93 protein-coding genes, 1 pseudogene and 1 riboswitch (1 of these 95 only partly in view) are annotated in these 114,339 nt (G+C 66.4%); of the genes and pseudogenes, 49 read left to right on the top strand and 45 right to left on the bottom strand.

All coding sequences use genetic code 11. The features are described 5' to 3' along the window. Positions 1–1,147: the 5' portion of an adenylosuccinate lyase gene (purB, locus tag V8Z74_RS12575; protein ID WP_349709527.1), read on the bottom strand. 233 nt of this gene lie to the left of the window's left edge; only the first 1,147 of its 1,380 coding nucleotides appear in the window; the start codon lies at positions 1,145–1,147; its stop codon lies off the left edge, out of view. A gap of 227 nt (positions 1,148–1,374) precedes the next feature. Between purB and V8Z74_RS12570 the strand changes: the two genes are divergently transcribed. Then, positions 1,375–1,992, top strand: coding sequence for a glutathione S-transferase family protein (locus V8Z74_RS12570; RefSeq protein WP_349709526.1), 618 nt, complete (start codon positions 1,375–1,377; stop codon positions 1,990–1,992). Positions 1,993–2,412: 420 nt separating this feature from the next. Here the strand turns inward: V8Z74_RS12570 and glnE are convergent, their stop codons facing one another. Then, complete coding sequence (gene glnE, locus V8Z74_RS12565) at positions 2,413–5,190, bottom strand: bifunctional [glutamate--ammonia ligase]-adenylyl-L-tyrosine phosphorylase/[glutamate--ammonia-ligase] adenylyltransferase (RefSeq protein WP_349709525.1); 2,778 nt, start codon at positions 5,188–5,190, stop codon at positions 2,413–2,415. A 132-nt stretch (positions 5,191–5,322) separates the two neighbouring features. Between glnE and V8Z74_RS12560 the strand changes: the two genes are divergently transcribed. The 5 genes from V8Z74_RS12560 (at position 5,323) to V8Z74_RS12540 (ending at position 13,955) form a co-directional block, all read left to right on the top strand. Then, positions 5,323–9,552, top strand: a complete 4,230-nt coding sequence (locus tag V8Z74_RS12560; RefSeq protein ID WP_349709524.1) for a YhdP family protein — start codon at positions 5,323–5,325, stop codon at positions 9,550–9,552. Beyond that, entirely contained in the window at positions 9,549–10,364 is an 816-nt protein-coding gene (locus V8Z74_RS12555; protein ID WP_349709523.1) for a carbon-nitrogen hydrolase family protein, read from the top strand. Before V8Z74_RS12560 ends, V8Z74_RS12555 begins: the two co-directional genes overlap by 4 nt. 110 nt (positions 10,365–10,474) lie before the next feature. Next, positions 10,475–12,436 carry a two-component system sensor histidine kinase NtrB gene (locus V8Z74_RS12550; protein WP_083526568.1) on the top strand — a complete coding sequence of 654 codons (1,962 nt, stop codon included), beginning with the start codon at positions 10,475–10,477 and terminating at the stop codon, positions 12,434–12,436. 96 nt (positions 12,437–12,532) lie between these two features. Beyond that, complete coding sequence (locus tag V8Z74_RS12545; protein ID WP_066474252.1) at positions 12,533–13,162, top strand: response regulator transcription factor; 630 nt, start codon at positions 12,533–12,535, stop codon at positions 13,160–13,162. Between the two features lie 154 nt (positions 13,163–13,316). Continuing rightward, positions 13,317–13,955 carry a LysE family translocator gene (locus V8Z74_RS12540; RefSeq protein WP_349709522.1) on the top strand — a complete coding sequence of 213 codons (639 nt, stop codon included), beginning with the start codon at positions 13,317–13,319 and terminating at the stop codon, positions 13,953–13,955. Positions 13,956–14,061: 106 nt separating this feature from the next. Here V8Z74_RS12540 and V8Z74_RS12535 read toward each other — a convergent pair whose 3' ends face one another. Beyond that, complete coding sequence (locus V8Z74_RS12535; RefSeq protein WP_066474257.1) at positions 14,062–14,718, bottom strand: YiaD family glycine zipper/OmpA-like lipoprotein; 657 nt, start codon at positions 14,716–14,718, stop codon at positions 14,062–14,064. A 191-nt stretch (positions 14,719–14,909) separates the two neighbouring features. Beyond that, on the bottom strand, positions 14,910–15,074 hold the full coding sequence (locus V8Z74_RS12530) for a hypothetical protein (protein WP_349709521.1): 165 nt from the start codon (positions 15,072–15,074) through the stop codon (positions 14,910–14,912). Between V8Z74_RS12530 and mltA the strand changes: the two genes are divergently transcribed. Next, entirely contained in the window at positions 15,073–16,245 is a 1,173-nt protein-coding gene (gene mltA / locus V8Z74_RS12525; protein WP_349709520.1) for a murein transglycosylase A, read from the top strand. The genes V8Z74_RS12530 and mltA overlap by 2 nt on opposite strands. A gap of 149 nt (positions 16,246–16,394) precedes the next feature. On the opposite strand, the gene V8Z74_RS12520 is transcribed toward mltA, so the two are convergent. After that, positions 16,395–18,200 carry an MFS transporter gene (locus tag V8Z74_RS12520; RefSeq protein WP_349709519.1) on the bottom strand — a complete coding sequence of 602 codons (1,806 nt, stop codon included), beginning with the start codon at positions 18,198–18,200 and terminating at the stop codon, positions 16,395–16,397. A 118-nt stretch (positions 18,201–18,318) separates the two neighbouring features. After that, a complete protein-coding gene (locus V8Z74_RS12515) occupies positions 18,319–18,846 on the bottom strand; it encodes an Lrp/AsnC family transcriptional regulator (RefSeq protein ID WP_349709518.1) in 528 nt (175 codons plus the stop codon). 190 nt (positions 18,847–19,036) lie between these two features. On the opposite strand from V8Z74_RS12515, the gene V8Z74_RS12510 reads away from it, so the two are divergent. The 5 genes from V8Z74_RS12510 (at position 19,037) to V8Z74_RS12490 (ending at position 28,657) form a co-directional block, all read left to right on the top strand. Continuing rightward, positions 19,037–22,597 carry an indolepyruvate ferredoxin oxidoreductase family protein gene (locus V8Z74_RS12510; RefSeq protein ID WP_066474278.1) on the top strand — a complete coding sequence of 1,187 codons (3,561 nt, stop codon included), beginning with the start codon at positions 19,037–19,039 and terminating at the stop codon, positions 22,595–22,597. Between the two features lie 390 nt (positions 22,598–22,987). Continuing rightward, positions 22,988–23,320, top strand: coding sequence for a preprotein translocase subunit YajC (yajC, locus tag V8Z74_RS12505; protein WP_066474281.1), 333 nt, complete (start codon positions 22,988–22,990; stop codon positions 23,318–23,320). 87 nt (positions 23,321–23,407) lie between these two features. Further along, positions 23,408–25,306 (top strand): protein translocase subunit SecD, encoded by a 1,899-nt coding sequence (secD, locus tag V8Z74_RS12500; protein WP_066474284.1) that lies wholly within the window; start codon positions 23,408–23,410, stop codon positions 25,304–25,306. Between the two features lie 11 nt (positions 25,307–25,317). After that, a complete protein-coding gene (gene secF / locus V8Z74_RS12495) occupies positions 25,318–26,268 on the top strand; it encodes a protein translocase subunit SecF (protein ID WP_066474288.1) in 951 nt (316 codons plus the stop codon). 25 nt (positions 26,269–26,293) lie between these two features. Continuing rightward, positions 26,294–28,657, top strand: a complete 2,364-nt coding sequence (locus V8Z74_RS12490; RefSeq protein ID WP_349709517.1) for a DUF1631 domain-containing protein — start codon at positions 26,294–26,296, stop codon at positions 28,655–28,657. Between the two features lie 151 nt (positions 28,658–28,808). Here the strand turns inward: V8Z74_RS12490 and dprA are convergent, their stop codons facing one another. Together dprA and V8Z74_RS12480 are read right to left on the bottom strand one after the other, a co-directional pair. Beyond that, positions 28,809–30,014 carry a DNA-processing protein DprA gene (gene dprA, locus V8Z74_RS12485; protein WP_349709516.1) on the bottom strand — a complete coding sequence of 402 codons (1,206 nt, stop codon included), beginning with the start codon at positions 30,012–30,014 and terminating at the stop codon, positions 28,809–28,811. A gap of 17 nt (positions 30,015–30,031) precedes the next feature. After that, a complete protein-coding gene (locus tag V8Z74_RS12480; RefSeq protein WP_349709515.1) occupies positions 30,032–31,231 on the bottom strand; it encodes a LysM peptidoglycan-binding domain-containing protein in 1,200 nt (399 codons plus the stop codon). A gap of 204 nt (positions 31,232–31,435) precedes the next feature. Here V8Z74_RS12480 and def point away from each other — a divergent pair, with 204 nt between their 5' ends. The 6 genes from def (at position 31,436) to V8Z74_RS12450 (ending at position 36,101) form a co-directional block, all read left to right on the top strand. After that, positions 31,436–31,948, top strand: a complete 513-nt coding sequence (def, locus tag V8Z74_RS12475) for a peptide deformylase (RefSeq protein WP_066474306.1) — start codon at positions 31,436–31,438, stop codon at positions 31,946–31,948. A 70-nt stretch (positions 31,949–32,018) separates the two neighbouring features. After that, positions 32,019–32,450, top strand: coding sequence for a hypothetical protein (locus V8Z74_RS12470; RefSeq protein WP_349709554.1), 432 nt, complete (start codon positions 32,019–32,021; stop codon positions 32,448–32,450). 144 nt (positions 32,451–32,594) lie between these two features. Further along, the gene (gene fmt / locus V8Z74_RS12465; RefSeq protein ID WP_349709514.1) at positions 32,595–33,572 is read left to right on the top strand and encodes a methionyl-tRNA formyltransferase; all 978 of its coding nucleotides are present in this window, start codon (positions 32,595–32,597) and stop codon (positions 33,570–33,572) included. Continuing rightward, positions 33,569–34,348, top strand: coding sequence for an AzlC family ABC transporter permease (locus V8Z74_RS12460; RefSeq protein ID WP_349709513.1), 780 nt, complete (start codon positions 33,569–33,571; stop codon positions 34,346–34,348). The genes fmt and V8Z74_RS12460 overlap by 4 nt, the downstream gene beginning before the upstream one ends. After that, complete coding sequence (locus V8Z74_RS12455; protein WP_066474318.1) at positions 34,345–34,674, top strand: AzlD domain-containing protein; 330 nt, start codon at positions 34,345–34,347, stop codon at positions 34,672–34,674. Before V8Z74_RS12460 ends, V8Z74_RS12455 begins: the two co-directional genes overlap by 4 nt. A gap of 233 nt (positions 34,675–34,907) precedes the next feature. Further along, a complete protein-coding gene (locus tag V8Z74_RS12450) occupies positions 34,908–36,101 on the top strand; it encodes a phosphoglycerate kinase (protein WP_349709512.1) in 1,194 nt (397 codons plus the stop codon). A gap of 104 nt (positions 36,102–36,205) precedes the next feature. Here V8Z74_RS12450 and V8Z74_RS12445 read toward each other — a convergent pair whose 3' ends face one another. After that, positions 36,206–36,634 carry a GNAT family N-acetyltransferase gene (locus V8Z74_RS12445; RefSeq protein WP_349709511.1) on the bottom strand — a complete coding sequence of 143 codons (429 nt, stop codon included), beginning with the start codon at positions 36,632–36,634 and terminating at the stop codon, positions 36,206–36,208. Between the two features lie 4 nt (positions 36,635–36,638). Then, positions 36,639–37,520 (bottom strand): DMT family transporter, encoded by an 882-nt coding sequence (locus V8Z74_RS12440; protein ID WP_349709510.1) that lies wholly within the window; start codon positions 37,518–37,520, stop codon positions 36,639–36,641. 93 nt (positions 37,521–37,613) lie between these two features. On the opposite strand from V8Z74_RS12440, the gene pyrF reads away from it, so the two are divergent. The 3 genes from pyrF to V8Z74_RS12425 all read left to right on the top strand — a co-directional run bounded on the left by pyrF (position 37,614) and on the right by V8Z74_RS12425 (position 40,551). After that, entirely contained in the window at positions 37,614–38,444 is an 831-nt protein-coding gene (pyrF, locus tag V8Z74_RS12435) for an orotidine-5'-phosphate decarboxylase (RefSeq protein WP_349709509.1), read from the top strand. Between the two features lie 57 nt (positions 38,445–38,501). Beyond that, the gene (locus V8Z74_RS12430) at positions 38,502–39,410 is read left to right on the top strand and encodes a LysR family transcriptional regulator (RefSeq protein WP_349709508.1); all 909 of its coding nucleotides are present in this window, start codon (positions 38,502–38,504) and stop codon (positions 39,408–39,410) included. Between the two features lie 157 nt (positions 39,411–39,567). Continuing rightward, positions 39,568–40,551, top strand: a complete 984-nt coding sequence (locus tag V8Z74_RS12425; RefSeq protein WP_066474331.1) for a Bug family tripartite tricarboxylate transporter substrate binding protein — start codon at positions 39,568–39,570, stop codon at positions 40,549–40,551. Between the two features lie 142 nt (positions 40,552–40,693). Here the strand turns inward: V8Z74_RS12425 and V8Z74_RS12420 are convergent, their stop codons facing one another. Next, a complete protein-coding gene (locus V8Z74_RS12420) occupies positions 40,694–41,872 on the bottom strand; it encodes an NAD(P)/FAD-dependent oxidoreductase (protein WP_349709553.1) in 1,179 nt (392 codons plus the stop codon). A 177-nt stretch (positions 41,873–42,049) separates the two neighbouring features. Here V8Z74_RS12420 and V8Z74_RS12415 point away from each other — a divergent pair, with 177 nt between their 5' ends. Further along, a complete protein-coding gene (locus V8Z74_RS12415; protein WP_349709507.1) occupies positions 42,050–44,011 on the top strand; it encodes a methyl-accepting chemotaxis protein in 1,962 nt (653 codons plus the stop codon). An 85-nt stretch (positions 44,012–44,096) separates the two neighbouring features. On the opposite strand, the gene V8Z74_RS12410 is transcribed toward V8Z74_RS12415, so the two are convergent. Beyond that, a complete protein-coding gene (locus V8Z74_RS12410) occupies positions 44,097–45,383 on the bottom strand; it encodes a PQQ-dependent sugar dehydrogenase (protein ID WP_349709506.1) in 1,287 nt (428 codons plus the stop codon). Positions 45,384–45,443: 60 nt separating this feature from the next. Next, complete coding sequence (gene uvrA / locus V8Z74_RS12405; protein WP_349709504.1) at positions 45,444–48,491, bottom strand: excinuclease ABC subunit UvrA; 3,048 nt, start codon at positions 48,489–48,491, stop codon at positions 45,444–45,446. A gap of 239 nt (positions 48,492–48,730) precedes the next feature. Here uvrA and V8Z74_RS12400 point away from each other — a divergent pair, with 239 nt between their 5' ends. Together V8Z74_RS12400 and ssb are read left to right on the top strand one after the other, a co-directional pair. After that, entirely contained in the window at positions 48,731–49,906 is a 1,176-nt protein-coding gene (locus V8Z74_RS12400; protein WP_349709552.1) for an MFS transporter, read from the top strand. Between the two features lie 127 nt (positions 49,907–50,033). Next, a complete protein-coding gene (gene ssb, locus V8Z74_RS12395) occupies positions 50,034–50,570 on the top strand; it encodes a single-stranded DNA-binding protein (protein WP_066474349.1) in 537 nt (178 codons plus the stop codon). Between the two features lie 73 nt (positions 50,571–50,643). Here ssb and mnmA read toward each other — a convergent pair whose 3' ends face one another. Continuing rightward, positions 50,644–51,780, bottom strand: coding sequence for a tRNA 2-thiouridine(34) synthase MnmA (gene mnmA / locus V8Z74_RS12390; protein ID WP_349709502.1), 1,137 nt, complete (start codon positions 51,778–51,780; stop codon positions 50,644–50,646). 53 nt (positions 51,781–51,833) lie between these two features. On the opposite strand from mnmA, the gene V8Z74_RS12385 reads away from it, so the two are divergent. The 4 genes from V8Z74_RS12385 to V8Z74_RS12370 all read left to right on the top strand — a co-directional run bounded on the left by V8Z74_RS12385 (position 51,834) and on the right by V8Z74_RS12370 (position 56,869). Next, complete coding sequence (locus V8Z74_RS12385; protein WP_349709501.1) at positions 51,834–52,772, top strand: LysR family transcriptional regulator; 939 nt, start codon at positions 51,834–51,836, stop codon at positions 52,770–52,772. Positions 52,773–53,001: 229 nt separating this feature from the next. Further along, complete coding sequence (gene tcuA, locus V8Z74_RS12380) at positions 53,002–54,447, top strand: FAD-dependent tricarballylate dehydrogenase TcuA (RefSeq protein WP_349709499.1); 1,446 nt, start codon at positions 53,002–53,004, stop codon at positions 54,445–54,447. Positions 54,448–54,602: 155 nt separating this feature from the next. Continuing rightward, complete coding sequence (tcuB, locus tag V8Z74_RS12375; RefSeq protein ID WP_349709497.1) at positions 54,603–55,814, top strand: tricarballylate utilization 4Fe-4S protein TcuB; 1,212 nt, start codon at positions 54,603–54,605, stop codon at positions 55,812–55,814. A gap of 77 nt (positions 55,815–55,891) precedes the next feature. Continuing rightward, positions 55,892–56,869 carry a Bug family tripartite tricarboxylate transporter substrate binding protein gene (locus V8Z74_RS12370; protein WP_224649286.1) on the top strand — a complete coding sequence of 326 codons (978 nt, stop codon included), beginning with the start codon at positions 55,892–55,894 and terminating at the stop codon, positions 56,867–56,869. Positions 56,870–57,018: 149 nt separating this feature from the next. Here the strand turns inward: V8Z74_RS12370 and V8Z74_RS12365 are convergent, their stop codons facing one another. From V8Z74_RS12365 to V8Z74_RS12350, 4 genes are read right to left on the bottom strand one after another with little or no spacing between them, the layout of a single operon-like run. Next, complete coding sequence (locus tag V8Z74_RS12365) at positions 57,019–57,978, bottom strand: CobW family GTP-binding protein (RefSeq protein ID WP_224649288.1); 960 nt, start codon at positions 57,976–57,978, stop codon at positions 57,019–57,021. A gap of 8 nt (positions 57,979–57,986) precedes the next feature. Next, positions 57,987–58,769, bottom strand: coding sequence for an IclR family transcriptional regulator (locus V8Z74_RS12360; RefSeq protein WP_224649290.1), 783 nt, complete (start codon positions 58,767–58,769; stop codon positions 57,987–57,989). Continuing rightward, complete coding sequence (locus V8Z74_RS12355) at positions 58,766–59,881, bottom strand: zinc-dependent alcohol dehydrogenase (protein WP_224649291.1); 1,116 nt, start codon at positions 59,879–59,881, stop codon at positions 58,766–58,768. The genes V8Z74_RS12360 and V8Z74_RS12355 overlap by 4 nt, the downstream gene beginning before the upstream one ends. Further along, complete coding sequence (locus tag V8Z74_RS12350; protein WP_054075774.1) at positions 59,878–61,164, bottom strand: aromatic ring-hydroxylating dioxygenase subunit alpha; 1,287 nt, start codon at positions 61,162–61,164, stop codon at positions 59,878–59,880. Before V8Z74_RS12350 ends, V8Z74_RS12355 begins: the two co-directional genes overlap by 4 nt. A gap of 112 nt (positions 61,165–61,276) precedes the next feature. On the opposite strand from V8Z74_RS12350, the gene V8Z74_RS12345 reads away from it, so the two are divergent. From V8Z74_RS12345 to V8Z74_RS12330, 4 genes are read left to right on the top strand one after another with little or no spacing between them, the layout of a single operon-like run. Beyond that, positions 61,277–62,263: a Bug family tripartite tricarboxylate transporter substrate binding protein gene (locus V8Z74_RS12345; protein ID WP_003054452.1), complete on the top strand. Its 987-nt coding sequence runs from the start codon at positions 61,277–61,279 to the stop codon at positions 62,261–62,263. Positions 62,264–62,281: 18 nt separating this feature from the next. Then, positions 62,282–63,271, top strand: coding sequence for an ABC transporter substrate-binding protein (locus V8Z74_RS12340; RefSeq protein WP_224649293.1), 990 nt, complete (start codon positions 62,282–62,284; stop codon positions 63,269–63,271). A gap of 10 nt (positions 63,272–63,281) precedes the next feature. Then, positions 63,282–64,238, top strand: a complete 957-nt coding sequence (locus V8Z74_RS12335) for a PDR/VanB family oxidoreductase (protein WP_224649295.1) — start codon at positions 63,282–63,284, stop codon at positions 64,236–64,238. A gap of 41 nt (positions 64,239–64,279) precedes the next feature. Then, positions 64,280–65,464 (top strand): porin, encoded by a 1,185-nt coding sequence (locus tag V8Z74_RS12330; protein ID WP_224649297.1) that lies wholly within the window; start codon positions 64,280–64,282, stop codon positions 65,462–65,464. A 133-nt stretch (positions 65,465–65,597) separates the two neighbouring features. Here V8Z74_RS12330 and V8Z74_RS12325 read toward each other — a convergent pair whose 3' ends face one another. Continuing rightward, entirely contained in the window at positions 65,598–67,199 is a 1,602-nt protein-coding gene (locus V8Z74_RS12325; protein WP_349709495.1) for a gamma-glutamyltransferase family protein, read from the bottom strand. 181 nt (positions 67,200–67,380) lie between these two features. After that, the gene (locus tag V8Z74_RS12320) at positions 67,381–68,400 is read right to left on the bottom strand and encodes a Bug family tripartite tricarboxylate transporter substrate binding protein (protein ID WP_349709494.1); all 1,020 of its coding nucleotides are present in this window, start codon (positions 68,398–68,400) and stop codon (positions 67,381–67,383) included. 171 nt (positions 68,401–68,571) lie between these two features. On the opposite strand from V8Z74_RS12320, the gene V8Z74_RS12315 reads away from it, so the two are divergent. Next, positions 68,572–69,492, top strand: coding sequence for a LysR family transcriptional regulator (locus V8Z74_RS12315; protein ID WP_066474370.1), 921 nt, complete (start codon positions 68,572–68,574; stop codon positions 69,490–69,492). A 7-nt stretch (positions 69,493–69,499) separates the two neighbouring features. Here V8Z74_RS12315 and V8Z74_RS12310 read toward each other — a convergent pair whose 3' ends face one another. Genes V8Z74_RS12310 through V8Z74_RS12300 form a run of 3 tightly spaced genes read right to left on the bottom strand, consistent with a single transcriptional unit; the run spans position 69,500 to position 71,573 of the window. Then, on the bottom strand, positions 69,500–70,396 hold the full coding sequence (locus V8Z74_RS12310) for a DMT family transporter (protein ID WP_349709493.1): 897 nt from the start codon (positions 70,394–70,396) through the stop codon (positions 69,500–69,502). A gap of 59 nt (positions 70,397–70,455) precedes the next feature. Then, the gene (locus V8Z74_RS12305; protein ID WP_502879525.1) at positions 70,456–71,013 is read right to left on the bottom strand and encodes an NUDIX hydrolase; all 558 of its coding nucleotides are present in this window, start codon (positions 71,011–71,013) and stop codon (positions 70,456–70,458) included. Between the two features lie 26 nt (positions 71,014–71,039). Next, positions 71,040–71,573, bottom strand: coding sequence for a GNAT family N-acetyltransferase (locus tag V8Z74_RS12300; protein WP_349709491.1), 534 nt, complete (start codon positions 71,571–71,573; stop codon positions 71,040–71,042). A 194-nt stretch (positions 71,574–71,767) separates the two neighbouring features. On the opposite strand from V8Z74_RS12300, the gene V8Z74_RS12295 reads away from it, so the two are divergent. From V8Z74_RS12295 to V8Z74_RS12270, 6 genes are all read left to right on the top strand, one after another. Then, the gene (locus V8Z74_RS12295; RefSeq protein ID WP_349709490.1) at positions 71,768–72,019 is read left to right on the top strand and encodes a DUF2061 domain-containing protein; all 252 of its coding nucleotides are present in this window, start codon (positions 71,768–71,770) and stop codon (positions 72,017–72,019) included. A gap of 425 nt (positions 72,020–72,444) precedes the next feature. Next, positions 72,445–73,815, top strand: coding sequence for an omega-aminotransferase AptA (aptA, locus tag V8Z74_RS12290; protein WP_349709489.1), 1,371 nt, complete (start codon positions 72,445–72,447; stop codon positions 73,813–73,815). Between the two features lie 191 nt (positions 73,816–74,006). Next, complete coding sequence (locus tag V8Z74_RS12285) at positions 74,007–75,521, top strand: sulfatase-like hydrolase/transferase (RefSeq protein WP_349709488.1); 1,515 nt, start codon at positions 74,007–74,009, stop codon at positions 75,519–75,521. Positions 75,522–75,737: 216 nt separating this feature from the next. Beyond that, positions 75,738–78,047, top strand: a complete 2,310-nt coding sequence (locus tag V8Z74_RS12280) for an NADP-dependent malic enzyme (protein WP_349709486.1) — start codon at positions 75,738–75,740, stop codon at positions 78,045–78,047. A 232-nt stretch (positions 78,048–78,279) separates the two neighbouring features. Beyond that, a complete protein-coding gene (locus tag V8Z74_RS12275) occupies positions 78,280–78,699 on the top strand; it encodes a guanyl-specific ribonuclease (protein ID WP_066474387.1) in 420 nt (139 codons plus the stop codon). A gap of 145 nt (positions 78,700–78,844) precedes the next feature. Continuing rightward, positions 78,845–79,270: a barstar family protein gene (locus tag V8Z74_RS12270; RefSeq protein ID WP_066474388.1), complete on the top strand. Its 426-nt coding sequence runs from the start codon at positions 78,845–78,847 to the stop codon at positions 79,268–79,270. Positions 79,271–79,361: 91 nt separating this feature from the next. On the opposite strand, the gene rsmA is transcribed toward V8Z74_RS12270, so the two are convergent. The 3 genes from rsmA to V8Z74_RS12255 form a co-directional block, all read right to left on the bottom strand. After that, positions 79,362–80,129: a 16S rRNA (adenine(1518)-N(6)/adenine(1519)-N(6))-dimethyltransferase RsmA gene (rsmA, locus tag V8Z74_RS12265; protein WP_349709484.1), complete on the bottom strand. Its 768-nt coding sequence runs from the start codon at positions 80,127–80,129 to the stop codon at positions 79,362–79,364. A gap of 143 nt (positions 80,130–80,272) precedes the next feature. Then, the gene (locus V8Z74_RS12260; RefSeq protein ID WP_349709482.1) at positions 80,273–81,682 is read right to left on the bottom strand and encodes a peptidylprolyl isomerase; all 1,410 of its coding nucleotides are present in this window, start codon (positions 81,680–81,682) and stop codon (positions 80,273–80,275) included. A gap of 286 nt (positions 81,683–81,968) precedes the next feature. Then, a complete protein-coding gene (locus V8Z74_RS12255) occupies positions 81,969–84,326 on the bottom strand; it encodes an LPS-assembly protein LptD (protein WP_349709481.1) in 2,358 nt (785 codons plus the stop codon). Between the two features lie 253 nt (positions 84,327–84,579). Between V8Z74_RS12255 and V8Z74_RS12250 the strand changes: the two are divergent. The 3 genes and pseudogenes from V8Z74_RS12250 (at position 84,580) to V8Z74_RS12240 (ending at position 87,276) form a co-directional block, all read left to right on the top strand. Continuing rightward, a pseudogene (locus V8Z74_RS12250) lies at positions 84,580–85,688 on the top strand (aminoglycoside phosphotransferase family protein). A 112-nt stretch (positions 85,689–85,800) separates the two neighbouring features. Next, positions 85,801–86,541 carry a 16S rRNA (uracil(1498)-N(3))-methyltransferase gene (locus V8Z74_RS12245; RefSeq protein ID WP_349709480.1) on the top strand — a complete coding sequence of 247 codons (741 nt, stop codon included), beginning with the start codon at positions 85,801–85,803 and terminating at the stop codon, positions 86,539–86,541. A gap of 3 nt (positions 86,542–86,544) precedes the next feature. Continuing rightward, positions 86,545–87,276 carry an SOS response-associated peptidase gene (locus V8Z74_RS12240; protein ID WP_349709479.1) on the top strand — a complete coding sequence of 244 codons (732 nt, stop codon included), beginning with the start codon at positions 86,545–86,547 and terminating at the stop codon, positions 87,274–87,276. A 22-nt stretch (positions 87,277–87,298) separates the two neighbouring features. On the opposite strand, the gene V8Z74_RS26260 is transcribed toward V8Z74_RS12240, so the two are convergent. The 7 genes from V8Z74_RS26260 to V8Z74_RS12210 all read right to left on the bottom strand — a co-directional run bounded on the left by V8Z74_RS26260 (position 87,299) and on the right by V8Z74_RS12210 (position 93,681). Continuing rightward, entirely contained in the window at positions 87,299–87,655 is a 357-nt protein-coding gene (locus V8Z74_RS26260) for a serine aminopeptidase domain-containing protein (protein WP_502879524.1), read from the bottom strand. After that, on the bottom strand, positions 87,606–88,010 hold the full coding sequence (locus V8Z74_RS26255; protein ID WP_502879532.1) for an alpha/beta fold hydrolase: 405 nt from the start codon (positions 88,008–88,010) through the stop codon (positions 87,606–87,608). The genes V8Z74_RS26260 and V8Z74_RS26255 overlap by 50 nt, the downstream gene beginning before the upstream one ends. A gap of 232 nt (positions 88,011–88,242) precedes the next feature. After that, positions 88,243–89,736: a M20 family metallopeptidase gene (locus V8Z74_RS12230; protein WP_349709477.1), complete on the bottom strand. Its 1,494-nt coding sequence runs from the start codon at positions 89,734–89,736 to the stop codon at positions 88,243–88,245. 92 nt (positions 89,737–89,828) lie between these two features. Further along, a complete protein-coding gene (locus tag V8Z74_RS12225; protein ID WP_349709476.1) occupies positions 89,829–91,001 on the bottom strand; it encodes a GGDEF domain-containing protein in 1,173 nt (390 codons plus the stop codon). Between the two features lie 176 nt (positions 91,002–91,177). Continuing rightward, a complete protein-coding gene (gene metW, locus V8Z74_RS12220; RefSeq protein WP_066474419.1) occupies positions 91,178–91,762 on the bottom strand; it encodes a methionine biosynthesis protein MetW in 585 nt (194 codons plus the stop codon). Continuing rightward, positions 91,759–92,904, bottom strand: coding sequence for a homoserine O-succinyltransferase MetX (gene metX / locus V8Z74_RS12215; protein ID WP_349709475.1), 1,146 nt, complete (start codon positions 92,902–92,904; stop codon positions 91,759–91,761). Before metX ends, metW begins: the two co-directional genes overlap by 4 nt. A gap of 207 nt (positions 92,905–93,111) precedes the next feature. Continuing rightward, positions 93,112–93,681 carry a TMEM165/GDT1 family protein gene (locus tag V8Z74_RS12210; RefSeq protein WP_066475367.1) on the bottom strand — a complete coding sequence of 190 codons (570 nt, stop codon included), beginning with the start codon at positions 93,679–93,681 and terminating at the stop codon, positions 93,112–93,114. A 97-nt stretch (positions 93,682–93,778) separates the two neighbouring features. After that, positions 93,779–93,902: riboswitch (yybP-ykoY riboswitch) on the bottom strand. 278 nt (positions 93,903–94,180) lie between these two features. On the opposite strand from V8Z74_RS12210, the gene rbp (V8Z74_RS12205) reads away from it, so the two are divergent. Both rbp (V8Z74_RS12205) and rbp (V8Z74_RS12200) read left to right on the top strand, forming a co-directional pair. Beyond that, entirely contained in the window at positions 94,181–94,543 is a 363-nt protein-coding gene (gene rbp, locus V8Z74_RS12205) for an RNA-binding regulator (RefSeq protein WP_066474422.1), read from the top strand. A gap of 322 nt (positions 94,544–94,865) precedes the next feature. Then, a complete protein-coding gene (gene rbp / locus V8Z74_RS12200; protein WP_349709473.1) occupies positions 94,866–95,354 on the top strand; it encodes an RNA-binding regulator in 489 nt (162 codons plus the stop codon). A 103-nt stretch (positions 95,355–95,457) separates the two neighbouring features. Here rbp (V8Z74_RS12200) and V8Z74_RS12195 read toward each other — a convergent pair whose 3' ends face one another. The 4 genes from V8Z74_RS12195 to V8Z74_RS12180 form a co-directional block, all read right to left on the bottom strand. After that, positions 95,458–96,252 carry an SDR family oxidoreductase gene (locus V8Z74_RS12195; protein ID WP_349709471.1) on the bottom strand — a complete coding sequence of 265 codons (795 nt, stop codon included), beginning with the start codon at positions 96,250–96,252 and terminating at the stop codon, positions 95,458–95,460. 89 nt (positions 96,253–96,341) lie between these two features. Next, on the bottom strand, positions 96,342–96,962 hold the full coding sequence (gene lptC, locus V8Z74_RS12190) for an LPS export ABC transporter periplasmic protein LptC (RefSeq protein ID WP_349709470.1): 621 nt from the start codon (positions 96,960–96,962) through the stop codon (positions 96,342–96,344). After that, positions 96,959–97,519: a KdsC family phosphatase gene (locus V8Z74_RS12185; RefSeq protein ID WP_066474433.1), complete on the bottom strand. Its 561-nt coding sequence runs from the start codon at positions 97,517–97,519 to the stop codon at positions 96,959–96,961. Before V8Z74_RS12185 ends, lptC begins: the two co-directional genes overlap by 4 nt. Then, complete coding sequence (locus tag V8Z74_RS12180; RefSeq protein WP_066474436.1) at positions 97,519–98,529, bottom strand: KpsF/GutQ family sugar-phosphate isomerase; 1,011 nt, start codon at positions 98,527–98,529, stop codon at positions 97,519–97,521. The genes V8Z74_RS12185 and V8Z74_RS12180 overlap by 1 nt, the downstream gene beginning before the upstream one ends. A 166-nt stretch (positions 98,530–98,695) precedes the next feature. On the opposite strand from V8Z74_RS12180, the gene V8Z74_RS12175 reads away from it, so the two are divergent. Further along, complete coding sequence (locus V8Z74_RS12175; RefSeq protein WP_066474438.1) at positions 98,696–99,253, top strand: adenine phosphoribosyltransferase; 558 nt, start codon at positions 98,696–98,698, stop codon at positions 99,251–99,253. 40 nt (positions 99,254–99,293) lie between these two features. Here V8Z74_RS12175 and V8Z74_RS12170 read toward each other — a convergent pair whose 3' ends face one another. Further along, positions 99,294–100,001, bottom strand: a complete 708-nt coding sequence (locus V8Z74_RS12170; RefSeq protein ID WP_349709468.1) for a hypothetical protein — start codon at positions 99,999–100,001, stop codon at positions 99,294–99,296. A gap of 110 nt (positions 100,002–100,111) precedes the next feature. Then, complete coding sequence (locus V8Z74_RS12165) at positions 100,112–100,591, bottom strand: Crp/Fnr family transcriptional regulator (protein ID WP_066474441.1); 480 nt, start codon at positions 100,589–100,591, stop codon at positions 100,112–100,114. A 243-nt stretch (positions 100,592–100,834) separates the two neighbouring features. On the opposite strand from V8Z74_RS12165, the gene V8Z74_RS12160 reads away from it, so the two are divergent. Beyond that, positions 100,835–101,887 (top strand): Lnb N-terminal periplasmic domain-containing protein, encoded by a 1,053-nt coding sequence (locus tag V8Z74_RS12160; RefSeq protein ID WP_349709466.1) that lies wholly within the window; start codon positions 100,835–100,837, stop codon positions 101,885–101,887. Positions 101,888–101,981: 94 nt separating this feature from the next. Here the strand turns inward: V8Z74_RS12160 and mnmE are convergent, their stop codons facing one another. The 5 genes from mnmE to rpmH all read right to left on the bottom strand — a co-directional run bounded on the left by mnmE (position 101,982) and on the right by rpmH (position 106,546). Next, positions 101,982–103,427, bottom strand: a complete 1,446-nt coding sequence (gene mnmE / locus V8Z74_RS12155; protein ID WP_349709551.1) for a tRNA uridine-5-carboxymethylaminomethyl(34) synthesis GTPase MnmE — start codon at positions 103,425–103,427, stop codon at positions 101,982–101,984. Positions 103,428–103,730: 303 nt separating this feature from the next. Continuing rightward, entirely contained in the window at positions 103,731–105,446 is a 1,716-nt protein-coding gene (yidC, locus tag V8Z74_RS12150; RefSeq protein ID WP_349709465.1) for a membrane protein insertase YidC, read from the bottom strand. Beyond that, positions 105,443–105,742, bottom strand: a complete 300-nt coding sequence (gene yidD / locus V8Z74_RS12145; protein ID WP_349709464.1) for a membrane protein insertion efficiency factor YidD — start codon at positions 105,740–105,742, stop codon at positions 105,443–105,445. Before yidD ends, yidC begins: the two co-directional genes overlap by 4 nt. Next, the gene (locus V8Z74_RS12140) at positions 105,739–106,347 is read right to left on the bottom strand and encodes a ribonuclease P protein component (RefSeq protein WP_502879523.1); all 609 of its coding nucleotides are present in this window, start codon (positions 106,345–106,347) and stop codon (positions 105,739–105,741) included. Before V8Z74_RS12140 ends, yidD begins: the two co-directional genes overlap by 4 nt. Before the next feature lie 64 nt (positions 106,348–106,411). Next, positions 106,412–106,546 (bottom strand): 50S ribosomal protein L34, encoded by a 135-nt coding sequence (gene rpmH / locus V8Z74_RS12135; RefSeq protein ID WP_012207856.1) that lies wholly within the window; start codon positions 106,544–106,546, stop codon positions 106,412–106,414. Positions 106,547–107,005: 459 nt separating this feature from the next. Between rpmH and dnaA the strand changes: the two genes are divergently transcribed. From dnaA to gyrB, 3 genes are all read left to right on the top strand, one after another. Continuing rightward, complete coding sequence (gene dnaA / locus V8Z74_RS12130) at positions 107,006–108,412, top strand: chromosomal replication initiator protein DnaA (protein ID WP_349709463.1); 1,407 nt, start codon at positions 107,006–107,008, stop codon at positions 108,410–108,412. A gap of 189 nt (positions 108,413–108,601) precedes the next feature. After that, the gene (gene dnaN / locus V8Z74_RS12125) at positions 108,602–109,720 is read left to right on the top strand and encodes a DNA polymerase III subunit beta (protein ID WP_066474457.1); all 1,119 of its coding nucleotides are present in this window, start codon (positions 108,602–108,604) and stop codon (positions 109,718–109,720) included. Between the two features lie 160 nt (positions 109,721–109,880). Then, entirely contained in the window at positions 109,881–112,457 is a 2,577-nt protein-coding gene (gene gyrB / locus V8Z74_RS12120; RefSeq protein ID WP_349709460.1) for a DNA topoisomerase (ATP-hydrolyzing) subunit B, read from the top strand. Positions 112,458–112,749: 292 nt separating this feature from the next. Here gyrB and V8Z74_RS12115 read toward each other — a convergent pair whose 3' ends face one another. Further along, positions 112,750–114,231, bottom strand: coding sequence for an SIR2 family protein (locus V8Z74_RS12115; protein ID WP_349709458.1), 1,482 nt, complete (start codon positions 114,229–114,231; stop codon positions 112,750–112,752). Positions 114,232–114,339: the final 108 nt, after the last annotated feature.

The following is a 114,339-nucleotide window of genomic DNA, read 5'->3' as shown; positions in this document are numbered from 1 at the left end:
CCAGGTCCTCGGCCAGGCGCTCTTCGTTGAGTTCCAGCTTGTTCAGGCCGGTCATCAGCGAGGAATAGGCCAGCACGGCATAGCCCATGGCCACGCCGATGTTGCGCAGCACGGTGGAGTCGGTCAGGTCGCGCTGCCAGCGGCTGATGGGCAGCTTCTCGGCCAGGTGCTTGAGCAGGGCGTTGGCCAGGCCCAGATTGCCTTCGGCGTTCTCGAAGTCGATGGGGTTGACCTTGTGCGGCATGGTGGAGGAGCCGATCTCGCCGGCCTTCAGGCGCTGCTTGAAGTAGCCCAGCGACACATAGCCCCAGATATCGCGCGACAGGTCGATCAGGATGGTGTTGGCGCGGGCGATGGCATCGAACAGCTCGGCCATGTAGTCGTGCGGCTCGATCTGGATGGAGTACGGCTGGAAGGTGATGCCCAGGCCCTTGGGCTCGGCGGACTCCACCACATTTTGGCTGAAGGCTTCCCAGTCGAATCCGGGCCAGGCCGACAGGTGGGCGTTGTAGTTGCCCACGGCGCCGTTCATCTTGCCCAGGATCTTCACGCCGGAGATGCTGGCGGCTGCCTTTTGCAGGCGCACCACCACGTTGGCGATTTCCTTGCCCACGGTGGTGGGCGAAGCCGTCTGGCCGTGCGTGCGGCTGAGCATGGGCACGTCGGCGTACTGGTGGGCCATCTCGCGCAGCTTGGCGATGATGCCCTGCACGGCCGGCAGCAGCACGGTGTCGCGGCCCGCGCGCAGTTGCAGGGCATGGCTGGTGTTGTTGATGTCCTCGCTGGTGCAGGCAAAGTGCACGAATTCGGCGGCCTTCTGCAGCTCGGCGCGGCCGTCGAACTTGGACTTGATCCAGTACTCCACGGCCTTCACGTCGTGGTTGGTGGTCTTTTCGATGGCCTTGATGGCGTCGGCATCGGCTTCGGAGAAATTGGCCACCAAAGCGTGCAGATAGTCGCGCGATTCGGCGGACAAGGCAGGGAATTCGGCAAAGCCGGCATCCGACAGGGCGATGAACCAGGTCACCTCCACCTGGACACGGCGGTGCATGTAGCCGTATTCGCTCATGATGGGGCGCAGGGCAGACAACTTGGCGGCGTAGCGGCCGTCCAGCGGGGAGATGGCGGTGAGGGAGGACAGGTTCATGGTGGCGCAATTGTAGGTGCGCCGCATCAGCTGCGTGGGCCGCCGGGTTGCTTGCAGCCGTTGCAAGTCATTTACCTGACGTTCCTGCACAATCCCGGGGTACAGGCGCCAGCTGCACCAGCATTGATGACAAATGCCGCCGCGGGCGGTGTCGGCGAACCCCATGTCCAACGCATAGAATCGGTGCGCCGGCCCCTGCCGGTGACCTGTGTCACGGAACAGCATCTATGAAACTGATCGGCTCCACCTCCAGCGCCTATGTACGCAAAGTCCGCGTCGTGCTGGCAGAAAAGAAGCTGGACTATCAATTCATCGAGGAGAACCCCTGGGAGGCCGATCGCGCCCCCGGCACCGGCAATCCGCTGGGCAAGGTACCGCGCCTGATCATGGAAGGCACGGAAGCCATCTTTGATTCACGCGTCATCGTCGAATACCTGGACACGCTGTCGCCAGTCGGCAAGCTGATTCCCGGCACGGGCCGCGAGCGTGCCGAGGTCAAGACCTGGGAAGCGCTGGCCGACGGCCTGCTGGATGCCGGCGCCCTGGCCCGCCTGGAAGCCACCTGGCCCGGCCGCGAGGACGGGCAGCGCTCGCAGGCCTGGATAGACCGGCAGATGGGCAAGATCCGGGCCGCTCTGAAGGTCATGTCCCACGGCCTGGGCGACAAGCCCTTCTGCTGCGGCGGCACCCATCTGACGCTGGCCGACATCAGCGTCTGCTGCGCCCTGGCCTGGCTGGATTTCCGCTTCCCCGAGCTGGACTGGCGCACCGAGCACCCCAATCTGGCGGCCCTGCTGGCCAAGATCGGCGCGCGCCCCAGCTTTACCGCCACCGAGCCCCGCTAGGCCGCCGCAGGCCATTGCCCAAAGAAAAAGGCCACTGGCAGATCAGTGGCCTTTTTGCTGCGTAATAAAAAAGTTGCGAAGCATCCCGAAACGAATTAAGAGAGGGAGGGAGGAGAAGCGCTCCGGGCGGTTCATTGGGCAGACCCAAAGGCTTCGCAACATGAAATCGACTGAGGTGGCCTCCCTGATTCACACCTGATGTTTCGATAGATGCGTCACTTTTGCAGAAGTTCCATAGCCTGGGGGTATCGAATTTGTAACATTTTGAGGAAGTCCTGTTTCTGCCTGTAGGCCAAATCCGATCATTGCTGCCGGAGCCGCTTGCGGCGGCCCGGCAGGGCTCACTTTTTCATCGCCGGGCCGCCCAAGGATGGAAAGTGGGGCAGCCCGTACGCCACACACGGTGAAGAGCGCGGGCTGTCATTTTTTCGCTGCAAACACGGCATTCCATAGCGCCAGCACCGCATCGCGCTGCGCCGCGGCCTGCTCGGGCGGCAACTGGCCCGAACGCTCGTCCAGCCGCGCCACATGCTGCAGGCGGCGCAGCTCGCGGTAGGCCCTGGCCGCCGCGTGGCCCACGCCCGCAGGCAGCAGGCCCGCATCCTCGGCGCGCTGCAGCAGCGCGATGTTGCCGACATTGGCGATCAGCTCGGCATGCGCGGCCGACTGCGACAGCACCAGAAACTGCACCGCGAACTCCACGTCCACCATGCCGCCCGGGCTGTGCTTGACGTCGAACAGGCCGCCGCGCACGGGGTGGGCGCTGCGCACGCGCTCGCGCATGGCCACGATCTCGGCGCGCAGGGCGGCCGCATCGCGGGGCGCGGTGATCACGGCCTCGCGCACGGCATCGAAGCGCTCGCGCAGCTTCATGTCCGTGGGCGGCTGGCCCGGCGGCGGCGGAAAGTCGGGGCTGCCAAGCACAAAGCGCGCACGCGTCATGGCCTGGTGCTCCCACGTCCAGGCGGTATTGCTGCCGCGCCGCTGCTGGTAGTTCGCATAGGACTCGAAGCTGGTCACCAGCAGGCCGGAGTTGCCGTTGGGGCGCAGCGCGGTGTCGATCTCGAACAGGTCGCCCTCGCCGGTCTTCACGGTCAGCCAGTTGATGAGCTTGCGCACGAATGCCGCGTAGACCTCGGGCGCGCGCTCGTCCTCGTCGTCGAACACGAAGACGATGTCCAGGTCGCTGCCGTAGCCCAGCTCCTTGCCCCCGAGCTTGCCGTAGCCGATGATGCCGAACTGCGGCGAATCGCGGTGGCGGTTCTTGAGCCGGGCCCAGCACCACTGGGCCGTGACGCGCAGGATGCTGTCGGCCAGCGCACTCAGGTCGTCGGCCACCTGCTCCACGGTGATGCGGCCTTCCACGTCCCGCGCCAGCGTGCGGAAGACTTCGGCATGGTGGGCGCGGCGCAGCAGGTTGAGCAGGGTCTCGTCGTCGTCCTCGCCCGTGGACTGCAGCGCCGCCAAGCGCAGCGCGAGCTCGTGCTCGAAGTCGGCAGCGACGAAGCGCTCCTTGAGGATGGCGTCGCTGGCCAGCTCGTCGATCACGCCCGGATGCTGCTGCAGATAGCGCGCGGGCCAGCGGGCCGCGCCCAGCAGGTGCAGCAGCCGCTCGTGCACGGCCGGGCGCTCCAGCAGCAGCGCCAGATAGCTTTCGCGGCGCAGCAGCGGCTCCAGCCACTGCAGAAAGCGCTTGGCCGCTTCTTCGGACACCTGGCCGCCTTCCACCCATTGGGAGGTGCGCTCCACCAGGCGGAACAGGCGTGTGCGCGCCTCGTCGCGCAGCCCGGCAATGCGCGCATTGCCGCGCCAGTCGGCCACCTGGCCGGCCAGCGCGGGCGGCAGCAGCTCGATCAGGTCTTCGATCTCGCGCGGCGTGGGCGCGCTGCCGGCGGCCGTCCTGGCCGTGCCGCAACGGCCATTGCCGCATTGCGGCGCATCGCCGCCGAGCAGGGTGTCGAATTCCTGGGCCACCAGTTCGCGGTGCTCGTCGAGCTGGTGCAGAAAGGCGCAGGCATCGGCATAGCCCATGGTCTTCGCGATCCACAGCAGGTCGTCGTCGCGCGTGGGCAGCACATGGGTCTGCTGGTCGTCCAGGTACTGGATACGGTGCTCCACCCGGCGCAGGAAGGTATAGGCCTCGCCAAGGGCCCGGGCGATGTCCTGGCTCATGAGGTCGGCGCGGGCCAGGCGCTGCAGGGCTTCCAGCGTGGGTCGGCAGCGCAGCTCGGGGAACTGGCCGCCGCGCACCACCTGCAGCAGCTGCACGATGAATTCGATCTCGCGGATGCCGCCGCGCGACAGCTTCACGTCGTTGGCGCGCTCCGGATGGCCGGCGCTGCGCTTGGCCGCATGCTCGCGGATCTGGCGGTGCAGCACGCGCAGCGCGTCGAACACCGCGTAATCGAGATAGCGGCGGAACACAAAGGGCAGCACCACGCCGCGCAAGGCCTGGACATTGGGCGACTGTATGCAGGCCAAGGGGGCCACGACGCGGCTCTTGAGCCAGGCAAAGCGCTCCCACTCGCGGCCGTGGATCTGCAGGTATTCCTCCAGCGAGGCCAGCGACACCGCGGCCGCGCCGGAATTGCCGTTGGGCCGCAAGGCCAGGTCCACGCGAAAGACAAAGCCGTGCTCCGTGGTGTCGCCGATCAGGCTGTAGATGCCCTTGACGACGCGCGCGAAGTACTCGTGGTTAGAGATGACGCCGCGGCCGTCGCTCTGGCCTGCCGTCTCGCCGTCATGCTCGTAAACATAGATCAGGTCGATGTCGCTGGAGACATTGAGCTCGCGCGCGCCGAGCTTGCCCATGCCGATCACCCACAGCTGCACGGGCTGGCCGTCCGGACCCCGGGGAGCCCCATGGCGGGCATCCAGGTCGGCGCGCGCCTGGGCGCAGGCCCGGTCCAGCGCCAGCTCGGCCAGCTCGGTCACGGCGCGGGTCACCACGCCCAGCGGCGCTTGCTGCTCGCAGTCGAGCACCATGGCGCGCTCCACCACCAGCTGGCGCAGCACGCGCAGGCTGGCCGGCAGGTCCAGTCCGCGCTGTTGCAGGCCGGCCAGGGCCTGCTCCATCAGCGCCTTGTCAGGCGCGCCGGGCGGCAGCACGTCGAACCAGCTGTCATACCGGCGATGCAGGCGCTGGTAAAAGCGTGAATACCGGGCCGAGGAAGAAACATTCACGGCGTTATCTGCCATTGCTTACTTTTGTGGATTGCATACCGACCGCAAAAACATGACCGCGGCTTGCATCGGCGGGGCGGCAACCGATGGTTACCACTTGTGCCTTCGGGGGGAAGGTCATAATTCCAGCCATTGCTTGAGCCACAGATGATCGAACCGAAACCGCACCCGACTCGCCTGATCCACAGGCTGGCCAGCTTGGCACGGTGGTCTTTGGGACTGGTCCTGGCCTTGTGGCTGGCCGCCGCCACCGTGTGGGCAGGGCTCCATCTCTGGATTGTGCCGCGAATCAGCGAATGGCGCCCCGAGCTGCAGTCCCTGGCCTCACGCGCTCTGGGTATTCCTGTGACCATCGAAGCCCTGGCGGCCCGCCGCGACGGGCTGGTGCCCACCTTCGAGCTCACCGACGTGGTGCTGCACGACCCGGCCAACGGCGGCAAGGCCTTGCACCTGGCCAGGGTGGTGGTGGCCGTCTCGGCCCGCTCGCTGCTCACGCTGGGCGTGGAGCAGATCTATGTGGAAGCCCCCGAGCTGACCGTGCGGCGCGCGCCGGACGGTCAGATTTTCGTGGCAGGCATTGCGGTCACCGCCAGCGGTTCCGACAAGAACAACCATGCGGACTGGTTTCTGTCCCAGCCCGAGATTGCGCTGCGCCGCGGTTCGGTGCAATGGATCGACGAAAAGCTCCAGGCCCCGCCGCTTGCGCTGCACGATGTGGATCTGGTGCTGCGCAACAAGGGCTGGAGCCACTCGCTGCGCCTGGATGCCACGCCGCCCGAAGCCTGGGGCCACCGCTTCAGCCTGATGGGGCGCTTCAGGGAACCCCTGCTTTCCGTGCACGAGGGGCGGATCGAGCGCTGGAGCGGTCAGGCCTTCATGGACTTTGCGCAGGTAGACCTGTCCCAGCTCGGGCAGTACCTGGAACCCCAGGACTGGAAGCTGCAGCAGGGCAAGGGCTCGGTGCGCGCCTGGGTGGAAGTCAGCCGCGGCCAGCCGGTGGGCACGGTGGCCGACCTGGCCATCGAGGCGCTGCAGCTGCAGTGGAAGGACAAGCCCCAGCCGCTGCAGCTGCAATCGCTGCAGGGCCGCCTTAGCGCCAGAAGCCAGGACGGCTACCAGCTGGCCGTCCAGGGCCTGAGCTTCACCACGGGCGACGGCCTGCACTGGCCACGCGGCGACTTCAATCTCCGCTACCAGCCCACGGGGGCTTCCGAGCAAGGGCCGCAGGGCGAGCGCGGCGAATTGCGCGCCGACGGCCTGGACCTGGCCATTGCCTCCCAGGTGCTGCGCCGGCTGCCCGTTCCCCAGGCCCTGCAGACGCAGCTGCAGGCCCTGGCACCCTCGGGCCGGCTGCACCAGCTGCAGCTGTCCTGGCGCGGCCCCGTCGATACACCCACCCATTACAAGGCCTCGGGCCAATTCGAGCAGCTGGAGCTGCGCGGCCAGCCGTCGGACCAGGGCCCCGGGCATACCGGCGTTCCGGGCTTCCAGGGCGTTTCGGGCCAGTTCGCCTTCGACCAGGACAGCGGCCGTGCCCGGATCGGCCGGGCAAGCCAGAGTCCGCAGGCCGTGCTGAGCTTTCCCGGTGTCTTCGAAGATCCCGACATCCCCCTGGACGAGCTCGATGCCACCGTGCAGTGGCAGCTGCAGGGACAGGGCAAGGACCGGACGATCAAGGTACAGGTGCCGCAGCTGCGCTTTGCCAACGACGATACGGCGGGCCAGCTCCAGGCCCGGTGGCAGACCGGCGCTGGCACCGCGGCCGAGCCCCGCTTCCCCGGCCTGCTGGAGCTGCAGGGCCAGCTCGGCCGGGCCAATGGCGCGCGCATCCATCGCTACCTGCCGCTGGAAGTGGGCGACGATGCGCGCCGCTATGTGCGCGAGGCCGTCACGGCCGGCCAGGCCAGTGCGGTGAACTTCAGGGTCAGAGGCGACCTCGAGCATTTCCCGTTCGACAAGGCACACCAGGGCAGCCCAAAAGGCAGCGCCAGAGGCGACTTCCATGTCGAGGCCCGGGTGCACGACGTGCACTACCAGTACGTGCCTGCCTATCTGCTGTCGCCGGGCGAAAAGCCCTGGCCTGCCCTGACCCAGCTCACCGGGGAACTGGTCTTCGACAAGAATTCCATGCATGTGCGCAAGGCCAGGGGCATGCTGGGCGGCAGCGCCGTGGCGCTGGACGAGGCGCAGGCCGCCGTGGACGACTGGAACCAGACCGAGGTCGAAGTCCAGGCCCGGGCCCACGGCCCGCTGGACGACATGCTGGCCATCGTCCAGGCTTCCGCGCTGTCGGCCCTTACCGAACACGCACTCGATGAAAGCCGTGGCGACGGACCGGCGAAACTGGCGCTCAAGCTGCATCTGCCGACGGCGCACATGCAGCGCAGCAAGATCAGCGGCGCGGTGGAGCTGAACGGCAACTCCATCCAGCTCATGCCCGAGGTCCCCCTGCTGAGCCAGGTGCGCGGCACCGTGCAGTTTTCCGAGACGGGCTTCAATCTGACCGGAGTGCAGGCCAGGGCGCTGGGCGGCGCCGTGAGGATCGAAGGCGGCATGAAGCCCGCAGCCAACGCTGCCGCCGGCAGCTCCACGCCCATTCAGATCCAGGTACAGGGCTTGGCAACGGCCAAGGGCCTTCAGGAAGCCAGGGAGCTGGGGCCCTTCGCCCGCATGGCGAAGCATCTGCAGGGCCAGGCCCGCTACAGCCTGCAGCTGAACATCCACAAGGCCACGGAATTCACGTTCCAGAGCGATCTGCAGGGCATGGGCCTGCAATTGCCGGCGCCGCTGGGCAAGCCGGTCCAGGAAACGCTGCCGGTGCGCATCAGCCGCCGCCTGCTGTCTGCCGAAGCGGACCAGCTCAGCGTGCAATGGGGCAACGCAGGTGCCGCACTGATCGACAGGAAACTGCAGGACGGCGGTGCCCAGGTGCAGCGCGGCAGCTATGTACTCGCCCCGGGAGCCCAGGCCGACGCCGGCAAGCTGCCCCCGCAGGGCTTGGCGGCGCGCATGGAGCAACCCCGGCTGGACGTAGACGCCTGGACCGATCTGCTGCAGGACCTGGCCGGCGAAAGCCCCACCGCCGCCGACAGCGGCAAGCCCGGCAGCGCGATGGACGACATGCGCCAGTACCTGCCGCAGCAGCTGGAGCTCAAGGCCGGCGAACTCCGGCTGCACGGCCGCCAGCTGCACGATGTCGCCGTGCTGACCAGCCATGCCGGCAAGGCCTGGAGCAGCCAGATCACCGCGCGCGAACTGGCCGGTACCATCGAATACCGCGAGGGATCGCCGCAGGAGCCCGCGGGCCAGCTCATCGCCAGGCTCTCGCGCCTGACCATTCCCGATGCGGAAAGCGGCCTCGACCTCGTCAACGAGCAGGATGCCGCGGTACGCGAGCTGCCGGCGCTGCAGATCTCCGTGGACGATTTCCGCCTGGGCGCCCGCTCGCTCGGTCACCTGGAAGTGCAGGCACGCAACCAGTTGCTGCCCGGTAGCACAGGCCAGAGCTCGGGGGTCCGCCAGTGGCAGCTGTCGCGCTTCGACATCAGCACGGCCGAGGCGAGCCTCACGGCCAACGGCCAATGGTCGATACGCTATGGCGACAAGGCCCATCCCGGCGATACCCAGCTGCACTTCCGGCTGGCGCTGCGCGACGTCGGGCAGCTGCTGAGGCGCTTCGACATGCCCGGCGTGGTCGCCAACGGCCAGGGCAGCCTGCAGGGCGACATCGCCTGGTCGGGCTCGCCCATCACGCCCGACTTCAGGACCATGTCCGGCACCGTCCATGTGGATGTGCAGAAGGGCCAATTCCTCAAGGCGGATCCCGGCCTGGCCAAGCTGCTGGGCGTGCTGAGCCTGCAGGCCCTGCCGCGGCGCCTCACGCTGGACTTCCGCGACGTCTTCCGCAACGGTTTTTCGTTCGACTTCATGCGCGGCGACGTGCAGATCCAGAAAGGCATGGCCCGCACCAACAACATGCAGATGAAGGGCGTCAATGCCGCCGTGCTGATGGAAGGCTCGGCCGACATCGACAAGGAAACCCAGGACCTGCATGTCGTGGTGGTGCCCGAAATCAATGCCATGACCGCCTCGCTGGTGGCAACCGCCATCAACCCCGTGGTGGGCCTGAGCAGCTTCCTGGCCCAGATGATCCTGCGCGGCCCGCTGATCGCGGCCAATACCAAGGAATTCCAGATCCGCGGCAGCTGGGACGACCCGCAGGTGGTGGAACTGCCGCGCCGCGCCTTGAAGAAGGGAGCGGCCGACGGTTCCCCTCTGGACGAATCGGGCAGCAATGCGAAGATGCCCGAGCCGGGACGGCCCGCCGCCGAAACCCCGGCCAGCCCCGCCGGTACCGAAGCCAAGGAGAACCCATGAAGATTGCAGCCCTACAAATGGTGTCCGGCCTGGATGTCCAGCGCAATCTGGCGCAGGCCAGGCTGTTGATGCAGCAGGCGGCCGCGCTGGGGGCCGAACTCGTGGCCCTGCCCGAATATTTCTGTGCCATGGGGCGACGGGACACGGACAAGCTTGCCGTGCGCGAGAGCTTCGGCCAGGGCCCGATCCAGGATTTTCTGGCCCAGGCCGCACGCGAACTGCAGCTGTGGGTGCTGGGAGGCACCGTGCCGCTGGCTGCCGATGACGACGGCCATGCGCTCAACAGCAGCCTGCTGTTTTCGCCGCAGGGCGAGTGCGCGGCGCGCTACGACAAGATCCACCTGTTCCATTTCGAGAACGGCAAGGAGCGCTACGAAGAGGCGGCTACCGTGCAGGCCGGCAGCCGGCCCGTGGTCTGCGACGTGCGGGCGCGCGGCGGCGCAGTCTGGCGCCTGGGGCTGAGCGTCTGCTACGACCTGCGCTTTCCCGAGCTCTACCGCGCGCTCAGCGCCCAGGGGGCCGATGTGCTGCTGGTGCCCAGCGCCTTCACCCACACCACGGGCCAGGCCCACTGGGAAACGCTGCTGCGCGCCCGCGCTGTGGAGAACCTCGCCTATGTGCTGGCGCCCGGACAGGGCGGCGTGCACGAGAACGGCCGGCGCACCTGGGGCCACAGCATGCTGGTCGACCCCTGGGGCGAGGTGCAGGCACTGCAGGCCTGCGGCCCCGGCATTGCCCTGGGCGAGCTGAGCCATGAACGCCTGCGGCAATTGCGGCAACAATTGCCGGCTTTGACCCATCGCGTGCTGTGAGCCTCTCCTCCCCTTTCTCTTCCGGACCGGAAACCGAGCCCTTCTCCCGCTGGCCGTGGCGCCGCTGGCGCCAGGCCTGGCGCCGCTGGTCGCTGTGGAGCCTGCTGGTGATGCTGGTCGCCAGCATGCTGGTGACCATGGTCTGGCTGGCCGGGCGCTACGAAGCCTCCCAGGTGCAGGACAAGCTCGAGCGCGACACCATCAATGCCACTGGCGACATCCGCGTGGCGCTCAACCGCAATCTGCAGGACCTGCAGGCGCTCAACGCGGCCGACGACGATATCGCGGCCTGGAAGATCCGCGCCGCCGAGATCCTGCAGGTGCGGCGCGAACTCATGCGCATCGAGTGGCGCAGCACCGATCTGCGCCTGCGCGCCCACGCGGAAACGCCTTACCGCTCCATCAACTGGGACGACCATGGCCACGGCGACGGCATGCTGCCCGAGTCCTCGCTGACCTGCACCCATGCGCGCCGGCTCAACGGCCCCTCTTATTCGCCCAGCCACTTCCAGCTGCTGGGCGAAGGCCTGGGCACCGAAACCATGGACGTCTGCCTGCCGCAGACGCAAAACGGCCATCTGGTGGGCTATGTGATCGGCACCTACAGCCTGCAGGGCATTCTGATGGCCCAGGTGGGCAAGACCCTGCCGCGCACGCAGGAGGTTTCCTTCACCGAGCCGGACGGCACGCGCCTGGCCCTGGTGGGCGCGGCCTGGCGCGGCTCGCGCATGTTCACGTCCCAGCAGCTGCTGGACCTGCCCGGCAACACGCTGGTGCTGCGCATGGACAGCTGGCACCGCGCGCCCAGCGTCTTCCCCAATGTGATGACGGCCCTGGTCACGCTGATGTCGATCGCGCTGGTCTCCGTGGTCGTGGTGCTGGTGCGCGACAACCGGCGGCGCCTGCGCGCCGAGCGCGACCTGGGCGATGCGCTGGCCTTTCGCAAGGCCATGGAGGACTCCCTGGTCACCGGCATGCGCGCACGCGACCTGCAGGGCTACATCACCTATGTCAACCCGGCCTTCTGCAACATGGTGGGCTTCACGGCCGAGGAGCTGCTGGGCCTGAACGTCGCGCCCTACTGGCCGCCGGAGCTGGCCGAGGAGTATGCCCAGCGCCGCGACAACCGCCTCTCGGGCGCCTCGCCGCCGCCGCGCGAAGGCCATGAAAGCGTCTTCATGCGCAAGGACGGCTCGCGCTTCCCGGTGCTGATCTTCGAAGCCCCGCTGATCAATGCCCAGGGCATGCACACGGGCTGGATGAGCGCCTTCATCGACATCAGCGAGCAGCGCCGCATGGAAGAGCTCTCGCGCGCCTCGCAGGAACGCCTGCAGGCCACCGCGCGACTGGCCACCGTGGGCGAGATGGCTTCGCTGCTCAGCCATGAGCTCACCCAGCCGCTGGCCGCGATCTCCAGCTATGCCACGGGCTCGCTCAACATGCTCTCGCACACCCTGCCCGATCCGGCCCATGCGCTGCAGCAGCTGCAGGTCCAGCAGCAGGACCTGCGCATGGCCCTGGAGCAGATCGGCATCCAGGCCGAGCGCGCGGGCCGCGTGATCAAGAGCGTGCGCGACTTCGTGCGCCGGCGCGACCAGTCGCGCGAAGTCATCTCCGCGGCCGAGCTGTTCGAGGCCGTCCAGCCCCTGGTGAACCTGCAGGCCCACAAGCTCGGGGTGCAGGTGCGCACCGAGATCGAGCCGCGGCTGCCGCCCGTGCTGTGCGATCCCACCATGGTCGAGCAGGTATTGCTCAACCTGGCGCGCAACGGCATGCAGGCCATGGATTCGCTGCAGACTCCGGCCCGCGTGCTGACACTGCAGGCACGCGGCCTGGAGAGCTACGGCCAGCGTTGGGTAGAATTTTCCGTGGCGGACTGCGGCGTCGGCATCTCTCCCGAGGTGGCCAGCCAGCTGTTCACGCCCTTTTTCACCACGCGGGCGGAAGGCATGGGGCTGGGCCTGAGCCTGTGCCGCACTGTCGTGGAACAGCATGGCGGACGCCTGGTCCACCGCCCCAACCACCCGCAGGGCACGGAGTTCGTGTTCACGCTGCCGGCGCACTGCGAGTAGAAACGAGTTAGGACTCGCGCAGACGAGAACGCACAAGCGCCATGCCTTGAGCAGGCGCCTTGCCCCATCGAATTTGCGCCAGCCCGTGGAGTCTTCATGGAACCTGTACCCGACGCTACCGTCTATATCGTGGACGACGATGCCAGCGTGCGCGACGCGCTGGCCTGGCTGCTGCGCTCGCGCCGCCTGCTCAGCGAATGCTATGACAGCGCCGAAGCCTTCGAAGCCATGCTGCAGTCCCGGCCCCAGGTCACGCGCCCAAGCTGCCTGCTGCTGGACATGCGCATGGGCGGCATGAGCGGGCTGGCCCTGTTCAACCTCATGCTCGAGCGCGGCCAGACGGACACCATGCCGGTGATCTTCCTGACCGGCCATGCCGACGTGCCGACCGCGGTGGATACCGTCAAGCGCGGCGCCTTCGATTTCTGCGAGAAGCCGTTTTCCGACAATGCCCTGGTCGACCGCATCGAGCAGGCGCTGGCCGTCTCGGCCAGGCACCTGGAAGCGCGCCATGCGAGCGAAGCCGTGCGCAAGCGCCTGGGCGAACTCACCGAGCGCGAGCAGGACGTGATGCGCCTGGTCGTCGAAGGCGTGCCCAACAAGCTGATTGCCGACCAGCTCGACATCAGCGTGCGCACCGTGGAAGTGCATCGCGCGCGCGTCTTCGACAAGATGCAGGTCAAGTCGGCCGTGGAACTGGCCAACCTGCTGAGAAATGCCCACTGAGGTGCCGTACGTGCGCCGGCGCCTGGCGGGCGCTCCAGGTCCTTGGGGTCCGCAGAGCCGGGAATAATGCAGAGGAAGGGCGGCGGGCGGGGCTGGATGCCTCACAACGCAACGAAAATACGCGCTGTCTACTGCAACTGAATATTCCCCGACCATGTCCATCGCCCACTGGCTTGTTTTCTGCGGCGTCTCGCTGCTGATGTGCTTCACTCCCGGACCGGCCGTGCTGCTGGCCATCTCGAACTCGGTGGAGGTGGGGGCAAGGCGGACCGCATTCAGCTCGCTGGGCAGTTCGGCGGGCATCTTCGTTGTTTCCGCGCTGGCGATGATCGGCATGGGGACCATACTGCGCATGTCGGCAAATGCGTTCCTGGCGATGAAAGTGGCCGGCGCGATGTACCTGATCTGGCTGGGCATCAAACGCTGGCGCAGCAAGGAGGGCCTGCTCGGCAGCGCTGCGGGCCTGGCGCCTGCGCAGCGGCGCGAGCGCAGGAACCGGGAGTTGGTGTGGCAGGGTCTGGGCGTGTCGCTGACAAACCCCAAATCGATCCTGTTCTTCTCGGCCCTGTTCCCGCAGTTCATCGTGCCCGAAGCATCCCTGTTCACGCAGTACCTGCTGCTGACCACGACATTTGCGGTCTGCGCGTTGATCGCGCATGCTTTCTACGTGGTGCTTATTTCGCTGGTCAAGGACCATGTGGCCGCGCGTGCCAAGCTATTCAACCGCATCGTGGGCGGCACCTTCACTGCACTGGGCCTGAGCCTGCTGAAGACACGGCACAGGCTGGCGTGACCGGCAAGGCCCGCCGGGGCGGCTGAATACGACACGGCTGGAATCCCCCTGCAAAGCAAAAAAGCCCCGCCTGAAGCGGGGCTTGTCGTATTGGCACGCTTGGCGCTTACTGGGCACGTTCGCCCACGTAGATTTCCACGCGGCGGTTGCGGGCGCGGCCTTCGGCCGTGTTGTTGGAGGCGATCGGCTGGCGCGAGCCCATGCCCTGCACCTGGATGCGGGTGCCGCCGACGCCGCGCGAAGTCAGGTAGTTGCGCGTGCTCTCGGCGCGCTGCAGCGACAGGGGGTCGTTGATCGCATCGGAGCCGGTGCTGTCGGTGTGGCCGATGATGCGCACCTCGGCATTCGGATTGTTGCGCAGGCCGTCGGCGAAGCGGTCCAGGATGGGGGCGAAGTTGCTCTTGATGTCGGCACGGCCCGTGTCGAACGAGATGTCGCTCGGGATGTCCAGCTTGAGCTGGTTGTCCGCCGTCTGGGACACGCCCACGCCCGTGCCCTGGGTCGCGGCTTCCATTTCGCGCTTTTGCTTTTCGAGGTTCTGCGACCAGATGTAGGAGCCCAGGGCACCCACGCCCGCGCCGATCAGCGCGCCCTTGCCGGCATGGCCGCCCGCGATGGCGCCGATGGCCGCGCCGCCCAGCGCGCCCACGCCCGCGCCGGTGGCCGTGCGGCGCGTGGTGTCGGACATGCCGTCCATGTTCGCGCAGCCCGAGATGAACAATGCGGAGGCCAGAGCGGCCGTCAGAGCCAGTTGCTTGCGCATAGAAAACTCCTTTTTCGTAAACATTCCCGGAAACCGGGTTCGGGAAACGGCTTTCATTGTTGAAGTTCAGCCGCAGCAAGCGTATCAGCGGTCACAAGGCAAGTTCGTAGGACTGCACCCGCCGGCCCCGCCGCGGGTTGCAAAACATTGTCACTGCCGCCAGAGGCAAGCGGGCGGCCGGCCCTGGCCGTTCAGGGGCGCGGCCGGGGCGGCTGCCCGTCCTCCGGCTTCTGCTCGGCGGCATCGCGCGCAGCGGCCGGCAACTCCCCCTTGTGCCGACCGGAAAACATGGTCCACCACACAATAGCGACCAGAATCGCCAACGCCAGCAGCGCTTCAAGCAAAATCAGAACCATGAATTTCCATCTCCTGCGCCATGCCTTGATGGCGCTGATTGTAGGGACCCTGGTGGCCTGCACCACCACCAAGCAACAGCACGATCCTTCGCCGGTTCCCGAGCTGCAGCCGCACGGCGGCGGCGCGGCCGCCCGCCCGCCGCTGGCCACGAACACGCCCACCAAGAGCCGCTGGGTGGCCGTGGACTGGAGCGAGCTGCCGGGCGTGCAGCAGGACTCGTTCAGCGAGGCCTGGAATGCCTGGATCAAGAACTGCGAGCGGCCCAATACCGTGTTCGCCGGACTGTGCCGCGAGGTGCGCCAGCTCAGCATCGCCGACGAGGATGCGCAGCGCAGCTGGCTGATGGAAAAGCTGCAGCCCTACCGCCTCGAGGCCGTGGGCGGCGGCCCCGACGGCCTGCTGACCTCCTACTACGAGCCCATGTTCGATGCCCAGCGCATACCCGGCAACGGCTACAACGTGCCGCTGTACCAGACGCCGCTGGGCCTGGGCAAGCGCAAGCCCTGGTACACGCGCCAGCAGATCGAGACCCTGCCCGAAGCCCAGGCCGCGCTGGCCGGCCGCGCCATCGCCTGGCTGCGCGATCCCGTGGACGCGCTGATCCTGCACATCCAGGGCTCGGGCCGGCTCAACATCACCGAGCCGGACGGGCGCCAGCACCTGATCCGCGTGGCCTTTGCGGGCACCAACGACCAGCCCTACAAGAGCGTGGGCCGCTGGCTGCTGGACCAGGGCCTGGTGCGCGACGCGACCTGGCCCGGCATCAGCGCCTGGATCGCCGCCAATCCCGGGCGCGTGAACGAAATGCTGTGGAGCAATCCGCGCTATGTGTTCTTCCGCGAGGAGCCGCTGGAGGGCCTGGATGTGGCCTTCGGCCCCAAGGGCGCGCAGGGCGTGGCGCTGACGCCCGGCCGCTCGATCGCCGTGGACCGCAACAGCATTCCCTACGGCACGCCGGTGTGGCTGTCCTCGCCCGGCCCCACGGTGGCGCTGAATCGCCTGGTGTTCGCCCAGGACACGGGCAGCGCCATCCTGGGCGCCGTGCGCGCCGATTTCTTCATGGGCTGGGGCCAGGAGGCCGGCGACCTGGCAGGCCGCGTGAAGCAGAACCTGCGCCTGTGGGCGCTGTGGCCGCGCAGCCAGGTGGGGCAGGCTCCGCATCTGAAGTGAAGCCCGGTGCGCTGCCGGCCGCAGCGCAGCAAAAAAGAGAGCTGCCATCGCTTCCTGCGTATTGCTTCCAGACAGCTATATGTCTGAAGTCTTTATGCAGACTGCGAGGGCAGCTCTTTTTTTGGGAGTCCTTGAGCCCCTGCCGCCTGCTACTGCGTATCCGCGAAATAGCGCTGCACCAGCGGCGGCTCCTTGCCCTGGTGGAAGGCCAGCTTGCGGTCGCGCAGCGCCACGTCGGCGGCCGTCACGCGGTCGAAGCGGCGCAGATGCTCAGTCCAGGATTCGTCGGTGATCTGCTCCACATAGCGCTCCGGATGGCTCATGCTGTGCAGCAGGTGCCAGGACAGCGCGCCCTGGCGCATGCGGCTGCGCCGGCTCTCCTGCATCAGCGCGCGGAATTCCGCGGCCCGCGCGGGATCGATGTGGTATTCGATGGTCACCACCACGCGGCCGGCCTCGGGCGGCACGTCGACCACGGGACGCTTGATGGCCTTGGACGGGCTCAGGTCCTCCTCGATCTGGCGGTCGCGGATCAGCCGCTGCACCGCCAGCATGGACAGCAGGCCGAAGGCCGCCGCCAGCATCAGACTGGCCTGCACGCTCAGCAGGCTGGCCACCTGTCCCCAGAGCGCCGCCCCCGCGGCCGTGCCGCCCATGATGGACATCTGGTAGATGGACATGCCGCGCGCCCGCACCCAGTTGGGCAGCGCCATCTGGGCCGAGACGCCCAGCGTGTTGGCCGTGGAGATCAGCGCCATGCCGGCCAGCATCATGGCGGGCACGGCCACATAGACATTGGGCGCCAGCGCCACGATCAGCGTGGCCAGGCCCTGCACGGCCGCGCCCAGCAGCACCAGCCGCTCCTTGGCAAAGGCCTGGCGCAGCCGCGGCAGGAACAGCGCGCCGACGATGGCGCCCGCGCCCATGGAGGCCAGCAGCAGCGTGAAGGTGTTGGCGCCCCCGCCGTCGGCCGCCGGGCCGTGCAGGCGCTGGGCCGTCAGCGGCAGCAGGGCCATGACGGCCGTGGACTGCAGGAAGAAGGCCACGGTGCGCGCCAGCACCGCGTGCATGCGCGGCGACTCCTTGACGAACTGCAGGCCCACGCGCATGGCCGAGGGCAGGCGCTCGCGGCCCAGCGGGTTCTCGTGGTGCTTGCGCTTCCAGCGGATCAGCACGAAGCCCGACACGATGGACAGCGCCGCGTTGAGCACGAACACCCAGGCACTGCCCAGGCTGGCGATGAGGGCGCCGGCCACCAGCGGGCCGATGATGCGCGAGGCGTTCATGGCCACGGCGTTGAGCGCCATGGCCGAGGGCAGGTGGTGCTTGGGCACCAGCTCGGGAATCAGCGCCGAGAACACCGGCCAGCGCATGGCCAGGCCGATGCCGTTGGCAAAGGTCAGCGCCAGCAGGATGTGGGCCGTCATGCGGCCCGAAAGCACGGCCAGGCACAGCACCAGCGCCACGGCGGCCACCCAGAACTGGGTGACGATGAAGTAGCGGCGCCGGTCCAGGATGTCGGCCAGCGCGCCGCTGGGCAGGCCCAGCAGGAACACCGGCAGCGTGGAGGCCGACTGCACCAGGGCCACCAGCACGGGCGAGGTGGTCAGCGAGGTCATCAGCCAGGCCGCCGCCACGTCGTTCATCCACATGCAGGTATTGGCCGCCATCCAGATCAGCCACAGCATGCGGAAGGTGGGCGTGGACAGCGGCGCCCAGACCGCGCTGGCCGCCTTCTGCGCCTGCTGGCTCTTGTGGCTTTCGGCCGCGGCCTGCGCGGCCCCGGCCACATCGCCCGGGGTCATGCCCGAAGGGTCTTCCAGCAGCGTGCCCGGCGCGCCGATGCCGGCCTCTCCGGCGGCGCCAGCACCGGGCGCGGCAGGCGGCGGGTGGCTGGGGCCGGCGGCATCGTCAGCCTGCGGCGCTAGGGGTGGGGAAAGATGATCGTCGGCCATTCAGCCACATTTTGCGGGCAAAAGTTCCGATGTGAACCAACGGGTGACCGCATTTGCAAAAACAGGCATGCAGCCCTCTTGCAACAAGCGCCTGTCGCTATTTTTTCAATAGCAAACCTCAGCCGGCCGGCTTGCCCCGCGGCCCCGCCGCATCGGGCGCCTGCCCGGCCATGAGCCCCAGATGGGCCAGCGGCAGCGCCGCGCTGGACTTGATCTCGCCCAGCGAGAAGCTGGTCTGCATGTCCTTCACATTGGGCAGGTTCAGCAGGGTGTTGCGCGCGAACTGGGCAAAGCTGTCCAGGTCGCGGGCCACCACCTGCAGCTCGAAGGTGCCGGTGCCGCTGATGTAGTGGCAGGACACGACCTCGGGCAGCTTGCGGATGGCCTCCTCCATTTCCTGCGTCAGCGCCCCGGCGGTCTGCACGGCGTCCAGCCGCACGAAGGCCAGCACGCCCAGGCCGATCTTGTGGCGGTCGATGTCGGCATGGTAGCCGCGGATGTAGCCGGCCTCCTCCAGCGCGCGCACGCGGCGCCAGCAGGGTGCGGCCGACAGGCCCACGCGCTGGGCCAGTTCGGCGTTGGTCAGGCGCGCATCGGCCTGCAGATGCGCGAGGATGGCGATGTCGAATTTATCCAGATCGTTCACAAAATGGCACCTTAGAGAAAGAATCTTTCTCAGAATAGCCGAAATCAAGCAAAGAAAGAAAAGACCTATCCGGCAAGACTGAATACACTGGAAATCGGCGATTCATTACCAATGACAAACGAGTCTTGCGCGTATCGCGGCCGGGATCTCCGGCCCTGCGACGCACGGCCACACACCATGGAGACAAGCCATGAATGCCCCACTGCCCCACGAAGTGCGCAAAGCACTCGAATCCGTCACGCTCGACGACAAATACACGCTGGAACACGGCCGCGCCTTCATGAGCGGCGTGCAGGCGCTGGTCCGGCTGCCCATGCTGCAGCGCCACCGCGATGCGGCCGCGGGCCTGAACACCGCGGGCTTCATCAGCGGCTACCGCGGCTCGCCCCTGGGCAGTTATGACCAGGCCCTGTGGGCCGCCAGGAAGCACATGGAGGCGAACCACATCGTCTTCCAGCCCGGCGTGAACGAGGAGCTGGGCGCCACGGCCGTCTGGGGCTCGCAGCAGCTGGACCTCTACCCCGAGAGCAAGAAGTTCGACGGCGTCTTCGGCATCTGGTACGGCAAGGGCCCGGGCGTGGACCGCTGCTCCGACGTGTTCAAGCACGCCAACATGGCCGGCACCTCCAAGCATGGCGGCGTCATCGCCATCGCCGGCGACGACCACATCAGCAAGAGCAGCACGGCCGCGCACCAGAGCGACCACATCTTCAAGGCCTGCGGCACGCCGGTGTTCTTCCCCAGCAACGTGCAGGACATCCTGGACATGGGCCTGCACGCCTTCGCCATGAGCCGGTTCTCGGGCCTGTGGTCGGGCATGAAGACCATCCAGGAGGTGGTGGAGTCCTCGGCCAGCATCTCGGTCGACCCGGACCGCGTGAACATCGTGCTGCCCGAGGATTTCCAGATGCCACCCGGCGGCCTGCACATCCGCTGGCCCGACCCGCCGCTGGAGCAGGAGCAGCGGCTGATGAACTACAAGTGGTATGCAGCCCTGGCGTATGTGCGCGCCAACAAGCTCAACCACAACGTGATCGCCACGCCGAATGACCGCTTCGGCATCATCGCCAGCGGCAAGGCCTACAACGACATGCGCCAGGCCCTGGCCGACCTGGGGCTGGACGACGACACCTGCCGCCAGCTCGGCATCCGCGTGCACAAGGTCAACGTGGTCTGGCCGCTGGAGGCCACGATCACGCGCGATTTCGCGCGCGGCCTGCAGGAGATCCTGGTGGTCGAGGAAAAGCGCCAGGTCATCGAATACCAGATCAAGGAAGAGCTCTACAACTGGCGCGACGACGTGCGCCCCAACGTGGTCGGCAAGTTCAGCGACGAGCACGGCGGCGAATGGTCGCTGCCCAACCCCAGCACCGACTGGCTGCTGCGCCCCAATGCCGACCTGACGCCGGCGCTGATCGCGCGCGCCATCGCCGCGCGGCTGCACAAGCTGGGCGTGCCCCAGCACATCGAGGCACGCATGCACGAGCGCATTGCCGTGCTCGACGCGCGCGAGGCCGCGCTCAAGGCGGCGCACGAGGTCGCCACGGGCGACCGCACGCCCTGGTTCTGCAGCGGCTGCCCGCACAACACCTCCACGCGCGTGCCCGAGGGCAGCCGCGCCGTGGCCGGCATCGGCTGCCACTACATGGCCACCTGGATGCCCGACCGCAAGACCAGCACCTTCACGCAGATGGGCGGCGAAGGCGTGACCTGGAGCGGCCAGGCGCACTTCAGCAAGGAAGAGCACATCTTCGCCAACCTGGGCGACGGCACCTATTTCCACAGCGGCCTGCTGGCCATACGCCAGAGCATTGCCTCGGGCGTGAACATCACCTACAAGGTGCTGTACAACGACGCCGTGGCCATGACCGGCGGCCAGCGCGTGGGCGAGCGGCCCGAGGGCCACTCGGTGCTGCAGATCATGAACAGCCTGGTCTCCGAAGGCGTGGCCAGGCTGGTCATCGTCACCGACGAGCCCGAAAAGTACGACGGCGTCAAGCTGGCCGAAGGCGTGACCGTGCACCACCGCGACGAGCTGGACCGCATCCAGCGCGAGTTCCGCGAGATCAAGGGCACCTCGATCATCATCTACGACCAGACCTGCGCGACCGAGAAGCGCCGCCGCCGCAAGCGCGGCACGCTGGCCAATCCGGCCAAGACCGTGGTCATCAACGAGCTGGTCTGCGAAGGCTGCGGCGACTGCTCGGTGCAGTCCAACTGCCTGTCGGTGGAGCCTGTGGAGACGGAATTCGGCCGCAAGCGCCGCATCAACCAGAGCAGCTGCAACAAGGACTTTTCCTGCGTCAAGGGCTTCTGCCCGAGCTTCGTCACCATCGAGGGCGGCACGCTCAAGAAGCCCAAGAAGGAGAAAAAGGGCGACCTGGGCCTGCTGCCGGCGATCCCCGAGCCCGCGCTGCCCGTGGCCGAGCAGGCATGGGGCATCGTGGTGGCCGGCGTGGGCGGCACGGGCGTGATCACCATCGGCTCGCTGCTGGGCATGGCCGCCCACCTGGAGGGCAAGGGCGTGATCACCCAGGACGCCGCGGGCCTGGCGCAGAAAGGCGGCTCCACCTGGAGCCACATCCAGATCGCCAACCGCGCCGAGGCCATCTACACCACCAAGGTGGACATGGCCAAGGCCGACCTGGTGATCGGCTGCGACCCCATCGTCGCGGCCACGCCCGCCACGCTGTCCGTCATGCAGCCCGGCCGCACCTTCATCGCGCTCAACAGCCATGCGGCGCCCACGGCGGCCTTTGTCGGCAACCCCGACTGGCAGTCGCCCGAGGACCGCTGCGCCAGCCTGCTGGCCCAGACCGTGGGCCAGGACCATGTGGGCAGCTTCAACGCCGAGCAGGCCTCGGTGGCCCTGCTGGGCGACAGCATCTATGCCAACCCCATGATGCTGGGCTACGCCTGGCAGAAGGGCCGCGTGCCGCTGACGCATGCCTCCATCATGCGCGCCATGGAACTCAACGGCGTGCAGGTGGCCAACAACCAGGCGGCCTTCGAATGGGGGCGGCGCTGCGCGCATGACCTGGCCTCGGTGAGCGCGCTGTACCAGGCCACGCAGGTGATCCAGTTCGTCAAGAAGCCCTCGCTGGACGAAATGGTGGCCAGGCGCGTGGAATTCCTGACCGGCTACCAGAACGCCGCCTATGCCCGCGAGTACCAGGACTTCGTGGCCCGCGTGCGCGCCCGGGAGGAAAGCCTGGGCCGGGGCACGCGCCTGTCGCAGGCCGTGGCCCGCTATCTGTTCAAGCTCATGGCGTACAAGGACGAGTACGAGGTGGCCCGCCTGCACACCGATGCGGCCTTCACGCAGAAGATCGGCGACATGTTCGAAGGCGACTACAAGGTCGTCCACCACCTGGCGCCGCCGGCCTCGGCACGCAAGGACGCGCAGGGCCATCTGGTCAAGAAGGCCTACGGCCCCTGGATGCACAAGGCCATGGGCGTGCTGGCCAGGATGAAGGGCCTGCGCGGCACGGCGCTGGATCCGTTCGGCAGGACCGCGGAGCGCCGCACCGAGCGCGCGCTGATCGCCGAATACCGCGCGTGCATCGAGACGCTGCTGGCCGGCCTCACCGCCGACAGGCTGGCGCTGGCCGTGGAGATCGCCTCCATTCCCGAGGACATCCGCGGCTACGGCCACGTGAAGGAAAACCACCTGGCCGCCGCGCGCACCAAGTGGCAGGCGCTGATGGCACGCTGGAATGCCCCTGCCCAAGTTGCGGCAGCGGTGAACTAATCCGGCGCAGCCGCATCACAACAGGGCCGGGGCAACCCGGCCTTTGCTTTCCCCAGGTCTTTGTCCTGGCTGTGCTGCCCGATGCCGGCCATGCCTGACAATGGCCGCGGAACATGTTTCCGTGCGTCGGCGACTCTTGTTTTAATAGCTGCAAGCGCTTGATACTGCTCAATTTCAAAACACAACACACCCGAATCCGAGCAGATTCGCACGCCAGCAGCTAGCGTTTCAGAAGCATCCGACGGCAGACGGACTGTCCCCCGGCAAAGGCCCGGGCGGCGCCCTGCCCTGCCGGCTCGGGGAACAACGCAGCCGAATACAATGTTCCGTTACTCTGCGACACCGGCCCTGCCGGTTCGCGACGCCCTTGTTGTGATTGGAGTTTGATCCGTGTTTATTTCTTCCGCTTTCGCCCAGACCGCCCCCGCTGCTGCCGCCGAGGGCGGCTTCATGGGTTCCCTGACCGGCATGCTGCCGCTGGTGCTGATGTTCGTGGTGCTGTACTTCGTCATGATCCGCCCCCAGATGAAGCGCCAGAAGGAACACCGCGCCATGGTCGACGCGCTGGCCAAGGGCGACGAAGTGGCGACCGCCGGCGGCATCATCGGCAAGGTCACGCGCCTGGCCGAGCAGTTCATCTACATCGAAGTGGCCGCTGGCGTGGAAGTCCAGATCCAGCGCTCCGCCGTGGTGCAGGTGCTGCCCAAGGGCACGTCCAAGTAAGCCTGGCCTGTCTTTTGAAGAGAGGGTACGGCGCCGGCGACGGTGCGCGTACCCGTTGTGCGTTGCTGTAATTCAAAGAGCGCGATCATGAACCGATATCCGGTCTGGAAGTACGCGATCATCGTGATCGCGCTGCTGGTGGGGGTGCTCTACACCCTGCCCAATTTCTTCGGTGAAGCGCCTGCCGTGCAGGTGTCTTCGGGCAAAGCCACCGTCAAGGTGGACAACGCCGTGCTGCAAAAAGTGCAGGCGGCGCTGGATGCCGCGGGCGTCAAGCCCGATGCGCTGTCGCTGGAAGGCACTTCGGTGCGGGCCCGCTTCAACACGCCCGACGAGCAGCTCAAGGCCAAGGACGTGATCCAGAAGTCGCTGATCACCGACCCTGCCGATCCCGCCTACATCGTGGCGCTGAACCTGGTGTCGCGCTCGCCCGACTGGCTCACGGCCATCGGCGCCAAGCCCATGTACCTGGGCCTGGACCTGCGCGGCGGCGTGCACTTCATGCTGCAGGTGGACATGGCCGCGGCCCTGACCAAGAAGGCCGACAGCTACGCCGGCGACCTGCGCACCACCATGCGCGACAAGAACATCCGCCACGGCGGCATCAGCCGCGACGGCAACAACGTCAACATCCGCGTGCGCGACGAAGCCACGCTGACGGCCGCGCGCAACCTGATCTCCGACCAGTTCCCCGACCTGACGACCACGTCCGCGCCCGACGGCACGGGCTTCACGCTGCAGGCCACGATCAAGCCCGAGGCCCTGCGCAAGGTGCAGGAGCAGGCGCTCAAGCAGAACATCATCACGCTGCACAACCGCATCAACGAACTCGGCGTGGCCGAGCCGGTGATCCAGCAGCAGGGCCTGGACCGCATCGTCGTGCAGCTGCCCGGCGTGCAGGACACGGCCAAGGCCAAGGACATCCTGGGCCGCACGGCCACGCTGGAGGTGCGCATGGTGGACGAGTCCGCCGAGGCGCGCGCCGCCGAGATGGGCACGGGGCCCGTGCCCTTCGGCTCCGAGAAGTACCTGGACCGCAACGGCCAGTCCATCATCGTGCAAAAGCAGGTGACGCTGACCGGCGAGAACCTGACCGACGCCCAGCCCGGCTTCGACAGCCAGACCCAGGAGCCCACCGTCAACCTGACGCTGGATGCCAAGGGCTCGCGCATCTTCAAGGACGTGACGCGCGAGAACGTGGGCAAGCGCATGGCCATCATCCTGTTCGAGAAGGGCAAGGGCGAGGTCGTCACGGCTCCCGTGATCCGCTCCGAAATCGGCGGCGGCCGCGTGCAGATCTCGGGCCGCATGACCACCATGGAAGCCAACGACACGGCCCTGCTGCTGCGCGCCGGCTCGCTGGCGGCGCCCATGGAGATCATCGAGGAATACACCATCGGCCCCAGCCTGGGCGCCGACAACATCAGCCGCGGCATCCACTCCGTGGTCTGGGGCATGGTGGCGATCGCCGTCTTCATGTGCGTGTACTACCTGCTGTTCGGCGTGATCTCCACGATCGCGCTGTCGGTCAACGTGCTGCTGCTGCTGGCCATCCTGTCCATGCTGCAGGCCACGCTGACCCTGCCCGGCATCGCCGCCATGGCGCTGGCGCTGGGCGTGGCCATCGACTCCAACGTGCTGATCAACGAGCGCATCCGCGAGGAGCTGCGCGGCGGCGCCTCGCCGCAGGCCGCCATCCACGCGGGCTACGAGCACGCCTGGCACACCATCCTGGACTCCAACGTGACCACGCTGATCGCGGGCCTGGCCCTGCTGGCCTTCGGCTCGGGCGTGGTGCGCGGCTTTGCCGTGGTGCACTGCATCGGCATCCTGACCAGCATGTTCTCGGCCGTGTTCTTCTCGCGCGGCCTGGTCAACCTCTGGTATGGCGGCCGCAAGAAGCTCAAGAGCGTGTCCATCGGCCAGGTCTGGAAGCCTGAAGGCTCCGACCTGCGTTCCGTGGCCAGCCGCCGCGTCGGCGACTAAGGAGAAAGACCATGGAATTTTTCCGCATCAAAAAAGACATTCCGTTCATGAAGTACGCGTTGGTCTTCAACGCGATCTCCTTCATCACCTTTGCGCTGGCCGTGTTCTTCCTGTTCTCGCGCGGCCTGCACCTGTCGGTGGAGTTCACGGGCGGCACGGTCATGGAAGTGGCCTACACCCAGCCGGCCGACATCGGCAAGGTGCGCGAGAGCATCTCCAAGCTCGGCTATGCCGACGTGATCGTGCAGAACTTCGGCACCTCGCGGGACGTCATGATCCGCCTGCCCGTGCAAAAGGGCGTGACCTCGGCCCAGCAAAGCGAGCAGGTGCTCACTGCGCTGAAGGCCGAGGATGCCGAGGTGACGCTGCGCCGCACCGAGTTCGTGGGTCCGCAGGTGGGCGACGAGCTCATGCACAACGGCCTCATGGCCCTGGGCTTCGTGGTGCTGGGCATCGTGATCTACCTGGCGTTCCGCTTCGAATGGAAGTTCGGCGTCGCGGCCATCATCGCCAACCTGCACGACGTGATCATCATCCTGGGCTTCTTCGCGTTCTTCCAGTGGGAGTTCTCGCTGTCCGTGCTGGCCGGCGTGCTGGCCGTGCTCGGCTACTCGGTCAACGAGTCGGTGGTGATCTTCGACCGTATCCGCGAGGCCTTCCGCAAGTTCCGCAAGCTCAACACGCACGAGGTGATCGACCACGCCATCACCTCCACCATGAGCCGCACCATCATCACCCACGCCTCCACCGAGGCCATGGTGCTGTCGATGTTCTTCTTCGGCGGCCCCAGCCTGCACTACTTCGCGCTGGCGCTGACCATCGGCATTCTGTTCGGCATCTATTCGTCGGTGTTCGTGGCGGCGGCCATCGCCATGTGGCTGGGCGTCAAGCGCGAAGATCTGGTCAAGTCCACCAAGGCTGCGCAGGACCCCAACGACCCCAATGCCGGAGCCGTGGTCTAGCGCCCAGCCGGCTTACACTTTGGGAATGACTCCCACGCAGTCTTCCTCCATCGCGCCTGCCGCCCGGCAACAGCTGGGCTGGCAGGCGCGCCTGCGTTGGGTCCACGGTATCTGCAGGGGGCTGCCCGCCATCGTCCAGCAGCTGGACTTCTTCCTGGACCAGCAAAGCGGCAGCACCGGCACGCAAAAACAGCTGCAGGAGCAGCGCGATGCCTGGCTGGACTTCCAGGAGCACAAGGCCGCATGGGTGCAGGGCTGCAGCCAGGCCCTGCAGCAGGCCGCACGCCAGCTGCCCGCGGCCCCTGCCCCCACGGCCCGCAGCTCGGGGCCGCTGACGTTCGAGCTGCTCAGCGACGACGTGGTGGAAAACAAGATCCTGGCCTCGCGCATGGCCCTGACCATGGGCGAGGCCACGCAGCCGGGCTTCGATGCCATGCGCGCCCGCATGCAGGCCCTGGAAGGCCGCGAACTGGCCGCCCAGGACATCTTCCGCGTGGAAGCCGTCTGCCTGCACCTGGTCGAGCAGTGGACGGCCAGCGGCATGCGCCGCGAGCACTTGCAGCGCTGCGCGGAGCCGCTGCAGCATGCCCTGGCCAGCCTGCTGGCCGCCGAATACGGCATTCTCCATCAGCTGCTCGACGCCAAGGGCGTGACGCGCGGCCAGGATGGCGCGATGAAGGTCAAGCGCACCGAAGGCGCCCCGACCACCCGCGCCATGCACCTGGCGACCGGCATGGCGCCGGCGGCTGCCGGCTCGGCCAGCGCGTTTGCCCCATCCTCCGGCATGCCGGCAGGCACCGCCTGGCAGACCGCCGCCATGGGCGGCCTGCCCGGAGAGCCCGCCGGCCCGAATGTGCTGGCGCGTGCCCGCCACCGCGCCCAGGATGCCGTGAACCAGCTGCGCCGGCTGCTGAGCCAGCCCGCCATCGGCATGCCGGGGCTGGTACCGGGCATTGCGGCCACCGCTCCGGCGCCTGCTTCGGCCGCGCTGGCCCAGGCCTTGCGCGAGCAGCACATGGCGGCCCTCACGCAGTACCAGCACCTGGCCGGCCGCGGCCCGGATGCCGCCATGGCCATGGACTACAGCCCCGCGGCACTGGACCAGCTGGCCCATCTGGTGCGGGAGCGCTCGGCCGACTGGAAGAAGAAGGCTACGACGAACAGCGAAAAGGCCACCATCGAAGTCGTGGCCCTGATGTTCCAGAGCATTCTGTCGGAGGACCGCATTCCGCCGTCCATCCGCGTGTGGTTCGCGCGTTTGCAGGTGCCCGTGCTGCGCGTGGCCCTGGCCGAGCCCGAGTTCTTCAGCAATCTGACCCATCCGGCGCGCAAGCTCATCGACCGCATGGGCTCCTGCGTGATGGGCTTCGATGCCAGCAGCATTTCGGGCAGCGCGCTGGAGGCCGAGATCCGCCGCGTGGTGCAAGTCATAGAGCAGTACCCGGAAACCGGCCAGAAGGTGTTTGCGCTGGTGCTGCGCGAGTTCGAGGAGTTCCTGTCCCGCCACCTGACGCAGCCCCGGGCCACGGCCCGCATCGCCAGCGTGGCCCAGCAGGTGGAGCAGAAGGAAACCCTGGCCATCCAGTACACCATAGAGCTGCGCAACCTGCTCGCCGACATGCCGGTGCGCGAGGAGGTGCGCGACTTTCTGTTCAAGTCCTGGGCCGACGTGCTGGCCATGGCCACCGTGCGCTACGGTGCCCGCGATGCTCGCGCCATGCGCTTCAAGCAGGCGGCCAGCGAGCTGGTCTGGTCTGCCAGTGCCAAGCCCTCGCGCCAGGAGCGCGCGCGCGTCATCCAGGCGCTGCCAGCCCTGCTGCAGACACTGCGCGAAGGCCTGGCCCTGGTGAATGTGACGGGCAGCGAGCAGTCGGCCAGGATCAAGAAGCTCACCGACACGCTGGCCGAAGCCTTCGTCGCCAAAGCGGCCGCCATTCCCGCCGAGCGCATCGATGCCATGGCCCGGCGCCTGGCCGAACTGGAGCAGTTCATCGGCGAGGACGGCAAGATCGAGGACACGCCGCTGTCGCCCGAGAACATCGAAATGCTGCTGGGCCTGGACACGGCCAGCCTCCAGGTGATCGCCAATACCAATGCGCCGGTGGATGCCGCGATGCTGCAATGGGCGCGCTCGCTGGAAACCGGCCGCTGGTTCACGCTGGACCATAACGGCACGCGGGTCCATGTGCAGTACGCCTGGCGCAGCCGCCGCCGACAGCTGCATCTGTTCGCGGCATTGGACGGCAGGTGCTATCTGCTGCAGCTGCAGCGCATGGCCGCCTACCTGCAGGCCGGCCTGCTGGCGGCGCACGACGAGGAGGCACTGACCGTGCGTGCCACGCGCGAGGCCGTGCAGAAGATCCAGGCCAACCCGGAACGGCTGGTTTGACCGCCGGGCGGCTGCGGCGCATCCCCGGCAGAGGCAGCGGCGCCGTCGCAAGGCCGCCCATGCGACAAGGCGGTGAGACCGGCCAGGCGCTTGCACGGCCTGTTCGGTCCGGACCGCGCGGGATTCCAGGGCCGCAGCCCGGCTGGCGGGTTCAGCCGCGCACCAGCCGCTGGTACATGCCGCCCGGCAGGCGCGCCACGCAGCCGTCCAGTTCCAGCTCCATCAATTGGGCCTGCAGCTGGGCCGCATTCCAGCCGGTGCGGTCCACCAGCTCGTCCAGCGGCACGGGGTCATGGCCCATGGCGGCCAGCAGGGGATGCTCGGGGGCATCTTGGATCTCGCGGCCCGCTACCGTTATGGAAGCACCTGACGCTTCTCCAGCAATCGCCTCCAGCCCCTGCAGCTCTTCAAGAATATCCTCCACCGTTTCCACGAGCTTGGCGCCCTGGCGCAGCAATGCGTGGCAGCCCCTGGACTGGGGGGCGTGGATGGAACCCGGGATGGCAAACACCTCGCGGCCCTGTTCGCTGGCCAGGCGCGCCGTGATCAGCGAACCCGATTTCAGCGCCGCCTCCACCACCAGCGTACCCTGGCTCAGGCCCGAGATGATGCGGTTGCGCTGCGGAAAGTGGGGCGCCAGCGGGCCGGTGCCCAGCGGATATTCGCTCACGACCAGTCCATGCTGCGCCACCTCCCGGACCAGGCCGGCATGGCGGCGCGGGTAGACCTGGTCCAGCCCCGTGCCCACCACGGCAATCGTGACAGGTGCCGGCGCCTGCGCCGCAGCCTTCAGCGCGCCCTCATGCGCGGCGGCGTCTATGCCCTGGGCCAGCCCCGAGACAATGCACAGGCCGCGGCTTGCAAGCGCTTCGGCCATCTGCCTGGCATTGACCAGCCCCTGGGCCGACGGGCTGCGGCTGCCCACCACGGCCAGTGCATGCGGGTAGGGAAACCAGGGCGCTTGCGCGGCCAGCAGCTGCGCCGGCCCCTGTACATAGAGCAGCAGGGGCGGGTCCTGGGTCTGCAGCAGCGCATCCGGATATTGCACATGGCCCAGCGGCACCATGGCATGCACAATGCCTGGCGCCGGCTGCGCCAGCCACTGCGCGGTGGCCTCGAGCTGCTGCTGCCAGCGCTCGGGCAGGACCGCGAGGGCGCGGACCTGGGCCTCGGTCGCGCATTCGCGCCAGGCACCGGGCCCCAGCTCCCAGATGCCCTGCGCACTGCCCGCCCGGGCCAGCAGCTTGCGGGCCGTGGTGCGGCCCACGCCGGGCGTGAGCAGCAGGCGCAGCCAGGCGGCCGCTTCGTCGTCGAGCCGGCCGTCATGGCGGGGAAAGTCGGTGGTTTCCTGGGCCATGGCAGCTGCGGCTTTCGCTAATCGGCCTGCGGCGCCTGCAGGCGGTCGCCCACCTGCACACCGCGGCGTGCCGTGGTGATCAGCGCATAGGAGACGCGGTCGAAGACCTTGAACACCATGGCGTAGCCGTTGCGCTCGTCGGGCAGCTGGATGGCTTCGGGGCGTTCGCCGGTCTTGTCCACGATGCGCGCGCCCGCGCTGATCACGCGCAGCACCGTGCCGACCTCCATGCCGTCCCGCTGGCCCCTGTTGATGGCCACCACCTGGTTCTGCGTGGCATACAGCACCGAGGCATCGCCGTAGATGGACACCACGGCGGCCTGCACCGGCCCCTGCGGCGCATGCGGCACATAGTTCAGGTATTGCTGAGCCGGCGCCGGCAGCAGGCGGTCGCCGGCGCGGATCTCGTTCTTGGCCTTGGTCAGGTCCACCGTCGCCGGGGTGGCCTGGCGCCGCTGCCCCCCCTTGCCGTCGGGCAGCTCCACCACGGTCTCGCCTTCGACCAGCGAGGCATTGCCCAGGTACTTGGCCTCGTAGCCCAGGATCTCCCCGGTCACCGGGTCCTTGAGCGGGATGGCGTCGCGGAAGATGCGAAAGCGCCGCGGCAGGTCGCCGCCGGCGAGCAGGGGTGCCTCGGCGCTGCCGCGCACATAGGCGCGGTCGCCGCTGGCCATGAGCACGCGGCGGTCGGTGGTCGCGACGATACGCGGCGCGCGCTGCAGCGTATCGGCGTCCACGATCAGCGGTTCGGCCAGGAAGGGCTCGACCAGATGGGGCGGCAGCGTGGGCAGCGCCATCTCCGACAGCGACTTCTCGCGCGTCTGCGGCGACAGCCGCACCACGCCGGCCTCGCCGTCGGGCGCCGTGGTCGAGAGCCTCGCATAGCCGTTGCTGCGCACCAAATACAGCACCTGGCCCGGGTAGATCAGGTGCGGGTTGGCAATGCTGGACAGGTTCATGCCCCACAGCTCGGGCCAGCGCCAGGGCTGGCGCAGATACAGGCCCGAGATGCCCCACAGGGTATCGCCGCGCTTGACGGTGTAGCGCTCGGGCGCACCGGCGGCCAGCTCGCTTTCGGGAATGCCCTGCTGGGCGACCTGCTGCGCGGTGGAACGCTGGACCGCTGTCACGGGATAGGTCTGTGCGCAGGCCGCAGACAGGGCGGCAAGCAGTGCGGCTCCGGCACTCCAGGCCCGAGCGGTGGCAAATGCGGTCATGAAAATCCTTCTTGATGGGGAATTTGTCAGCAGCGTCCCTCCCAGGCGCTGCAATAGGGCCATCTTGGCACAAGCGGCCGCACAGGTCTTACAAAATATCGCAAATTCTCGATGCAAGGCCTTGATAGATCAACGCTTATTGGCGTGCAGCCATGCGTTGCAGGGCAAAAGTTGGGACAATAACGACACATTCATCTCGCTGCCATGGCCATTCTTTCGATTCTTCGCTATCCCGATCCCCGCCTGCACACCGTCGCCAAGCCGGTGGCGCAAGTGGATGAACGCATTCAGACATTGGTCAAGAACATGCTCGAGACCATGTATGACGCACAGGGCATCGGCCTGGCCGCCACGCAGATCGACGTGCACGAGCGCGTCATCGTGATCGACGTGTCCGAAGAGCGCAACGAGCCGCTGACGCTGATCAACCCGGAAATCGTCTGGGCCAGCGAGGAAAAGCAGCTCGGCGAGGAAGGCTGCCTGTCCGTGCCCGGCATCTACGACGGCGTGGAGCGCTCCACGGCGGTCAAGGTGCGCGCCCTCGACGAGAACGGCCAGAGCCGCGACATCGAGGCCGAAGGCCTGCTGGCCATCTGCATGCAGCACGAGATGGACCACCTGATGGGCAAGGTGTTCGTGGAGTACCTGTCCCCGCTCAAGCGCAACCGCATCAAGACCAAGCTGCTCAAGCAACAGAAGCAGGCTGAAAAGGGCTAAGAACGTGTTCACCACCCGCTTGACGACAACGCTTGCCGCCCTTGCGCTGGCGGCTGGACTGGCGGGATGCATGGTGCCCCAGTGGCAAAAGCCCGGCATGCCCCAGGCCGAGATCGAAAAAGGCATGGGTAAGCCCACGCTGGTCGTGCCCCTGCCGGACGGCGGCACGCGCCTGCTCTACAGCCAGCAGCCCGCAGGCCAGCAGGTCTACCACATGGACTTCGACGCCCAGCACCGGCTGGTGCGCGTGACGCAGGTGCTGGACACCACGCACTTCTTTGCCTTGCGCAACGGCGTGGACACGCGCGACGACGTCTACCGGGAATTCGGCCCGCCGGCCAAGGTCGAGAAGGTCTACAGCTTCAAAGGCGACATCTGGACCTACCGCTTCATGGACAATGGCAATCCCAGGCGCGCCCATGTGCATATCGATCCGCAGGGCGTGGTGCAGAAGGTCATGTTCACCGACGAGAGCATGTACCTGCGAGAACCCAGGAGATGACTCCCCCGGAAATGGCTCCCCCTGAGGCGCTGCGCGCCTTCCCCCAGGGGACGACGCCATCGCTGCGAGGCGGCTCTTGCTCGGCGTCCCTAGCTTGAACTGCGCCAGTTTTTTGCTTTGCGCCAAGTCATTGAGATAGAAAGCATGAAAGTCATTTTTGCCGGCACGCCCGAATTCGCGCGCGTGGCCCTTGAGCGCCTGCTGGCAGCAGGCTTTGAAGTCCCGCTGGTGCTGACCCAGCCCGACCGCCCCGCAGGCCGCGGCATGAAGCTGCAGGCCTCGCCCGTCAAGCAGTGCGCGCTGGAGCACGGCATTGCCGTCGCCCAGCCCATGAGCCTGCGCCTGGACGGCAAGTACCCCGAGGAGGCAGCGGCCGCCCGCGCCGCCATCGAGGCCGCCCGGGCCGATGTGATGGTGGTGGCCGCCTACGGCCTGATCCTGCCGCAATGGGTGCTGGATATGCCACGCCTGGGCTGCCTGAACATCCACGCCAGCCTGCTGCCGCGCTGGCGCGGCGCCGCACCCATCCACCGCGCCATCGAAGCCGGCGATGCCGAGACCGGCGTGACCATCATGCAGATGGATGCCGGCCTGGACACGGGCGACATGTGCGTGATGGAGCGCCTGCCCATTGCCGCCGACGACACCACGGCCAGCCTGCACGACAAGCTGGCCGCGCTGGGCGGACGCCTCATCGTGGAGGCGCTGGAGATGAGCGCCTGCGGCGGCCTGCCGCGCACGCCCCAGCCGGCCGAAGGCGTGACCTACGCCCACAAGATCGAAAAGGCCGAGAGCCAGATCGACTGGAATGAAAGCGCCGAAGCCATCGCCCGGCGCCTGCGCGCCTTCAACCCTTTTCCGGGCGGCGCCACCGAACTGAACGGCGAAGCCATCAAGGTCTGGGAAGCCCAGGCACAGCAAGGCTGCGGAACCCCGGGCAGCGTGCTGTCGGCCGACGCCGGCGGCGTGCGCGTGGCCTGCGGCCAGGGCGTGCTCAACATGACGCTGCTGCAGCGCGCGGGGGGCAAGCGCCTGGCGGCCGGCGACTTCCTGCGCGGCTTCGACCTGCCTGCGGGCAGCCTGCTGGGCGCGCAAGCCCCCCGGCAGGCTCCGCAGCCATGAGCGGCGCCCGTCCGGCGCCATCGGCGCTGCTGCAACGCGCGCGCACCATTGTGCGCGATCCGTTCTTCCGGACCGGCTCGCGCGAGATGATGGGCACGGGCCTGGGCATCGCGGCCTGGGGCCTGGTCACGGGCGTGGCCATGATCAAGAGCGGGCTGTCCCTGCCCCTGGCCCTGTTCATGGGCCTGACCGTCTACGCGGGCAGCGCCCAGCTAGCCGTGCTGCCGCTGATGACCGTGGGCGCGCCGCTGTGGGTGGTCTGGTTCACGGCGCTGTGCGTGAACCTGCGCTTCGTGATCCTGTCGAGCATGTGGCGCAGCTACTTCGCCCATCTGAGCCTGCGCCATCGCCTGGCGATCGGCTACTTCAGCGGCGACGTGATCTTCGTGAACTTCATGGGCCGCTATCCCGAGGCCCGGCCGCAGGCCGAGCAACTGCCCTACTTCTGGGGCGCGGCGCTGACCAACTGGCTGGCCTGGCAGATCCCGTCCACGCTGGGCATCTTCCTGGCCGACCGGATTCCGCTGTCCTGGGGCCTGGGCTTTGCCGGCGTGCTGGCGCTCATGGGCGTGCTGCTGTCCATGCTCAACGACCGCGCCACCTGGGTGGCATCCGTCGTGGCCTGCACGGCCGCCGTGGCCGCATTCGCGCTGCCGCTCAAGCTCAACATCCTGGTGGCGATCGCGGCCGCCGTCGCGGCGGGCCTGGTGGCCGAGCGGCTGCAAAAGCAGGCGCAGCAGTTACCCGGCAAAGCCGGAAAGGAGGCCCGGCCATGAGCGGTTTCCTGGGCTTCGTCGCCTGCGTCGGGCTGATCGCCATCACCGTGCTCACGCGCGCCTTCTTCATGATCCCCAGGAAGGAGGTTCCGCTGCCGCAGTGGCTCAAGCGCGGCCTCAAGTACGCGCCGCTGGCCGCACTGGCCGCCGTGATCGCGCCCGAGATCGTGATGAGCAACGGCCACTTCATCCATACGCTGGCCGATGCGCGCCTGCCCGCGGCGGCCGTGGCCCTGGTGTACTTTTTTTACAAGCGCAATATCCTAGGCACGATTGCGCTGGGCATGCTGGTCTATCTGCCGCTGCACATCGGCCTGGGCTGGTAGCCCCCGCGCCAGCCAGGGCAGGAGCCGCCTGCTCCTGTTTTACATGCGCTAGCATTCGATACGCTTGAAACCTAGTTACAACGCGCGTCGAATGCTCATCTTTTTGAGTCGAGTAAGCGTCTGCAGCCGTGCTTTTTGCGAAAGCCGCGCCCTACAATGGCCGCGATTTTTCGCCTTTACGTCCTCCTTCACATCCTTTATTCCCGCAGCGCTTCCGGTCGCTGCCCGCTGTTATGAACATCATCCGCTTCTCCGATCTGTGCGCCCAGGGCAAGGCGCAAGGCCAGCGCGTCTTCATCCGCTCCGACCTCAACGTGCCGCTCAACGACGCGGGCGAGATCACCGAGGACACGCGCGTGCGCGCCTCCGTGCCGGCGATTGAAATGGCGCTCAAGGCCGGCGCCGCCGTGATGGTGACCAGCCACCTGGGCCGCCCCACGGAGGGCGAATTCAGGCCCGAGGATTCGCTGGCCCCCGTGGCCAGGCGCCTGTCGGAGCTGCTGGGCCGCGACGTGCCCCTGGTCGCCAACTGGGTGGACGGCGTCCAGGTCGAACCCGGCCAGGTCGTGCTGCTGGAAAACTGCCGAGTGAACGTGGGCGAAAAGAAGAACAAGGAAGAGCTGGCCCGCAAGCTGGCTGCCCTGTGCGACATCTATGTGAACGACGCCTTCGGCACGGCACACCGCGCCGAGGGCACGACCTACGGCATCGCTCAGTTCGCGCCCGTGGCCTGCGCCGGCCCGCTGCTGTCTGCCGAGATCGACGCCATCACCAAGGCCCTGGCGGCGCCCGCACGCCCGCTGGCCGCCATCGTGGCCGGCTCCAAGGTCTCGACCAAGCTAACCATTCTGCAATCGCTGTCCAGGAACGTGGACCAGCTCATCGTGGGCGGCGGCATTGCCAACACCTTCATGCTGGCCGCGGGCCTGAAGATCGGCAAGTCCCTGGCCGAACCCGACCTGGTCGGCGAAGCCAAGGCCGTGATCGAAGCCATGGCCGCGCGCGGCGCCAATGTGCCCGTGCCCACCGACGTGGTCACCGCCAAGGCCTTTGCCGCCGATGCCCCCGCCACCGTGAAGAAGGCCACCGAAGTCGAGGACGACGACATGATCCTCGACATCGGCCCCGAGACCGCCGCCAGGCTGGCCGAGCAGCTCCGCAAGGCCGGCACCATCGTCTGGAACGGCCCCGTGGGCGTGTTCGAGTTCGACCAGTTCGCCAACGGCACCCGGGTGATCGCCCAGGCGATTGCCGAATCGCCCGCCTTCAGCATCGCCGGCGGCGGCGACACGCTGGCGGCCATCGCCAAATACGGCATCGAGGACAAGGTGGGCTATATCTCCACCGGCGGCGGCGCCTTCCTGGAAGTGCTGGAAGGCAAGACCCTGCCGGCTTTCGAGATCCTCGAGAAGCGCGCCAGCGCTTGATGCGTTTTCAGGCTGCAGGGCTTGATGGACAAGCGCTGGCAGCTATCGAAACAAAAGCCCACGGTGCTTGCCGTGGGCTTTTTTCCTTGGCGCCCCCGCTGCGTTCACCGTGCCTGCAGCCGCATTTCCACGAAATCCACGCCGCTCTTGCGCCACGCCCGGCCGTGGCGGACAAAGCCGTGGCGCCGGTAAAAGGGCAATGCCGACAGCCGCGCATTCAGCACCATGCCCCGGGCACCCGCGGCTTGCACATGGGCAATGGCATGCGCCAGCAACGCGGAGCCCAGGCCCTGGTTCCTGAAGCCCGCATGCGTGGCGAATTTGCGCAGCTGGTAGATGCCATCGCCCATCTCGAAGAGCGACAGGCAGCTGACGACCACGCCCTCCACACAGATGCCGAAATGCCGGGCCTGCTCATCCCCCTGGAGCCGACATTGCGCCAGCTCCAGCTGAGGCCACAGCACGTCGCGGCGCAGCTGCAGGCACTGGCCCGGTTCGATCTCCTGCACGGCATAGCCTGGCGCCATGGCCATGGCGTCAGGCCTTCTTCGTGGGCCAGAGCACCGAGGCAATGGCCACCACCATCAGCACCACGGCCGTCCAGTCCTGCCAGTGCAGCACCTCGCCCAGCCACCAGGCGCCCACGAACACGCCCAGCACGGGAATCATCATCACGCTCAGCGTGGAGGCCACGGGCGGCAGGCTGCGCGCCAGGAAGAACCACACGGCCTGGGCAAAGCCCAGCACCAGCACGCCGTTGAAGGCGATGGCGGCCATGGCGCTGCGGTCGGGCGCATGCCACTGGTCGCGCTCGAAGACCACGGCCAGCACGGTCAGCACCAGCGTGGTCAGCGCAATCATCCACAGCGACAGCGTCATCAGCGGCACGGGCGATTCGGCACGGCGCAGCAGCTGCGTGCCCCAGGCCCAGCCGGCCGCGGCGATCAGCATCAGCAGCACGCCCATCGGCTTGCTGCCCAGCGCGCCCACTTCGTGCCACAGCAGCAGCAGCACGCCCAGGAAGGCCGCGCCCACGCCCGCCCAGGCGCGCGCACCCAGCCTGTCATGGAAGAACAGGCTGCCGAAGACCGCCGAGAAGATGGGCATGGTGTAGCCCAGGATGGCCGCGCGGCCGCTGGACAGCGTGGGAATGGCCACGATGATCAGGCTGTGCCACAGCACCATGTTGAACAGCGTGAGCTTGAGCAGCTGGCCCCAGTAGGAGCGCGGAACGGTCAGCGGCAGGCGCCGGCTGGCCACGAACACCGCCAGGATGGGCAGGCCTATCCACATGGAGACCATGCGGAAGGTCAGCGGCGGAAAGTGCTGCACGCCCAGCTTCATCACGGGCCAGTTCAGGCCCCAGACCAGGGTGAGCAATACGAGGAGAACAAGCTGTTTGGGCGTAAATGAAGGCATGGCGCCACGATTCTGCCTGCGAGCCGGGAATGTTGCAGGGACTCCGCGCCGCGCCCGGCCGCTTTGGAGGCAGGCCAATTAAAATCGCGCCTCATGACTTTTCTCGACATGCTGCGCGACGCGTCCACGCGCAATGACTCCATGCTGTGCGTGGGTCTGGACCCCGAACCCAGCCGCTTTCCCGGCGCGATGAAGGGCGATGCGTCCAAAATCTACGATTTCTGCGCCGCCATCGTCGAGGCCACGGCCGATCTGGTGAACTCCTTCAAGCCCCAGATCGCCTATTTCGCGGCCCACCGCGCCGAGGACCAGCTCGAAAAGCTGATGGCCCACATGCGCGCCGTGGCCCCCCATGTGCCGGTGATCCTGGATGCCAAGCGCGGCGACATCGGCTCCACCGCCGAGCAGTACGCCAAGGAGGCCTTCGAGCGCTACGGCGCCGATGCGGTGACGCTGTCGCCCTTCATGGGCTTCGACTCCATCACGCCCTACCTCCGGTACGAGGGCAAGGGCGCCTTCCTGCTGTGCCGCACCTCCAACCCCGGCGGCGACGACCTGCAGGCACAGACGCTGGCCGACGTGCCGGGCAACCCGCACATGTTCGAGCATGTGGCCCGGCTGGCCCAGGGCCCGTGGAACACCAACGGCCAGCTGGGCCTGGTGGTGGGCGCCACCCGCCCGCAGGAGATCGAGCGCGTGCGCGCCGTGGCGCCTTCGCTGCCGCTGCTGATCCCCGGCGTGGGCGCCCAGGGCGGCGATGCCGTGGCCACCGTGAAGGCCGCACGCATCGGCGGCGGCCCCATCATCATCAATTCCTCGCGCGCCATTCTCTACGCCTCCCAGGGCGAGAACTTCGCCGAGGCAGCACGCCATGCGGCCGTGGCCACGCGCGCCACGCTGCAGCAGGCCGCGGCCCAGGGCTGAGCGCGGCGCTGCAGCCGCGCAGGCGCATGCCGAAACCACGGCCATGAAGGCTCCGTCATGAAGGCCCAGTGGCTGGAGGACTTTCTGCTGCTGGCCCAGGAGCGCAGCTTCACGCGCGCGGCCGAGCTGCGCCACGTCACCCATCCGGCCTTCGGCCGCCGCATCCGCGCGCTGGAAGCCTGGGCCGGCACGCCGCTGGTCGAGCCCGGCGGCGGCCCGGTGCGCCTCACGCCGGCCGGCGAGGCCTTCCGCGACACGGCCGAGCAGCTCGTGCACACGCTGGCCCAGTCGCATGACGAGCTGCAGGCCGTGGCCGGGCGCCAGGCGCGCATCATCACGCTGGCCACAGGTCGCACGCTGGCGCGCACCATCGTGGCCGACTGGCTGGCCCGCCACAGCAGCGTGCTGCAAAGCGCCGAGATACGCGTGGTCACGCGCACGCTGGAAGAGACCGTGGTCATGCTGCAGCGCGGGGAAGTGAGCTTTGCGCTGCTCTACCACCATGCGGCCATTGCCGTGCGCCTGGACGGCCGCCAGTTCAGCCACCTGACCGTGATGCACGACCGGCTGGTGCCCGTCTCGCGCGCCGATGCCGACGGCAAGCCGCTGTTCGACCTGTCCCGCGCCCTGGACGCCGACGCCAGTCCCGTGCCCTATCTGGCCTTCTCGCACAGCATGGCCCTGGGCCGGCTCGTGGAGGACCATCTGGCCAGCCACCCGCTGCTGCCGCGCCTGCGCCGCTGCGTGGAGTGCGATTCGGCCGACGCCAATTACGAATACGTGCTCAAGGGCCTGGGCGTGGCCTGGATGCCGTGGTCCATGGTGCGCGGCGATTGCCGGGCCAGGCGCCTGGCCGTGGCGGGCGACAGCAGCCTGGAGGCGCATTTCGACGTGCGCCTGTACCGTCCCAAGCGCCACCTGGGCACGGCCGCCGAGCAGTTCTGGGCGGACATCACCCAGCCCTGAGCTGCAGCCCGCTGCGCCAGCAGCACAGGCGCCGGGGAAACGGGAGGGCAGCCAGGGCCCATCCTGTGCAGAAACGGCACAAATACGTGCCATATAGGCACCAAATGTCATGCCGGCTGTTCGCACAATCGAGCCCATAAAGATTCGGAATACCCTTATGCAAAAGACAAAAATCCTCCGCCGCACCGCCGTGGCCGCCGGCTTGCTGATGGCTGCCGCAGCCAGCCTGCCGGCCATTGCCGCCGACAACTACCCCAGCCGCGCCATCACCATGGTGGTGGGCTACCCCGCGGGCGGCAGCACCGACCTGGTGGGCCGCCTGGTGGCCGACGGCCTGGCCTCGCGCCTGGGCCAGCCCGTGGTGGTGGAAAACCTGGGCGGCGCCGGCGGCGCCATCGGCGCGCAGAAGGTCGCCAAGGCACCGGCCGACGGCTACACCATCATGGTGGGCGCCAACAACGAGCTGGCCATCGCCAAGCTGATCAACAAGGCCGTGAAGTACAACATCGGCGACTTCACGCCCATCGGCATCGTCTGCACCCAGCCCATGGTGCTGGTGGCCTCGCCCAAGGCCGGCGTGAAGAACGCCGCCGAGTTCACCAGCCTGGTCGCCCAGAACCCCGGCAAGTTCAGCTACGGCAGCTCCGGCGTGGGCACGGCGCTGCACCTGGCCGGCGAGATGATCAAGGAGCAGGGCCACCTGCAGATGACCCATATCCCCTACAAGGGCGTGGCGCCGCTGACCACCGACCTGGTGGGCAACAACATCGAGTTCGGCATGTTCGTGCTCTCCAGCGGCCTGCCCCAGATCAAGGCCGGCAAGGTTGTGGCCCTGGGCACGACCGAAGCCAAGCGCTCGTCCATCACGCCCGACATCCCGGCCCTGTCCGAGCTGCCCCAGTACAAGCACGTGGACATCAACTCCTGGTTCGCGATGATGGCGCCCAAGGGCCTGCCCGCGCCGATCGCCGCCAAGCTCAAGAAGGCGCTGGACGAGACCATGGCCTCGCCCGAGTTCCGCAAGAAGATGGAAGAGACCGGCAACGTGGTGGCCGATCCCAAGCTGGATGCCGGCAAGTACATCAACGCCGAGATCGCCAAGTACAGCAAGATCGTCCAGTTCGCCAAGATCGAGAACTGACGCCTGCAGGCCGGGCCATGCGGCTCGGCTACCAAAAACAAAGCGGCTTGCGCAGCATGCACGGGGATTTCAGATGGTTTTCCATCTGAAACCCACGGATGGCTGGCGCAAGCCGCTCTTTTTTTAGAATGCCCGGCCTCCGTCAGGAACGCCTCTGGCAACGCGCGGGCGACAGCGCCCCCGCATCGACCTGCTGCGCCGCCAGCGCCGCGTCCAGCGGCTCGCCCAGCAGCAGATTGCGCGCCAGCAGGCTGTAGCCGTAGGCGCTCTGGATGCCGTAGCCGCCCTGGGCCGCGGCCCAGAAGAAGCCCGGCACGGGCGTGGGCGAGGCGTCCCAGCCGATCACCATCTCGCCGTCGTCCACGAAGGAGCGCAGGCCCGCCCAGGTATGCGACGGGCGGCGGATGCGCAGCGTGGTGCACTCCTCGATGCGCCAGATGCCGGTGGCGATGTCCAGCTCCTCGGGCACCACGTCGTGCGGCGGCACGGGATCGGCATTGGCTGGCGAACCCAGCAGCTGCCCCGCGTCGGGCTTGATGTACCAGCCCTCGTCGACGCTGATGATGGCCGGCCAGTGCGTGGCATCCATGCCCTCGGGCACGGCAAAGGTGAAGGCGCTGCGGCGCTTGGGCGTGATGCCGATGGGCGTGGCGCCGGCCAGGGCGGCCAGCGTGTCGGCCCAGGCGCCTGCGGCATTGACCACCGTGCGGGCACGGGCCTGCCGGCCGTCGGCCAGCGTCAGCCGCCATGCATCGCCCTCGCGCTGCAGGGCCGCGACCTCGGCCTGGCACCAGAGCTCGCCGCCGCGCTGGCGCAGGCCGCGCAGAAAGCCCTGGTGCAGGCCGTGCACGTCGATGTCGCGCGCGCCGTCGTCCAGGAAGCCGTCCACCAGCACCCCGGTGTCCAGGCAGGGCACCAGCGCCTTGAGCCGGGCGGCATCCAGGCGCACGGCCGCGGGCGAATGCACCAGCGCCTCGGCATGGGCCGCGTCCAGCAGGTCCTTCTGCCCGGCCGTGCCCACATAGAGCACGCCGCGCGGCGCAAGCAGGGGCGCTTCGGCAAAGCCCTGCGGCGGCTGCTCGTAGAACGCGCGGCTGGCGCGCGTCAGCGCCTGCACCTGGGCCGGGCCGTAATGCTCCTCGTACAGCGCGGCCGAACGGCCCGTGGTGTGGTAGCCGGGCTGGGATTCGCGCTCCAGCACCAGCACGGCGGGCGGACCGCCGCTGCCATTCTTGCCACCCGACTGCGCCAGCTGCCAGGCCACCGAAGCGCCGGCCATGCCTGCGCCCACCACCGCGAAATCCCACACTCCAGAACCCATCGTCATCCCCTGTTTCCACAACCGGACCTGCCCGCGCAGGCCGCCAATGCTTGATCTATCTCAAGCCCGATTCTCGCCACGCCCTGCGGGCAGCAAACTTGACTTCAGGCAAGGCCGCCGTGACCGATGAGCCATGCAGACGCCCCCATTCCATCCATTGTCGGGAAAGGCTACCGCATGATTCGCTGGCTACAGGAGCTCAGGCTCGCGCACAAATTCCTCATTCTGGGCAGCATTGCCCTGGTCATGGCTGCCTTGCCGTCATACCTCTACTTGGACAGCGTGCTGCGCGACCTGCACCAGGCACGCCGGGCATCGCAAGCCATGCCGCCACTGATTGCCATCATGCAGACGGTGCAGGACCTGCAGGTGCACCGCGGCACCACGGCCAGCATGCTCGGCGGCGACAGTGCCATGCAGGCGCGCCGGCCTGCGGCGCGCGATGCCGTCCACAAGGCCTTTGCCCTGGCTGAAGAACGCCTGCGAGCAGCCCAGGCCCTGCCCCGGGACCTGCAGGTGCTGCAGCAGGCGCACCGGAGCTGGCAGACGCTGGAAGCCGGCATCGCGGCCGGAGAAGTCCATGCCGCCCAAAGCATGGCCGGGCACACGGAGCTGATCGCCACACTGCAGCAATTCAACGAGGAACTGCTCGGCGCCTATGGATTGAACACCCATCCATATGCGGACAGCCAGGCCATGATCCAGGCCGCCCTGCTGCAGGCGCCGCTGCTGGGCGAGGCGCTGGGCCTGCTGCGCGGGCAGGGCGCGGGAGTCCTGGCACGCAAGAGCCTGGATGCCGAACACCGTGGATCCCTGCGCGCGCTGCACCGGCGTGTGGCCGAGCTGCAAAGCGCGAGCCACCGCAGCATGGCGCGCGCCATGGCGCTCAACGCGCAGTACCGCGCCACCCTGGCCGAATTGCTGGCCAGCCAGAACGCGCAGACCACGGCAGCCCTGCAACTGGCGGGCGAGCAGCTGCTGGACGCCCGGGAACTGGCCTTGCCTGCTGCGCAGTACTTCGACACGCTGACAAAGGCCATCCAGGCCGTCAACACGCTGAGCCTGCAAGGCTTGCACCAGCTGGATCTGCAGCTGCAAACGCAAGCCGCAGCGCAAAACCGCAGCCTGCTTGCCGCCTGCGGCCTGCTGGCCCTGTGCCTGGCGGCAGCCGTGCTGCTGGCTTTGCTGTTCATGCGCTCCATCACCGGCCCCATACGCCAGGCAGTTCAGCTGGCGCAGGCCGTGGCCCAAGGCAACCTGGGAGGCCAGGACGTCGCGGCAGGCCGCAACGAAGTGGGCGAACTCATCGCCGCCCAGCAGCAGATGCGCGCCCACTTGCGCCCCATCGTGGAGCAGGTGCGCAGCGGCGCCCACAGCCTGGCGCTGGCCAGCGCCGAGATCGCCCAGGGCAACCAGGATCTTTCGGCCCGCACCGAAAGCCAGGCCTCGGCCCTGGAAGAGACTGCGGCCTCGATGGAAGAGCTGAGCGCCACCGTGCGCCACAACGCCGACAACGCCGCGCAGGCCAGCAGCCTGGCCGCATCGGCCAGCGAGGTGGCCAGGCAGGGCGGCATCGCCGTGGCCCAGGTGGTGAGCACCATGCAGACCATCCACGACAGCAGCCGCCGGATTGCCGACATCACCGGCGTGATCGACGGCATTGCCTTCCAGACCAATATCCTGGCCCTGAATGCCGCCGTGGAAGCCGCGCGCGCCGGCGAGCAGGGACGCGGCTTTGCCGTGGTGGCGGCCGAGGTGCGCACGCTGGCCCAGCGCAGCGCAGAAGCGGCCAAGGCCATCAAGGCCTTGATCGGAACCAGCGTGGCCCGCGTCGGCGAAGGAAATATCCAGGTCCGGCAGGCCGGCGACACCATGGGCGAAGTGGTGGCCGCCATCCAGAAGGTCAGCCACATCGTGGCGGCCATCAGCAGCGCCAGCCAGGAACAGGCGGCCGGCGTGGTCCAGGTGGGCGAAGCCGTCACCCAGATGGATCAGGCCACGCAGCAAAATGCCGCCCTGGTGGAGGAGATGGCCGCCGCGGCCACCCACCTGCATTCGCAAGGCCAGGAGCTCGTGCGGGCGGTGTCGGTGTTCCATTGGGAAGAAGAGGAGCGCGCCCGACGGCCTGCCCGGGCCTGAACCCGGAGCATCCGGCCGCAGGTGCAGCGGTTGCCGGTGCCAAAAAGGGGCGACCGCCCGGCGGCACGGCGGCGGCCCCTCCTCCTTATCGGGAAGTCGTTGCCGCAGGCTTGGGTGCCGTGCCCGCCTCGCTCATCAGCATCAGCAGGCTGCGGTTGAAATCTTCCACCACCAGCAGCCGGCCCGCATGGTCCACGGCCATGCCCGTGGGGCGGCCGCGCGGGCGCAGGCCTTTTTTCTCGTCCCAGCCGCTGAGCCAGTTGACGGGCTGGCCCGAGGGCTGGCCCTTGGCGTCGCGCGCGAAGCCCACGATGCGCTGGCCGCCCGCGCCCGGTCCGTGCCAGGCCACCAGCAGCTGGCCGCCGAAGGCGCTGCCCGCTGGCGTGGCCAGCATGTGCAGCGGCGCGACATGGGCGGGCCAGAGCATGAAAGGCGCCTCGGTCCTTGCGCAGTCGAAGCGCTTTTCGTAGCCCTGGGCGCTCTGCCTGGCGCCCACGCAGTAGGGCCAGCCATAGTCGCGGCCCTCGCGCAGCAGGTTCAGTTCCTCGGGCGGATGCCGGGGCTCGCGGTAGTCGATGTTGTTTTCGCCCTGCCAGACCGTTCCGGCCGCGGGCCCGTCGGGCATGACGGCCAGCGCCATGGAATTGCGCAGCCCCGTGGCAAAGGGCTTGAAGTCCCTGACCGGCTGGGCGCCCGGCTGCAGCGTCATGCGCCAGACCGCGGCGCGCGGCATGGCGCCGGCGCGCTCGGGGCAGGGCACGGGCAGCTTCTGGTCGTCGCCTCGGCAGGCGTCGGTGAAGGAGCCCATGTTGACGTAGAGGCTGCCGTCGGGGGCGAACGCCAGTTCCTTGAGCAGATGGGCGCCGTCGGCGGGCAGCTGGCCGGCCAGCTCTTCCTGCCGGGGCGGCTGGCCCAGGGCCGGGATCGCCGCGCGCCAGATGCGGTCGGCCTCGCCGACGTACACCTTGCCGTCCGGTCCGCGCACCATGCCCGAGGGGTAGTTGAGCTTGTCCAGCAGCACCTGCGACTGCACGGCCTTGTCCGTGGTCGCGGCATTGGCGGGCGTGGCGGCGTCGGGCGGCAGGCGCAGCTCGATCAGCTTGCCCTGGCGCGGCATCCAGCCGCCCATGTCCAGCACCCAGATGCGACCCGGCGCTATTTCCAGCACGCGGCGCGGAAAATGCAGGCCATGGGCCTCGTCGGCCACCAGCCCCACGCAGGTGCCTGCGGGCGTGGCGATGGCCAAGCGCGGATAGATGCCGCATTTGCCGGTCGACGCATAGCCGCGCGCCTGCGCGCTCTGGCTGGCGGCCAGGCCGACGAGCAGGAAGGCCGCCAGCAGGCCCAGGGTCTTCAGCGGTTGGGACATCATTCACGGCTCCGCGGCAAATGGCAAAGCGGCCATCTTGCCATGGCCCGGGCGCCTGTGGGGCTAGGCCTTCAGATGCGGCGCGAGATAGCGCCCCGTCACGCTGTCCGGGTTGGCCGCCACCTGCTCGGGCGTGCCCGTGGCCACGACGCGGCCGCCGCCCGAGCCGCCCTCGGGGCCCATGTCGATGATCCAGTCGGCCGTCTTGATCACATCGAGGTTGTGCTCGATGACGACGATGGTGTTGCCCGCATCGCGCAGCTGGTGCAGCACCTTGAGCAGCAGGTCGATGTCGGCGAAGTGCAGGCCCGTGGTGGGCTCGTCGAGGATGTAGAGCGTGCGCCCCGTGTCGCGCTTGGACAGTTCCTGCGCGAGCTTGACGCGCTGGGCCTCGCCGCCCGACAGCGTGGTCGCGCTCTGGCCCAGGCGGATATAGGACAGGCCCACCTGCAGCAGGGTCTGCAGCTTGCGCGCGATCGTTGGCACGTCCTTGAAGAAGGCGTGGGCGTCCTCCACCGTCATCTCCAGGATCTGGGAGATGTTGCGCCCCTTCCACTGCACCTCCAGCGTCTCGCGGTTGTAGCGCTGGCCGTGGCAGACGTCGCAGGGCACGTAGACGTCGGGCAGGAAGTGCATCTCGACCTTGACCACGCCGTCGCCCTGGCAGGCCTCGCAGCGCCCGCCGGCCACGTTGAACGAGAAGCGCCCGGGACCGTAGCCGCGCTCCTTCGCGGTGGTGGTCTCGGCCATCAGCTCGCGGATGGGCGTGAACAGGCCGGTGTAGGTGGCCGGGTTGCTGCGCGGCGTGCGGCCGATCGGCGACTGGTCCACGTTGATGACCTTGTCGAAATACTCCATGCCCACGATCTCGTCGTGCGGCGCGGGCTCGGTGCCCGCACGGTGGATCTGGCGCGCGGCCTCGGCGTACAGCGTGTCGTTGACCAGGGTGCTCTTGCCCGAGCCCGAGACGCCGGTCACGCAGGTGAACAGGCCCACGGGGAAGTCCACCGTCACGCTCTTGAGATTGTTGCCGCGCGCGCCCACCACGCGCAGCGCCTGCAGGTCTGCCGGCGCCGCGCTTCTGGCGGCGCGCTTGCGGCCTGCCGTCGTGGGGAAGTGCGAAGCGCTTTTTTCCGGCTCGGCCTCGTCGTTCTTCGACACCACCGGCAGCCAGGGCGTGCGCCGCGCAGGCACGGGAATGCTCTGTACGCCGCTCAGATAGCGGCCCGTGGGCGATTCGGGGTTGGCCTTGACCTCGTCGTAGGTGCCCTGGGCCATGATGCGCCCGCCGTGCACGCCGGCGCCCGGCCCCAGGTCGATGATCTGGTCGGCCGCGCGCATCATGTCCTCGTCGTGCTCGACCACGATCACGCTGTTGCCGATGTCGCGCAGATGCTCGAGCGTGGCGATGAGCTTGTCGTTGTCGCGCTGGTGCAGGCCGATGGAGGGCTCGTCGAGCACATACATCACGCCCGTGAGGCCGGAGCCGATCTGGCTGGCCAGCCGGATGCGCTGGGCCTCGCCGCCCGAGAGCGTGTCGGCGCTGCGGTCCAGGCTCAGATAGGACAACCCCACGTCGTTGAGGAACAGCAGGCGCGAAGCGATCTCGCGCAGGATCTTGCTGGCGATCTCGGCCTTGGCGCCGGCCAGCGGCAGGTCCTTGCACCAGGCCAGCGCCTCGGCCAGCGTGGCATGGCCGACCTCGTAGATGGCGCGCGCACGATCGCCTTCGCCCACGCGCACGAAGCGCGCCTCGCGGCGCAGGCGCGTGCCGTGGCATTCGGGGCACTGGCGCACGCTGCGCAGCCGGGCCAGGTCGTCGCGCACCACGGTGGATTCGGTCTCGCGCCAGCGGCGCTGGATGTTGGGGATGATGCCTTCGAACGGATGCTGCTTGACGAAGGCCTCGCCCTTGCGCTGGCCGCTCTCGAAAACATAGTTGAACGCGATGGCCTCCTCGCCCGAGCCCCAGAGAACCACCTGGCGCACGTTCTCCGGCAGTTCCTCGAACGGCGTGTCTATGCTCACGCCGTAATGCCGGGCCACGCTTTCGAGCATGGAGAAGTAGTAGCCGTTGCGCTTGTCCCAGCCCTTGACGGCGCCGCTGGCCAAGCTCAGCGAGGGAAAGGCCACCACGCGCTCGGCATCGAAGGCCTCGCTGCAGCCCAGGCCGTCGCAGGCCGGGCAGGCGCCCATGGGCGAGTTGAACGAGAACAGGCGCGGCTCCAGCTCGGGCAGCGAGTAATCGCACAGGGGACAGGCGAACCTGGCGCTGAACAGGTGTTCCTTGCCGCTGTCCATCTCCAGCGCGATCACGCGGCCGCCGGCATCGGCCCCGCCGGCGCGCAGCGCGGCCTCGAAGCTTTCGGCCAGGCGCTGCTTCACGTCCTGGCGCACCTTGAGGCGGTCGATCACCACGTCGATGTTGTGGCGCTCGTTCTTCTCCAGCGGCGGCAGCGACTGCGCATCGTAGATCTGCCCGTCGACGCGAAAGCGCACATAGCCCTGGGCCTGCAGCTGGGCGAACAGCTCGGCGAACTCGCCCTTCTTCTCGCGCGCCAGCGGGCCCAGCACCATGAGCTTGGTGTCCTCGGGCAGGGCCAGCACGCTGTCCACCATCTGGCTGATGGTCTGGGCCTGCAGCGGCAGGTCGTGGTCGGGGCAGAACGGCGTGCCCGCGCGGGCGTACAGCAGGCGCAGGTAGTCGTTGATCTCGGTCACCGTGCCCACGGTGGAGCGCGGGTTGTGGCTGGTGGCCTTCTGCTCGATGGAGATGGCAGGCGACAGGCCCTCGATCAGATCCACGTCGGGCTTGTCCAGGCGCCCCAGGAACTGGCGCGCATAGGCCGACAGGCTTTCCACGTAGCGGCGCTGGCCCTCGGCGTACAGCGTATCGAAGGCCAGGCTGGACTTGCCCGAGCCCGACAGCCCGGTGATCACCACCAGCTGGTTGCGCGGAATGTCCAGGTCGATGTTCTTGAGGTTGTGCGTGCGCGCGCCGCGGATCGCGATGCGTGTCTGCGCCAGCGAACGGCCCAGGTACAGGCCTTCGTCGGCGGAACCGATTGCAGCGGCTTGATCAACAGAGAGTGAACCAGGCTTTACGGACACTTGCACTCCAAACGGGGGAAACTCTCCATGATAGTCAGCCTGGCCCTGCCGTGATCAAGGATTGAGGGATCACGGACAATCCACGGCGTTATTCGTGTTGCTCTGCCCGGCTTGCGGACGGCGGAGTTTTTTGATGATGCCCCTTGTCGGGCATTCACTCTTGGCAGAATCTGCGCGTGAAGAATATCCATACACCCCCGAATCCGGGCACGCTGGGTGGCGACAGGACCGCCACCACCATGACGCCGCAGGAGCGGCGCTCCAGCATCTCGCTGGCACTGATCTTTGCACTGCGCATGCTGGGCCTGTTTCTGGTGCTCCCCGTGTTTGCGCTCGAAGCGCGCAAATACCCGGGCGGCGACGATCCGGCCATGATCGGCCTGGCCATGGGCCTGTACGGCCTGACCCAGGCGGTCTTCCAGCTGCCGCTGGGCCTGGCGTCCGACCGCTTCGGGCGCAAGCGCGTCATCGTGGCCGGCCTGCTGGTGTTTGCGCTGGGCAGCCTGGTCGCGGCCATGGCGGGCTCGCTCACCATGCTGATGGCGGGCCGCGGCCTGCAGGGCGCGGGCGCGGTGTCCGCCGCCGTCACGGCCCTGCTGGCCGACCTGACGCGCGACGGCGTGCGCACCAAGGCCATGGCCCTGGTGGGCGGCAGCATCGGCCTGATGTTCGCACTGGCCCTGGTGCTCAGCCCTCTGCTCAACGCATGGATCGGCCTGTCGGGCATCTTCGGCCTGACCTGCGCGCTGGCGCTGGCCGGCATTGCCGTGGTGCTGTGGGTGGTGCCGGCCGAGCCGGTGCAGCATGCCGATGCGCCCAAGGGACGGTTTGGCGACCTGCTGCGCCACGGCGACCTGCTGCGCCTGAACTTCGGCGTCTTCATCCTGCACACGGTGCAGATGTCCATGTGGGTGGCCGTGCCGGCCATGCTGGTGCAGGCCGGGCTGGCCAAGGAGCAGCATTGGCACATCTACCTGCCTGCCGTGGTGCTGTCCTTCCTGGCCATGGGCGGCCTGTTCGCCATGGAGCGCAAGGGCCGGCTGCGCGCCGCGCTGCTGGGCGCCATCGCCCTGGTCGTGGTCGTGCAGGCCGGCCTGGGCATGCTGGCGGCCAGCGGCACGATTCCCACCGTCTGGTGCATGGCCTTGCTGATGTTCCTGTTCTTCTGCGGCTTCAACGCGCTGGAGGCCACCCAGCCCAGCCTGGTCTCGCGCATGGCGCCGGCGCCCCTGCGCGGCGCGGCGCTCGGTGCCTACAACACGCTGCAGTCCCTGGGCCTGTTCGCGGGCGGCGCCATCGGCGGCGGCGTGGCCAAATGGGCCGGCGCCCCGGGCCTGTTTGCCGTGACGGCCGTGCTGGCCGCGCTGTGGCTGATCGTGACCTGGCCGCTGCGCCCCGTGGGCCGGCATGGATAACCAGGGAAATCTCACACCCTGCCTTGCCCGCTTGGGGCAAAATGCGCATTCCATTGGTCCGGGACCTTTCCATAGAACGTGAGTACGTTCTAATTTCCCGGCCCACTTTCAGTAAAGGCACATATTTATGGCATCCGTCAACAAAGTCATCATCGTCGGCAACCTGGGGCGCGACCCCGAAATGCGTACCTTTCCCAGCGGCGACCAGGTGGCCAACGTGACCATCGCCACGACCGACCGCTGGCGCGACAAGAACACCGGCGAAAACCGCGAAGCCACCGAGTGGCACCGCGTGGTGTTCAATGGCAAGCTGGCCGAGATCGTGGGCCAGTACCTGCGCAAGGGCAGCCAGGTCTACGTGGAAGGCAGCCTGCGCACCCGCAAGTGGACCGACCAGGCCACGGGCCAGGAGCGCTACGCCACCGAAATCCGCGCCGACACCATGCAGATGCTGGGCAGCCGCCAGGGCGGCGGCCAGCAGCAAGGCGGCTATGGCGACGAAGGCTACGGCGAAAGCAGCTACGAAGCGCCGCGCCGCGCCCCTGCGCCTGCAGCAGCACGCCCCGCCGCGCCTGCCGCCCGTCCGGCTCCGGCCCCCATGGCTCCGCCGCCCCAGCGCGCGGCTTCGGGCTTCGACGATATGGACGACGATATTCCGTTCTGATCCCCGGGGCTGCCAGCCATCGAAAAAAAAAGCGAAGCAGATGCTTCGCTTTTTCTTTTCTGCGGCGGCTTCGTCAGGAAACGCCCCGCTCCTGCGGGTCCACCTGCGCGATGATGCCGCCGCCCAGGCAGACATCGCCGTCGTAGAGCACGGCCGACTGGCCCGGCGTCACGGCCCACTGGGATTCGGGGAAGTCCAGGCGAAACCCGTCGGCCGTCGCCCCGGAGATCAGCGCCGGCGAATCGGGCTGGCGGTAGCGGGTCTTGGAACCATATGTCTTGCCTTCGGCCGGCGCATGGCCGGCCACCCAGCTGATCTGGTCGGCCCGCAGCGCATGCGACAGCAGCCAGGGGTGGTCGTGGCCCTGCACCACGCGCAGCACGTTGCGGTCCAGCTCCTTGCGCGCCACGAACCAGGGTGCATGGTCGCCGGCGCCGCGTGCCGCGCCCTTTTCCTTGACGCCGCCGATGCCCAGGCCCGAGCGCTGGCCCAGGGTGTAGAAGCTCAGGCCCACGTGGCGGCCCAGCTTGCGGTTGCGGTCGTCGAGGATGGGGCCGGGCTCCTTGCTGATGTAGCGGTTGAGGAACTCCCGGAAGGGCCGCTCGCCGATGAAGCAGATTCCGGTCGAGTCCTTTTTCCTGGCGTTGGGCAGGCCGATTTCCTCGGCGATGCGGCGCACCTCGGTCTTGTGCAGCTCGCCCACGGGGAACATGGCCCTGGACAGCTGGGCCTGGTTCAGGCGGTGCAGGAAGTAACTCTGGTCCTTGGACGGGTCCAGGCCCTTGAGCAGCTCGAACAGCCGGGTGTCGGGGTTCTGGCGCACGCGCGCGTAATGGCCGGTGGCGATCTTCTCGGCGCCCAGGCGCATGGCGTGGTCCAGGAAGGCCTTGAACTTGATCTCGGCATTGCACAGCACGTCAGGGTTGGGCGTGCGGCCGGCCTGGTATTCGCGCAGGAATTCGGCAAACACCCGGTCCTTGTACTCGGCCGCGAAGTTGACGTGCTCGATCTCGATGCCGATCACGTCGGCCACGGCGGCCGCGTCCACGAAGTCGATGTTGGACGAGCAGTACTCGCTGTCGTCGTCATCTTCCCAGTTTTTCATGAAGATGCCGACCACTTCATGGCCTTGCTGCTTGAGAAGATAGGCGGTGACGGCGGAGTCCACACCGCCCGACAAACCCACCACGACACGCTGCTTGTTGCTCATAGGTATGCGATTATCCCAGCGCCCGTCAACTGCTGCGGGCGTGAGGATTTGCCATGGAACTGCGCCAGCTGCGCTACTTTGTACGAATTGTTGAACTGGGCTCCATGAGCCGGGCAGCGCTGGATCTGGACATGGTGCAGTCGGCGCTGAGCCAGCAGATCAGCCGCCTGGAGTCGGAACTCTCGACCCGGCTGCTGCAGCGCACACCACGCGGAGTCATCCCCACCGAGGCCGGCCAGGCTTTTTTCCACCAGGCCCAGCTGACCCTGCGCCATGCCCAGCAGGCCATTCACGCAGCCCAGCAGGCCCGGCTGTCGGGTGCCGTCAGCATGGGGCTGTCGCCCACCATCGCCTCGGTGCTGGGCCTGCCGCTGATGCGTGCCATGCGCGAGCGCTACCCCGAGGTGCGTCTGCACATGGTGTCAGCCCTCTCGGGGCATCTGACGAGTCTTCTCAACGCCAGACAGCTGGATCTGGCCATCCTTTTCGATACTCAGAGCGCCAGGCGATGGAGCGTGATGCCTCTGCTGGAAGAGCAACTGTTTCTGATTCAGTCGCGCCAGCAACCGGTGGCGCCGCAGATTCAGCATGAAGTGCCCATCAGCCTGGTGCAGCTGCAGCAAGTGCCGCTGATCCTGCCCTCGGGCAGCCACGGCCTGCGCAGCTCCATCATGGCCTCGTTCACCCATGCGGGCTTCCAGCCCCGGCTGGCCATGGAGATCGATTCCCTGCCGCTGCTGATGGAAGCCGTGGATGCGGGCCTGGGCGCCACGGTCCAGCCCTGGTCGGCCGTTGCCATGTACAAGGATGCAGCACAGCGCTTCCAGTGGTCCGAGATCGCCGACGACCAGGTGCGGCGCAATGCCGCGCTGTGCAGCCTGTCGGACGACGAGCTGTCGCCCGCCGCGCTGGCCGCGCGCGTGGTGCTGCTCGATTGCACCCGGCGGCTGGTGCAGTCCGGCGCCTGGATGGGCGCCACGCTGACGGACTGACTCCGTTTCTCGATCAAAGGAGTACGCGAAGGCGAAGCGCAGGCAGTGCAGACGCACGACAAGCGAAGCCGACAAAGTAATCGTTTGATTAAGAAATGGAATGAGCCATCACTTGGCGTGATACCCCCATGCCCGGCAACCGCTGCACAGCGGCGGCGGCGCTTTCTACAGTTCAACGCCAATCCCCTACGTTGAACCGCCGCGGCCCCCATGCCGCCGGCAACCCATCATGAAAACAGAAACCTACGACACCGATGTGCTGGTCATCGGTGGCGGCAATGCCGCGCTGTGCGCCGCGCTGATGGCCCGCGAGGCAGGCAGCAGCGTGCTGCTGCTGGAATCCGCGCCGCGCGCCTGGCGCGGCGGCAATTCGGCCCACACCCGCAACCTGCGCTGCATGCACGACGCGCCGCAGGACGTGCTGGTCGAGGCCTATCCCGAGGAGGAGTTCTGGCAGGACCTGCTCAAGGTGACCGGCGGCATCACCAACGAGCACCTGGCGCGCCTGGTGATCCGCGCCTCGTCCACCTGCCGCAACTGGATGCGCCGCCATGGCGTGCACTTCCAGCCGCCGCTGTCGGGCGCGCTGCACGTGGCGCGCACCAATGCCTTCTTCATGGGCGGCGGCAAGGCGCTGGTGAATGCCTATTTCCGCAGCGCCGAAAAGCTGGGCGTGGAAATCCGCTACGAGTCGCCCGTGGACAAGCTCGAAATCGAGAACGGCCGGTTCCAGGCCGCATGGGTCAAAACCAAGGATGGGCGCCAGCGCATCACGGCCAAAAGCTGCGTGCTGGCGGCGGGCGGCTTCGAGTCCAACCGCGAATGGCTGCGTGAGGCCTGGGGCCAGAACGAGCGCGGCGAATGGCCAGCTGACAACTTCATCATCCGCGGCACGGCCTTCAACCAGGGCGTGCTGCTCAAGCATATGCTGCAAGAGCAGCAGGCCGACGGCCTGGGCGATCCCACCCAAGCTCACATGGTGGCCATCGATGCCCGCGCTCCGCTGTACGACGGCGGCATCTGCACGCGCATCGACTGCGTCTCGCTGGGCGTGGTGGTGAACCGCGATGCCCAGCGCTTCTATGACGAGGGCGAGGACTTCTGGCCCAAGCGCTATGCGATCTGGGGCCGTCTGGTAGCCCAGCAGCCCGGCCAGACGGCCTACTCCATCATCGACAGCAAGGCCATAGGCCGCTTCATGCCGCCGGTGTTCCCCGGCGTGAAGGCCGACTCCCTGCCCGAGCTGGCACAGAAGCTGGGTCTGGACGTGGACACCTTCATGACCACGCTCGACGCCTACAACAGCAGCTGCAAGGTCGGCCATTTCGACCATACCGCGCTGGACGACTGCCACACCGAAGGCCTGGCTCCGGCCAAGACGCACTGGGCGCGCCCGCTCGACACCGGCCCCTACTACGGCTATGCGCTGCGCCCCGGCGTGACCTTCACCTATCTGGGCCTGAAGGTGGACGACACCTCCGCCGTGCGCTTCAAGGACCAGCCCAGCCAGAACCTGTTCGTGGCCGGCGAGATGATGGCCGGCAATGTGCTGGGCAAGGGCTACACGGCCGGTGTGGGCATGTCGATCGGCACAGCCTTTGGCCGCATTGCCGGGCGCAATGCCGCGCTGGCGGCTGCTGGCAAACCCGCTATCCATGGCGCCGTAAAGGACTGAAATGAAACACCCCCTGAGCGGCTTCGCCGCTTCCCCCTCCCTCTTTGGGAGGGGGACAACGCCCTCGCTGCGGGGCGGCCCTTGCTCGGCGTCTCTGACTTGGAGCACGCCAGTTTCAAGTGATGCGAATCACGGTCAACATCATTGATACTGACATGCAAACCCTGAAATCCCTGCAAGAACTGGGCAAGGAAGCCCAGACCCTGGCCACCGGTAAGGTGATTCCCATCCTCCCCGCCCCAACGGAAACCGCTGCCGAGGACGAGGTGGCGCGCGTGATGCAGATCTGCAATGCCTGCCGCTATTGCGAAGGTTTCTGCGCCGTGTTCCCGGCCATGACGCGCCGTCTGGAGTTCGGCAAGGCCGATGTGCATTACCTGGCAAATCTCTGCCACAACTGCGGCGCCTGCCTGCACGCCTGCCAGTACGCACCGCCGCACGAATTCGGCATCAATATCCCCCAGGCCATGGCCGAGGTGCGCGGCCAGACCTATGCCGATTACGCCTGGCCGCCGGCTCTGGGCAAGCTCTACCAGAGGAACGGCCTGACCCTGTCGCTGGCCCTGGTGGCCGGCCTGTTCCTGTTCCTCGCGCTAGCCGTGGCGGCACAAGGGGGCCTGGGCCAGCTGTGGAATGCGCAACTGGGCAACAACTTCTACCACCTGTTCCCGCACAACCTGCTGGTGGGCATCTTCGCGCCCGTCTTCCTGTGCGTGGTGTTTGCCCTGGCCATGGGCGTGCGCCGCTTCTGGAAGGACGTGAAGCCCGCCACCAGCGGCGCGGACGTGAGCGCGCCCGCGGCGGCCGAAGCCACGCACGATGTGCTGCGCCTCAAGTACCTGGACGGCGGCCACGGCGAGGGCTGCCACAACGAGGATGACGAATACACGCTCAAGCGCCGCCGTTTCCACCACCTGACCTTCTACGGCTTCCTGCTGTGCTTTGCCGCCACGGCGCTGGGTACGGTCTACCACTATGCGTTCGGCTGGGCCGCGCCCTACGAGCTGCCCAGCCTGCCCAAGGTCCTCGGCGCGCTGGGCGGCCTGGGCCTGATGGCGGGCACGGCCGGCCTGTGGCATCTGAACCGCAGCCGCCACCCGCTGCACGGCGACGCGCGGCAAAAGCCCATGGACCTGGGCTTCATCGCGCTGCTGTTCCTGGTCGCGGCCAGCGGCATGGCGCTGTGGCTCGCCCGCGCCACGCCCGCCCTGGCCCTGCTGCTGTGCCTGCACCTGGGCGCGGTGATCGCGCTGTTCGCCACCCTGCCCTACGGCAAGTTCGCGCACGGCATTTTCCGCACCGCGGCGCTGCTGCGCCACAACGCCGAAAAGCGCGAACCCAGTCCCATCGGCCTGGGCGCCGATTGATTGCTCACCAAAAAGATAGCTGCCAGCGCCTGCCCTACAAGCACCCAAGCTCAATTTTCATACCAAGGAGACCCACCATGCAAAAACGCACCCTGCTCCAGGCCGCCGTGCTGGCCGCCACTTCACTGGCCCTTTGCGCTCCCGCCCAGGCCCAGGACTTTCCGCCCAGCAAGCCCGTGACCCTGGTCGTGGGCTTTGCGGCCGGCGGCGCCGCCGATGCGGCCGCACGCCTGATCGCCAAGAAGCTCGGCGAGAACATAGGCCAGACCGTGGTTGTCGAGAACAAGGGCGGCGCGGGCGGCAATATCGCCCACCAGTACGTGGCCAATGCCGCGGCCGACGGCTCGGTGCTGCTGCTGGGCTCGGTGGGGCCGCTGACGATCGCGCCCCACATCATGAAGCTGAACTATGACCCGTTCAAGGACCTGGCGCCGATCTCCGGCGGCGTGAATTTTCCCAACGTGCTGGTGGTGCACAAGGGCGCGGGCGTGAAGACCCTGGCCGAATTCGTGGCCAAGGCCAAGAAGGCGCCCGGCAGCGTGGACTATGCCTCCACGGGCGCGGGCTCGGCCTCGCACCTGGCCGGCGAGCTGTTCAACCAGCGCGCCGGCGTGGAGATGGTGCACGTGCCCTACAAGGGCGGTGCGCCGGCGCTGCAGGACCTGCTGGGCGAGCGCGTGACCTCCTACTTCGCCGCCCCGCCTACGGCCCTGCCGCACATCGAGACCGGCAAGCTGATTCCGCTGGCCACCACGGGCCTGACCCGGCCCGCCTACATGCCCAATATTCCCACGGTGGCCGAAGCCGGCTATCCGGGCTTCGAGGCGCTGAACTGGTATGCCTTCGTCGCGCCCGGCAAGACGCCCGCGCCCATGCTGGATCGCTGGAACAAGGAGATCGTCAAGGTGCTCCAGGATCCCGCGGTGGCCGATGCGCTGAAGATCCACGGCCTCACGCCCCAGCCCACCACGCGCGCCGAGTTCGCAGCCTTCATGAAAAAGGAGTACGAGCAATGGGGCAAGGTGGTCAGGGAGCGCAAGATCACGCAGAACTGAGGATTTGATCCTTAAAAGATAGCTGCTTGCGCTACATCCATAAGGGTTTCAGCTATGAAAGAAACTGAAATCCTTACAGGTCAAGCACAAGCAGCTATCTATTGCATAGACTCTGCCAGATCCAAACACCCACCCAATGGCCGGTCCGCTCACTGCGAGTGGATTTCCGTGAGCCCAGGCGATGGGCAGGAACCTTCAAAGGGCTGCAAGAACGGATGCTCATCGCCCTGCGACCACTGAACCAGCAGCGGTGAACCATCGTCCAGCAGCACCACGCCCTTGAGCCGTAGCAGGTGCGGCCCCAGCCGTGAACCAAGCCAAGCCTTCCATGTGTCAAGTTCCATGGGCTGCGGCAAGGGAATGAAACGGCTTTTGGCACCATGTACAGACTCACCTACCGGGGCATAGCCCGAACGTCCACCGAGACGGACCGCTGCGAATCCAGCGCCACTAGGCACGGCCGCGGATAAGCGGTTGCCAGACGACCGGCCCGGAGTGACGGCGGCCATGTCATTCCAGTCGAGAGAAGCCATCGCCGACTGCAAAACCCGGGCCTGGGGTGCATATGCCTGGATCAGAGTGGACAGCGACGCCACGGCAGCGGGTTCGGCACGATCCACTTTGGTGAGCACCACCGTATCCGCCGCCTGGAGTTGCTCACGGGCTTGCGCATGGGCTTCGATGCCCTCGCACCCGGCCGTGGCACTCACGGCCGTCACAACGGCATGCAGCACATAGCGCTCCCGCAAAAGCGACACCAGTTCGAAGAGCTGGCTGATCGGCCCTGGCGCGGCCAAGCCTGTCGTCTCGATCACCACGGCATCGAAATGGGGCCGCTCGCGCCGCAACCGTGCCCACCAAAGCTCGGTCAGCGTCCCCTCCAGGCCAGGCAGGCCGTTGCAGCAGATGCACTGGTTTGCCAAAAGCGTGGAGGCGCTATCGGCGCTGCGAGCCAGGATGCGGTCATCGAGTCCGACTTCCCCAATCTCATTGATGATCAACACCGCATGCGCCAGCCCGGCGTGGCTCAGCCATCGGTTCAGCAATGTGGTCTTGCCGCTGCCCAGATAGCCTGTGACGACCCAGACGGGAATGGGGGAATTTTTCATGGCGGGGATCAGGACTCGTAGCCAAGCCGCTGCGAGATCGCGTGCGCCGTCTCGATCACCATGGTCGTGAATTGATTCGTTTTGGCTTTCGGAAAGCGCGAAGTCGGCACAGCCAGGCCCACCGCAGCCACCACGGCCCCAGATGCATCGAAGATCGGTGCGGCAGCTCCCCGCATCCCCTCTTCGCTTTCCTCGTCGTCCACGGCGCATCCGGCGCCATGCACTTTTTCCAGCAAATGAGCCAGCTTTGCCTTGTCGGTCACGGTATTCGATGTCCGAGCCTCCAGGGGTCCACGCAATATCTTGGCCTGTACCGGGGGTGGACTGAAGGCCAGCAGGACTCGGCCTTCGCTGGTGCAGAACGCCGGTTTGCGCACGCCCAGATAGGAACGCGGACGAATGGCATGCCGGCTTTCAATGTTGCGCAGATACAGGATTTCACTGCCGTGCAGCACCGCGAGATGCACGGTTTCGCCGCTTTGCTCGCCCAGCGCATGCAGCAGCGGAGCAGCTTCCTCAGCAACATTCATGCGCCGCCGCACCAAGGTTCCCATCGCGAAAAGCAGCAGGCCCAGGCGGTAACCGCTGCCCGTCGGAATGCGCTCAAGAAATCCCTCGGCAACCAGGGTCGCCGCGAGCCGATGGGCCGTGCTTTTGGCGACACCAAGACGCCTAGCAAGCTCGGTGATGCCCAGTTCGGGCTCTTCGGCCGTGAATGTCTTCAGCAGGCGCAGTGCCGCGCCTGCCGAAGACAGGTTGCGGCTTTCGTCAGTGTTGTCTTTCGTGCTCAACGTTCAGGATCAATGGTTGTATGGATCGCCCCTTCCACTCCGTCACCCACCAGAGACCTAAGGGCAAGATCGGTCTCCTCCAGGGAGAAGGTGTGCGTACACATCTTCGTGACGCCATGGCGATTACCTGCAATCAATTGCAGCGCCAGTTCGACCGACTCATAAGAGTGCCCGCGCATCCCTTTAACAGTGAGGAAGTTGGCAATGATACTGTCACTGTCAAACGCGGGAACAGGCTGCCTTTTCTGGCCCGCGAGGATGACCGTGCCTCGCTTGCGGGCGAGCTGGATGGCACTGGAAACCGAAGCCGGCCCGCCTGAGGCGCAATCGATCACGAGATCGGCCATGTGGCCACCCGTGATGTCTGCGACGGTCTCCAACAGATCCTCCTGCTCGATGTCAATCGTATGGTGCGCGCCAAGTTCCCTGGCCAGGGCAAGGCGCTGCCGGTCCGTTTCGTTCGACAGCCCTGTGACGATCACGCACTGTGCGCCAGCCTCCCGGGCAGCAACAGCACAGGCAAGTCCTTGCTGTCCCGGTCCCTGGATCACCACCGTCTGACCTGGACCCGCGCCCCCCTGGAGATAGGCCCACTCGATGCCGTTGGACAACGGCAACGCCAGCGCCGCATGCCGGGGCGTCACCCCCGTTGGAACACGATGGAACACGGTGTTGAGATGCAAGTGCTGAGCCTGTGCGAAGCCGCCCCACAACCCCGGTTCCTTGCTCAAGGCCGTCGCGCCATAGCGCATGCCGCCCAGCCTCCAATCGGTCGCATGACACAGGCGGAACTCGCCGGAGCGGCAGTACTCGCAGTGCCCGCACGGCAGGTACTCCTCCAGTGCGACTAGTTCGCCTTCCTTGACTTTCCACTGCTGAGCGGCAAGGGCGCCGATCCGCTCCACGTAGCCAACAGTTTCATGCCCTAGGATCAGCGGTCCGCGCGAGCGCGGCAGGTTCTGGTAGTAACCCCAATCGCTTCCGCAGACACCTGTAATGGCGACCCGCAAAAGCCCGGAGTCGGCGCCGGGCTCCGGCACCTTCAGTTCCTGAATCTCGGTGCGCCCAGGCTCGACAGCGACCGCTGCCCAGATGATGGAACGATCCGTCATACGGTAGCGTGCGGTTTGCCGGGTTCGGCGCGCAGCGCATCGCGCGCGGCTTCGTGGAAGACTGCGCCTTCGGGCAACACAATTGCCACGGAACGCACCTTCTGCTGGCTTGGCTCGGTGCCCGGAGGCGGTGTTCCCGATTCGGCCAGTGCCATGGCTGCCGCCATGAGGCGCCGCCGGGCCTGAACAATGCCGCGATCCGTGCCGGTGAGGTTTTCACGCGTGCGGTCCTGGATAGGCCCCATGCTTTCCTGCAGCGAGGAGTCCTGAATCGCGATGCTTTCAACCCCACTGTACAGCTCGCCGGTTCTCTGCTTTTCGCGATCCATCAGGTAATCGTTGGACTTGTTTGCCAATGGAATAAACGTTCCGGGAACGTACTTGCAGTGAATCCCGGCGCCGTTGTGCATGGCCTCCACTTCCTGCTCCGTAAGCGGCCGGGTGGGGTGATAGTCAAAGCTCCAGGCCCAGCAATTTTCATCGTCGATGGGCACCCAGAAGTGACCGTGTACGGGGTGGTCGCCGCGCGGAGGCACCATGGTGAAGCAGGGAAGAATCCACGGCGTGATGCGCCAATAAAGCGAACCGGGCTCGGCCTTGCGCCGCACGCCGATGAACAGGCCGCCGTCAGCCTCCGCCACCTCGAACTGCGGGCGCAAGTCGTTCATGTTGTATTCATTGCCCTTGGCGCCCTTGAACAAGGGGTCGTGCTGCAATCCGCCGCTGTGCAGAAAGGAGACGTGGCTCGAATCAATGCCGCCTTCAAGGGCCTGCAGCCAGTTGCACTCCTGCATACGCTTGGACATGAAGCTCTGATTGGCGGGCACGGTGGCGAACTCCCACTCGGGTGCAGGAGGCTGTAGCTCGGGCGGTCCCATGTAGATCCATACCACGCCACCGCGTTCGATCAGCGGATAGGACTTGAGCTTGATGCGCTCGCAATACCGGCTGCCTTCCGGTTCCGAAGGAACTTCCACGCATCGGCCGGAGACGTCGTACTTCCAGCCGTGATAAGGGCAGCGAATGCCGTTGTCCTCATTGCGTCCGAACCAAAGTGACACGCCGCGATGGGCGCAGAACTCATCCATCACCCCCAGACGCCCCTGCGTGTCACGGATCGCGATCAGTGACTCGCCCAGCAGCTTGACCCGCACCGGAGGACAGTCCGGCGCGGGCAGTTCCTGCGACAGCAGCGCCGGCAGCCAATAGCGCCTGAACACCTCCCCCATCGGGGTTCCCGCATTCGTTCGAGTCACCAATTCATTCTGCTCTTGCTTCAACATTGCACATCTCCTTTTTGTTCCATATAGAAGAACTGTTTTCCTTATGAAAGAACGATGATACATTCCTTCCCAAGCCGGAGCAAGCGGCTGAACACAAGAAAAGGAGACTTTGATGATGGAAAGAATCACCCGCCGAGCCTTGCTTTGCGCCGGCGTTTTGGGCTCCCTGGCCCTAAATTCAAATGCACAGAGCCCGGAGGTGGCAACCTGGCCCAACAAGGCAGTACGCATCGTCGTGCCCTATGTTCCGGGCGGAACGGCGGACGCACTGGGCCGCGCAATCGCCCAGCATCTGCAAACGGTCTACAAGCAGCCTTTCGTCGTCGATAACCGCGCGGGCGGAGCCGGCACCATCGGTTCGGCGCAGGTGGCCAAGGCCGTACCGGACGGCTATACCCTGGTGCTCTCTGGTGTCGGCTCGCACGTCATCGCTCCCGTGGACATCAAGGCTTTTGATCCAGTAGCCGACTTCACGCACATAGCGATGCTGGGGGGACCGCCCACGGTGCTGGTAGTGCATCCGTCGCTTCCCGCAAAGACGCTCGCCGAGTTCGTGGCCTATGCACGCGGGCTGCAAGGCGGCCTGAGTTGGGGCTCTCCCGGCCTGGGCACACACGGTGATCTGATCGGTTCGGTCTTCGCGCACAACGCGAAGTACAAACAGACCAGAGTGGGCTACAAGGGCGCCAACCCAGCAGTGACGGATCTGCTGGGCGGCCAGATTCCAGCGGCGTTCGTGACCTACCGCACGGCAAGCGCCTATATCAAGGCCGGCAAGCTCAACGCGCTTGCCATCACCTCGCCGGCGCGCCTGCCCGACATGCCTTCACTGCCGACATTCGCGGAGCTGGGCTACCCCTCCCTGACAGCGACGACCTGGTTTGCCCTGTCCGGTCCTGCAGGCATGGCACCGGCCCTGGTAACCAAGATCAATGAGGAAGTGCGGCGGGGGCTCAAGTCCGATGCAATGCAGAAGCTGTATGCGTCAGAAGGCATCGAGCCACAGGACTGGAACGCCTCAACATTCACGCGCTACGTCCAGACCGAAATCTCCCGCTGGACACCCCTGGCGAAATCCACCAGCAAATCGGCCCCCTAATCCGACACAGGAAACACCATGAACAAGCTCCGACTCTCGGTCGCCATGGGCGACTATGACCGCACGCGGCCCCTCTACGACGGACGGGTGCAAATCGATGGCGTGGACCCGGTATTCATGCTTCTCAATCCAGAGGAAATGTTTTTCCGCGCCATGCGGAGCCAGGATTTCGACATCACGGAAATTTCCTTCTCCAGCTATCTGGTCAAGCATTCCCAGGACTCCTGCCCCTATATCGGGATTCCAGTCTTTGTCTCACGGGCCTTTCGCCACACGTCCATCTACGTTCGCAAGGACCGCATCCAACGGCCCGAGGACCTCAAGGGAAAGCGCATCGGCTTGCCGGAATACCAGCTCACGGCCAATGTCTGGGCTCGCGCCATCCTGGAAGCGGATCATGGTGTCCGTCCCTGCGATGTGCATTGGGTCCGCGGAGGAATCGAAACGGCAGCGCGGCCGGAAAAGATCAAGCTGGCCCTGCCCGGCGACATCCATATCGAAAACGCTCCGGAGGGCGAAACCATCTCCGCCCTGCTGGACCGTGGCGACATCGACGGATTCATAGGCCCACGCCCACCGGCCAGCACTGCCTTGCGCAACCCCAACATCGGCTGGCTCTACGACGATCCGACAGCCGCGGCCAAGGACTATTACCGCCGCACGGGCATCTTTCCGATCATGCACATCGTGGGTATCCGCAAGGAACTCGCCGCTCAGCACCCATGGCTGCCCTCGGCCGTATTCAAGGCATTTTCGCAAGCCAAGCAGGCCGCGCTCGACTTGCTGGAGGACACCTCCGCGACCAAGGTCACTCTGCCGTTCGTTGAAGAGCAGATACGCGCCGCGAAATCCACTCTGGGCGACGACTACTGGCCCTACGGCGTAGCCGCCTCGCGCCAGACCCTGGAGGCCTTCGTCCGCCATCACCATGCCCAAGGCCTCTCGGCCCGACTGATGGATGTGCAGGAGCTCTTCCACCCATCGACCTACGAAACCTACAGCATCTGAAGGCACACCCATGACTGCAGCCACTCTGAAAGTCCGGGTTGCCCTCAAGACACTGGAAACACCGGACATCTGCTCTCTCGAACTGGTCCATGCCGATGGCGGTCTTCTGCCGGCCTTCTGCGCAGGCGCCCATATCGATGTTCATCTGCCCAACGGGCTCGTGCGGCAGTACTCGCTGCTCAACGATCCCGCCGAGCAGCACCGCTACGTGATCGCCGCTCTCAGGGATCCTGGCTCGCGCGGAGGCTCCCAGGCCATCCACGACTTGGTGCAGGAAGGTCAGGCGATCACCATCGGCATGCCCCGCAACCTGTTCCCGCTGGCGCCTGACGCGGGCCACAGCCTGCTGCTGGCTGGCGGCATCGGCATCACGCCCATTGTCTGCATGGCTCACCACCTGTCGTCGCAGCAGGCCGACTTCACGCTGCACTACTGCACCCGCTCACGCGAGCGCACGGCCTTCCGAGACAGCATTGCGCAATCCGCCTTTGCACCCCAGACCCGCTTCCACCATGACGATGAGCATCCTGCCGACTTGCCCGTACTGATCGGCGATCCGACCCCCGACCGGCACTTGTATGTCTGCGGACCCAAAGGGTTCATGGACGCAGTGCTGGACACGGCCCGCCGCCAGGGCTGGGCGGAGCAGAACCTGCACTACGAATTCTTCAGCGCCAGCACCGCGGCTCACGACACCGATGCGGCCTTCGACATCAAGCTTGCCCGTACCGGACGCGTGATTCCGGTGCTGAAGGACCAGTCCGTGACGCAGGCACTGGCCGCTGCAGGAGTCGCACTTTCGACCTCCTGCGAGCAAGGGGTCTGCGGAACCTGCCTCACCCGCGTATTGGAGGGAGAGCCGGACCATCGGGACATGTTTCTCTCCCCGAATGAGCAAAAGCGCAACGACAGCTTTCTGCCGTGCTGCTCGCGCTCGCGCACCCCCATGCTCGTGCTGGATCTGTAGCCCCCAGAGCGGAATCGAATTCAACCACCAAGGAGACAAACGTGAAAAAGACAGTCATTGCAGCCACCGTCCTCGCGACGGCCGGTTTTGCGCACGCACAATCATCAGTCACGATTTTCGGCGTCGTCGACGTCGGCATCAGCCATTACTCGGCAAACAGCAGCTGGCATGGTCCGGGCGGCACGGCCGCACCTGACATCCACCGCAGCCAGACAGCACTTTCCAGCGGTGCGAACTCGACCAGCCGCATCGGCTTTCGCGGCAAGGAAGACCTGGGCAACGGATGGTCGGCGGGGTTCTGGCTCGAAAGCGGATTCACCGCGGACAACGGCGCGCCAAACGGCCTGAATTTCGACCGGCGCTCAACCGTAAGCCTCTCGGCCCCGTTCGGAGAAATCCGGCTGGGACGCGACTACACGCCCACCTACTGGAACGACACCAGCTTCGACCCGTTCGGCCCCGTCGGCGTGGGCACGGGGATTCTCAACAAGGTCAATCAAAATATCGCTGTCGCGCGCGCATCGGGAACCGCGCCGTTCGCATCGGACAATGCAATCCGCGCCAACAACAGCGTCGGCTATTTTCTCCCCCGAGGGCTTGGCGGCATCTACGGTCAGGCGATGTACGTCTTCGATGAAGGCAGCAAGAACCAGCGCGGGCGCTACCTGGGCGGTCGCCTTGGCTACGCGTCCGGCGCCTTCGACATGGCCGTGTCCTATGCCCAAAGCACGGGAGATGACTATCCTGGCATCACACTTCCCGCAGCCAGCCTCGACCACAAGATCCGAATCCTCAACCTGGGGGCCTCGTATGACCTCAAAGTGGCCAAGCTCATGGGCGCGGTCACCAGAACGCAGGCCGACATCAAGGCAGGTACCAGTGTCGCCGCCAGCACCTACAACGGCATGCTGCTGGGCGTATCGGTGCCCGTCGGGTCCGGCGTTTTCAAGGCGGCTTACTCACGCATGAAGTCGCAGAAGGATCCGTATCAAGGCCTTGCGAGTACGGAAGCCACGGCTCAAAAGCTCGCGCTGGGCTATGTACACAATCTTTCCAAGCGAACCGCTCTGTACACGACGGTCTCCCGGGTGTGGATCAGCAACGGCCAGAACGATCCCGTCATCCTGGGCCTGACCACCGGCGGCGCAGCGGCCTATCAATCCACAGGAGGCTATGCCCCCCACTCGGCCGCAGGCTACGAAGTAGGACTGCGGCATAGCTTCTGATTTGTGGCAGAAAGCCCGCATCGCGCTTGCCGGCTCTCCTATAAAAGTAGCTGCTTGCGCCTTATTCATAAGGATTTCAGACATAAAAATATCCGAAATCCTTTTGGATCAAGCACTGGCAGCTATCAATACTTCAGAACGCGACAGTACACCCATCCTTGCGCGGGTCGGAACCGCCGACGTAGTGCTCGCCCTCGCGCAGCACCAGCTGGGCGCCGCCGAAGGCGAACACGCCGTGGCCGGCCTCGACGGTGACCTCGTGGCCGCGCGCGCGCAGTTGCTCGACCACGGCGGCATCGAAGGACGGCTCCACGGCCACGCCCTTGCCGCCGGTCACGCGCCAGCGCGGCGCGTCGGCCGCGGCCTGCGGGTTCTGGCCGTAGCGCAGCACGCGCAGCGCCATCTGCAGATGGCCCTGGCTCTGCATGGGGCCGCCCATCACGCCGAACGCCATCTGCGGCGTGCCGTCGGCGTTCATGGCAAAGGCCGGGATGATGGTGTGCGAGGGGCGCTTGCGCGGGCCGACCTGATTGGCATGACCGGCCTCGGTGGTGAAGCCATGGCCGCGGTTCTGCAGGCTGATGCCCGTGCCCGGCACGACCACGCCCGAGCCGAAGCCCATGTAGTTGGACTGGATGAAGGAGACCATCATGCCGCTGGCATCGGCCGCCGCCAGGTAGACCGTGCCGCCGGGCCGGGGCGCGCCGTAGGTGGGATCGCTGGCCTTGTCGCGGGCTATGAGCTGGGCGCGCTCGCGCAGGTAGCCGCGGTCCAGCAGCTGCGCGGGGGTGACGCGCATGTGGTCCCGGTCGGCGTTGTACTGGTGCAGGTCGGCAAAGGCCAGCTTCATGGCCTCGATCTGCAGGTGCACGCTGTCCACGCCGTCCAGCGGCTGAGCGCCGACGCCCAGTTCGTCGAGCATGCCCAGCGCCATCAGAGCCGCAATGCCCTGGCCGTTGGGCGGGATCTCGTGGATCACCGAGTCGCCGAACTTCTGCGACACCGTGCCCACCCAGTCGGCCTGGTGCGCGGCCAGGTCTTCCTCGGTCATCACGCCGCCGCAGGCCCGCGAATGCTCGGCCATCTTCCTGGCCAGCGCGCCGCGGTAGAAGGACTCGCCCATGGTGGCGGCGATCTCCTCCAGCGTGCGCGCGTGGGCTTCGCTCCTGAACACTTCGCCGGCGCGGGGCGCGCGGCCGCCGGGCAGAAAGCACTCGGCAAAGCCGGGCTGGTCGCCGAGCTTCCTGCCGCCCAGCTCCCATAGCGTGGCAATGGTGGGCGAAACCGCAAAACCGTTGCGCGCATAGCCAATCGCCGGCTGAGCCACCTGTGCAAAAGGCAGCTTACCGAAGCGCTGGGACAGCGCCACCCAGGCCGACACGGCGCCGGGCACGGTCACGGCATTCCAGCCCTTCTCGGGGATGCCGCCCAGCTGGGCAAAGTACTCGGGCGTCCAGCCCGCGGGCGAGCGGCCCGAGGCGTTGAGGCCGTGCAGCTCCTTGCCGTCCCAGACGATGGCAAAGCCGTCGCTGCCTATGCCGCAGCCCGTGGGCTCGACCACGGTGAGCGTCATCGCCGCGGCCAGCGCCGCGTCCACGGCGTTGCCGCCGGCCTGCAGCATGGAGAGGCCGGCCTGCGCGGCCAGCGGCTGCGAGGTGCTGACCACGTTGCGCCCCAGCACCGGCGAGCGGTGCGAGGCATAGGGAAGCGTCCAGTCCTTGATGAGGTTTGTCATATCTAAGTCCGATCAGTGATTCATGAGCGCCGCGCTTAAAACTGGCACGCCCCATCGACGCACGCCGAGCAAGGGCCTACGCCGGCCGCGCCGCCCCGCAGCGAGGGCGTGGTCCCCCTCCCGCGCAGCGAGAGAGGGGCGCCCGGCCAGGGGGAAGACGCGAAGCGGCTCAGGGGGTGCTTTATTCCAATGTGATGTGGTTGTCCTTGATGACCTTGGCCCAGCGCGCGCTGTCGGCCTTCACCATCGCCGCGAATTCCTTCGGCGTCTGCGCCTTGGCCGGCTCCACACCCTGCTTGGCCAGGCTGGCGATCACGTCCGGGTTCCGGACGGCCTGGTTGAAGGCCTGGTTGATCCGCTCCACCAGCTCGGGCTTCATGCCGGCCGGGCCGTAGACGCCGAACCAGGTGACCGAGGAATAGCCGGGCAGCCCCGACTCGGCCACCGTGGGCAGGTTGGGTGCGAGCGCGCTGCGCTTGTCGCCCGTGACGGCCAGGGCGCGCAGGCGGCCGCTGGCCACATGGGGCATGCCGGTGGGAATGGAGTCGAACAGCAGGTGCACCTGGCCCGCGGCCAGATCGGTGATGGACTGGGCCGTGCCCTTGTAGGGCACATGGGTGAGCCGGATGCCCGCCTGCGCAGCAAAGGCGGCGGTGTTCAGGTGCACGATGGTGCCGTTGCCGCTGCTGGCGTAGTTGAGCTGGCCCGGGTGGGCCTTGGCGTAGGCGATCAGCTCGGCCACGCTCCGGACCGGCAGCGACGGCGTGACCAGCAGCACGCTGGCGGCGTCGGCCATGTGGGCGATGGGGGTGAAGTCCTTGTCGGCCTTGTAGCTCAGCCGGGGCATCAGGTGCGGCGAGATGGCGTGCGTGCTGCTGGTGGTGAACAGCAGCGTGTAGCCGTCGGGCGCGGCCTTGGCGGCCTCGGCCGCGCCGATGGTGCCGCCGGCGCCGGGCTTGTTGTCGATGACCAGCTGCTGGCCCAACTCCTGCGACACGCGCTGCGCGATCACGCGCGCCACCAGGTCGGTCGCGCCGCTGGGCGGAAAGGGCACGACCACCCGCACCGGGCGGCTGGGCCAGGGGGCTTCGCCCTGGGCCTGGGCCGGTACCGACGCCTGGGCCAGCAGGCCACCGGCCAGGACCGCGGCGGCCTGAATCCACTGGCGACGCGAAGATGAAATAGCAGACCGTGCCGGCATGGCAACACTCCTGGTGAGATGGCGGGTTGGCGAATCGGATGGCCGCAGCCGGGCGGCACTGGAACAGGCCATCTTAGAAAACGGACGCGTTTGCCGCCATCGGCAAATTTGCAAGCCATCCTTGCCGCAACGGCAAACCGAGCACAATGGGAGCCTCTTCCATTCGCTGCCATGCCCGATCCGCGCCACCTGCTGCTGCAAGACACCGCATTGCGCTACTTCCATGAAGTCGCGCAATGCGGCTCGCTGACCGAAGCCTCGGCCCGGCTGCATGTGGCGGCCTCGGCCATCAGCCGCCAGATCGCGGCGCTGGAGGCACGGCTGGGCACGCCGCTTTTCGAGCGCCATCCGCGCGGCATGGTGCTCAATGCCGCCGGAGAGATCCTGGCCGACCACGCGCGCCGCGCAGGCCTGGATGCCGAGCGTGCCCTGGGCGAAATCCAGGCCCTGCAGGGCCTGCGCAGCGGCAAGGTGCGCATTGCCAGCTCCGACGCCTTTGCCAGCGAATTCCTGCCGCGCCTGTGCGCGGCCTTCCAGCGCGAGCATGCGGGCATCGTTTTCGAGGTGACCGTGCTGCCCACGCCCGAGGTTTCCGATGCCGTGCGTGCCGGCACGGCCGACATCGGCCTGTGCTTCAGCCGGGTGCCAGAGCCCGGCATTGCCGTCGCCTGCCGCGTGGCGGCGCCCGTGCTGGCCCTGGTGGCGCCCGGCCATGCGCTGGCCCAGGAACGCAGCGTGGCGCTGGCCAGGCTGGTACGCCATCCCCTGGCCCTGCCGCCGCCGAGCACGGCGGTGCGCCAGTTGCTGGACGCTGCCTGCAGCCGCCAGGGGCTGATGCTGGTGCCGGCGCTGGAGAGCAATCACGGCAAGACGCTGCTGAACTTCGCGGCCCAGGGCGCAGCGGTGGCCGTGGCCAGCGAGATCGCCGCACGCGACATGGTGGCCACGGGTGCCCTCGCGGCCGTGCCGCTGAGCGACCGCGGCATGGACCTGCGCGACATCGAGGTGCAGACCCTGGCCGGCCGCACGCTGCCGCATGCGGCGCAGTCGTTTCTGGAACTGCTGCAGCGGCGCCTGCCCGCCGCGTGGTGAATGCGGTTCAATGCGCCTTGGGCCGCAGCACGATCCACAGCGACAGCGCAATCAGCCCGCCGCCGATGGCATGCGCGGCGCTCAGCGGCTCGTCCAGCAGCGCCCAGCCCCAGAGCACGGCAAACACCGGCACGATGAAGGTCACGGTCAGCGCCTTGTGCGGGCCTTCGTCGGCGATCAGGCGGAAATACAGCACATAGGCCAGCGCCGTGCTCAGCAGGCCCAGCAGCGCCACGTTGCCCCAGGCCAGCCAGGGTGCCTGCGCAACCTTCGCGGCCAGGCCGGGGTCCAGCAGCCAGGCCACCGCGAGGCCCGGAACCAGGACCATGAGCGCCCCCAGCTGGCTGATGAAGACGGCCGCGCGCATATCCACGGCGGCCTTGGCGCCGGCCAGCCTCAAGGTCAGGAAGCTGGAGAACGCATAGCAGACCGTCGCTGCAAAGCATGCCGCCATGCCGCCCAGCACGGCCGGCGTCAGCTCCAGCGGCCCGGCTTGCGCCAGCACGGCGACGCCGCTCATGCCCAGCACCACGCCGACTATCCGCGCCGCCGTGATGCCTTCCCCGAATACCAGCGCGCCCACGATGACGGCCATGAGCGGCGTGGTGGCGTTGAAGATGGCGCTATAGCCCGAAGGCAGCACCTGTGCCGCCAGCGCATACATGAGGAAGGGGATGCCCGAATTGATCACCCCCAGCAGCAGCAAAGGCCACAGGTAGCGTCCCCAGCGCGGCCGGTAGCCCATGCAGCCCAGCGCCACCGCCAGCCCCAGCGAGGAAAACAGCCCGCGTCCCACGGCCGCAGGAACGGCTCCCAGGTGCGGCACGGCCACACGCATGAACAAAAAGCTGCCGCCCCACAGGGCGGCCAGGGAGATCAGTCGGAGGAGGCTGGCAATGGACATTGCAGCGATTGTGCCCGGGCGTCGGCGCCGGCCGCAATCAAAACTGCAGCATCAGGCCGTCATGAGGCATGGGCCAGCACTTCGTCGAGCGTGGCCGGCGCGCCGGCGGGCATGGGCGCCGTAGGCGCTGGCGCGTGGTAAATGCTGGCATCGGCATGGATCAGGCCGAGGTCGAAGCGCTGGCCGGCCAGGTAGTCGCCCACGGACTGCAGCACGATGGGGCTGCGGTGCAGATGGGCACTGGCCTGGAGCTCCTCCAACGTCAGCCAGACGCTGCGCACCACGCCGTCGTCGAGCTTGCGGCCGGCCTCGTGCGCGCCCAGCTCGCCCGTGAAGGCAAAGCGCATATAGGTGATGTCCGAACCCGTGCGCGTGCGCACGAAGCGGTTCATATAGATGCCCACCAGCGCCGTGGGCTTGAAGTGGTAGGCGGTTTCCTCCATCACCTCGCGCACGCAGGCCTCGATCGGCGTCTCGGCCGGGTCCAGGTGACCTGCCGGCATGTTCAGGCGCAGCCCATCCGCCGTGTTCTCTTCCACCAACAAAAACCGGCCATCACGTTCGATGATGGCCGAGACGGTCACATTGGGTTTCCAGCGATTGGGCATGGCCGGCATTATCCCTATCTCGTTCGGGCGCTCCGTCAGACTTGTCCTACCATGTAGACGGCATCGTCCCCATAAGAGGCCAGGTGTTGCTGCTGCGCAGCATCGGCCACGGCTGCCACCGCATAGCCCTGGCGCTCCCAGTAAGGTTGCGAGCCTTGCACCGAGACCAGTGCCGTATGGCGTATGCCGCGCTGCCGGGCCTGGGACCGGGCAGCCTGAAGCAAAGCACCGGCCACGCCCTGGCCCCCCACCGCCGGAGAAACCGCCATATCGTGCAGATAAAGCACGTTGGCATCTTCATAACTGGAAAAGCCACCATGAAGCGGAGTGATGACGCCGGGCAGTGACCAATAGGCGGCCAGGTAGGCGACCACGGCGTCCGCCTGCACGGCCGCCCAGGAACAATGGACCGGCGATTGCAGCCGCTGCACGAAGACCTGGCGCGGCTCGCCGAAATCCGCGCCATAGCACTGCGCCTGGATACGCAGCACGGCATCCACATCCCCGAGCCGCAAAGGCCGCAGTTGAAAACCCGAAATCGGCAGGCCTTGCGGCCGGCTTGGCAACATTGCTTTCTCCGCAATCAATTCAATAGCTGCTTGCGCTTGATGCACAAGCGCTCAAGGCCATTTTCTTCGGAAATTCATAAAACCCTGCAGCCATGCCCTTTCCGGCTGCGGCGACTATTGCAATGGTAATGATTCTCAATTGGATGTTTCGACCTCCTGTCCCTACCATGGACTCATCGCACCAGGAGAACACCATGAGCCGAATGCTTCAGACATTGCGCAAGCACCAGACCACGCTGGCCAAGACCGGCAGCTACTACTGCATCCACATCACCGTTGCGGCCTGCGTGGCGTATGCGGTCACCGGCAATCTGTGGGCATCGCTGACCTTGAGCCTGCTGGAGCCCACCGTCCAGGCCGTGGCCTTCTTCTTCCACGAAAAGGCCTGGGAGCGCAGCCTGCGCAAGCGTGCGGACCGCCAGGCCGCGGCGGTCGGCATGGCCTGAGCAGGAGAGCCCCATGCCCACACCCGACAACATTCCGGCCGTCCGGGACTTCGGCTCCTGGCTTGTGCAGACCCTGGCGGCGCTGGCTGCCCAGGGAACATGAAAGCATGTAGAAATTCTGTGGATAAGCCTGTTTGCTTCCTCTTCGCAAGCCTGGGCACAAGCCGTTTCAAACCTGGAAATTCTGCATTGCCAAGAGGCATTGCTGCAGGTATCTCCCAGCAAGCCAAGGCCCGAGATTGACAGTCTGCACACGCAGAGCGCCCAAAAAACAAGGCAGCCCTGCATTTCGCGCCCTCTTCCGTCCAAAGCGGCCGGCCGGCAAGCCATGGGTTTGCGGCTATTTCCCAAATGCAGGCCAGGGCCAACAATGCCTGTTCACGCCCCATCGGGGACGATCTTTCCCGGATCTGCCAGGAGCTTTCATGCACATTGCCGATAACCGCGATATCCGCACCCAAGCCGTTGCCGCCGATCGCCAGCCGGACGCCCGGTGGCTGGACGCCCACTGGATGCCGTTCACCGGCAACCGCAATTTCAAGGCCAGACCGCGCATGATTACCGGCGCCCAGGGCGCCTATTACACCGACGCGGACGGCCGCAGGATTTTCGACGGCCTCTCGGGCCTGTGGTGCACGGGCCTGGGCCACGGCCGGCGCGAAATCGCCGAGGCCATCGGCAAGGCAGCCCAGCAGCTGGACTATGCCCCCGCCTTCCAGTTCGGCCATCCGGCCTCGTTCGCACTGGCCAACAGGATCAAAAGCCTGATGCCCGAAGGTCTGTCGCATGTGTTCTTCACGGGCTCGGGCTCGGAGGCGGCGGACACCTCGCTCAAGATGGCGCGCGCCTACTGGCGCACCAAGGGCCTGGGCACGAAGACGCGGCTGATCGGCCGCGAGAAGGGCTATCACGGCGTGAACTTCGGCGGCATCTCCGTGGGCGGCATGGGCGGCAACCGCAAGATGTTCGGCCAGGGCGTGGAGGCCGACCACCTGCCCCATACGCAGCCGCCCATGGGCTCGTTCTGCCGGGGCATGCCCCAGGCGGACGGCCGCGCGCTGGCCGACCGGCTGCTGGACATCATCGCCCTGCATGACGCGAGCAACATCGCCGCCGTCATCGTCGAGCCCATGTCGGGCTCGGGCGGCGTGGTGATCCCGCCGGCAGGCTATCTGCAGCGCCTGCGCGAGATTTGCACCCAGCACGACATCCTGCTGATCTTCGACGAGGTCATTACGGGCTTCGGCCGCCTGGGCGCCATGACGGCTGCCGAGGCCTTCGGCGTGGCGCCCGACATCATGAACATCGCCAAGCAGGTGACCAACGGCGCCCAGCCGCTGGGCGCCTGCGTGGTGCGCGGCGAGATCTACGACAGCTTCATGGCGGCAGGCGGCCCCGAATACATGCTGGAGTTCGCCCACGGCTATACCTACTCGGCCCACCCCGTGGCCTGCGCCGCGGGCATTGCGGCGCTCGACCTGCTCGAGAAGGAAGACGGCCCGGGCCGCGTGCAGGCGCTGGCGCCGTTCTTCGAGCAGGCCGTGCACAGCCTCCAGGGCGCGCGCCATGTGCTGGACATCCGCAATATCGGCCTGGCCGCAGGCTTGACCATCGCATCCGTGCCGGGCGAGCCCGCCAGGCGTCCCTACGAGATCGCCATGAAATGCTGGGACATGGGCTTTTATGTGCGTTACGGCGGCGACACCATCCAGCTGGCACCACCGTTCATCAGCGAGAAGGCCGAGATCGAGCGCCTGGTCGGCGCACTGGGCGATGCGCTGCATGCCACGGATTGAGGCGGACTGGCACCTCGCCCGATGCGCTGCACATCGTTTTCCATAGCTGTCGGCGCTGGCTGGGCGGACGCAAAAGCCGTTTTTTTTAATGACGGCTTTCCCGCCGCGACCCCCAGCCTTGCGGCGGCCACCGCCAGGTTGCTCTCCGGGGCAGGTCATAAAATTGTAAAAAATTTGACACAAAACCCGGAATGCACTTTGGCCGACGCGCGCACCTTGGATATTTTCTGGTCTGGGTGCTGCTCTTTTCCCCGCCGTTTCTCATCCACCCCAGCCTGAAGGAGGCCGGCTATACGCTGCTGTCGGCCTTCGTGTTCTTCCCCCTGGCCATGAAGCGGCCCTGGCTGGGTGCGGCCTGCGCCGTGCTCCTGCCCGTGGGCGCGGCCAACATGCTGCACGCCAGCTTTCTGCACAGCCTGATCGACGAGTTCACGCTGGCCACGCTGCTGCGCACGGAAGCGCAGGAGACGCAGGAGTTCTTCGAGAACCTGGATGCCGCCCAGATCCTGCAATGCCTGGCCTGGCTGGCGGCCGCGCTGGCCGCCGCCGCCTACCTCTGGCGCCATTGCCCAGGACTGCGCTGGACGATGACGCGCAAGGCGCAGGCCGCCTGGGCGCTTCCCGCCGTGCTGTGGCTGGGCCTGGGCTTGACCGGCATGGTCCAGCATTACAACGCCTATGCCTATGCCCACAAGCTGCGCCATTTCTATCCCATGCAGATGGGCGTGGCCGCGCTGCGCTTTGGCGAGCTGTCGCAGTCCGTCTTCTACACACCGAAGCTGCCTTCGCCGGCAACGGGCAAGCCCATGGCCCACACGCTGGTGGTGGTCATCGGCGAGAGCGCCAGCAGCCACCGCTGGTCCCTGCTCGGCTACACGAAGGAAGACACCAACAGCGCACTGCGCTCCGTACCCCATCTGGGCGTGCATGCGCTCCTGGCCAACGGACAGACCACGGCCAAGGCCCTGCCCTTCATCCTCACCGGCCAGTCCGCAGCCACCAGCCTGCAGACGCTGGCGCCCTCCTTCGTGGACCTGGCCCGGCATGCGGGCTTCAAGACTTTTGTCTTCTCCAATTCGCGCTTCTTCGAAAATTCCGAAGACCTGTATACGCAGATGCTGCGCCGCTCGGCCGACGTGTACCAGAAGGTAGGCAACGGCGCCTATGACGAAGTGCTCACGGCCCCGCTCGCCCGGGCGCTGGCGGACCCCGCCGAGTACAAGCTCATCGTGCTGCACACCTATGGCAGCCATCCGGATGTGCACAAGCGCTACCCCAAGGCCCGCTACCGGGGCGAGGACCCGTACGACGCCTCGATACGCTATACATCGGATCTGCTGGCGCAGTGGATAGCCATGCTCGACGGCGCCTCGCGCCTGCCCGGCCTGCTGTTCTACGTGTCGGACCATGGGCTCAGCACGCCGCCCTGCGTGGAAGGTTTCCACCACAGCGTGACCCGCAGCACCTACGAGGTGCCCATGCTTTCCTGGGCCAACGCAGCTTTCCGCGCGCAGCATCCGGGCTGGCTCGAGCCCGGCTACCAGGGCCAGGTGCGCCACAGCACCACCTTGCTGCCCTTTCTGGTCGCGCAGCTGCAAGGCTATGAGCCGTCCCGGGCCCTGCCGCAATGGCAGGACAGCCGGCTGCTGCAGGTCAACGGCCGGCCCTACGAGCAGCTGTTCCGCCAGGATGCATGCACACCCTGAGGCCATCTGCACGGCGCCCCGGCATCACTCTTGCCCCTGAGTCACAGCTGTTTGACCCGGCGCACGAGCTTGCCATGCCTCTTTTTTTTGATAGCGCTCGGCCTACAATGGCCGATTCGATACCTATCATCCGCGCGCGCCTGAGGCGCTGGGGCCTGGTTGCTGCCATGCAAGACCCCGCTGCGGATGGCCTACTTTGCGAGCTGGAGACCGCTGATGTCCGACACCAAGGCAACCACTTTGACCGATAAACGCGAACTGCTACGCCAGTCGGCCCTCGAATACCACCAGTTCCCCAAGCCCGGCAAGGTCGCCATCGCGGCCACCAAGCCCATGGGCAACCAGCACGACCTGGCCCTGGCCTACTCCCCCGGCGTGGCCGCGCCCTGCGAGGAAATCGTCAAGGACCCCGCCGCGGCCTTCAAGTACACCAGCCGCGGCAACCTCGTGGCCGTGATCTCCAACGGCACGGCGGTGCTGGGCCTGGGCGACATCGGCGCGCTGGCCTCCAAGCCGGTGATGGAAGGCAAGGGCGTGCTGTTCAAGAAGTTCGCCGGCGTCGACGTGTTCGACATCGAGATCAACGAGAAGGACCCGCAGAAGCTGGTCGACGTGATCGCCGCGCTGGAGCCCACCTTCGGCGCCATCAACCTCGAGGACATCAAGGCTCCCGAGTGCTTCTTCGTGGAGCGCGAGCTGCGCAAGCGCATGAACATTCCCGTGTTCCACGACGACCAGCACGGCACGGCCATCACCGTGGCGGCCGCCATGGTCAATGCGCTGAAGGTCGCCGGCAAGAAGATCGAGGAGATCAAGCTGGTCGCCTCGGGCGCCGGCGCCGCGGCCCTGGCCTGCCTGAACCTGCTGCTGGAAATCGGCCTCAGGCGCGAGAACGTGTTCGTGACCGACATCGCCGGCGTGGTCTACGAAGGCCGCACCGAGCTGATGGACCCCGACAAGGCGCTGTTCGCCCAGAAGACCGAGCTGCGCACGCTGGGCCAGGTGATCGAGGGCGCCGACGCCTTCCTGGGCCTGTCCGCCGGCAATGTGCTCAAGCAGGACATGGTCCGGAAGATGGCGGCCAAGCCCATCATCTTCGCCCTGGCCAACCCCAACCCCGAAATCACGCCCGAAGACGTGAAGGCCGTGCGCGACGATGCCATCATCGCCACGGGCCGCACGGACTACCCGAACCAGGTCAACAACGTCCTGTGCTTCCCCTACATCTTCCGCGGCGCGCTGGACTGTGGAGCCACCACCATCACCACCTCGATGGAAATCGCCTGCGTGCATGCCATCGCCGCGCTGGCCCAGGCCGAGCAGTCGGAAGAAGTGGCCGCAGCCTATGTGGGCCAGCAGCTGTCCTTCGGCCCCGAATACCTGATTCCCAAGCCCTTCGATCCGCGCCTGATGCTCATCGTGGCGCCCGCCGTGGCCCAGGCCGCCGCCGAGGCCGGCGTGGCCCAGCGCCCCATCCAGGACATGGATGCCTACCGCGAGCACCTGAAGACCTTCGTCTACGCCTCGGGCACGATGATGAAGCCCATCGTCATGGCGGCCAAGAAGGCCGCCAAGAAGCGCGTGGCCTATGCCGAGGGCGAGGAAGAGCGCATCCTGCGCGCCGTGCAGATCGTGGTGGACGAGCGCATCGCGCGCCCCACGCTGATCGGCCGCCCCGCCGTGATCGCCCAGCGCGTCGAGAAGTTCGGCCTGCGCCTGAAGGAAGGCGTGGACTACGACGTGGTCAACGTGGAACATGACGAGCGCTACCGCGACTTCTGGCAGACCTACCACCGCATGACCGAGCGCAAGGGCATCACCGAGCCCATCGCCAAGATCGAGATGCGCCGCCGCCTGACGCTGATCGGCTCCATGCTGCTGCACAAGGGCGAGGTGGATGGCCTGATCACCGGTACCTGGGGCCATACGGCCCACCACCTGCAGTACATCGACCAGGTGATCGGCAAGCGCGCCGGCGTGGCCACCTATGCGTGCATGAACGGGCTGCTGTTGCCCGATCGCCAGGTCTTCCTCGTGGACACGCATGTGAACTACGACCCCACGGCCGAACAGCTGGCCGAAATCACCATCATGGCCGCCGAGGAAATGATGCGCTTCGGCATCAAGCCCAAGGCCGCGCTGCTGTCGCACAGCAACTTCGGCTCCAGCAACCAGCCCAGCGCCGTCAAGATGCGCCAGACCCTGGAGCTGCTGCGCACGCAGGCGCCGTGGCTGGAAGTGGACGGCGAAATGCACGGCGACGTGGCCCTGGACGGCAAGTCCCGCGCCAAGCTGATGCCCAACAGCACGCTGCTGGGCGACGCCAACCTGCTGGTGCTGCCCAATATCGATGCCGCCAACATCAGCTACAACCTGCTCAAGCAGGCCGCCGGCGGCGGCATTGCCATCGGCCCCGTGCTGCTGGGCGCCGCCAAGCCCGTGCATGTGCTGACCCCCAGCACCACGGTGCGCCGCATCGTCAACATGACGGCACTGACCGTGGCCGACGCCAACGTGAGCCGCTGACCGGCCGCCAGGCCCTGCCCCAGAAGGCCCGCCAGCGCCCGGCGCTGCGGGCCTTTTTCGCATCCTGCGCCCCGTCAGCGGCGCTTGCGGGCCACCGGCGGACGATTCCAACTGTCAAGAATCCTGTGCAAACTGCACAAAATTTAAGCATACCTTGCAATTTCAGGGCCTATCCGTCAAACTTACGGGTCGAAATTTCAGGCCTTACCTGAGATTCTGAAAGGTGTAGTGAATGCTCAAGGCCGCCGCCGCCAAGGCGTACCAGACAGGTTTGGCGCTCTTTCTGGGCGCAGCTTTCGTGTTGGCAGCGCCTGCCGTGCAGGCGCGCGGCACGCCCGAGCCGACGGCGTTCTCCTCGGGTCTGGAAACCATTGCCCTGTCCGATCTGCCGCGCGAGGGGCGCACCACCTATGCACGCATCCTGCAGGGCGGCCCGTTCAGCAGCGACAAGGACGGTACCGCCTTCGGCAACCGCGAGCGCATACTGCCGCGCCAGCCGCGCGGCTATTACCGCGAATATACGGTGCGCACGCCCGGCTCCCGCAACCGCGGCGCGCGGCGCATCGTCTGCGGCGGCCAGCAGCCGCAGCAACCCGACGCCTGCTACTACACCAGCGACCACTACAGCAGCTTCAAGCAGATCGTCGAATGAGCCGCAGCGCCGCCATTGAAGCCTTGCTCGAAAAAACGCCCCCAGCGCCGTATATGTATGCAGATGCGATTTGCGCCGGCTGCCTACACGTCCATCAGCGCTGCCCGAGCCCGATTTTTTGATGTTTTTAGAAAGAATCACGGAGATGGACACGCCACTTCGTAAGAACTCCGACACTCCTTTGCGCAATGTTCGCCCGAACATCGTGCAGTCCATCCGCGCCTATCGCATTCCCGATCTGCAAGCCGCCGCCGAGACCCTGGGTGCGCACTTCCTGTATGCCAACCTGGCCCATGCCCAGACCAAGGCCGACATTCTCGAGCTGCTGGCCACGCAGTTCCACCTTCCCGCCCATTTCGGCAAGAACTGGGATGCGCTCTACGACTGCCTGACCGATCCCATCCACAAGGCCGGCCAGCAGCCGGGCTTCGTCGTGGTGCTGGACCAGATTCCCACCACGCCCAAGTTCGACAAGGAAGTGCGCGAGCAGCTGCTGGATGCCTTCCGCGATGCGGCCGACTACTGGGCCGAGCGCAAGGTGCCCTTCCGCTGCTTCTATTCCTTTCTCTGAGCTATCGCTTCAATAGCAATGCCCGCCTGACAGGCGGGCATTTTTCTATTCAACAACATTGAAATGCTTGCCCGGCAAGCGCCAGCAGCTCCTAGTTTTGCGATAGCTGCGCGGCCAGGGCCTCGTATTCAGCCACCGGCACTTCGTCGGCCCGGCGCTGCAGGTCGAATTCGCCGGCAAAGCCTTTTTCGTCCAGCCATTTGCCCAGCGTGTTGCGCAGGATCTTGCGGCGCTGGCTGAAAGCCACCTGCACCATGGCCTCGAGCAACCCCGCATCGAGCTGCGCCGGCTGCGCGCGCGGCACCATGCGCACCACGGCGCTGTCCACCTTGGGCGGGGGATTGAAGCTCTCCGGCGGCACGAACAGCACGTTCTCCATCGCATAGCGCCACTGCAGCATCACCGACAGGCGGCCGTAGGCGGATGTGCCGGCATCGGCCACCATGCGGTCGATCACCTCTTTCTGCAGCATGAAATGCTGGTCCTGCACCACGTCGACCTGCTCCAGCAGGTGGAACAGGATGGGGCTGGAGATGTTGTAGGGCAGGTTGCCCACCACACGCAGCTTGGGCACGCCCAGGCGTGCCGCGAGGGCACGGAAGTCCACCTTGAGCACGTCGGACTCCACCACGTCGAGGTCGGGCCGCAGGCGCAGGCGCAGGGCCAGGTCGCGGTCCAGCTCGATCACGGTCAGCCTGCCCAGGCGCTCGACCAGCGGCTGGGACAAGGCCATGAGGCCGGGCCCGATCTCCACCATGGGCTGGCCGGGCTGCGGCGCAATGGCCTGGACGATGTTGTCGATGATGGCACCGTCGGTCAGGAAGTTCTGGCCGAAGCGCTTGCGGGGAATGTGTTTCATGGTTTCTGCTGTAGGCCGTCCCTGAATAAAGCGGGCGCCCTTGATGGGCCAGGGTTTTGCCGCCGGGGCGCTCCCAAGGCAAAACGCGGCCCCCTCGAGGGGCAGGGAGCCACACGCAGTGGGCGACCGTGGGGGCAATATCTTTATTGCGGAGGCTCGCGGTATTCGACGTAGGCACGGCCGCGCAGCTCCTTGAGCCAGGCGTTGTAGTCGGTTTCCGTCTTGCGTTCACGCACGACGTTGCGGACCATCTCGCGCTGCTCGCGCGGCGTCAGCCGGGCCTCGCGCCGCTCCTCCAGCTTGATCAGGTGCACGCCAAAGCGCGACACCACGGGCTCGCTGATCTCGCCGGGCTGCAGGGCATTGAGCACGCGCTCGAATTCGGGCACGAACTGGCCCGGCGAGGACCAGCCCAGATCGCCTCCGTCGCGCGCGCTACCGTCCTGGGAGTACTCGCGTGCCAGCGATTCGAAGGTGGCCTGGCCGCTGAGCACGCGGCGGCGGTAGTCTTCCAGCCGCTTGGCGGCCTGGGCCTCAGACATGCCGTCACCGATGCGCAGCAGGATGTGGCGCGCATGGTTCTGCGTGATGAAGGCCGGCATGCCGGACTGGGACTTTTCCAGCACCTTGAGCACGTGAAAGCCCGCCCCGGAGCGCAGCGGCCCGAGAATGGCGCCCGTGGAGGCCGAGGCCGCCGCCTTGGCAAACAGCTCGGGATAATCGCCCAGCGGCCGCATGCCCATGGCGCCGCCGCCCTGGCCGTTGGGTACGTCGGAATACTCCCTGACCACGGCCGTGAAGTCCGCATGGGTGCGCGCGGCCTCGGCAGCCTGCTTGGCGCGCGCCTCGCGCTCGGCCACCTGGGCCGGGCCGGCATTCTCCGGCACGGCGATCAGGATGTGGCCCAGGTTCATGGCCATGGACGAGGCCGTATCGCCGGGACGCTTCTGCTCCTTGAGATAACGGTCGATATCGGCATCGGTGACCTTGACGCGGTTGTCCACGTCGCGCTCGCGCACGCGCTGCATGATCATCTGGTTGCGGATCTCGTCGCGCAGCTGTTTCTCGGAAACGCCTTCCTTCTGCAGGCGGGCGAGAAACGCGCTCTTGTCCAGGCTGTTTTGCAGGGCCAGATTGTTCACGGCCTGGTCCACGGCAAAGTCATCGACCTTGATGCCCGAATCCCGGGCTTCCTGCAGCTGCACTTTCTCGACAATCAGGCGCTCCAGCACCTGGCTGGCGAGCAGCTCCCGGGGCGGCAGCTGTCCGCCCTGCTCGCCGATGTTCTGCAGCACGCGCGCCATGCGGGCCCGCACTTCGTTGTTGGTGATGGGTTCGGAGTCCACCACCGCCACGATGAAGTCGGCCTGGCGTATGCCGGCCGGCGCCGTTTCCCGGCCCGTGGGACGCGCGGTGGCATCCAGCGCCCGCGATACGGAAGCGTCCCCTTTTTTGGCCTGGCCGGGCACCTTCAGGCTTTGTGCATGGGCACCCGCGGCCAGCAGGGCCAGGGCAACCGCTGCCGCACACGATGTCTTGGAGAAAAAACGCATGGAAAACCTTGCTTAGAGCGTTTAGAACGTATTTACGATCTCTACGATGCCGCGTTGGGACGCAATCGGGATGAGTTCGAAGCGATGGCTCGCAGCTTGCACCGGGGCGCAAGCAAGAGACAGCGCAAAGAAATGGCCCGACTTCGCCCCAACCTCTTGGGGCCAGTGCCTTTGCGGGCGGTCTGCGGCGTTGCAAATCCTCGCCGGGCCACCAGCCCGGCTGCGGTGTTGCGCCTTGCATTCCATCCCGCACTGGCGCGGCGTCGAGGAGATCGTAAACACGTTCTTAGTCGTAATTGGTGAAGCGGCTGGGCGGAGTGACGGCTTCACGCAGATATTGGTAGCGGGGCACATTCTGCTTGAGGCTGCGCTCCGGATCGGCGCCGAAGCTCAGGCGCGAGAAGCCCACGAACTCCAGTTGAAACAGCAGCCGCAGGTTGGACTGGGTGATGGAGCTTTGCAGGCGCTCCAGCACCACGCGGCCGATCCAGCAGCAGCCGTCGTATTCGAAGCCGACCACCGTGTCCACCAGCTGCTTGTCCTTGATGCTGTAGTTCAGGCGCCCCACCGCATACCAGCGCCCGCCGCCCTGCCCGCGGCCGGGCCCCAGGTCCTTGCCCTTGTCGCCCCACAGATCGTTGATAGGCCATTGCCAGCCCACATCGACCAGCTTGCTGGCATCGGTCTGGGCCATGGTGTCGTACTGCGTACGATAGCCGATGTTGAAGGTGCGGTAATTGCTGGGGCTGTAGCGTGCCGTGGCCGTGGTGCGCACGGTGCGGCGCAGATCCTTGTTGTACTGGGTCGTGCCTTCGAACGACCATTTGTCGGTCCAGTTCACGGCCGCGCCCAGCAGGATGTCCGAGAAACGGCTGGTGGCCGGCACTTCGCCGGGCAGCAGCACGCGCTGGTCCGAAAAGCGCACGCGCTGGGCAATGGCCAGCTTGAGCTTCTCCGCGCCGGTATCGGGATCGAAAAAGCGCGAAGTCGCGCCCAGTGTCAGCAGGTGGTTGTCCGCAATGCGATCCTGGCCACCATAATCATTTTCGGAAAAGATGCTGGCAAAGTTGAAATCGTTGCGCGCCGTGTCGTACAGCGGCAGCATGCTCTGGTCGCGATACGGCGTATAGGTATAGAAAGCGCGCGGCTCGAAGGTCTGCGTGAGCTTTTTGCCGAACAGCGAGGTATCGCGCTCGAAGATCAGGCCGCTGTCCAGGCTGAAGGTCGGCAGGGTCCGCTGGGCACTCTTGCTGCCGTTGCTCATGAACTGGTCGGTCTGGTACATGGCCGAATGCAGCATCAGCTTGGGCGTGATGAAGGCGCCCGGCGACAGAAAAGGCCGGCTCAGTTGCGCCTGCACATAGCTGCGCTGGCCGTTGTTGCCGATCTGGCCGGCCAGCGGGCGGATCAGTTCGAAGCGTGTGGTGTCGGCCACCAGAGTGAAGTCCAGGCCATGGGGCAGATCCAGCGGCGTATAGCGGTACTGCAGCTGGGGCATCATGCTGTAGGGCGGCGCAATCGGCGATGCGGGATCCTGCAGCGTCTGGTACTGAAGCGTGCGCAGGGTCAGCACGCCATCGCCCTTGGCCCAGCTCAGGTTGGCATCGCTGGGCAACAGGCGCTGGCGCAAGGCTATCGGCGCCCAGCGGAAGTCACGCCAGTAGTTGTCGTCGCTGACGCGGTTCAAGTTCAGGCTCAGCCCCAGGCCGCCGATGGGCGAGTCGATGGTCCCGCGATGCTGCCATGAATAGCCCCAGCGATCCCGGTCGCGCAGGCTGTCGCCGGGCATGTAGTTGGCATAGGCCTCGCCCGAATAGCTGGGCTCCAGATAGCGGAACTGGGCTCCCAGGTTCACGCCGCGCCGGGTCATGACCGAGGGAAAAAGGGTCAGGTCGCGGTTGGGCGCGATATTCCAGTAATAGGGCTGGGTGTATTCCAAGCCTCCCACATTGTCCATGCCCATGGTCGGCGGCAGAAAGCCGCTCTTGCGCTTGTCCGACAGCGGAAAGCTCATCCTGGGTACAGGCAGTATGGTCACACCCTTGAACTTGAGCTTGGCGTTCTCGGCCACGCCCACTTCCTCGGCCATGTCCACGTGGATGGTTTCGGCCTGGAGCTGCCATGCCGGCTGCCAGCTGGCCTCGTCGTCGCGCTGGCAGGTGGTGTAGGTAGCGTGATGGACCACGGCATGGTCGCGGTCCAGGAAATCCACGCGCGAGGATTCGCCATGGGCGCTGTTGACCAGGAAACGGTAGCTCGCGTCCTCGAAGCTGCCCTTGAAGGCATCGACTTCCAGATCCAGCTTGCTGCCATCGAAGACATTGCCGGCCTTGTTGATATGCACCGAACCCACGGCATTGACCTTGTCGTCGGGCACCGCGTAATCGAGCTTGTCGGCGCGGATCATGGTGTCGCCGCGGCGCAGCTCGGCCTCGCCATGCACGGAGGCCTTGATATCGGGCTGGCCGCTGAGCGAATCGCCCTTGATATAGATGGGCTGCTGGCTGCGGACTTCGGGCGGATAGGTCTCCTGCAGCAGCGTGCTGGGTTTGAGCTGCAGGTCCTGTGCCTGGTCACCGGGCGCCGAGGCAGTCACCTCGGGCACGGTCCCCGCAGCTTCGGCCGATTGCGCATGGGCCTGCATGCCTGCGCCAGCCCAGGCCAGCGCCACTGCCAGGGCCAGCGGCCGGGCAACAGGCTGGACGGCGGAACGCGCCGGTCCCGCCCGGCGCAAGCGGAGGACGGAGGCTGGCGGAATATCTCGCGTAAACGGTTGAGCAGGCACGTGATTCAGAGGCGCAGATGCGCGGCACAAGACAGAAACAATGGGAAAACGCTGAAGCCTAGCACCATCCCTTCCGGGGACGACCGCATCGGTTTGTAAAATCCGATTATCCATGACCGCTCCAATCCCCCCCCACCGCCGACGTCGTCTGGTCCGATGCCGGCCGCCACGCTGCTTTCGACGCCTGGCTCGCCCCGCTGGCTACCAAGCTGCAGCTGCGCCCCGAAACCCTGCGCCCAGCCTCGGCCGACGCGAGCTTTCGCCGCTATCTACGCCTGGACGGCGCGGGCGGCAGCAGCTTCATCATCATGGACGCCCCCCCCCGACAAGGAGAACTGCGCCCCCTTCGTTCAGGTGCAGACGCTGATGGCCCGGGCCGGGCTGTGCGTGCCAGCCATCCTGGACTGGGATGCAGCACATGGCTTCATGCTGCTGTCCGACCTGGGCAGCGCCACGGTCATCGAAGCACTGAATCCCGAAAAGCCCCGGGACGCTGAAGCCTGGTACCGCTCCGCCGTGGAAGTGCTGCTGGACTGGCAGCTGGCTTCGCGCGAAGGCAACATCGGTGGGCTGCCGGCCTATGACGAGGCGTTGCTGCGCCGCGAGCTGCAGTTGTTTCCCGACTGGTACATTGCCAAGCACCGCAACCTGGTGCTGGACGACAAGCAGCAGGCCGTGCTGGCCAAGGCCTTCGACCTGATCGTGGCCCACAACCTGCAGTCGCCCAGCGTCTACGTGCACCGCGACTTCATGATGCGCAACCTGATGCAGCCGGTATCCGTGGGCGCACCATTGGGCGTGCTGGACTTCCAGGATGCCGTCTACGGCCCCATCACCTACGACATCGCCAGCCTGCTGCGCGATGCCTTCATCAGCTGGGAAGAGGACTTCGTCATCGACATCACCGTGCGCTACTGGGAAAAGGCCCGCAAGGCGGGCCTGCTGGGCGCCAACAGCGCCAGCGGCTGGGGCGACGACTTCGGCGAGTTCTATCGCGGCGTGGAATGGATGGGCCTGCAGCGCCACCTCAAGGTGGCCGGCATCTTCGCGCGCCTGACGCTGCGCGACGGCAAGCCCAGGTATCTGGCCGACACGCCGCGCTTCATCCACTACATCCGCTCCACCTGCAGCCGCTACCGCGAGCTGGCACCCATGCTGCGCCTGGTGGACCAGATCGAAGGCATCACGCCCCAGGTCGGGTACGCCTACGGAAGAATGTAGCCCCTGAGCCGCTTTGCGGCTTCCCCGGAGGGGGACGACGCCTTCGCTGCGAGGCGGCTCTTGCTCGGCGTCCCTGGCTTGGACCAGCGCCAGTTTCACCAGACATTTCACTATGCCGCGCTACCACTGTCCCATTCCGCTGCACATCGGTGCCGAGCTGGACCTGCCCGCAGGCGCTGCCCGCCATGTGCAGGTGCTGCGCCACCAGCCGGGCGACACCATCACCCTGTTCGAAGGCCAGGCGGGCAACGGCTTTGCCGGCGGCGAATTCCAGGCCATCATCACGCGCATGGGCCGCAGCGATGTGGGCGTGCGCATAGCCAGCCACAGCGCCGTGGAGCGCGAGGCGGCCCGTGCCGTGCATCTGGTCGTGGGCATGCCCGCCAACGAGCGCATGGACTGGCTGGTGGAAAAGGCCACCGAGCTGGGCGTGGCCAGCATCCAGCCCGTGATGGCTGCGCGCAGCGTGCTCAAGCTCAAGGGCGAGCGCGCGGACAAGAAGATCGAGCGCTGGCAGTCGATTGCCATCTCCGCCTGCGAGCAATGCGGGCGCAACAGGGTGCCCGTCATCCATGCGCCGCAGTCGCTGGCCGACTGGCTGCGCGGCAAGGACACGCCTGCCGCCGAAGCACGCCGTCTGGTGCTCTCGCTGCGCGAGGGCAATCTGCCGCTGCGCGCAGCCGCCGGCGATGCCCCGGCAGTCTGGGTGCTCCACGGCCCCGAAGGTGGCCTCACGGCCCAGGAAGAAGACTGGGCCCTGGAGCAGGGCTGGCAGCCCGCCAGCCTCGGCAGCCGCGTGCTGCGGGCCGAGACGGCCTCGGTCGCGGCGCTTTCCCTGCTGGCCCTGGAGTAACCCATGAGCAGTTGTCACCTCTCCCTGGCCAAGGCCGAGTTCTATCCGCAAAACTTTCGCGTGCAAGCGCCGGAGCCTCTGCCCGAGCCGCTGATCACCCCGCGCAAGCGGGGTTGCATCATCGTCAATGCGGCCGCCGAATCCTCTGCGCCGTTGCTGGACCGCGAACCGGCTCCTGTCGAAGAAGGCGCAGCCCCTGCGGCGGAACGCCTGCTGGTGCCTGCCCAGTTCGGCCTGGTGCCGCACTGGGTCAAATCGGCATCGGACGGCCGCCTGCGCGCGCTCAAGCTGGTCAATGCCAAGATCGACAACCTGACCACGGGCACGGCGTTCCGCGATGCCTGGCTCAATGGCCAGCGCTGCATCATCCCCATGCAATCGTTTCAGGTGGACGATCTGCGCCCGGGCAAGCCCCTGCCCACGCGCATCACCCGCGTGGACAACCAGCCCATGGGTGCGGCCGGCATCTGGGCGCGCTGGGCCGGTGCGGATGGCGACATCATCGTCAGCTACGCCCTCATCACCATCAACGCCAATGCGCATGCGCTGATGAACCGCTATGGGCAGCCCGGCAACGACAAGGCCATGCCGGCCATCCTCAATGAAGGTGCTTACGATGCCTGGCTCAACGCCAAAGTTGCCAAGGCCAAGGAGTTTCTACGCCCCTATCCGGCCGAGAAACTGCGCGCCAACCCTGTGGAAAAAGGCCGCAAGCCGCCGCCACCATTGTTCTGACGCATTTTGACGGGCTGGCCGCTCAAGCCGCCGGCACCCGAACATCGAGCCATTGGCCCAGCCGCTCGAACACCGGCGCGGCCAGCGCTTCGGTCTCGTTGAAGATCTCGTGGTAGGCCGCGTCAAAGCACTGTGCCTGCAGCACCGCGGGCGGCGCATGCTCGGCCAGCATGCGGCTGCCCGAAGGATCGACCAGCTTGTCCTGCCCTGCCCAGAGCAGCAGCGTGGGCACGCACCAGGACCGCGCCTTGCCCAGCACGCGCAGCCCTGCCTGGGCCATGTACCGGGCCAGGCGGGCGCTGATGCGATCATGCCGCAGCGCATCCGCGTCATAGGCCCGGGCCACGGCCGGATCGTGCGACAGATAGCGCGATTGCACGCCGCTGGGTACCTGCAGATTGGGCAGCAGCCGCGGCAGCGTGGCCAGCAGCAAGTGCTGGCCGGCACGCAGCGGCAGTGCCAGCGCCGGCGAGGACAGTACCAGCGCATCGACATGGCGCAGGCCGCTGGCCACGAAATCGGCGGCCACCAGCCCCCCCCATGCTGTGGCCCAGCAGCACCAGGCGCTGGCCGCGCGGCATGCTGCTGCGCAACGCATCGACCATGAAGGCCAGATCGTCGAGCAGGCGCAGCTCGCTGCTCAGGCCGCCGCGCGGGCCTCCGGAAAGGCCATGCCCGTATTGGTCATAGCCGCGCACCGCAAAGCCCCAGGCGTTGAGCTGCCGGGCCAGCATGTCGTAGCGGCCGCAATGCTCGCCCAGGCCGTGCACCAGGAGCACGGCGGCACGCGCCTGCCGGTCTTGCGCCAACGGCCAGTCGCGCACACCCAGCGCCGTGCCGTCGGGCGCCGTCAGCTGGCTGATGAACGCTTCGTTGGCTGTCGTTGGTTCCAGAGTCACGTTCCGCTCCTCCTTGAGCTCAAGCTCTCGACCACGCCTGCGGCGGTACCGCGAAAAACCTGGCTGCTCAGCCGGCCACGGCTTCAGACTGCGCGCGCGCCATGGCGGCGATCACCTCGGCCACGCTGGCCGTGAGCTTCTTGGCATAGGGCACGTGCAGGAATTCATTGGGGCCGTGGGCATTGCTCTTGGGGCCCAGCACGCCGCAGACCATCATCTGCGCCTTGGGAAAGCCCTTGCTGAGCATGTTCATCAGCGGAATCGTGCCACCCTGGCCGATATAACCGCAGGACGCGCCGAAGTGGGCGCGGCTCGCGGCATTGAGCGCCTTCTCGAACCAGCCGTCCATGCCGGGCGCATTCCAGCCGCTGGCCGCGCCCTCGCCTTCCCAGGTCACGCGGGCCTGGTAGGGGGCATTGTCTTCGAGCAGTGCCTTCATCTCCTGCACGCAGGCTGCGGCATCCACCAGGGGCGGCAGGCGCAGGCTGAGCTTGAAGGCCGTGTAGGGGCGCAGCACATTGCCGGCGTTCTGCAGCGAAGGCAGGCCTTCGGCGCCCGTCACCGACAGCGTGGGCTCCCAGGTGCGGCGGATCAGCGCCTGCACGGGGTCGGTGGTGGTGGGCAGCGCGACGCGGGCCGATCCGCCGCAGTCGTAGTGCGCCCAGGGAAAGCGTGCATAGGCGTCCTCGCCCAGGATGGCGGCCGTGGCGCGGATCTGCTCCAGGCGCTCGGGCGGCACTTCGCAATGGAAGCTTTCGGGCAGCACGCGGCCGCTCTTGCTGTCCTCCAGCCGGTCCAGCACCTGGCGCAGGATGCGGAAGGACGAAGGCACGACCCCCGAGGCATCGCCCGAGTGCACGCCTTCGCTCAGGATCTGCACCTTGAGCGTGCCGCTGGCCATGCCGCGCAGGCTGGTGGTCAGCCACAGCTGGTCGTAGTTGCCGGCCCCGCTGTCCAGGCAGATCACCAGGCCCACGTCGCCCAGGCGCGGGCGCAGCATCTCCACATAGGGCAGCAGATCGCCCGAGCCGCTCTCCTCGCAGGTCTCGATGATGCCCACGATGCGCGGATGCGGCACGTTCTGGCGCTTGAGTTCCTGGATGGCGGCGATGCTGGCATAGACCGCATAGCCGTCGTCGGCGCCGCCGCGGCCATAGAGCTTGCCGTCCTCGTACTTGGGCGTCCAGGGGCCCAGGTCGCTGCGCCAGCCTTCGAATTCGGGCTGTTTGTCCAGATGGCCGTACATCAGCACCGTGGGGCTGGTGGCGGCCCTGTCGGCCGTGCCGTCCACTTCGAAGAACAGCACCGGCGTGCGGCCCGGCTGGCGCACGATCTCGAAACGCAGGCCCGGTACCTTCTGGGCCGCCACCCAGTCCGCGGCATTGCGCAGCACGGTGTCGATGAAGCCCAGCGCCTCCCAGTCGGGCGCGAACATGGGCGACTTGGCGGGAATGCGGATGTAGTCGGTGAGCTGGTGCAGGATGTCTTCATCCCACGCACGGCCCACACGTTCGAGAGCAAGTGCGGAATCAAGCGCTGTGGCAGGCAGACGGGCGGTCATGGCAAGGCCTCGTGAGGTGGAAATCGATTAAGAGATGCAGCCAAGGATACGCCAGCGCCCAAAGCTCTGGCACAGCCATGGTCGGAAGCGGTTCAGGTACGGGAGCGGCGCGGCAGGTCCGCGCATTCGACGCGGTTGCGCCCGGCGGCCTTGGCCCGATACAGCGCCTGGTCGGCCGCCTGGATCAGCCGGTCCCAGTCCTGGATGCTCTCCATCTGCGTACCGCATACGCCTATGCTCACCGTGACAGCGATGGAGCGTCCCTCATGCAGGCAAGGCGACTGCTCCATGACTTCGCGCAGCGTTTCGGCCAGTGCCGCCGCCCCGTCCAGCGTGGTGTTGGGCAGCAGCAGCATGAACTCCTCGCCGCCATAACGCCCTATCAGATCCTGGGCGCGCAACCGTGCGCGCAGCACGGTCGCCACATGACACAGCACCCGGTCGCCTGCGCGGTGGCCATGGGTGTCATTGACCACCTTGAAATGGTCGATATCCAGCATCAGCAGCGCATAGGACTCGCCTGAGCGCAGGGCGCGAGCCAGGTCGCGGTCCAGCGCCTGGATGAGCGCGCGGCGGTTGGCGGCACCGGTCAGCTCGTCATGCACGGCGAAATAGCGGTTGTCCGCGTCGGCGCGGTCCTTGGCCATGAGGATGAAGCCCAGCGACGCCAGGATGACGACGACAAAGGCCGCCATGAACACAAAGGATTGCATGGGGCTGCTGCGCATCAGCCCGTCCAGCGGAATGGCATGCATGGCGGCCAACAGGCCCCGCAGCGCGAGCAGCACGAACTGCAGGCTCAGCCCCACGGTGAACAACCAAGCTCCGCGCAACTGTGCCAATGGCTGCGGTCGCCAAAGCACCCATAGCACCATGCTGATCTGCACAGGTGCCAGAATGCCCGCCACCATGATGCGCGCACGGTAGTCGTCGAGAAACACCATGTACAGCGCCGTCATTGCCACCACCGGTGCCAGCATGCGCCCCCAGGGCAAAGCCCGGCCCCTGAACTGGCACACAGCGCCCAGCGCCATGGCAAAGGTGCCGGCAAGCAGCATGTTGGACAGCACGATGCTGGCCCAGTCGGGCACCCGCCCGCGCATCGCATACAGCACATAGGTCACAGCGTGCATCACCAGGCCCAATGCCCACAATCCCGTGCCCTCTCTGCGCTGGGGCCGTGCCGCGGCCAGCGATGCGGCCATGGCAAGCGATGCGGCTGCAATCATCAGCAGCATGGTTGGCACGTCTAGAACAAGCGGCATGGAGCGAAAGCGGGTGGAGAAGCGCCCTGTGCCGGCGCCCGATGCAGCGCAGTATGCCAGAGCGGCATTTCAGCACGCGTGCACCATTGGCGGGCCCCCTGCCCTGCCAGCGCCCAGACAATTTCCCCCTAGAATCCCTGGGGGATATACGCCATCAGCTATTTTTTCGATAGCAATCAGGCATGCTCGAAATGGAACACCGCCGTCGTCGCCAGCAGATTGGGCAGCGTGCGCACCACCTTGCCGTCCTGCAGGCCGAAGGAGTCGAGGATACGCAGGCGGTTCTTGGTCGCCAGCACTTCGAAGTCCTTGTAGGTGCCCACGCGGATGTTGGGCGTGTCATACCACTGGTAGGGCAGGCGGCGCGTGACCGGCATGCGCCCGCGCAGCACCGACAGGCGGTTGTTCCAGTGCGCGAAGTTGGGGAAGGCGACTATGCCGGCGCGGCCTATGCGCGCCGTCTCCTGCAGCATCACCTCGGCATTGCGCAGATGCTGCAGCGTGTCGATCTGCAGCACCACGTCGAAGCTGTTGTCGCCGAAGATGGCCAGCCCGTCCTCCAGGTTCAGCTGCAGCACGTTCACGCCGCGGCGCGTACAGGCCAGCACATTGGCGTCGTCCAGTTCCACGCCATAGCCCGTGCAGCCGCGTTCGCGGATCAGGTGGGACAGCAGGGCTCCGTCGCCGCAGCCCAGGTCCAGCACGCGCGAGCCTTCGGGCACCAGCTTGGCGATTGCTTGCATGGTGGTCAGTTCGCTCATGCGGCCTCCTTGGCAGTGTTCAGTTCCTTGGCAATGCCTTCGAAATAGGAGCGCATCACGTTCATGTAGCGGGGGTCGTCCAGCAAGAAGGCGTCGTGTCCGTGCGGCGCGTCGATCTCCGCGTAGCTCACGTCGCGGTTGTTCTCCAGCAGCGACTTGACGATCTCGCGGCTGCGCGCCGGCGCAAAGCGCCAGTCCGTGGTGAAGCTCACCAGCAGGTATTTGGCCCTGGAGACGGCCAGTGCCTGCGTCAGGTCGCCGCCATGGGCTCGCGCCGGATCGAAGTAGTCGAGCGCGCGCGTGATCAGCAGATAGGTGTTGGCATCGAAATAGCTGCTGAACTTCTCGCCCTGGTAGCGCAGATAGCTCTCGATCTGGAACTCCACCTCCTGCGTGCTGTACTTGAGGCTTATGCCTTCCCGCAGCTGGCGGCCGAACTTCTGGTTCATCACGTCGTCCGACAGATACGTGATGTGGCCGATCATGCGCGCAATGCGCAGGCCTCGCGCCGGCACCACGCCATGCTCGTAGAAATGGCCACCGTGGAAGTCCGGGTCGGTGACGATGGCGCGGCGCGCCACCTCGTTGAAGGCGATGTTTTCGGCATTGAGGTTGGGCGCGCTGGCCACCACCACCGCATGGCGCATGCGGTCCGGGTGGCGCAGCGACCACGACAGCGCCTGCATGCCGCCCAGGCTGCCGCCCAGCACGGCCGCCAGCTGGGTGATGCCCAGCCGGTCCAGCAGCCGTGCCTGGGCATCCACCCAGTCCTCCACCGTCACCACGGGGAAATCGGCGCCATACGGCTTGCCCGTGGTCGGGTTGGTGTGCATGGGTCCGGTCGAGCCGAAACACGAGCCCAGGTTGTTGATGCCGATGACGAAAAACTTGTTGGTGTCCACGGGCTTGCCCGGGCCGATCATGTTGTCCCACCAGCCCTCGCTCCGGGGCTGGCCTTCGTAGCTGCCGGCCACATGGTGCGAGGCGTTGAGCGCATGGCAGACCAGGATGGCATTGCTGCGGTCGGCATTGAGCTGGCCGTAGGTCTCGTAGGCCAGGTCGTAGTGGGCGATGGAGCCACCGCCCTGCAGGGGCAGCGCCTCATCGAAATGCATGGACTGGGGTGTGGCGATGAAGGACATGAAAAAACCCGGCATCGCTAAAAACGAGGCCGGGTTCGCTGGTTTCGTCTTTAGCAGGATTTATAAAGCGCCCGCAAGCAGAAGCAAATCGGCGCATTGAGGAATACAGTGTACTGCATCCACCGCGCCCGGCTTGCAGCCGCTGCGGCGAAGCAGTCATGCCCGGAAAGCAAAGGCCCGGGCCCTGTGCGGCCGGGCCATTGCCTTTCAGACCTTGGTCAGCAGCGCCGCGATGCCCAGCACCAGGAAGACAAGCGCGCAAACGCGGTGGATGGTCTTGATCGGCAGCTTCTGCGTGATCTTCTCGCCAAACCACACCACCGGCGCATTGGCCAGCATCATGCCCAGCGTGGTGCCTGCCACCACCCAGTAATACGACAGCGGGAACTTCGCCGCCAGGCCCACGGTGGCCAGCTGGGTCTTGTCGCCCATCTCGGCCAGGAAAAACAGCACCAGCGTGGTGCCGAACACACCCCAGCGGCCGCTGCTCCTGCCGGCTTCTTCCTCGTCGAGTTTGTCGGGAATCAGCATCCAGCCCGCCATCAGAATGAAGGAAATGCCCAGTATCCAGCGCAGCACGTCGGGCCCGAGCACCGTGGTGATCCAGTTGCCCACGGCACCGGCCAGCGCATGGTTGACCAGCGTGGCTGCAAAAATGCCGGCCACGATGGGCCAGGGCTTGCGGAACTTGGCCGCAAGAACAAGCGACAGCAGCTGGGTCTTGTCCCCCATCTCGGCCAGCGCGACGATGGAGGTGGAAATGAGAAAGGCTTCCATGATGTGGGGCAGACGGCCGGAGATGCCAGAACGCATTGACCACGCACCGACTCCGGCCTATCTGCATAGGTTGTCTCGGTACGCGATCAATGGTCTCGGCCAGTCGCGCCGCGGCTTTGCACCACGGGCCGCATGCGCCATAGGCCATTGAAGACCCAAGTCTGTTGACGCATGCATCCGGCAGATGGCTGCCGGACGGCCTACTCCCCAAAGACAGTAGACCACGATTCTAGCATCCGGTTTTTGCAAGCGAAAACGAAATTTCCTTATTCCATATTCGGCATTTGAGGGTATCCCCGCATGAAATCGGTGTTGGCATAAACACAAATTTCCATGTTTTCGCAATATTCCTACAAAACTTCTGTCCCATAATGTTCGAGTCTTTGTTTGGAGGCCATGTTTCCGGGCAGAGGCGAGTGCGTTTGCGTCTCTAACGTTGTCATCGCTTGTTGACTCCCTAGGGCTCCATCGCGTTTCCAAGTTTTTTCAGGAGTCCTTCATGGGCAACAAGCTTTACGTCGGCAATCTGCCGTACTCTTTCCGCGACAACGATCTGCAGCAGCAGTTCAGCGAATTCGGCACTGTGAGCAGCGCCAAGGTGATGATGGAGCGCGACACCGGCCGCTCCAAGGGTTTCGGCTTTGTGGAAATGGGCAGCGATGCCGAAGCCCAGGCCGCCATCCAGGGCCTGCACGGCCAGAACCGCGGCGGCCGTGACCTCGTGGTCAACGAAGCCCGCCCCATGGAACCCCGTCCTCCCCGCTCCGGCGGCTTCGGCGGTGGCTTCGGCGGCGGCCGCGAAGGCGGTTTCGGTGGTGGCCGCGGCGACGGCGGTGGCTATGGCCGCCGCAACAGCTACTAAGCATCCCATGCTCACAAAAAAAGGAACCTGCGGGTTCCTTTTTTTGTTTCCGGAACTTCTCTGGACAACAAAAAGCGCCTCTGGACTGCTACCGCAGGCGGCGAACCGGGGCCGCCCCTGTTTTTTGTTGCCAAACGTTATCAATCTTGGTTTTGGAGCATTTATTTTTTGGTTTTTTGTGCTTCATAATCTTCATTCGGGCATTCCCGCCCGAGTGCGAATAGGGGTTTAGGGTTCTTGCATGGTCTTCCGCTGGGGATTTTCGCTGACATCCTGAAGTCGATCGCCAAACTGAAAGTATTGAGGAGCTGAGGAGTTATTAATGGGCAATAAGCTTTATGTCGGCAACCTTCCCTATGGTGTCCGCGACAACGACCTGGAGCAAGTCTTCACCCCATTCGGCGCAGTGACCAGCGCACGCGTCATGATGGAGCGCGACACCGGCCGCTCCAAGGGCTTTGGCTTCGTGGAAATGGGCAGCGAAGCAGAAGCGCAGGCAGCCATTCAGGGCATGAACGGCCAACCCCTGGGTGGCCGCAGCCTGGTCGTGAATGAAGCGCGCCCCATGGAGCCCCGTCCGCCCCGTTCGGGCGGTTTCGGTGGCGGCTACCGCAATGAAGGCAGCGGTGGCTATGGGGGCGGCGGCTACGGTGGTGGCCGCGAAGGTGGTGGTGGCGGCGGCGGTTACGGCGGCCGCGGCGACAACCGTGGCGACGGTGGCTATGGCCGTGGCGATGGGGGCTTCCGCAGCCCCTATGGCTCCGGCCCGCGCCGTGGCGGCGGCGGTTACGGCAACAACCGCGGCGAATGAATCGCGATATTCGACCTTGCAGTCACCGCACTGCAAGGTCCTTCGGATAAAGGCACCGCGGGTGCCTTTATTCATTTCGCTTGCGTCCCGAGCAAATACGGACTCAGGCGCCGCTGGTATTGCGGTGGCGCGGCTTGCGTCCCCGCCCTACTAGCAGCCAGTCCCATATATGACTAGGCAATATATTCATCACCCGTCCCACTATGGCCATCTGCCACGGAATAATGGCGTAGCGCTTGTTCTTCTCCATGGCCTTCCATGCTTTATCGGCAAACTGCTCCGGGCTTAATAGAAACGGCATGGAATAGGGATTTTGGCGAGTCAGTGGCGTATCGACATACCCTGGCAACAAAGTAATGACCTGCACACCCGAATCGCGCAATTCGCCACGCAGGCTTTCACAATAGGCAATGGCTGCGGCCTTGCTCGCGCAATAGGCCGCATGGCCGGGCAAACCACGGATGCCGGCCACGCTGGCAATGCCGACGAGGCGGCCGCTGCCGCGTGCCGCCATGGGTGCGATGAAGGCCTGGAAGCTCGCGGCCATTCCCATGACATTGGTATCCAGCACCTGCCGCATGGCATCCAGGTCTTCGCGCTGCGAGGTGTCCACGCCCCAGCTGATACCGGCATTGGCAATCACGAGATCGGGCAGGCCCTGGCGCTCCAGGCAGGCGCGAGCGGCAGCACAGGCGCTGTCTATGCGCGCCACGTCGGCTTCGTAAATGGCGTAGCGCGCGGCATCGAGCTGCATCTGCTCGGCCCACTGCGCAATGGCCTGGGTGCGCCTGGCCACCAGCGCCAGCGACCAGCCGGCCTGGTAGTAGCGCAGCGCAAGCGCCTGCCCGATGCCGCTGGAGGCGCCGGTGATGTAGGCCAGAGGTGCCGAGCCTGTCATGTGCATACGCTGCCTGTGCCGGCCGCCGCAGCGGCCTGGATGGAAAGGAAGAAGGATTCGCCCGCATGCAGCGAGCGCAGGTCCGGGCTCTACTTGGGCTGCGCCGGCTGGATGATGCCCTTGACGCGGCCGTTCAGCTGCATGACCTGGTCCAGATTGTCGTATTTCATGCCATCGCCGGTGAAGCGATCGCCGCCGCGCGTCAGCACCACCGGCTTGTTGGTGCTGATGCGCTCCTCGTTGGGCCATATCTGCAGAAAGTCGCTTTCCACATTCATGGCCGGCGATGCCTTCTTGCCGGCCGTGGCCGCCACCGCCTCGCGCGTGATCACGGCGTTGCCGAACAGCTGCACTTCGGAGCCATCGGCATTGCTCAGCGCCCGCTTGGCCGTGCCCACGGTCGTGCGGCCGTCGGGGGAAACGCTGAACATCTGCGCATCATCGACTTCCAGCGTGTCGGTATCGGGGTAGTGGCGGCCCACGGTGCCCACCAGCCGGCTCTTGAGCCGGCCCGTGGCATCGAAGCTCTTGATGGAGAAATCCTTCATGAAATAGTCGGGCTCATGCACCTGCGCCTTCTGCTGGCCCGAGCCCACGGGCGCCGGCGCATTGCGCACCAGCCACCAGGTTCCTAGCGCCAGCAGTGCCATCAGCAGCACGGGCAGATAGAGCGTTGCCTTGTCGCCGGTCCGGCGCCACTGGATGTTCATGATGTGTATTCCGCCAGAAGGCCCGCATAGGCGCCGTGCGCGGCCAGCAGCAGATCGCACAGCTGGCGCACGGCGCCTTCGCCGCCGGCGCGCGGCGTGACCCAGTCGGCCATGGCCAGGGCCTCGTCATGCGCGTTGGCCGGTGCACAGGCAAAGGCGCTGCGCCGCAGCACCGGCAGGTCGGGCCAGTCGTCACCCATGGCTGCGGCCTGGCTCCAGGCCAGCCCCAGCTCGGCGAGGATGGATTCGGCGGCCGGAACCTTGTCCTCGGTGCCGAAGCGCGCATGCACCACGCCGAGATTGCGCAGGCGCAGGCGCAGGGCCGGCGAATCGCGCCCCGTGACCACGGCCGGCGTGATGCCGGCTTTTTGCAGCATCTTGAGGCCATGGCCGTCGAGGGTGTGAAAGCGCTTGAGCACCTCGCCCTCGCCCGAAAAATACAGGCCGCCGTCCGTGAGCACGCCGTCCACGTCGAAGAACACGACGCGCACGTCCTGGGCCTTGAGCAGCAGCCCGGCATCCCACCGCTGGCTGGGAATATGGCGGGGCCGCTCCATCAGATCACCTTGGCGCGCATCAGATCGCGGATATGCACCACGCCCTGCAGATGCTGCTGCGCATCCACGACCAGCACGCTGGTGATGCCGTATTCCTCCATCAGGCGCGCCGCCGCCACTGCCAGCATGTCGGCGGCAATGGTGCGCGGGCGCGGATGCATGACATCGGCCGCGCTGCGCGCGCGCAGGTCCACGCCCGCCTCCACGCAGCGGCGCAGGTCGCCGTCGGTGAAGATGCCCTGCAGCGTGCCTGCAGCATCCACGATGGCGGAACAGCCCAGGCCCTTGGCGCTCATCTCGCGCATCAGGTCCACGCAGCTGGCTTCGGGCTGCACCCGGGGCAGGTCCTTGCCCGAGCGCATCACGTCGCGCACATGGGTCAGCAGCCTGCGGCCCAGCGCACCGCCGGGGTGGGAGCGTGCAAAATCCTCGGCGCCAAAGCCGCGGGCGTCGAGCAGGGCCACGGCCAGTGCATCGCCCATGGCCAGCTGCGCCGTCGTGCTGGCCGTAGGCGCCAGGTTGAGCGGGCAGGCTTCGCGCTCCACGCGGGTGTCGAGCACCCAGTCCGCATGCTTGGCCAGCGTCGACTGCAGGCCGCCGGTCATGGCCACCAGCGGTATGCCCTGGCGCTTGATGGCCGGCAGAACGCCCGTGAGTTCGTCGGTCTCGCCGCTGTTGGACAGCGCCAGCACCAGATCGCCCGCGGTCACCATGCCCAGGTCGCCATGGCTGGCCTCCGCGGGGTGCACGAAGAAGGCCGGCGTCCCGGTCGAGGCCAGCGTGGCCGCCACCTTGCGGCCCACATGGCCGCTTTTGCCCATGCCCATGACCACCACGCGGCCCGACAGTTGCAAAATGCGCTGCACGACCGCGGAGAATGCGCCATCGAGCCGCTGCGACATCGCCCTCAGGGCATCGGCCTCGATGTCCAGGGTTTCACACGCCAGGCGCAGGGCGCGCGACCCGTCCAGCACGTCCGGCGGACACGAAATAGCGGCATCAGAATTCATTCCCGGATTTTAGCCAGCCGCCCGGCCCGACCCTGCTGCGGACACCGCATTGACCCCAGCCCGGGGCCTGCTCGCATAACCCTCGCGGCCCATGTGCGCTACGCCAGGCCCTGGCCTCGAACCACTACACTGGCCTTCCTCCCCACCGACCGAACCCGACCGCACCATGCATACCTCTATCAGCGTGAATGAATACCTGCGCGACCATATCCGCACCGTGCCCGACTGGCCCGCGCCCGGTGTGCAGTTCCGCGACATCACCCCGCTGCTGCAGGATCCCAAGGTCTTTCGCGTGATGAGCGATGCCTTTGTCCACCGTTACATGGAGCCGCGCCTGCGCCCCGACGTGGTGGCCGGCCTGGACGCGCGCGGTTTCATCCTGGGCGCCGTGGTGGCGCACGAGCTCAACGTGGGCTTCGTACCCATCCGCAAGAAGGGCAAGCTGCCATTCACCACGGTCGAGGAGACCTACGAGCTCGAATACGGCAGCGCCACCGTGGAGCTGCACACCGATGCCGTCAAGCCCGGCGACCGCGTGCTGCTGATCGACGACCTGATCGCCACCGGCGGCACCATGATGGCCGGCAAGAAACTGCTGGAAAAACTGGGCGCCACCGTGGTGGAGGGCGCGGCCATCGTGGATCTGCCGGAACTCGGCGGCTCCCGGCTGCTGCGCGAAAGCGGCCTGCCCCTGTTCACGCTGGTGGACTTCGCCGGCCACTAGCAACCCGTGCGCGGACCTGCGCTGGCCGCAGGCGGCCGTTTCAGCGCAGCTCGCCGTACTGGGTCACGCCCAGCAGGCCCAGATCCGAGCTGGCAAAGTCGGTGTTCTCGTCGGCACCCGGCCCGAGCAGGGGCCGCGTCCGTGCGGCCTGGGCGGCAGCAGGGGACGGGGCCGGCGTTTCGCGGCGATCCTGGGCCGCCGCTGCAATGGCCTGCCGGAAGGCATCCATTTCCTGGGCGTCGATGGGCTCGAACGGCCGCGCGCCCGCGGGATGTGCCTGAGAAGAAATCCTTTGCGGTTCGCGCTGCTGCAGCGGCGCCATGCGAGAGCTGGCCGGCTCGGTCTGGCCCGCGGGGCGCAGCTGGTCGCCCACGCGCCAGTAGACGGCGGAAACGGCCACCTGCAGCCGTGCCCTGGCGAGTTCGGCGATCAGGCCTTCGATGTCCTTGAGGCGGGTGCTCTCGACCGCATAGGCCGGCGCCAGGTCCACCATGATGACGAAGCGCTGGCCCGCCGCATCCAGCGCCAGCACCTTGAACTTGTAGCCCGCCGACAGAATGCCCACGCGCACCATGGCATCGCGCACCACGCCGTAGAGCTGCTCGCGGCGCATGGAGCGCTCGCTGCGCCGCTGCGGCGGCGCCTCGGCCTGGAGTTCCGCTTCGCTGCGCGGCTTGCGGGCGGCCGCATGGGTCTCCGGCCCGCGTTCCCGACGGGGCTTGCGAGAAAACCATTGGAGCAAGGACATAAACGCGCTCTTCCTACGAAGAATTTTTACAAGCGCACACATTCTGCCCTGAATTCGGCGCCCGGCCGGCGAGTGCGGGGCCTTCACGGCGCGCCGCACTGCCGCGCAGCTCAGGTGCTTGCCACGCGGCGGCGGCTGTCGGCGGCGCGGCGGGCCAGCACCTGGCCGGCCATGGTGACCAGGGCCAGCGCCACGGCGGGCTGGCGGTTGGAGAGTTCGGAAAAGCGCAGCGCCGTCAGGCACCACAGGCGGCTCGGCGCCGCGGCCTGCACCGTGGAGCGGCGCGGGCGGTGGGCGAAGAACGCGCCCTCGCCGACCAGCGAGCCCGGCCCCACCAGCGCCAGCCGGATGCGCTCCTTGGCGTCCTGGTAGTGCACGCTCAGCGAGCCGGATTCGACCAAGTAGAGGTTGCGGTCCAGCGCGCCTTCGGCAAACAGCACCTCGCTGGCGGCCAGATGGACCGGAACCAGATACGGCGCCAGCAACTCCCACTGGGCCGCGCTGGGCAGGTTCTGCGCGCCGTCGGGCGCCACCGTCGAAGTCATTGCCTGCACCAGTGCCGACAAATCAGCTGGGGTTGAAGTGGACATGGGAATCTGGTTCTCGAAACAAACGGATCCGCCAATTGCATCGCATTGGCGCCATAGCAGGCGCATGCTAAGCGAGAGCGGCGCCCGCGCCAATCCCGCGGGCCGCATTTGTGCGCCCCGGCTTGCATCGGGCGGCCGTTACGCTCAGAGTCGGGCCACGGGCACGGTGCCAGACAGGGCCGCCCGCCGCCCGTCCTCCCGCCTGCCTCGACCGCCCGCCAGGGCCTTGCCATGCGCCTTTCCATGAGCCTTTTGCTGCTGTTTGCCACTGTTGTGCTGGCGCTCTGGGGCGCCGGCCTGGTCTGGTTCCAGGGACCGGCGCGCGCCGGACGGCGCACGGCGCTGGCGGCGCTGTGGCTGGCATGGCTGGGCGGCTGCGTGCTGTGGGGCTGGAGCCCGCAGCGCATGGCCACGGCCTGGGGCCTGTGGCTGGCCAGCCTGGCGGCCATGCTGTGCTGGTGGTCCGGCCTGCGGCCCAGCAATGCGCGCGACTGGGCCGACGATGTGGCGCGGCCGCTGCACATGCAGCCGCTGGGCCCGTGGAGCCGCGGCCGCCAGCGCCTGGCGCTGGAGCGGGTGCGCAACTTCCACTGGCGCAGCGAGGCGGACTACGACCCGCGCTGGGAGCGGCGCAGCTACGACCTGGCGCGCCTGGCCAGCGTGGACGTGGCCGCCTCGTACTGGATGGGCCCGGCCATCGCGCACACGCTGGTGAGCTTCGGCTTCGACGACGGCGAGCAGCTGGTGTTCTCCATCGAGATCCGCAAGCGGCGCGGCGAAAAGTTCAATGCGCTGGCCGGGTTCTTCCGCCGCTACGAGCTGGCGCTGGTCGCGGCCGACGAGCGCGACATCCTGGCCGTGCGCACCAATGTGCGCGGCGAGCAGGTGCATCTGTACCGCGTGGCCATGCCCCGGGAGGTGATGCGCGAGCTGTTCGTGGCCTATGCGCGCGAGGCCGAGGCGCTGCGCGGGCAGCCGCGCTTTTACAACACGCTCACCGCCAATTGCACCACCATCGTCTGGCAGCTGGCGCGGCGCGTGGGTGCCCGGCTGCCGCTGGACTGGCGCCTGCTGGCCTCGGGCTACCTGCCCGAATACCTGCGCGACCTGGGCGTGCTCACGCCGGGCCATACGCTGGAGCAGCTGCGCGCCGCCGGCGACATCACGGCCCGGGCCGGGGCCTGGGTGGCGCCGCCGCAGGCCGACGACCGGGCCGCAGGCATTGCCTTCTCGCGCGCCATCCGCGCGGGCATGCCGCCACTGCCTGCGCAGGCGACGGAGAAGACTCCTGAATAAGGAGCTGCCAGCGCAGGCCGATCCTGCATTTCAGACAGAAAGCCACCTGAAATCCTGGCATGGCAGGCGTCAGAAGCTACTGCAACCAGAGCAACTACTTGCCGATGCAGAACGAGCTGAAGATCACGCCCAGCAAATCGTCCGAGCTGAATTCGCCGGTGATGGAGTTGAGCGCCACCTGGGCCAGGCGCAGCTCCTCGGCCAGCAGGTCCAGGTGCGCGGCATGGGCGGCCAGCTGCTCGTCGGCCATTTCCAGATGGGCGGCCACGGCCTGCAGCGCCTCCACGTGGCGGGCGCGGGCCAGGTACAGGCCTTCGGGCGCGGATTGCCAGCCGGCCACTTCCAGCAGGCTGCGGCGCAACGCGTCCAGGCCTTCGCCCGTGCGGGCCGACAGCGCCAGCTGCCGCGCATCGCCCTCCTGGGCCGACATGCAGCGCCGCAGCAGGCCGTCTGCCGCCATGTCGGTCTTGTTCCAGACCGTGATCACCGGCACCTGGGGCGGCAGCTTGCGCTTCAGGGTCTGGGCGATGTCGGCATCGGCGGCCAGGTAGTCGGCCTGGTCCATGCGCGTGAGATCGTGCAGGAACAGCACGGCATCGGCGCCGGCGATCTCGTCCCAGGCGCGCGCGATGCCGATGCGCTCGACCTCGTCGTCGCTGTCGCGCAGGCCCGCGGTGTCGATCACATGCAGGGGCACGCCCTCGATCTGTATGGTCTGCTGCACCTTGTCGCGCGTGGTCCCGGCGATCGGCGTGACGATGGCCAGCTCGGCCCCGGCCAGCGCGTTGAGCAGCGAGCTCTTGCCCGCATTGGGCTGGCCCGCGATCACCACCTTGATGCCCTCGCGCAGCAATGCGCCCTGGTGGGCGCGGGCCAGCACGGCCGACACCTGGTCGCGCAGCCGCTCGAGCTGGCCGAAGGCATCGGCCTTCTGCAGAAAGTCGATTTCCTCCTCGGGAAAGTCCAGCGTGGCTTCCACCAGCATGCGCAAATGCACCAGCGCCTCGCGCAGCACGCCGATTTCCTGCGAGAAAGCGCCCGACAGCGAACGGCTGGCGCTGCGCGCCGCGGCCTCGGTGCTGGCGTCGATCAGGTCGGCAATGGCCTCGGCCTGGGCCAGGTCGATCTTGTCGTTGAGGAAGGCGCGCTCGGTGAACTCGCCGGGCTGGGCCAGGCGCAGGCCGGGCAGGATGGCACGGCCTGCGGCCCCCGCAGACTCATCCGGCGCCTGCGCGGCCTCCAGGCAGCGCGCCAGCAGCAGCTGCAGCACCACGGGGCCGCCATGCGCCTGCAGCTCCAGCACGTCCTCGCCCGTATAGCTGTGCGGACCGGGAAAGTAGAGGGCCAGGCCATGGTCGATGGGCGTGCCCCGGGCATCCCGGAACGGCAGGTACGTCGCCTCGCGCGGCTTCAGGTCCTTGCCGCACAGCGCGCGCACCAGCGACGCAATGCCCTTGCCCGAGACCCGCACGATGCCCACGGCGCCGCGCCCGGGCGCGGTGGCGATGGCGGCGATCGGATCGTTGTGGCGGGGCAGCATGGCGGGGCGTTCTTTCGGGGCTGGCAGGCCGCCCCAGGAGGTGCGGCCGCGGATCGGGAGTGCGGGTGCGGTATTGGCCGCGATGATAGCCCGCATGCCGGCGCCGGGCGCCTGTAGGGCATATCGGCGCCGGCCTGGCGCTATGCAAACCAAAGCTGACTGCGCACGCCACCATTGGCTTTCCGACCAAAAAAACCCATTAAACAAATGACTTCCCTGCGCCGGCTGCTCTCTTTTTTCAAGGCACCCATGAAAAAAGCCGCCACCTTCGCAGGTGGCGGCTTCGCGTTTCGGCCGGCGGGTTTACTTGCCTTCGGCAGCCTTGCCGAACTTGGGCAGGTTGAACTGCGGCGGCACGCCCATGCGCTTGTTGATGATCCACTGCTGGGCGATGGACAGGATGTTGTTCGTCAGCCAGTACAGCACCAGGCCGGCCGGGAAGAAGAAGAACATCACGCTGAACATCAGCGGCATGATCCACATCATCTTGGCCTGCATCGGATCCGGCGGAGCGGGGTTCAGGGCCGTCTGCAGCAGCGAGGACAGCGTCATCAGCAGCGGCAGGATGAAGAAGGGATCGGGCGAGGACAGGTCGTGGATCCAGCCGATCCACGGCGCATTGCGGATTTCCACGCTGGACTGCAGCACCCAGTACAGGGCCATGAAGACCGGGATCTGGATCACTATGGGCAGGCAGCCGCCCATGGGGTTGACCTTCTCCTCGCGGTAGATGCGCATCATCTCCTGCTGCATCTGCTGGGGCTTGTCCTTCAGGCGCTCGCGCATTTCCTGGATGCGCGGGTTGATGGCCTTCATCTTGGCCATGGACGCGTAGGCCTTGGCGTTGAGCCAGTAGAAGGCGATCTTGAGCAGCAGCACCAGGGCCACGATGGACCAGCCCCAGTTGCCGATGAACTTGTGCAGCTCCGACAGCAGCCAGTACAGCGGCTTGGCCAGGATGGTCAGCCAGCCATAGTCCTTGACCAGCTCCAGGCCGGGCGACAGCGACTCCAGCATGGGCTCGATCTGCGGGCCGCTGAACAGGCGCGCGCCGATGGTCTTGGTCTGGCCGGGCGCCAGCGTGCCCACAGGCGTGATCATGCCCACGGCGTACAGGTTGTCGCCCACCTTGCGCACGAAGTTGTCGCGCTGCGTGCCGTCGGCCAGCAGCCAGGCGCTGGCGAAGTAGTGCTGCACCATGGCCACATAGCCGTTGGTGGAGGACTTGTCGACCTCGGCCTTGCCGCTGGCGATGTCCTTGAACTCCACCTTGTGGTACTTCTTGGCTTCGGTGTAGACGGCCGGGCCCGTGAAGGTCGAGTAGAAGCTGGACTCATGCTCGGGCTTGTTGCCGTCGCGCACCAGCTGCAGGTACAGCTGAGGGCTCACGGGCGCAGTGCCGGTGTTGACCACGTCGTGCTGCACGTCGATGACGTAGGAGCCGCGCTTCAGGGTATAGGTCTTGACCAGCTTCACGCCGCCCAGGTCGGCGGACTCGAAGCGCACCTGCACCGAATCCTGGCCGTCCTTGAGCTCGCGCTCGCCGGGCACCACGGTCATGGGTGTCTTGTGCGTGGGGAAGTTGCCGCCGATCAGGCCGGTCTGGCCCACGTAGACGCGCCTGGCGTTCTCCTCGAACAGCTCCATGCGCTTGCTCTTGTCGGTGGTGTCGTCGTACTTGAGCAGTTCGGAAGCCTTCAGCGTACCGCCTTCGCTGTCGAAGGTCAGGCGCATCACGTCGCTGGCAACGGTCACATCCTGGCGGGGCGTGGCGGGACCTGCGGCAGGGGCCGCCGCGGCGGGCGCGCTGCCCGGCACGTCGCCGGCCGACGCCGCAGCCGCCTGGGGCACGCTGGCATCCGCAGGCTTGGCAGCATTGCCGGCCGCGGGCGCGCTGGCCGTCTGGGGCGCGGGGAAGAAGGTGGGCTTGTTGCCGTTATGGATTTGCCACTTGTCCCAGAGCAAAACCATGGAAAAGCCAAATATCACCCACAGTATGGTGCGGCGAATATCGTTCATGAAGACTTCTTAGGTGAGGAAGATGGGGTGGTGGCGCCAGAGTCCAGGCCTGCATCCAGGAAGGAGAACAGCTTGGGCTTTTGCCGGGGCACAGGGTCATGCCCTCCGTCGCACCACGGATGGCAGCGCGCCAGCCGGCGCACCGTCAGATAAGAGCCTACCGCAGCGCCGTGTTGCTCCAGCGCTTGAAGGGAATAGGCCGAGCAGGTCGGCTCGAACCGGCAAGCCGAGCCCAGCCAGGGACTGAGCAGCAGGCGGTAGCCGCGCACCAGGGCCATGAGCAGACGCTGCATCATGGCGCTGCGCCCTCCCCAGGCGCTACCAGTTTGCAAGCATCTCGTGCTTTCTGCTCAAGGCTTGGGGCCGGTTCTTGAATATTTTCTGGCGCGCCTGCAAGGGCGTCGGCGGCTTGCGCGCTTTCAGCTTGCGCGCTTTCAGCTTGCGCGCTTTCAGCATTCGCGCGCGCGATGCGGCGCACGGCGGCGGAGAACAGCTGCTGCAGCTCGCTGCGCACGGCCGCCTTGAGCACGTCCGAAGTGGCGCTGACAAATTGCTTGCGATCGAAGCCCGCGCGCAGCCGCACCACATGCGCGGCGCATTGCAGCGCGGCCTCGTGCTCGCTGGCCACGGCCTGGATCTGGCGCTTGATCGTGTGGCGCGTGACCGAGCGGCGTGCCCAGCGCTTGGGCACCATGGCGCCCAGCCAGGCCTGCCGGCGCACCGCGCCAATGCCAAACAGGGCCTGCGGATCCTGCGATCCGGGCCCTGTCATGGGGTGGGCGGCCATGTCGCCGGCATCGGGCAGCAGCACCATGCGGTGCAGCGCGAAATGCGGCGTGCGGGCAATCGTGCCCGCCGACAGGGTCGCCTGGAATTGCGGACGCGTTTTCAGCCGTTGCATACCGATACCCCTGTGCAGGGGCCGTCAACACAGCGAAGGAGCAGACCGCCGAGCAAATCCGGCCTTAGACGGCCAGGCGCTTGCGACCCTTGGCGCGGCGAGCGTTGATCACGGCGCGGCCACCCTTGGTCTTCATGCGCACCAGGAAACCGTGGGTACGGGCGCGGCGGGTCTTGGAGGGCTGGTAAGTACGTTTCATGTTGGTTCCTTGAGAAGGTTCAGTATTTGCACGGCCTGCGACGACACTGTCGATGCCTTGGCCGCCATACCCCGAAGGTACGGCCGGCGCAAAAGCATCCGGTTGGCGCAAGCCCTGTCTATTTCGGCCCGGCGCGTCCAGGGCACGATTTGCACGTGCCCAAACAGGCGCCCGACCCATATCACCCTGAACACATTCAGGGAAACCCGCGATTATCACAGTGTTGGGCCTTTGATGCAATGCCCCCAGAACTTGCTAAGAACGGCTGCGCGCCCGCGTCAAGCCCTGTGCATGTGTCGCGGTTTCTTTACAAACAGGCCGCCTCCGATCCATTAGGATGTGCAGCCTATCCCGCACCGCACCGGGGGACAGCATCCTGATATTTTGTGGATAACTTCCGCAAAAGCTACAATGGCAGCCCCGTAACTGTTCCTCCTATCCACAACTAGACTTTTGACAATGACAGAGGAACCTACCAACGACGCAGGCCAGGCCCTGTGGCAAGTCTGCGTTGAGCAACTGGGTCAGGAGCTGCCGGAGCAGCAATTCAACACCTGGATCAAGCCGCTGACGGCACAAGTGGCCGAAGACTTCTCCAAGGTCACGGTGTATGTGGCCAACCGCTTCAAACTCGACTGGATCCGCGCGCAATATGCGGGCCGCATCTCGGCCATGCTGGAGTCCCTGTACGGCCAGCCCGTGACGCTGGAGTTGGCGCTCGCTCACCGCGAAAGCGTTGTCCGCACGTATGTACGCCCGCCATCGGGCGAGCGCAACGCGCCACCCGAGACCGTGGCCGTCGCCGTGCCCACGGTCAGCCCCGAGGAAACAGCCACGCCGGTCTTCCGCACCCGCCTGAACCCCGCCCTCACCTTCGAGACGCTGGTCGAGGGTACGGCCAACCGCATGGCGCGCTCGGCCGCCATGCACGTGGCGGGCTCGCCAGGCCACCTGTACAACCCGCTGTTCATCTACGGCGGCGTGGGCCTGGGCAAGACCCACCTGGTGCATGCCGTGGGCAACAAGCTGCTGGCCGACAAGCCGGACGCCAAGGTTCTCTACATCCATGCCGAGCAGTTCGTCTCGGATGTGGTCAAGGCCTACCAGCGCCGCACCTTCGACGAGTTCAAGGAGCGCTATCACTCGCTGGACCTGCTGCTGATCGACGACGTGCAGTTCTTCGCCAACAAGGACCGCACGCAGGAAGAGTTCTTCAACGCCTTCGAGGCCCTGTTGGCCAAGAAGAGCCATATCGTGATGACCTCGGACACCTATCCCAAGGGCCTGGCAAACATTCACGAACGTCTGGTATCCCGCTTCGATTCGGGCCTGACAGTCGCCATCGAGCCGCCAGAACTCGAGATGCGCGTGGCCATCCTGATCAACAAGGCGCGTGCGGAAAACGCGGAAATGCCGGAAGAAGTGGCCTTTTTCGTGGCGAAGAACGTGCGTTCCAACGTGCGCGAGCTCGAAGGCGCGCTGCGCAAAATCCTGGCCTACTCGCGCTTCAACCAGAAGGAAGTTTCCATCCAGCTGGCCCGCGAGGCGCTGCGCGATCTGCTCAGTATCCAGAATCGCCAGATTTCTGTGGAAAACATCCAGAAGACGGTGGCCGACTACTACAAGATCAAGGTCGCCGACATGTACAGCAAGAAGCGCCCGGCCAGCATTGCCCGGCCGCGCCAGATTGCCATGTACCTGGCCAAGGAACTGACGCAAAAGAGCCTGCCAGAGATCGGCGAGCTGTTCGGCGGCCGCGACCACACCACGGTGCTGCACGCGGTGCGCAAGATCGCGGGCGAGCGCCAGCAGCTGACCGAGCTGAACCAGCAGCTGCACGTGCTGGAGCAGACGCTCAAGGGATGATGGAAATGGCTCCCGGGCTGCCCAGGAAAGCGCTTTTCCCCTTGGTGCGGCCCGGTGGCGAAAACTCCTCCATGAATACCGCCCGCGCACGGCAAAATGGAGGATTCACGCGGCATGAGGGAGCGTCCGCCCCATCCGGCGGATGCCGCCGCGGCAAAGCAAATGCGCACTTAAATAACTGAGGTTGACATGATCGTCCTGAAAGCCACACAAGACAAAGTTCTAGCGGTCCTGCAATCGGTGTCCGGCATTGTCGAGCGCCGCCACACCCTGCCCATTCTGGCGAACGTGCTGATCAAGAAGACCGGCAACGCCATGCAGCTGACGACCAGCGACCTGGAAATCCAGATCCGCACCACGGCCGAACTCGGCGGCGACACCGGCGACTTCACCACCACCGTGGGCGCGCGCAAGCTGATCGACATCCTCAAGACCATGCCCGGCGACCAGACCGTGAGCCTGGAGACCCAGCAGTCCAAGATGGTCCTGAAGGGCGGCAAGAGCCGCTTCACGCTGCAGACCCTGCCGGCCGAGGACTTCCCGCTGGTGCAGGAATCGGCCGCCTTCGGCCCCGCGTTCAGCGTGCCCCAGAAGGTGCTCAAGGACCTGCTGGGCCAGGTCTCGTTCGCCATGGCCGTGCAGGACATCCGCTACTACCTCAACGGCATCCTGTTCGTGGCCGAGGGCAAGCAGCTGTCGCTGGTGGCCACCGACGGCCACCGCCTGGCCTGGGCCAGCGCCACGCTGGACGTGGAAGTGCCCAAGCAGGAAGTGATCCTGCCGCGCAAGACCGTGCTGGAGCTGCAGCGCCTGCTGTCGGATGCCAGCGGCGACAACCAGCCCGTGATCGAGATGCAGTTCGCGAACAACCAGGCCAAGTTCACCTTCGGCGGCATGGAGTTCGTGACCAAGCTGGTCGAGGGCAAGTTCCCCGACTACAACCGCGTCATCCCGCGCAACCACACCAACAGCGTGACCCTGGGTCGCGCCCCGCTGCTGGCCAGCCTGCAGCGCACGGCCATCATGACCAGCGACAAATTCAAGGGCGTGCGCCTGACGGTGGAGCCCGGCACGCTGCGCGTGGCGTCCAACAATGCCGAGCAGGAAGAGGCCATGGACGAGCTCGACATCGACTACGGCGGCGACACCATCGAGATCGGCTTCAACGTGACCTACCTGATCGACGTGCTCTCCAACATGAGCCAGGACATGGTCAAGATCGACCTGCAGGACGGCAACAGCTCGGCGCTGATCACCATCCCCGAGAACGACAGCTTCAAGTACGTCGTCATGCCCATGCGCATCTGACCGCATCGCACCGCACGGGCAACCGCACGACGGACTTCTACTGCCTGAAAAACATGAGCTGCTTGCGCTCGTCCAGTAATGTTTTCAGGCAGGTTTTCATTTGAAAGTTATGCATGGCAGGCGCCACCAGCTCCTGTTATTGCAGCACCAAGGCATATTCATGACGGCAGAAAACCAGCCAGATACCCAGATCACCGCTCCCGCAGGGGATGAGCACGGCTATGGCGAAGGCGCGATCCAGATCCTCGAGGGGCTGGAGGCCGTGCGCAAGCGCCCCGGCATGTACATCGGCGACACCTCCGACGGCACCGGTCTGCACCACCTGGTCTTCGAAGTCGTGGACAACTCGATCGACGAGGCCCTGGCCGGCTATTGCGACGACATCCTGGTCACCATCCACGCCGACGGCTCGCTGTCCGTCATCGACAACGGCCGCGGCATTCCCACCGGCGTGAAGATGGACGACAAGCACGAGCCCAAGCGCTCGGCCGCCGAAATCGCGCTGACCGAACTGCACGCGGGCGGCAAGTTCAACCAGAACAGCTACAAGGTCTCGGGCGGCCTGCACGGCGTGGGCGTGTCCTGCGTGAACGCGCTGTCCGTCTGGCTCAAGCTCACCGTCAGCCGCGACGGCCTGCGCCACGAGATCGACTTCTCGCGCGGCCATGTGCAGAACCGCCTGATCGAGGTGGTGGACGGCGTCGAAGTCTCGCCCATGCGCGTGGTCGGCGAAAGCGACAAGCGCGGCACCAAGGTGCACTTCCTGCCCGACCAGGACATCTTCAAGGAAAACTTCGAGTTCCGCTACGAAGTGCTGGCCAAACGCCTGCGCGAACTGTCCTTCCTGAACAATGGCGTGCGCATCCGGCTCAAGGACGAGCGCGACGGCAAGGAAGACGACTTCTCGGGCGCCGGCGGCGTCAAGGGCTTCGTGCAGTTCATCAACGGCACGAAGAAGGTGCTGCACCCCACGACCTTCCACGCCATCGGCTCGCGCCCCGCGGAAACCTACGGCGGCATTCCCGGCACCGAGATCGGCGTCGAAGTGGCCATGCAGTGGAACGACAGCTATGCCGAGCAGGTGCTGTGCTTCACCAATAACATCCCCCAGCGTGACGGCGGCACCCACCTGACCGGCCTGCGCGCCGCCATGACGCGCGTGATCGGCAAGTACATCGAGCAAAACGAACTGGCCAAGAAGGCCAAGGTCGAAGTCTCGGGCGACGACATGCGCGAAGGCCTGTGCGCCGTGCTATCCGTCAAGGTGCCCGAGCCCAAGTTCTCCAGCCAGACCAAGGACAAGCTGGTCAGCTCCGAAGTGCGCGCCCCCGTGGAAGACATCGTGGCCAAGAGCCTGACCGACTTCCTCGAAGAGAACCCCAACGACGCCAAGACCCTGTGCGGCAAGATCATCGAGGCCGCGCGCGCCCGCGAAGCCGCGCGCAAGGCCCGCGAAATGACGCGCCGCAAGGGCGTGCTCGACGGCATGGGCCTGCCCGGCAAGCTGGCCGACTGCCAGGAAAAAGACCCGGCGCTGTGCGAAATCTACATCGTCGAGGGCGACTCCGCCGGCGGCTCCGCCAAGCAGGGCCGCGACCGCAAGTTCCAGGCCATCCTGCCGCTGCGCGGCAAGATCCTGAACGTGGAAAAGGCCCGCTACGAGAAGCTGCTGTCCAGCCAGGAAATCATCACCCTGATCACCGCCCTGGGCACCGGCATCGGCAAGGCCAGCGAGGAATCGGGCAAGAGCAGCAGCGACGACTACAACCCCGACAAGCTGCGCTACCACCGCATCATCATCATGACCGACGCGGACGTGGACGGCGCCCACATCCGCACCCTGCTGCTGACCTTCTTCTACCGCCAGATGCCCGACCTGGTCGAGCGCGGCCACATCTACATCGCCCAGCCGCCGCTGTACAAGGTCAAGAACGGCAAGGAAGAGCTGTACCTCAAGGACGGCCCGGCCCTCAACCACTACCTGCTCAAGATCGCGCTGAACAACGCCAGCGTGAGCACCGGCGGCGCCAACCCGCGCACCATCGAGGGCGAGGAACTGGCCAGGCTGGCGGACATGCACCTGGCCGCCGAAATGGTCATTGAGCGCCTGTCCAACTTCATGGACGCCGAAGCCCTGCGCGCCATCGCCGACGGCGTGCAGATCAGGCTCGACACCATCGAGGAAGCCCAGGAATGCGCCCCCATCCTGGAAGCCAAGCTGCGCGAACTCACCACCACCGGCGTGCCCGCCGACGTGACGGCCGAGATCGACCCGCACAGCGAGCACCCCATCCTGCGCATCAGCCGCCACCACCACGGCAACATCAAGAGCTCCATCCTCACGCAGGAGTTCGTGCGCAGCCATGACTACGCGGCCCTGTCCGCGGAGGCGCAGCACTTCAACGGCCTGCTCTCCGAAGGCGCCAGGGCCACGCGCGGCGAAGGCGAAAAGGCCAAGTCCGAGAAGGTGGGCGACTTCCGCCAGGCCATGGCCTGGCTGATCTCCGAAGCCGAACGCACCACGGCGCGCCAGCGCTACAAGGGCCTGGGCGAAATGAACCCCGAGCAGCTGTGGGAAACCACCATGGACCCCAATGTTCGCAGCCTGCTGCAGGTCAAGATCAACGACGCCATCGAGGCCGACCGCGTGTTCACCATGCTCATGGGCGACGAGGTCGAGCCGCGCCGCGACTTCATCGAGACCAATGCGCTGCGGGCGGGGAATATCGACGTTTGAGTCTTGTAGGTTCTCATTGATCTTGCAAATATTCTCAGTATTTGCAAATCGCGCTTAACGAAACGCCCGCCCATGCCGGGCGTTTCGTTTTGGTGAAATCAACGAAGGAATCCCACACCCTGGCTGCCAACTATCCCCTCATCCCAGTCACGTGCTAGGGACAAAGATTGAATTGCCAGTTCGCGACTATTGATTTTCATCCGGAAGTCACCCACTAAACCTCGGTGGGTTAGGTTTGCAGGAAATTACCAGGGAACATGTGCTCTCCTGGTCTATCTTTCTTGGCGTTGATTCAACGCCCGCGCCCGGACGCAATTGCCTCTGCCTGTTTCAGCAACGACAGCACAGCATTCAGCAACTGGGCTGTTGTTGCACTATCGTCTCCCAGCGTCTGAAGTTCGTTGTTGGCATTCAATCCTGGCAAATACTTTGCAGGGTTCTGGACGGCGGCTTTCCACACTTCACGAGCCACATGCCCAGACACGCCAATCGGGATCACCGGTTTGCCGAGCTCCAAAGCGATAGTGACTTCTTCTTTGACCCCAGGAGATGGCAGGGTCTCCCCGTTATCGCCTGCTTTGTTCCCAGCCAAGACAACCAGCGCACCAACTCGGCAGATCATGTCGACCCGATGTGCCCTGAATGCTGCGGCCCTCACACGTTCTGGCGCTTGACCAGGGAACGGGCGGATCAAGACGCGATCCGTTGGCTGAGACTGCGTCGACTCGTATACTCCTCTGTAAGCACCGATGATTGTTTGCTCGGCAATCCCGACGCCAAAGCCGGAGACTAGATTGAAATCATTGACGATGAGCTCTCGGCCAAGGGCTCGACTAAGTTCATTCAATCGCATCTCACCCAATGGAGCGACATCGGCGGCTGCACCGGATACAAAGACGCCACGTCGCATGACATAGGCCTCCAGTGCCCGCAGCAGATCGGGGATATGCTCGTATTCATCCATCCAGACCGTCTGGATGCCATAGCGCTTCAGGTCAGCGCTATGCAGATCGGCCCTGCGGCGCTCATAAGCGAGCCTCTCTGCTGAGCGACGCCCTTCTGGACACACGGTTGGCGTCCGACGCGTGATCCAGAAGTGCGGCCTGCAATTCTGCCCAAGCTGCTCCCGAACCTTTGACAAGATTCGTTCAACGTTGGGGTCAGAGAAGCTAAAGCCAATAAAGAGCAAAGTCTTCTCGATGAAATCACCTTTCAGGCTGTCCGTGAAGAGCCGGCGCGTCAAATCGTAAAGCTCATAGTCTTGCTTGGTCAGCACCGCGTCGTGCGGTTGCGTCACACAACCATGCATCTTGTAGATCGTGACGTCGCGGCCTTTGCGCGCCTGCGCCAAGTTCTGGATGGACAGCTTGACTTCGACGCGCCTTCCGGCTGCTTCATAGGCCTGCTCCAGCAACTGCTCGTAGTTGGTAGTCCAGACCGTATCAATGGGCAAGCGCGCCAAAATCTCGTGGACCGGCGTTAGCACCGCATCCTTCGTGAAGGCTTCGATGAGCCGGTCATCCAAGTTGCCCCTGCCACCTTTGTCATTCACGTGAAACTGTGCCAGCGCCAGGAGGTCATGCTCCTGGTCAATGTCCAGTTCAAGATCATTGGCGACTTCTGTGAGTAAACCACGCCAGTCAACAAAGCCTGCCGCGCGAGATACACCAGCACCAACAAAAAGCGCACCCTCGCCATTCAAGACCTTGTTGCCATAGTCCCTTATGAACTTACGCTGCTCATGGTCCGGCGACCAGGAATGACCGTCACTCAATTTGCACCCTGAATCGACCAGGGTTTCCTAGATAGCAGCAAGCCTCTCGGAATTGCGCCTCTCGAACTCTATCGGAGACAGGCCATCCGCAGACGAATGTCTGCGGAT

This window comes from Comamonas sp. w2-DMI (genome assembly GCF_040187735.1).
In the GTDB taxonomy this organism is placed as follows: Bacteria; Pseudomonadota; Gammaproteobacteria; order Burkholderiales; family Burkholderiaceae_C; genus Comamonas; species Comamonas terrae.
The sequence above is the reverse complement of the archived record's forward strand: the minus strand, read 5'-3'. Positions and strand labels throughout refer to the sequence as shown.

Excerpts from the sequence above, each read along its gene's own strand:
- V8Z74_RS12570 (WP_349709526.1), top strand. The coding sequence starts at position 1,375 with ATGAAACTGATCGGCTCCACCTCCAGCGCCTATGTACGCAAAGTCCGC.
- glnE (WP_349709525.1), bottom strand. The coding sequence starts at position 5,190 with ATGGCAGATAACGCCGTGAATGTTTCTTCCTCGGCCCGGTATTCACGC.
- V8Z74_RS12560 (WP_349709524.1), top strand. The coding sequence starts at position 5,323 with ATGATCGAACCGAAACCGCACCCGACTCGCCTGATCCACAGGCTGGCC.
- V8Z74_RS12555 (WP_349709523.1), top strand. The coding sequence starts at position 9,549 with ATGAAGATTGCAGCCCTACAAATGGTGTCCGGCCTGGATGTCCAGCGC.
- V8Z74_RS12550 (WP_083526568.1), top strand. The coding sequence starts at position 10,475 with ATGCTGGTCGCCAGCATGCTGGTGACCATGGTCTGGCTGGCCGGGCGC.
- V8Z74_RS12545 (WP_066474252.1), top strand. The coding sequence starts at position 12,533 with ATGGAACCTGTACCCGACGCTACCGTCTATATCGTGGACGACGATGCC.
- V8Z74_RS12540 (WP_349709522.1), top strand. The coding sequence starts at position 13,317 with ATGTCCATCGCCCACTGGCTTGTTTTCTGCGGCGTCTCGCTGCTGATG.
- V8Z74_RS12535 (WP_066474257.1), bottom strand. The coding sequence starts at position 14,718 with ATGCGCAAGCAACTGGCTCTGACGGCCGCTCTGGCCTCCGCATTGTTC.
- mltA (WP_349709520.1), top strand. The coding sequence starts at position 15,073 with ATGAATTTCCATCTCCTGCGCCATGCCTTGATGGCGCTGATTGTAGGG.
- V8Z74_RS12530 (WP_349709521.1), bottom strand. The coding sequence starts at position 15,074 with ATGGTTCTGATTTTGCTTGAAGCGCTGCTGGCGTTGGCGATTCTGGTC.
- V8Z74_RS12520 (WP_349709519.1), bottom strand. The coding sequence starts at position 18,200 with ATGGCCGACGATCATCTTTCCCCACCCCTAGCGCCGCAGGCTGACGAT.
- V8Z74_RS12510 (WP_066474278.1), top strand. The coding sequence starts at position 19,037 with ATGAATGCCCCACTGCCCCACGAAGTGCGCAAAGCACTCGAATCCGTC.
- secD (WP_066474284.1), top strand. The coding sequence starts at position 23,408 with ATGAACCGATATCCGGTCTGGAAGTACGCGATCATCGTGATCGCGCTG.
- secF (WP_066474288.1), top strand. The coding sequence starts at position 25,318 with ATGGAATTTTTCCGCATCAAAAAAGACATTCCGTTCATGAAGTACGCG.
- V8Z74_RS12490 (WP_349709517.1), top strand. The coding sequence starts at position 26,294 with ATGACTCCCACGCAGTCTTCCTCCATCGCGCCTGCCGCCCGGCAACAG.
- dprA (WP_349709516.1), bottom strand. The coding sequence starts at position 30,014 with ATGGCCCAGGAAACCACCGACTTTCCCCGCCATGACGGCCGGCTCGAC.
- V8Z74_RS12480 (WP_349709515.1), bottom strand. The coding sequence starts at position 31,231 with ATGACCGCATTTGCCACCGCTCGGGCCTGGAGTGCCGGAGCCGCACTG.
- def (WP_066474306.1), top strand. The coding sequence starts at position 31,436 with ATGGCCATTCTTTCGATTCTTCGCTATCCCGATCCCCGCCTGCACACC.
- V8Z74_RS12470 (WP_349709554.1), top strand. The coding sequence starts at position 32,019 with ATGGTGCCCCAGTGGCAAAAGCCCGGCATGCCCCAGGCCGAGATCGAA.
- fmt (WP_349709514.1), top strand. The coding sequence starts at position 32,595 with ATGAAAGTCATTTTTGCCGGCACGCCCGAATTCGCGCGCGTGGCCCTT.
- V8Z74_RS12460 (WP_349709513.1), top strand. The coding sequence starts at position 33,569 with ATGAGCGGCGCCCGTCCGGCGCCATCGGCGCTGCTGCAACGCGCGCGC.
- V8Z74_RS12455 (WP_066474318.1), top strand. The coding sequence starts at position 34,345 with ATGAGCGGTTTCCTGGGCTTCGTCGCCTGCGTCGGGCTGATCGCCATC.
- V8Z74_RS12450 (WP_349709512.1), top strand. The coding sequence starts at position 34,908 with ATGAACATCATCCGCTTCTCCGATCTGTGCGCCCAGGGCAAGGCGCAA.
- V8Z74_RS12445 (WP_349709511.1), bottom strand. The coding sequence starts at position 36,634 with ATGGCCATGGCGCCAGGCTATGCCGTGCAGGAGATCGAACCGGGCCAG.
- V8Z74_RS12440 (WP_349709510.1), bottom strand. The coding sequence starts at position 37,520 with ATGCCTTCATTTACGCCCAAACAGCTTGTTCTCCTCGTATTGCTCACC.
- pyrF (WP_349709509.1), top strand. The coding sequence starts at position 37,614 with ATGACTTTTCTCGACATGCTGCGCGACGCGTCCACGCGCAATGACTCC.
- V8Z74_RS12430 (WP_349709508.1), top strand. The coding sequence starts at position 38,502 with ATGAAGGCCCAGTGGCTGGAGGACTTTCTGCTGCTGGCCCAGGAGCGC.
- V8Z74_RS12425 (WP_066474331.1), top strand. The coding sequence starts at position 39,568 with ATGCAAAAGACAAAAATCCTCCGCCGCACCGCCGTGGCCGCCGGCTTG.
- V8Z74_RS12420 (WP_349709553.1), bottom strand. The coding sequence starts at position 41,872 with ATGGGTTCTGGAGTGTGGGATTTCGCGGTGGTGGGCGCAGGCATGGCC.
- V8Z74_RS12415 (WP_349709507.1), top strand. The coding sequence starts at position 42,050 with ATGATTCGCTGGCTACAGGAGCTCAGGCTCGCGCACAAATTCCTCATT.
- V8Z74_RS12410 (WP_349709506.1), bottom strand. The coding sequence starts at position 45,383 with ATGATGTCCCAACCGCTGAAGACCCTGGGCCTGCTGGCGGCCTTCCTG.
- V8Z74_RS12400 (WP_349709552.1), top strand. The coding sequence starts at position 48,731 with ATGACGCCGCAGGAGCGGCGCTCCAGCATCTCGCTGGCACTGATCTTT.
- ssb (WP_066474349.1), top strand. The coding sequence starts at position 50,034 with ATGGCATCCGTCAACAAAGTCATCATCGTCGGCAACCTGGGGCGCGAC.
- mnmA (WP_349709502.1), bottom strand. The coding sequence starts at position 51,780 with ATGAGCAACAAGCAGCGTGTCGTGGTGGGTTTGTCGGGCGGTGTGGAC.
- V8Z74_RS12385 (WP_349709501.1), top strand. The coding sequence starts at position 51,834 with ATGGAACTGCGCCAGCTGCGCTACTTTGTACGAATTGTTGAACTGGGC.
- tcuA (WP_349709499.1), top strand. The coding sequence starts at position 53,002 with ATGAAAACAGAAACCTACGACACCGATGTGCTGGTCATCGGTGGCGGC.
- tcuB (WP_349709497.1), top strand. The coding sequence starts at position 54,603 with ATGCAAACCCTGAAATCCCTGCAAGAACTGGGCAAGGAAGCCCAGACC.
- V8Z74_RS12370 (WP_224649286.1), top strand. The coding sequence starts at position 55,892 with ATGCAAAAACGCACCCTGCTCCAGGCCGCCGTGCTGGCCGCCACTTCA.
- V8Z74_RS12365 (WP_224649288.1), bottom strand. The coding sequence starts at position 57,978 with ATGAAAAATTCCCCCATTCCCGTCTGGGTCGTCACAGGCTATCTGGGC.
- V8Z74_RS12355 (WP_224649291.1), bottom strand. The coding sequence starts at position 59,881 with ATGACGGATCGTTCCATCATCTGGGCAGCGGTCGCTGTCGAGCCTGGG.
- V8Z74_RS12350 (WP_054075774.1), bottom strand. The coding sequence starts at position 61,164 with ATGTTGAAGCAAGAGCAGAATGAATTGGTGACTCGAACGAATGCGGGA.
- V8Z74_RS12345 (WP_003054452.1), top strand. The coding sequence starts at position 61,277 with ATGATGGAAAGAATCACCCGCCGAGCCTTGCTTTGCGCCGGCGTTTTG.
- V8Z74_RS12340 (WP_224649293.1), top strand. The coding sequence starts at position 62,282 with ATGAACAAGCTCCGACTCTCGGTCGCCATGGGCGACTATGACCGCACG.
- V8Z74_RS12335 (WP_224649295.1), top strand. The coding sequence starts at position 63,282 with ATGACTGCAGCCACTCTGAAAGTCCGGGTTGCCCTCAAGACACTGGAA.
- V8Z74_RS12325 (WP_349709495.1), bottom strand. The coding sequence starts at position 67,199 with ATGACAAACCTCATCAAGGACTGGACGCTTCCCTATGCCTCGCACCGC.
- V8Z74_RS12320 (WP_349709494.1), bottom strand. The coding sequence starts at position 68,400 with ATGCCGGCACGGTCTGCTATTTCATCTTCGCGTCGCCAGTGGATTCAG.
- V8Z74_RS12315 (WP_066474370.1), top strand. The coding sequence starts at position 68,572 with ATGCCCGATCCGCGCCACCTGCTGCTGCAAGACACCGCATTGCGCTAC.
- V8Z74_RS12310 (WP_349709493.1), bottom strand. The coding sequence starts at position 70,396 with ATGTCCATTGCCAGCCTCCTCCGACTGATCTCCCTGGCCGCCCTGTGG.
- V8Z74_RS12305 (WP_502879525.1), bottom strand. The coding sequence starts at position 71,013 with ATGCCGGCCATGCCCAATCGCTGGAAACCCAATGTGACCGTCTCGGCC.
- V8Z74_RS12300 (WP_349709491.1), bottom strand. The coding sequence starts at position 71,573 with ATGTTGCCAAGCCGGCCGCAAGGCCTGCCGATTTCGGGTTTTCAACTG.
- V8Z74_RS12295 (WP_349709490.1), top strand. The coding sequence starts at position 71,768 with ATGAGCCGAATGCTTCAGACATTGCGCAAGCACCAGACCACGCTGGCC.
- aptA (WP_349709489.1), top strand. The coding sequence starts at position 72,445 with ATGCACATTGCCGATAACCGCGATATCCGCACCCAAGCCGTTGCCGCC.
- V8Z74_RS12285 (WP_349709488.1), top strand. The coding sequence starts at position 74,007 with ATGCACTTTGGCCGACGCGCGCACCTTGGATATTTTCTGGTCTGGGTG.
- V8Z74_RS12280 (WP_349709486.1), top strand. The coding sequence starts at position 75,738 with ATGTCCGACACCAAGGCAACCACTTTGACCGATAAACGCGAACTGCTA.
- V8Z74_RS12275 (WP_066474387.1), top strand. The coding sequence starts at position 78,280 with ATGCTCAAGGCCGCCGCCGCCAAGGCGTACCAGACAGGTTTGGCGCTC.
- V8Z74_RS12270 (WP_066474388.1), top strand. The coding sequence starts at position 78,845 with ATGGACACGCCACTTCGTAAGAACTCCGACACTCCTTTGCGCAATGTT.
- rsmA (WP_349709484.1), bottom strand. The coding sequence starts at position 80,129 with ATGAAACACATTCCCCGCAAGCGCTTCGGCCAGAACTTCCTGACCGAC.
- V8Z74_RS12260 (WP_349709482.1), bottom strand. The coding sequence starts at position 81,682 with ATGCGTTTTTTCTCCAAGACATCGTGTGCGGCAGCGGTTGCCCTGGCC.
- V8Z74_RS12255 (WP_349709481.1), bottom strand. The coding sequence starts at position 84,326 with ATGCAGGCCCATGCGCAATCGGCCGAAGCTGCGGGGACCGTGCCCGAG.
- V8Z74_RS12245 (WP_349709480.1), top strand. The coding sequence starts at position 85,801 with ATGCCGCGCTACCACTGTCCCATTCCGCTGCACATCGGTGCCGAGCTG.
- V8Z74_RS12240 (WP_349709479.1), top strand. The coding sequence starts at position 86,545 with ATGAGCAGTTGTCACCTCTCCCTGGCCAAGGCCGAGTTCTATCCGCAA.
- V8Z74_RS26255 (WP_502879532.1), bottom strand. The coding sequence starts at position 88,010 with ATGCTGGCCCGGCAGCTCAACGCCTGGGGCTTTGCGGTGCGCGGCTAT.
- V8Z74_RS12230 (WP_349709477.1), bottom strand. The coding sequence starts at position 89,736 with ATGACCGCCCGTCTGCCTGCCACAGCGCTTGATTCCGCACTTGCTCTC.
- V8Z74_RS12225 (WP_349709476.1), bottom strand. The coding sequence starts at position 91,001 with ATGCCGCTTGTTCTAGACGTGCCAACCATGCTGCTGATGATTGCAGCC.
- metW (WP_066474419.1), bottom strand. The coding sequence starts at position 91,762 with ATGAGCGAACTGACCACCATGCAAGCAATCGCCAAGCTGGTGCCCGAA.
- metX (WP_349709475.1), bottom strand. The coding sequence starts at position 92,904 with ATGTCCTTCATCGCCACACCCCAGTCCATGCATTTCGATGAGGCGCTG.
- V8Z74_RS12210 (WP_066475367.1), bottom strand. The coding sequence starts at position 93,681 with ATGGAAGCCTTTCTCATTTCCACCTCCATCGTCGCGCTGGCCGAGATG.
- rbp (WP_066474422.1), top strand. The coding sequence starts at position 94,181 with ATGGGCAACAAGCTTTACGTCGGCAATCTGCCGTACTCTTTCCGCGAC.
- rbp (WP_349709473.1), top strand. The coding sequence starts at position 94,866 with ATGGGCAATAAGCTTTATGTCGGCAACCTTCCCTATGGTGTCCGCGAC.
- V8Z74_RS12195 (WP_349709471.1), bottom strand. The coding sequence starts at position 96,252 with ATGACAGGCTCGGCACCTCTGGCCTACATCACCGGCGCCTCCAGCGGC.
- lptC (WP_349709470.1), bottom strand. The coding sequence starts at position 96,962 with ATGAACATCCAGTGGCGCCGGACCGGCGACAAGGCAACGCTCTATCTG.
- V8Z74_RS12185 (WP_066474433.1), bottom strand. The coding sequence starts at position 97,519 with ATGGAGCGGCCCCGCCATATTCCCAGCCAGCGGTGGGATGCCGGGCTG.
- V8Z74_RS12180 (WP_066474436.1), bottom strand. The coding sequence starts at position 98,529 with ATGAATTCTGATGCCGCTATTTCGTGTCCGCCGGACGTGCTGGACGGG.
- V8Z74_RS12175 (WP_066474438.1), top strand. The coding sequence starts at position 98,696 with ATGCATACCTCTATCAGCGTGAATGAATACCTGCGCGACCATATCCGC.
- V8Z74_RS12170 (WP_349709468.1), bottom strand. The coding sequence starts at position 100,001 with ATGTCCTTGCTCCAATGGTTTTCTCGCAAGCCCCGTCGGGAACGCGGG.
- V8Z74_RS12165 (WP_066474441.1), bottom strand. The coding sequence starts at position 100,591 with ATGTCCACTTCAACCCCAGCTGATTTGTCGGCACTGGTGCAGGCAATG.
- V8Z74_RS12160 (WP_349709466.1), top strand. The coding sequence starts at position 100,835 with ATGAGCCTTTTGCTGCTGTTTGCCACTGTTGTGCTGGCGCTCTGGGGC.
- mnmE (WP_349709551.1), bottom strand. The coding sequence starts at position 103,427 with ATGCTGCCCCGCCACAACGATCCGATCGCCGCCATCGCCACCGCGCCC.
- yidC (WP_349709465.1), bottom strand. The coding sequence starts at position 105,446 with ATGAACGATATTCGCCGCACCATACTGTGGGTGATATTTGGCTTTTCC.
- yidD (WP_349709464.1), bottom strand. The coding sequence starts at position 105,742 with ATGATGCAGCGTCTGCTCATGGCCCTGGTGCGCGGCTACCGCCTGCTG.
- V8Z74_RS12140 (WP_502879523.1), bottom strand. The coding sequence starts at position 106,347 with ATGCAACGGCTGAAAACGCGTCCGCAATTCCAGGCGACCCTGTCGGCG.
- rpmH (WP_012207856.1), bottom strand. The coding sequence starts at position 106,546 with ATGAAACGTACTTACCAGCCCTCCAAGACCCGCCGCGCCCGTACCCAC.
- dnaA (WP_349709463.1), top strand. The coding sequence starts at position 107,006 with ATGACAGAGGAACCTACCAACGACGCAGGCCAGGCCCTGTGGCAAGTC.
- dnaN (WP_066474457.1), top strand. The coding sequence starts at position 108,602 with ATGATCGTCCTGAAAGCCACACAAGACAAAGTTCTAGCGGTCCTGCAA.
- gyrB (WP_349709460.1), top strand. The coding sequence starts at position 109,881 with ATGACGGCAGAAAACCAGCCAGATACCCAGATCACCGCTCCCGCAGGG.